Source organism: Streptomyces sp. NPDC048331 (genome assembly GCF_043201215.1).
Classification (GTDB): domain Bacteria; phylum Actinomycetota; class Actinomycetes; order Streptomycetales; family Streptomycetaceae; genus Streptomyces.
In genome coordinates, this window is sequence record NZ_JBICYT010000019.1 from 1 (window position 1) to 104,960 (window position 104,960).

141 protein-coding genes, 1 tRNA gene and 1 pseudogene (1 of these 143 running past the window's edge) are annotated in these 104,960 nt (G+C 71.5%); 106 read left to right on the forward strand and 37 right to left on the reverse strand.

Annotated features, from left to right (window positions below; translation table 11 throughout):
• The first annotated feature begins 138 nt into the window (after positions 1–138).
• The 24 genes from ACGFYY_RS25105 to ACGFYY_RS25220 all read left to right on the forward strand — a co-directional run bounded on the left by ACGFYY_RS25105 (position 139) and on the right by ACGFYY_RS25220 (position 11,591).
• Positions 139–849: a phosphoadenosine phosphosulfate reductase gene (locus ACGFYY_RS25105; protein WP_393712866.1), complete on the forward strand. Its 711-nt coding sequence runs from the start codon at positions 139–141 to the stop codon at positions 847–849.
• On the forward strand, positions 846–1,436 hold the full coding sequence (locus tag ACGFYY_RS25110) for a hypothetical protein (protein WP_393712567.1): 591 nt from the start codon (positions 846–848) through the stop codon (positions 1,434–1,436). The genes ACGFYY_RS25105 and ACGFYY_RS25110 overlap by 4 nt, the downstream gene beginning before the upstream one ends.
• A gap of 20 nt (positions 1,437–1,456) precedes the next feature.
• Positions 1,457–1,669, forward strand: a complete 213-nt coding sequence (locus ACGFYY_RS25115) for a WhiB family transcriptional regulator (RefSeq protein ID WP_393712869.1) — start codon at positions 1,457–1,459, stop codon at positions 1,667–1,669.
• Positions 1,669–2,358, forward strand: coding sequence for a WhiB family transcriptional regulator (locus ACGFYY_RS25120; RefSeq protein ID WP_393712569.1), 690 nt, complete (start codon positions 1,669–1,671; stop codon positions 2,356–2,358). The genes ACGFYY_RS25115 and ACGFYY_RS25120 overlap by 1 nt, the downstream gene beginning before the upstream one ends.
• A complete protein-coding gene (locus ACGFYY_RS25125; protein ID WP_393712571.1) occupies positions 2,355–2,579 on the forward strand; it encodes a hypothetical protein in 225 nt (74 codons plus the stop codon). The genes ACGFYY_RS25120 and ACGFYY_RS25125 overlap by 4 nt, the downstream gene beginning before the upstream one ends.
• Entirely contained in the window at positions 2,576–2,893 is a 318-nt protein-coding gene (locus ACGFYY_RS25130) for a hypothetical protein (protein WP_393712573.1), read from the forward strand. The genes ACGFYY_RS25125 and ACGFYY_RS25130 overlap by 4 nt, the downstream gene beginning before the upstream one ends.
• A complete protein-coding gene (locus ACGFYY_RS25135) occupies positions 2,893–3,186 on the forward strand; it encodes a hypothetical protein (RefSeq protein ID WP_393712575.1) in 294 nt (97 codons plus the stop codon). Before ACGFYY_RS25130 ends, ACGFYY_RS25135 begins: the two co-directional genes overlap by 1 nt.
• An 11-nt stretch (positions 3,187–3,197) precedes the next feature.
• Entirely contained in the window at positions 3,198–5,069 is a 1,872-nt protein-coding gene (locus ACGFYY_RS25140) for an AAA family ATPase (RefSeq protein ID WP_393712577.1), read from the forward strand.
• 10 nt (positions 5,070–5,079) lie between these two features.
• Positions 5,080–6,156 carry a DNA methyltransferase gene (locus tag ACGFYY_RS25145; RefSeq protein ID WP_393712579.1) on the forward strand — a complete coding sequence of 359 codons (1,077 nt, stop codon included), beginning with the start codon at positions 5,080–5,082 and terminating at the stop codon, positions 6,154–6,156.
• 5 nt (positions 6,157–6,161) lie between these two features.
• On the forward strand, positions 6,162–6,356 hold the full coding sequence (locus ACGFYY_RS25150; protein ID WP_393712581.1) for a DNA methyltransferase: 195 nt from the start codon (positions 6,162–6,164) through the stop codon (positions 6,354–6,356).
• Between the two features lie 46 nt (positions 6,357–6,402).
• Complete coding sequence (locus tag ACGFYY_RS25155; RefSeq protein ID WP_393712583.1) at positions 6,403–7,368, forward strand: DNA cytosine methyltransferase; 966 nt, start codon at positions 6,403–6,405, stop codon at positions 7,366–7,368.
• Positions 7,365–7,544: a hypothetical protein gene (locus ACGFYY_RS25160; RefSeq protein WP_393712585.1), complete on the forward strand. Its 180-nt coding sequence runs from the start codon at positions 7,365–7,367 to the stop codon at positions 7,542–7,544. Before ACGFYY_RS25155 ends, ACGFYY_RS25160 begins: the two co-directional genes overlap by 4 nt.
• 75 nt (positions 7,545–7,619) lie before the next feature.
• Entirely contained in the window at positions 7,620–7,952 is a 333-nt protein-coding gene (locus ACGFYY_RS25165) for a hypothetical protein (protein WP_393712587.1), read from the forward strand.
• Between the two features lie 60 nt (positions 7,953–8,012).
• Positions 8,013–8,255 (forward strand): hypothetical protein, encoded by a 243-nt coding sequence (locus ACGFYY_RS25170; RefSeq protein ID WP_393712589.1) that lies wholly within the window; start codon positions 8,013–8,015, stop codon positions 8,253–8,255.
• Positions 8,252–8,410 (forward strand): hypothetical protein, encoded by a 159-nt coding sequence (locus ACGFYY_RS25175; RefSeq protein ID WP_393712591.1) that lies wholly within the window; start codon positions 8,252–8,254, stop codon positions 8,408–8,410. The genes ACGFYY_RS25170 and ACGFYY_RS25175 overlap by 4 nt, the downstream gene beginning before the upstream one ends.
• On the forward strand, positions 8,404–8,703 hold the full coding sequence (locus ACGFYY_RS25180) for a hypothetical protein (RefSeq protein ID WP_393712593.1): 300 nt from the start codon (positions 8,404–8,406) through the stop codon (positions 8,701–8,703). Before ACGFYY_RS25175 ends, ACGFYY_RS25180 begins: the two co-directional genes overlap by 7 nt.
• Before the next feature lie 187 nt (positions 8,704–8,890).
• Positions 8,891–9,085 carry a hypothetical protein gene (locus ACGFYY_RS25185; protein WP_393712595.1) on the forward strand — a complete coding sequence of 65 codons (195 nt, stop codon included), beginning with the start codon at positions 8,891–8,893 and terminating at the stop codon, positions 9,083–9,085.
• Complete coding sequence (locus tag ACGFYY_RS25190) at positions 9,082–9,315, forward strand: hypothetical protein (RefSeq protein WP_393712597.1); 234 nt, start codon at positions 9,082–9,084, stop codon at positions 9,313–9,315. The genes ACGFYY_RS25185 and ACGFYY_RS25190 overlap by 4 nt, the downstream gene beginning before the upstream one ends.
• Positions 9,312–9,668, forward strand: a complete 357-nt coding sequence (locus ACGFYY_RS25195; protein ID WP_393712599.1) for an HIT family protein — start codon at positions 9,312–9,314, stop codon at positions 9,666–9,668. The genes ACGFYY_RS25190 and ACGFYY_RS25195 overlap by 4 nt, the downstream gene beginning before the upstream one ends.
• Positions 9,665–9,829 carry a hypothetical protein gene (locus ACGFYY_RS25200; RefSeq protein ID WP_393712601.1) on the forward strand — a complete coding sequence of 55 codons (165 nt, stop codon included), beginning with the start codon at positions 9,665–9,667 and terminating at the stop codon, positions 9,827–9,829. Before ACGFYY_RS25195 ends, ACGFYY_RS25200 begins: the two co-directional genes overlap by 4 nt.
• Positions 9,826–10,236: a hypothetical protein gene (locus ACGFYY_RS25205; RefSeq protein WP_393712603.1), complete on the forward strand. Its 411-nt coding sequence runs from the start codon at positions 9,826–9,828 to the stop codon at positions 10,234–10,236. Before ACGFYY_RS25200 ends, ACGFYY_RS25205 begins: the two co-directional genes overlap by 4 nt.
• Positions 10,237–10,327: 91 nt before the next feature.
• On the forward strand, positions 10,328–10,546 hold the full coding sequence (locus tag ACGFYY_RS25210) for a hypothetical protein (protein ID WP_393712605.1): 219 nt from the start codon (positions 10,328–10,330) through the stop codon (positions 10,544–10,546).
• Positions 10,547–10,548: 2 nt separating this feature from the next.
• A complete protein-coding gene (locus ACGFYY_RS25215) occupies positions 10,549–10,797 on the forward strand; it encodes a hypothetical protein (RefSeq protein ID WP_393712607.1) in 249 nt (82 codons plus the stop codon).
• Positions 10,798–10,889: 92 nt separating this feature from the next.
• The gene (locus ACGFYY_RS25220; protein WP_393712609.1) at positions 10,890–11,591 is read left to right on the forward strand and encodes a hypothetical protein; all 702 of its coding nucleotides are present in this window, start codon (positions 10,890–10,892) and stop codon (positions 11,589–11,591) included.
• A 54-nt stretch (positions 11,592–11,645) separates the two neighbouring features.
• Here ACGFYY_RS25220 and ACGFYY_RS25225 read toward each other — a convergent pair whose 3' ends face one another.
• The 3 genes from ACGFYY_RS25225 to ACGFYY_RS25235 all read right to left on the reverse strand — a co-directional run bounded on the left by ACGFYY_RS25225 (position 11,646) and on the right by ACGFYY_RS25235 (position 12,637).
• Entirely contained in the window at positions 11,646–11,882 is a 237-nt protein-coding gene (locus tag ACGFYY_RS25225; protein ID WP_393712611.1) for a hypothetical protein, read from the reverse strand.
• 176 nt (positions 11,883–12,058) lie between these two features.
• Positions 12,059–12,286 (reverse strand): hypothetical protein, encoded by a 228-nt coding sequence (locus ACGFYY_RS25230; protein WP_393712613.1) that lies wholly within the window; start codon positions 12,284–12,286, stop codon positions 12,059–12,061.
• A 96-nt stretch (positions 12,287–12,382) separates the two neighbouring features.
• Positions 12,383–12,637 carry a hypothetical protein gene (locus ACGFYY_RS25235; RefSeq protein WP_393712615.1) on the reverse strand — a complete coding sequence of 85 codons (255 nt, stop codon included), beginning with the start codon at positions 12,635–12,637 and terminating at the stop codon, positions 12,383–12,385.
• Between the two features lie 135 nt (positions 12,638–12,772).
• On the opposite strand from ACGFYY_RS25235, the gene ACGFYY_RS25240 reads away from it, so the two are divergent.
• The 42 genes from ACGFYY_RS25240 to ACGFYY_RS25445 all read left to right on the forward strand — a co-directional run bounded on the left by ACGFYY_RS25240 (position 12,773) and on the right by ACGFYY_RS25445 (position 41,831).
• On the forward strand, positions 12,773–13,156 hold the full coding sequence (locus ACGFYY_RS25240; RefSeq protein ID WP_393712617.1) for a hypothetical protein: 384 nt from the start codon (positions 12,773–12,775) through the stop codon (positions 13,154–13,156).
• On the forward strand, positions 13,153–13,476 hold the full coding sequence (locus ACGFYY_RS25245; protein WP_393712619.1) for a hypothetical protein: 324 nt from the start codon (positions 13,153–13,155) through the stop codon (positions 13,474–13,476). The genes ACGFYY_RS25240 and ACGFYY_RS25245 overlap by 4 nt, the downstream gene beginning before the upstream one ends.
• The gene (locus tag ACGFYY_RS25250; RefSeq protein WP_393712621.1) at positions 13,473–13,625 is read left to right on the forward strand and encodes a hypothetical protein; all 153 of its coding nucleotides are present in this window, start codon (positions 13,473–13,475) and stop codon (positions 13,623–13,625) included. The genes ACGFYY_RS25245 and ACGFYY_RS25250 overlap by 4 nt, the downstream gene beginning before the upstream one ends.
• A gap of 18 nt (positions 13,626–13,643) precedes the next feature.
• Complete coding sequence (locus ACGFYY_RS25255; RefSeq protein ID WP_393712623.1) at positions 13,644–13,865, forward strand: hypothetical protein; 222 nt, start codon at positions 13,644–13,646, stop codon at positions 13,863–13,865.
• Between the two features lie 62 nt (positions 13,866–13,927).
• A complete protein-coding gene (locus ACGFYY_RS25260) occupies positions 13,928–14,965 on the forward strand; it encodes a hypothetical protein (protein ID WP_393712625.1) in 1,038 nt (345 codons plus the stop codon).
• Positions 14,965–15,138 (forward strand): hypothetical protein, encoded by a 174-nt coding sequence (locus tag ACGFYY_RS25265; protein ID WP_393712627.1) that lies wholly within the window; start codon positions 14,965–14,967, stop codon positions 15,136–15,138. The genes ACGFYY_RS25260 and ACGFYY_RS25265 overlap by 1 nt, the downstream gene beginning before the upstream one ends.
• Positions 15,135–15,638 carry a hypothetical protein gene (locus ACGFYY_RS25270; RefSeq protein ID WP_393712629.1) on the forward strand — a complete coding sequence of 168 codons (504 nt, stop codon included), beginning with the start codon at positions 15,135–15,137 and terminating at the stop codon, positions 15,636–15,638. Before ACGFYY_RS25265 ends, ACGFYY_RS25270 begins: the two co-directional genes overlap by 4 nt.
• Positions 15,635–16,222 carry a hypothetical protein gene (locus ACGFYY_RS25275; protein WP_393712631.1) on the forward strand — a complete coding sequence of 196 codons (588 nt, stop codon included), beginning with the start codon at positions 15,635–15,637 and terminating at the stop codon, positions 16,220–16,222. The genes ACGFYY_RS25270 and ACGFYY_RS25275 overlap by 4 nt, the downstream gene beginning before the upstream one ends.
• Before the next feature lie 29 nt (positions 16,223–16,251).
• On the forward strand, positions 16,252–16,425 hold the full coding sequence (locus ACGFYY_RS25280; RefSeq protein WP_393712633.1) for a hypothetical protein: 174 nt from the start codon (positions 16,252–16,254) through the stop codon (positions 16,423–16,425).
• A 77-nt stretch (positions 16,426–16,502) separates the two neighbouring features.
• The gene (locus tag ACGFYY_RS25285; protein WP_393712635.1) at positions 16,503–16,640 is read left to right on the forward strand and encodes a hypothetical protein; all 138 of its coding nucleotides are present in this window, start codon (positions 16,503–16,505) and stop codon (positions 16,638–16,640) included.
• 8 nt (positions 16,641–16,648) lie between these two features.
• Positions 16,649–16,894: a hypothetical protein gene (locus ACGFYY_RS25290; protein ID WP_393712637.1), complete on the forward strand. Its 246-nt coding sequence runs from the start codon at positions 16,649–16,651 to the stop codon at positions 16,892–16,894.
• Positions 16,894–17,172 carry a DUF6221 family protein gene (locus tag ACGFYY_RS25295; protein WP_393712639.1) on the forward strand — a complete coding sequence of 93 codons (279 nt, stop codon included), beginning with the start codon at positions 16,894–16,896 and terminating at the stop codon, positions 17,170–17,172. The genes ACGFYY_RS25290 and ACGFYY_RS25295 overlap by 1 nt, the downstream gene beginning before the upstream one ends.
• A gap of 196 nt (positions 17,173–17,368) precedes the next feature.
• The gene (locus tag ACGFYY_RS25300) at positions 17,369–17,821 is read left to right on the forward strand and encodes a hypothetical protein (protein WP_393712641.1); all 453 of its coding nucleotides are present in this window, start codon (positions 17,369–17,371) and stop codon (positions 17,819–17,821) included.
• Between the two features lie 200 nt (positions 17,822–18,021).
• Complete coding sequence (locus tag ACGFYY_RS25305; RefSeq protein ID WP_393712643.1) at positions 18,022–18,525, forward strand: helix-turn-helix domain-containing protein; 504 nt, start codon at positions 18,022–18,024, stop codon at positions 18,523–18,525.
• Between the two features lie 22 nt (positions 18,526–18,547).
• Positions 18,548–19,840, forward strand: coding sequence for a PBSX family phage terminase large subunit (locus ACGFYY_RS25310; protein ID WP_393712645.1), 1,293 nt, complete (start codon positions 18,548–18,550; stop codon positions 19,838–19,840).
• Positions 19,840–20,052: a hypothetical protein gene (locus ACGFYY_RS25315; protein WP_393712647.1), complete on the forward strand. Its 213-nt coding sequence runs from the start codon at positions 19,840–19,842 to the stop codon at positions 20,050–20,052. The genes ACGFYY_RS25310 and ACGFYY_RS25315 overlap by 1 nt, the downstream gene beginning before the upstream one ends.
• Positions 20,049–20,210: a hypothetical protein gene (locus ACGFYY_RS25320; protein WP_393712649.1), complete on the forward strand. Its 162-nt coding sequence runs from the start codon at positions 20,049–20,051 to the stop codon at positions 20,208–20,210. Before ACGFYY_RS25315 ends, ACGFYY_RS25320 begins: the two co-directional genes overlap by 4 nt.
• Positions 20,210–20,413, forward strand: a complete 204-nt coding sequence (locus ACGFYY_RS25325) for a hypothetical protein (RefSeq protein WP_393712651.1) — start codon at positions 20,210–20,212, stop codon at positions 20,411–20,413. Before ACGFYY_RS25320 ends, ACGFYY_RS25325 begins: the two co-directional genes overlap by 1 nt.
• Positions 20,397–21,935, forward strand: a complete 1,539-nt coding sequence (locus tag ACGFYY_RS25330) for a capsid protein (RefSeq protein WP_393712653.1) — start codon at positions 20,397–20,399, stop codon at positions 21,933–21,935. Before ACGFYY_RS25325 ends, ACGFYY_RS25330 begins: the two co-directional genes overlap by 17 nt.
• Positions 21,916–23,016, forward strand: a complete 1,101-nt coding sequence (locus tag ACGFYY_RS25335) for a phage minor capsid protein (protein WP_393712655.1) — start codon at positions 21,916–21,918, stop codon at positions 23,014–23,016. The genes ACGFYY_RS25330 and ACGFYY_RS25335 overlap by 20 nt, the downstream gene beginning before the upstream one ends.
• 55 nt (positions 23,017–23,071) lie before the next feature.
• Positions 23,072–23,803 (forward strand): hypothetical protein, encoded by a 732-nt coding sequence (locus ACGFYY_RS25340; RefSeq protein ID WP_393712657.1) that lies wholly within the window; start codon positions 23,072–23,074, stop codon positions 23,801–23,803.
• 17 nt (positions 23,804–23,820) lie between these two features.
• The gene (locus ACGFYY_RS25345; protein ID WP_393712659.1) at positions 23,821–24,885 is read left to right on the forward strand and encodes a major capsid protein; all 1,065 of its coding nucleotides are present in this window, start codon (positions 23,821–23,823) and stop codon (positions 24,883–24,885) included.
• Between the two features lie 3 nt (positions 24,886–24,888).
• Positions 24,889–25,230 (forward strand): hypothetical protein, encoded by a 342-nt coding sequence (locus tag ACGFYY_RS25350; protein ID WP_393712661.1) that lies wholly within the window; start codon positions 24,889–24,891, stop codon positions 25,228–25,230.
• The gene (locus tag ACGFYY_RS25355; protein WP_393712663.1) at positions 25,227–25,814 is read left to right on the forward strand and encodes a hypothetical protein; all 588 of its coding nucleotides are present in this window, start codon (positions 25,227–25,229) and stop codon (positions 25,812–25,814) included. Before ACGFYY_RS25350 ends, ACGFYY_RS25355 begins: the two co-directional genes overlap by 4 nt.
• Before the next feature lie 10 nt (positions 25,815–25,824).
• A complete protein-coding gene (locus ACGFYY_RS25360; RefSeq protein ID WP_393712665.1) occupies positions 25,825–26,142 on the forward strand; it encodes a hypothetical protein in 318 nt (105 codons plus the stop codon).
• Positions 26,142–26,651 (forward strand): hypothetical protein, encoded by a 510-nt coding sequence (locus ACGFYY_RS25365; RefSeq protein ID WP_393712667.1) that lies wholly within the window; start codon positions 26,142–26,144, stop codon positions 26,649–26,651. Before ACGFYY_RS25360 ends, ACGFYY_RS25365 begins: the two co-directional genes overlap by 1 nt.
• A gap of 10 nt (positions 26,652–26,661) precedes the next feature.
• Positions 26,662–27,081, forward strand: a complete 420-nt coding sequence (locus ACGFYY_RS25370; protein ID WP_393712669.1) for a hypothetical protein — start codon at positions 26,662–26,664, stop codon at positions 27,079–27,081.
• Complete coding sequence (locus ACGFYY_RS25375) at positions 27,075–27,383, forward strand: hypothetical protein (protein WP_393712671.1); 309 nt, start codon at positions 27,075–27,077, stop codon at positions 27,381–27,383. Before ACGFYY_RS25370 ends, ACGFYY_RS25375 begins: the two co-directional genes overlap by 7 nt.
• A gap of 14 nt (positions 27,384–27,397) precedes the next feature.
• On the forward strand, positions 27,398–27,733 hold the full coding sequence (locus ACGFYY_RS25380) for a hypothetical protein (protein ID WP_393712673.1): 336 nt from the start codon (positions 27,398–27,400) through the stop codon (positions 27,731–27,733).
• Positions 27,723–28,139 carry a minor capsid protein gene (locus ACGFYY_RS25385; protein WP_393712675.1) on the forward strand — a complete coding sequence of 139 codons (417 nt, stop codon included), beginning with the start codon at positions 27,723–27,725 and terminating at the stop codon, positions 28,137–28,139. Before ACGFYY_RS25380 ends, ACGFYY_RS25385 begins: the two co-directional genes overlap by 11 nt.
• A 75-nt stretch (positions 28,140–28,214) precedes the next feature.
• Positions 28,215–28,691, forward strand: coding sequence for a phage tail tube protein (locus tag ACGFYY_RS25390; protein WP_393712677.1), 477 nt, complete (start codon positions 28,215–28,217; stop codon positions 28,689–28,691).
• Positions 28,688–29,155 (forward strand): hypothetical protein, encoded by a 468-nt coding sequence (locus tag ACGFYY_RS25395; RefSeq protein ID WP_393712679.1) that lies wholly within the window; start codon positions 28,688–28,690, stop codon positions 29,153–29,155. The genes ACGFYY_RS25390 and ACGFYY_RS25395 overlap by 4 nt, the downstream gene beginning before the upstream one ends.
• Positions 29,152–29,292 (forward strand): hypothetical protein, encoded by a 141-nt coding sequence (locus tag ACGFYY_RS25400; RefSeq protein ID WP_393712681.1) that lies wholly within the window; start codon positions 29,152–29,154, stop codon positions 29,290–29,292. Before ACGFYY_RS25395 ends, ACGFYY_RS25400 begins: the two co-directional genes overlap by 4 nt.
• Positions 29,293–29,308: 16 nt before the next feature.
• A complete protein-coding gene (locus ACGFYY_RS25405) occupies positions 29,309–32,356 on the forward strand; it encodes a hypothetical protein (protein ID WP_393712684.1) in 3,048 nt (1,015 codons plus the stop codon).
• A gap of 18 nt (positions 32,357–32,374) precedes the next feature.
• Positions 32,375–35,680 carry a hypothetical protein gene (locus ACGFYY_RS25410; RefSeq protein ID WP_393712686.1) on the forward strand — a complete coding sequence of 1,102 codons (3,306 nt, stop codon included), beginning with the start codon at positions 32,375–32,377 and terminating at the stop codon, positions 35,678–35,680.
• An 8-nt stretch (positions 35,681–35,688) separates the two neighbouring features.
• Complete coding sequence (locus ACGFYY_RS25415) at positions 35,689–36,210, forward strand: hypothetical protein (protein ID WP_393712688.1); 522 nt, start codon at positions 35,689–35,691, stop codon at positions 36,208–36,210.
• Between the two features lie 63 nt (positions 36,211–36,273).
• Positions 36,274–37,086, forward strand: coding sequence for an N-acetylmuramoyl-L-alanine amidase (locus ACGFYY_RS25420; protein WP_393712690.1), 813 nt, complete (start codon positions 36,274–36,276; stop codon positions 37,084–37,086).
• A gap of 11 nt (positions 37,087–37,097) precedes the next feature.
• Positions 37,098–37,361 carry a hypothetical protein gene (locus ACGFYY_RS25425; RefSeq protein ID WP_393712693.1) on the forward strand — a complete coding sequence of 88 codons (264 nt, stop codon included), beginning with the start codon at positions 37,098–37,100 and terminating at the stop codon, positions 37,359–37,361.
• The gene (locus tag ACGFYY_RS25430; protein ID WP_393712695.1) at positions 37,361–37,792 is read left to right on the forward strand and encodes a hypothetical protein; all 432 of its coding nucleotides are present in this window, start codon (positions 37,361–37,363) and stop codon (positions 37,790–37,792) included. The genes ACGFYY_RS25425 and ACGFYY_RS25430 overlap by 1 nt, the downstream gene beginning before the upstream one ends.
• Positions 37,782–38,159, forward strand: a complete 378-nt coding sequence (locus ACGFYY_RS25435) for a hypothetical protein (RefSeq protein ID WP_393712697.1) — start codon at positions 37,782–37,784, stop codon at positions 38,157–38,159. The genes ACGFYY_RS25430 and ACGFYY_RS25435 overlap by 11 nt, the downstream gene beginning before the upstream one ends.
• A gap of 10 nt (positions 38,160–38,169) precedes the next feature.
• Positions 38,170–41,541, forward strand: a complete 3,372-nt coding sequence (locus tag ACGFYY_RS25440; protein ID WP_393712699.1) for a hypothetical protein — start codon at positions 38,170–38,172, stop codon at positions 41,539–41,541.
• A 98-nt stretch (positions 41,542–41,639) separates the two neighbouring features.
• Positions 41,640–41,831, forward strand: coding sequence for a hypothetical protein (locus tag ACGFYY_RS25445; RefSeq protein WP_393712701.1), 192 nt, complete (start codon positions 41,640–41,642; stop codon positions 41,829–41,831).
• Here the strand turns inward: ACGFYY_RS25445 and ACGFYY_RS25450 are convergent.
• Positions 41,828–42,865 (reverse strand): helix-turn-helix domain-containing protein, encoded by a 1,038-nt coding sequence (locus ACGFYY_RS25450; protein ID WP_393712703.1) that lies wholly within the window; start codon positions 42,863–42,865, stop codon positions 41,828–41,830. The two genes, ACGFYY_RS25445 and ACGFYY_RS25450, sit on opposite strands and share 4 nt — an antisense overlap.
• 102 nt (positions 42,866–42,967) lie before the next feature.
• Here ACGFYY_RS25450 and ACGFYY_RS25455 point away from each other — a divergent pair, with 102 nt between their 5' ends.
• The 3 genes from ACGFYY_RS25455 (at position 42,968) to ACGFYY_RS25465 (ending at position 44,148) form a co-directional block, all read left to right on the forward strand.
• Positions 42,968–43,183, forward strand: coding sequence for a hypothetical protein (locus ACGFYY_RS25455; protein ID WP_393712705.1), 216 nt, complete (start codon positions 42,968–42,970; stop codon positions 43,181–43,183).
• Positions 43,184–43,462: 279 nt separating this feature from the next.
• Positions 43,463–43,840, forward strand: coding sequence for a hypothetical protein (locus tag ACGFYY_RS25460; RefSeq protein ID WP_393712707.1), 378 nt, complete (start codon positions 43,463–43,465; stop codon positions 43,838–43,840).
• Positions 43,834–44,148, forward strand: coding sequence for a hypothetical protein (locus ACGFYY_RS25465; protein ID WP_393712709.1), 315 nt, complete (start codon positions 43,834–43,836; stop codon positions 44,146–44,148). Before ACGFYY_RS25460 ends, ACGFYY_RS25465 begins: the two co-directional genes overlap by 7 nt.
• Before the next feature lie 49 nt (positions 44,149–44,197).
• Here the strand turns inward: ACGFYY_RS25465 and ACGFYY_RS25470 are convergent, their stop codons facing one another.
• Positions 44,198–44,434, reverse strand: a complete 237-nt coding sequence (locus ACGFYY_RS25470) for a helix-turn-helix transcriptional regulator (protein WP_393712711.1) — start codon at positions 44,432–44,434, stop codon at positions 44,198–44,200.
• A gap of 165 nt (positions 44,435–44,599) precedes the next feature.
• Here ACGFYY_RS25470 and ACGFYY_RS25475 point away from each other — a divergent pair, with 165 nt between their 5' ends.
• The 4 genes and pseudogenes from ACGFYY_RS25475 (at position 44,600) to ACGFYY_RS25490 (ending at position 46,968) form a co-directional block, all read left to right on the forward strand.
• On the forward strand, positions 44,600–44,806 hold the full coding sequence (locus ACGFYY_RS25475; protein WP_393712713.1) for a hypothetical protein: 207 nt from the start codon (positions 44,600–44,602) through the stop codon (positions 44,804–44,806).
• A 10-nt stretch (positions 44,807–44,816) separates the two neighbouring features.
• Positions 44,817–45,191, forward strand: a pseudogene (locus ACGFYY_RS25480) (alkaline phosphatase family protein); the annotation flags it as partial.
• Positions 45,192–45,589: 398 nt separating this feature from the next.
• Positions 45,590–46,222: a DedA family protein gene (locus ACGFYY_RS25485; protein ID WP_393712715.1), complete on the forward strand. Its 633-nt coding sequence runs from the start codon at positions 45,590–45,592 to the stop codon at positions 46,220–46,222.
• Positions 46,223–46,410: 188 nt separating this feature from the next.
• Positions 46,411–46,968, forward strand: coding sequence for a hypothetical protein (locus ACGFYY_RS25490; RefSeq protein ID WP_393712717.1), 558 nt, complete (start codon positions 46,411–46,413; stop codon positions 46,966–46,968).
• 96 nt (positions 46,969–47,064) lie between these two features.
• Here ACGFYY_RS25490 and ACGFYY_RS25495 read toward each other — a convergent pair whose 3' ends face one another.
• Together ACGFYY_RS25495 and ACGFYY_RS25500 are read right to left on the reverse strand one after the other, a co-directional pair.
• Positions 47,065–47,289 (reverse strand): DUF2277 domain-containing protein, encoded by a 225-nt coding sequence (locus ACGFYY_RS25495; RefSeq protein ID WP_030389450.1) that lies wholly within the window; start codon positions 47,287–47,289, stop codon positions 47,065–47,067.
• A 15-nt stretch (positions 47,290–47,304) separates the two neighbouring features.
• Entirely contained in the window at positions 47,305–47,943 is a 639-nt protein-coding gene (locus tag ACGFYY_RS25500) for a hypothetical protein (RefSeq protein ID WP_393712719.1), read from the reverse strand.
• Between the two features lie 126 nt (positions 47,944–48,069).
• Between ACGFYY_RS25500 and ACGFYY_RS25505 the strand changes: the two genes are divergently transcribed.
• Positions 48,070–48,144, forward strand: coding sequence for a 50S ribosomal protein bL37 (locus ACGFYY_RS25505; RefSeq protein WP_100661309.1), 75 nt, complete (start codon positions 48,070–48,072; stop codon positions 48,142–48,144).
• Between the two features lie 63 nt (positions 48,145–48,207).
• Here the strand turns inward: ACGFYY_RS25505 and ACGFYY_RS25510 are convergent, their stop codons facing one another.
• The 4 genes from ACGFYY_RS25510 to ACGFYY_RS25525 form a co-directional block, all read right to left on the reverse strand.
• Positions 48,208–48,825 carry a DUF4352 domain-containing protein gene (locus ACGFYY_RS25510; RefSeq protein WP_393712721.1) on the reverse strand — a complete coding sequence of 206 codons (618 nt, stop codon included), beginning with the start codon at positions 48,823–48,825 and terminating at the stop codon, positions 48,208–48,210.
• Positions 48,826–49,069: 244 nt separating this feature from the next.
• Entirely contained in the window at positions 49,070–49,378 is a 309-nt protein-coding gene (locus tag ACGFYY_RS25515) for a hypothetical protein (RefSeq protein WP_393712723.1), read from the reverse strand.
• Positions 49,379–49,622: 244 nt separating this feature from the next.
• Positions 49,623–50,102 (reverse strand): diadenosine tetraphosphate hydrolase, encoded by a 480-nt coding sequence (locus tag ACGFYY_RS25520; protein WP_393712725.1) that lies wholly within the window; start codon positions 50,100–50,102, stop codon positions 49,623–49,625.
• 199 nt (positions 50,103–50,301) lie between these two features.
• A tRNA-Val gene (locus ACGFYY_RS25525) sits at positions 50,302–50,376 on the reverse strand.
• A gap of 105 nt (positions 50,377–50,481) precedes the next feature.
• Here ACGFYY_RS25525 and ACGFYY_RS25530 point away from each other — a divergent pair.
• The 3 genes from ACGFYY_RS25530 to ACGFYY_RS25540 all read left to right on the forward strand — a co-directional run bounded on the left by ACGFYY_RS25530 (position 50,482) and on the right by ACGFYY_RS25540 (position 52,972).
• Positions 50,482–51,726, forward strand: a complete 1,245-nt coding sequence (locus ACGFYY_RS25530; protein WP_365269966.1) for a hypothetical protein — start codon at positions 50,482–50,484, stop codon at positions 51,724–51,726.
• A 247-nt stretch (positions 51,727–51,973) separates the two neighbouring features.
• The gene (locus ACGFYY_RS25535; protein WP_393712727.1) at positions 51,974–52,696 is read left to right on the forward strand and encodes a DUF4383 domain-containing protein; all 723 of its coding nucleotides are present in this window, start codon (positions 51,974–51,976) and stop codon (positions 52,694–52,696) included.
• 51 nt (positions 52,697–52,747) lie between these two features.
• A complete protein-coding gene (locus ACGFYY_RS25540; RefSeq protein ID WP_393712729.1) occupies positions 52,748–52,972 on the forward strand; it encodes a zinc ribbon domain-containing protein in 225 nt (74 codons plus the stop codon).
• Between the two features lie 93 nt (positions 52,973–53,065).
• Here ACGFYY_RS25540 and ACGFYY_RS25545 read toward each other — a convergent pair whose 3' ends face one another.
• From ACGFYY_RS25545 to ACGFYY_RS25560, 4 genes are all read right to left on the reverse strand, one after another.
• Positions 53,066–53,725: an O-methyltransferase gene (locus ACGFYY_RS25545; RefSeq protein ID WP_365269962.1), complete on the reverse strand. Its 660-nt coding sequence runs from the start codon at positions 53,723–53,725 to the stop codon at positions 53,066–53,068.
• Positions 53,722–54,552 carry an HAD family hydrolase gene (locus tag ACGFYY_RS25550; RefSeq protein ID WP_393712731.1) on the reverse strand — a complete coding sequence of 277 codons (831 nt, stop codon included), beginning with the start codon at positions 54,550–54,552 and terminating at the stop codon, positions 53,722–53,724. The genes ACGFYY_RS25545 and ACGFYY_RS25550 overlap by 4 nt, the downstream gene beginning before the upstream one ends.
• Positions 54,549–57,080 (reverse strand): phosphoribosyltransferase, encoded by a 2,532-nt coding sequence (locus ACGFYY_RS25555; RefSeq protein ID WP_393712733.1) that lies wholly within the window; start codon positions 57,078–57,080, stop codon positions 54,549–54,551. The genes ACGFYY_RS25550 and ACGFYY_RS25555 overlap by 4 nt, the downstream gene beginning before the upstream one ends.
• A gap of 101 nt (positions 57,081–57,181) precedes the next feature.
• Positions 57,182–58,348 (reverse strand): HpcH/HpaI aldolase/citrate lyase family protein, encoded by a 1,167-nt coding sequence (locus ACGFYY_RS25560; protein WP_393712735.1) that lies wholly within the window; start codon positions 58,346–58,348, stop codon positions 57,182–57,184.
• A gap of 194 nt (positions 58,349–58,542) precedes the next feature.
• On the opposite strand from ACGFYY_RS25560, the gene ACGFYY_RS25565 reads away from it, so the two are divergent.
• Positions 58,543–59,331, forward strand: coding sequence for a TerD family protein (locus tag ACGFYY_RS25565; protein ID WP_393712737.1), 789 nt, complete (start codon positions 58,543–58,545; stop codon positions 59,329–59,331).
• A 135-nt stretch (positions 59,332–59,466) separates the two neighbouring features.
• Here the strand turns inward: ACGFYY_RS25565 and ACGFYY_RS25570 are convergent, their stop codons facing one another.
• The 6 genes from ACGFYY_RS25570 to ACGFYY_RS25595 form a co-directional block, all read right to left on the reverse strand.
• Positions 59,467–60,207, reverse strand: a complete 741-nt coding sequence (locus ACGFYY_RS25570; protein ID WP_365269947.1) for a Tellurium resistance — start codon at positions 60,205–60,207, stop codon at positions 59,467–59,469.
• A gap of 123 nt (positions 60,208–60,330) precedes the next feature.
• Positions 60,331–61,446, reverse strand: coding sequence for a DUF475 domain-containing protein (locus tag ACGFYY_RS25575; RefSeq protein ID WP_365269944.1), 1,116 nt, complete (start codon positions 61,444–61,446; stop codon positions 60,331–60,333).
• Positions 61,447–61,471: 25 nt separating this feature from the next.
• Positions 61,472–62,047 (reverse strand): TerD family protein, encoded by a 576-nt coding sequence (locus ACGFYY_RS25580; RefSeq protein WP_365269941.1) that lies wholly within the window; start codon positions 62,045–62,047, stop codon positions 61,472–61,474.
• Positions 62,048–62,280: 233 nt separating this feature from the next.
• Positions 62,281–62,856 (reverse strand): TerD family protein, encoded by a 576-nt coding sequence (locus ACGFYY_RS25585; RefSeq protein WP_030715382.1) that lies wholly within the window; start codon positions 62,854–62,856, stop codon positions 62,281–62,283.
• Between the two features lie 166 nt (positions 62,857–63,022).
• Positions 63,023–63,481, reverse strand: coding sequence for a peroxiredoxin (locus tag ACGFYY_RS25590; protein ID WP_365269938.1), 459 nt, complete (start codon positions 63,479–63,481; stop codon positions 63,023–63,025).
• 152 nt (positions 63,482–63,633) lie between these two features.
• Entirely contained in the window at positions 63,634–64,059 is a 426-nt protein-coding gene (locus tag ACGFYY_RS25595) for a DUF3052 domain-containing protein (protein WP_030715388.1), read from the reverse strand.
• Between the two features lie 465 nt (positions 64,060–64,524).
• On the opposite strand from ACGFYY_RS25595, the gene aceE reads away from it, so the two are divergent.
• A complete protein-coding gene (gene aceE / locus ACGFYY_RS25600; protein WP_393712742.1) occupies positions 64,525–67,257 on the forward strand; it encodes a pyruvate dehydrogenase (acetyl-transferring), homodimeric type in 2,733 nt (910 codons plus the stop codon).
• An 80-nt stretch (positions 67,258–67,337) separates the two neighbouring features.
• The gene (locus ACGFYY_RS25605; RefSeq protein ID WP_365278936.1) at positions 67,338–68,132 is read left to right on the forward strand and encodes a potassium channel family protein; all 795 of its coding nucleotides are present in this window, start codon (positions 67,338–67,340) and stop codon (positions 68,130–68,132) included.
• On the opposite strand, the gene ACGFYY_RS25610 is transcribed toward ACGFYY_RS25605, so the two are convergent.
• Positions 68,113–68,514, reverse strand: coding sequence for a peptidase inhibitor family I36 protein (locus ACGFYY_RS25610; protein ID WP_393712744.1), 402 nt, complete (start codon positions 68,512–68,514; stop codon positions 68,113–68,115). The genes ACGFYY_RS25605 and ACGFYY_RS25610 overlap by 20 nt on opposite strands.
• A 386-nt stretch (positions 68,515–68,900) precedes the next feature.
• Between ACGFYY_RS25610 and ACGFYY_RS25615 the strand changes: the two genes are divergently transcribed.
• The 3 genes from ACGFYY_RS25615 (at position 68,901) to ACGFYY_RS25625 (ending at position 71,862) form a co-directional block, all read left to right on the forward strand.
• On the forward strand, positions 68,901–69,563 hold the full coding sequence (locus ACGFYY_RS25615) for a TetR/AcrR family transcriptional regulator (RefSeq protein WP_393712872.1): 663 nt from the start codon (positions 68,901–68,903) through the stop codon (positions 69,561–69,563).
• A gap of 220 nt (positions 69,564–69,783) precedes the next feature.
• Entirely contained in the window at positions 69,784–70,935 is a 1,152-nt protein-coding gene (locus ACGFYY_RS25620) for an alpha/beta hydrolase (RefSeq protein ID WP_393712874.1), read from the forward strand.
• 66 nt (positions 70,936–71,001) lie between these two features.
• Complete coding sequence (locus ACGFYY_RS25625) at positions 71,002–71,862, forward strand: DUF4429 domain-containing protein (RefSeq protein ID WP_393712746.1); 861 nt, start codon at positions 71,002–71,004, stop codon at positions 71,860–71,862.
• Between the two features lie 15 nt (positions 71,863–71,877).
• Here the strand turns inward: ACGFYY_RS25625 and ACGFYY_RS25630 are convergent, their stop codons facing one another.
• Entirely contained in the window at positions 71,878–72,900 is a 1,023-nt protein-coding gene (locus ACGFYY_RS25630) for an aldo/keto reductase (RefSeq protein ID WP_365278926.1), read from the reverse strand.
• A complete protein-coding gene (locus ACGFYY_RS25635; protein ID WP_365278923.1) occupies positions 72,897–73,295 on the reverse strand; it encodes a MerR family transcriptional regulator in 399 nt (132 codons plus the stop codon). The genes ACGFYY_RS25630 and ACGFYY_RS25635 overlap by 4 nt, the downstream gene beginning before the upstream one ends.
• 78 nt (positions 73,296–73,373) lie before the next feature.
• Between ACGFYY_RS25635 and ACGFYY_RS25640 the strand changes: the two genes are divergently transcribed.
• A complete protein-coding gene (locus tag ACGFYY_RS25640; protein ID WP_393712876.1) occupies positions 73,374–74,195 on the forward strand; it encodes a serine hydrolase domain-containing protein in 822 nt (273 codons plus the stop codon).
• A 4-nt stretch (positions 74,196–74,199) separates the two neighbouring features.
• On the opposite strand, the gene ACGFYY_RS25645 is transcribed toward ACGFYY_RS25640, so the two are convergent.
• Positions 74,200–74,877, reverse strand: coding sequence for a pirin family protein (locus ACGFYY_RS25645; protein WP_393712749.1), 678 nt, complete (start codon positions 74,875–74,877; stop codon positions 74,200–74,202).
• 92 nt (positions 74,878–74,969) lie between these two features.
• On the opposite strand from ACGFYY_RS25645, the gene ACGFYY_RS25650 reads away from it, so the two are divergent.
• The 5 genes from ACGFYY_RS25650 (at position 74,970) to ACGFYY_RS25670 (ending at position 79,881) form a co-directional block, all read left to right on the forward strand.
• Positions 74,970–76,187 (forward strand): helix-turn-helix domain-containing protein, encoded by a 1,218-nt coding sequence (locus tag ACGFYY_RS25650; RefSeq protein ID WP_365278917.1) that lies wholly within the window; start codon positions 74,970–74,972, stop codon positions 76,185–76,187.
• An 89-nt stretch (positions 76,188–76,276) separates the two neighbouring features.
• A complete protein-coding gene (locus ACGFYY_RS25655; protein WP_393712752.1) occupies positions 76,277–77,194 on the forward strand; it encodes an ACP S-malonyltransferase in 918 nt (305 codons plus the stop codon).
• Positions 77,195–77,213: 19 nt separating this feature from the next.
• Complete coding sequence (locus ACGFYY_RS25660) at positions 77,214–78,218, forward strand: ketoacyl-ACP synthase III (RefSeq protein ID WP_365278911.1); 1,005 nt, start codon at positions 77,214–77,216, stop codon at positions 78,216–78,218.
• Positions 78,219–78,275: 57 nt separating this feature from the next.
• On the forward strand, positions 78,276–78,524 hold the full coding sequence (locus ACGFYY_RS25665) for an acyl carrier protein (RefSeq protein WP_030009997.1): 249 nt from the start codon (positions 78,276–78,278) through the stop codon (positions 78,522–78,524).
• A gap of 79 nt (positions 78,525–78,603) precedes the next feature.
• Complete coding sequence (locus ACGFYY_RS25670; protein WP_393712754.1) at positions 78,604–79,881, forward strand: beta-ketoacyl-[acyl-carrier-protein] synthase family protein; 1,278 nt, start codon at positions 78,604–78,606, stop codon at positions 79,879–79,881.
• Between the two features lie 61 nt (positions 79,882–79,942).
• Here the strand turns inward: ACGFYY_RS25670 and ACGFYY_RS25675 are convergent, their stop codons facing one another.
• On the reverse strand, positions 79,943–80,437 hold the full coding sequence (locus tag ACGFYY_RS25675; protein WP_365278905.1) for a DUF3145 domain-containing protein: 495 nt from the start codon (positions 80,435–80,437) through the stop codon (positions 79,943–79,945).
• 249 nt (positions 80,438–80,686) lie between these two features.
• On the opposite strand from ACGFYY_RS25675, the gene ACGFYY_RS25680 reads away from it, so the two are divergent.
• Positions 80,687–81,586, forward strand: a complete 900-nt coding sequence (locus ACGFYY_RS25680) for an SGNH/GDSL hydrolase family protein (protein WP_393712756.1) — start codon at positions 80,687–80,689, stop codon at positions 81,584–81,586.
• Positions 81,587–81,673: 87 nt separating this feature from the next.
• On the opposite strand, the gene ACGFYY_RS25685 is transcribed toward ACGFYY_RS25680, so the two are convergent.
• Positions 81,674–84,136 carry a beta-glucosidase gene (locus ACGFYY_RS25685; protein ID WP_393712758.1) on the reverse strand — a complete coding sequence of 821 codons (2,463 nt, stop codon included), beginning with the start codon at positions 84,134–84,136 and terminating at the stop codon, positions 81,674–81,676.
• Positions 84,137–84,292: 156 nt separating this feature from the next.
• Here ACGFYY_RS25685 and ACGFYY_RS25690 point away from each other — a divergent pair, with 156 nt between their 5' ends.
• Positions 84,293–84,871, forward strand: a complete 579-nt coding sequence (locus tag ACGFYY_RS25690) for a TetR/AcrR family transcriptional regulator (protein ID WP_365266490.1) — start codon at positions 84,293–84,295, stop codon at positions 84,869–84,871.
• 115 nt (positions 84,872–84,986) lie between these two features.
• Here the strand turns inward: ACGFYY_RS25690 and ACGFYY_RS25695 are convergent, their stop codons facing one another.
• Positions 84,987–85,310 (reverse strand): putative quinol monooxygenase, encoded by a 324-nt coding sequence (locus ACGFYY_RS25695; RefSeq protein WP_365266492.1) that lies wholly within the window; start codon positions 85,308–85,310, stop codon positions 84,987–84,989.
• Between the two features lie 106 nt (positions 85,311–85,416).
• On the opposite strand from ACGFYY_RS25695, the gene ACGFYY_RS25700 reads away from it, so the two are divergent.
• Together ACGFYY_RS25700 and ACGFYY_RS25705 are read left to right on the forward strand one after the other, a co-directional pair.
• Positions 85,417–86,136, forward strand: coding sequence for a carbon-nitrogen hydrolase family protein (locus ACGFYY_RS25700; protein WP_365266495.1), 720 nt, complete (start codon positions 85,417–85,419; stop codon positions 86,134–86,136).
• A 13-nt stretch (positions 86,137–86,149) separates the two neighbouring features.
• Complete coding sequence (locus tag ACGFYY_RS25705) at positions 86,150–86,872, forward strand: hypothetical protein (RefSeq protein WP_393712762.1); 723 nt, start codon at positions 86,150–86,152, stop codon at positions 86,870–86,872.
• Positions 86,873–86,875: 3 nt separating this feature from the next.
• Here the strand turns inward: ACGFYY_RS25705 and ACGFYY_RS25710 are convergent, their stop codons facing one another.
• On the reverse strand, positions 86,876–87,211 hold the full coding sequence (locus ACGFYY_RS25710; protein ID WP_393712764.1) for a winged helix-turn-helix transcriptional regulator: 336 nt from the start codon (positions 87,209–87,211) through the stop codon (positions 86,876–86,878).
• A 96-nt stretch (positions 87,212–87,307) separates the two neighbouring features.
• Here ACGFYY_RS25710 and ACGFYY_RS25715 point away from each other — a divergent pair, with 96 nt between their 5' ends.
• Entirely contained in the window at positions 87,308–88,195 is an 888-nt protein-coding gene (locus ACGFYY_RS25715; RefSeq protein ID WP_365266502.1) for an NAD(P)-binding domain-containing protein, read from the forward strand.
• 16 nt (positions 88,196–88,211) lie between these two features.
• Here ACGFYY_RS25715 and ACGFYY_RS25720 read toward each other — a convergent pair whose 3' ends face one another.
• From ACGFYY_RS25720 to ACGFYY_RS25730, 3 genes are all read right to left on the reverse strand, one after another.
• The gene (locus ACGFYY_RS25720) at positions 88,212–89,012 is read right to left on the reverse strand and encodes an EI24 domain-containing protein (protein ID WP_393712767.1); all 801 of its coding nucleotides are present in this window, start codon (positions 89,010–89,012) and stop codon (positions 88,212–88,214) included.
• A 65-nt stretch (positions 89,013–89,077) separates the two neighbouring features.
• Positions 89,078–89,500 (reverse strand): organic hydroperoxide resistance protein, encoded by a 423-nt coding sequence (locus ACGFYY_RS25725; RefSeq protein WP_030757623.1) that lies wholly within the window; start codon positions 89,498–89,500, stop codon positions 89,078–89,080.
• Positions 89,501–89,564: 64 nt separating this feature from the next.
• Positions 89,565–90,587: an NADP-dependent oxidoreductase gene (locus ACGFYY_RS25730; RefSeq protein ID WP_365266508.1), complete on the reverse strand. Its 1,023-nt coding sequence runs from the start codon at positions 90,585–90,587 to the stop codon at positions 89,565–89,567.
• A gap of 95 nt (positions 90,588–90,682) precedes the next feature.
• Here ACGFYY_RS25730 and ACGFYY_RS25735 point away from each other — a divergent pair, with 95 nt between their 5' ends.
• On the forward strand, positions 90,683–91,105 hold the full coding sequence (locus ACGFYY_RS25735) for a MarR family transcriptional regulator (protein ID WP_365266511.1): 423 nt from the start codon (positions 90,683–90,685) through the stop codon (positions 91,103–91,105).
• 139 nt (positions 91,106–91,244) lie between these two features.
• Entirely contained in the window at positions 91,245–92,039 is a 795-nt protein-coding gene (locus ACGFYY_RS25740) for a DUF4328 domain-containing protein (RefSeq protein ID WP_393712770.1), read from the forward strand.
• Positions 92,040–92,066: 27 nt separating this feature from the next.
• On the opposite strand, the gene ACGFYY_RS25745 is transcribed toward ACGFYY_RS25740, so the two are convergent.
• Complete coding sequence (locus ACGFYY_RS25745; protein WP_393712772.1) at positions 92,067–92,789, reverse strand: hypothetical protein; 723 nt, start codon at positions 92,787–92,789, stop codon at positions 92,067–92,069.
• A gap of 78 nt (positions 92,790–92,867) precedes the next feature.
• Here ACGFYY_RS25745 and ACGFYY_RS25750 point away from each other — a divergent pair, with 78 nt between their 5' ends.
• Positions 92,868–93,431 (forward strand): hypothetical protein, encoded by a 564-nt coding sequence (locus tag ACGFYY_RS25750; RefSeq protein ID WP_365266519.1) that lies wholly within the window; start codon positions 92,868–92,870, stop codon positions 93,429–93,431.
• A gap of 22 nt (positions 93,432–93,453) precedes the next feature.
• Here the strand turns inward: ACGFYY_RS25750 and ACGFYY_RS25755 are convergent, their stop codons facing one another.
• The gene (locus ACGFYY_RS25755; RefSeq protein WP_393712775.1) at positions 93,454–94,203 is read right to left on the reverse strand and encodes an esterase/lipase family protein; all 750 of its coding nucleotides are present in this window, start codon (positions 94,201–94,203) and stop codon (positions 93,454–93,456) included.
• 212 nt (positions 94,204–94,415) lie between these two features.
• Here ACGFYY_RS25755 and ACGFYY_RS25760 point away from each other — a divergent pair, with 212 nt between their 5' ends.
• The 3 genes from ACGFYY_RS25760 to ACGFYY_RS25770 all read left to right on the forward strand — a co-directional run bounded on the left by ACGFYY_RS25760 (position 94,416) and on the right by ACGFYY_RS25770 (position 97,716).
• Complete coding sequence (locus ACGFYY_RS25760) at positions 94,416–95,453, forward strand: rod shape-determining protein (protein ID WP_030757608.1); 1,038 nt, start codon at positions 94,416–94,418, stop codon at positions 95,451–95,453.
• Entirely contained in the window at positions 95,450–97,102 is a 1,653-nt protein-coding gene (locus ACGFYY_RS25765; protein WP_393712778.1) for a GAF domain-containing protein, read from the forward strand. The genes ACGFYY_RS25760 and ACGFYY_RS25765 overlap by 4 nt, the downstream gene beginning before the upstream one ends.
• A 68-nt stretch (positions 97,103–97,170) precedes the next feature.
• Positions 97,171–97,716 carry a GNAT family N-acetyltransferase gene (locus tag ACGFYY_RS25770; RefSeq protein WP_393712780.1) on the forward strand — a complete coding sequence of 182 codons (546 nt, stop codon included), beginning with the start codon at positions 97,171–97,173 and terminating at the stop codon, positions 97,714–97,716.
• A 36-nt stretch (positions 97,717–97,752) separates the two neighbouring features.
• Here ACGFYY_RS25770 and ACGFYY_RS25775 read toward each other — a convergent pair whose 3' ends face one another.
• A complete protein-coding gene (locus ACGFYY_RS25775; protein WP_365266531.1) occupies positions 97,753–98,193 on the reverse strand; it encodes an Lrp/AsnC family transcriptional regulator in 441 nt (146 codons plus the stop codon).
• Between the two features lie 69 nt (positions 98,194–98,262).
• Between ACGFYY_RS25775 and ACGFYY_RS25780 the strand changes: the two genes are divergently transcribed.
• From ACGFYY_RS25780 to ACGFYY_RS25795, 4 genes are all read left to right on the forward strand, one after another.
• A complete protein-coding gene (locus ACGFYY_RS25780; protein ID WP_393712783.1) occupies positions 98,263–98,991 on the forward strand; it encodes a LysE family transporter in 729 nt (242 codons plus the stop codon).
• A gap of 75 nt (positions 98,992–99,066) precedes the next feature.
• Complete coding sequence (locus tag ACGFYY_RS25785) at positions 99,067–99,579, forward strand: hypothetical protein (protein WP_393712878.1); 513 nt, start codon at positions 99,067–99,069, stop codon at positions 99,577–99,579.
• A gap of 200 nt (positions 99,580–99,779) precedes the next feature.
• Complete coding sequence (locus tag ACGFYY_RS25790) at positions 99,780–101,120, forward strand: carboxyl transferase domain-containing protein (protein ID WP_393712786.1); 1,341 nt, start codon at positions 99,780–99,782, stop codon at positions 101,118–101,120.
• Between the two features lie 165 nt (positions 101,121–101,285).
• Entirely contained in the window at positions 101,286–101,585 is a 300-nt protein-coding gene (locus ACGFYY_RS25795) for a DUF6506 family protein (protein WP_393712788.1), read from the forward strand.
• Between the two features lie 139 nt (positions 101,586–101,724).
• On the opposite strand, the gene ACGFYY_RS25800 is transcribed toward ACGFYY_RS25795, so the two are convergent.
• Positions 101,725–102,594, reverse strand: coding sequence for an AraC family transcriptional regulator (locus ACGFYY_RS25800; RefSeq protein WP_393712790.1), 870 nt, complete (start codon positions 102,592–102,594; stop codon positions 101,725–101,727).
• Between the two features lie 48 nt (positions 102,595–102,642).
• On the opposite strand from ACGFYY_RS25800, the gene ACGFYY_RS25805 reads away from it, so the two are divergent.
• Entirely contained in the window at positions 102,643–103,008 is a 366-nt protein-coding gene (locus ACGFYY_RS25805; protein WP_393712792.1) for a cupin domain-containing protein, read from the forward strand.
• 17 nt (positions 103,009–103,025) lie between these two features.
• Here ACGFYY_RS25805 and ACGFYY_RS25810 read toward each other — a convergent pair whose 3' ends face one another.
• Positions 103,026–104,288, reverse strand: a complete 1,263-nt coding sequence (locus tag ACGFYY_RS25810; RefSeq protein WP_393712795.1) for an MFS transporter — start codon at positions 104,286–104,288, stop codon at positions 103,026–103,028.
• Between the two features lie 214 nt (positions 104,289–104,502).
• On the opposite strand from ACGFYY_RS25810, the gene ACGFYY_RS25815 reads away from it, so the two are divergent.
• Positions 104,503–104,960, forward strand: partial view of a glutamate--cysteine ligase gene (locus ACGFYY_RS25815; protein ID WP_365266549.1) — the 5' portion only. It continues 700 nt past the right edge of the window; the window shows 458 of its 1,158 coding nt (coding positions 1–458); it begins with the start codon at positions 104,503–104,505; its stop codon lies beyond the right edge, outside the window.

Genomic DNA, 104,960 nt, shown 5'->3' on the forward strand with positions numbered 1-104,960 from the left:
AAAGGGGTGACGTCAGGGCAAACCAGCAGGTCGCAGGTCACAGCACAGTCGCCGGGAGCTCTCGCGCGGCAGGCAACCCGCAGGGAAAGGTGTCTCGTCCTGGCCGCGACCAGCCGGATCGACTTCCGCACGTTCCTCATGGCGAACGTGGGCGACGACTCCGAGAACCCGGCGACCATGCGCTACCTCGACGAGCACGACAAGCCGTATGCCGAGCGCCACGGAATCGAGCTGGTCGTCCTGGACCGCGTGAAGCGGGACGGCACCATCGAGACGCTGCACAAGCGCCTCACCCGCGAGGGATCCAGGTCCCTCCCGATCCCGGTGCGCATGTCCAACGGCGCCCCTGGCACCCGATCCTGCACCGCCGACTTCAAGATCAAAGTGATCGCCAAGGAGTTGAAGCGGCGCGGGGCCACGAAGGGCCAGCCGGCCACGATCGGCATCGGGATCAGCGTCGACGAAATCCATCGGGCGAACAACCGGCGCACCGAGCCGCACGAGGAGATCGTCTACCCGCTGCTCGACCTCGGGCTGAGGCGTACCGACTGCGTTCGGATCATCCGCGAAGCCGGTCTCCCCGTACCCCCCAAGAGCAGCTGCTACTTCTGTCCGTTCCACCGGCCGGAGACCTGGCACGACCAGCGCCGCGACGAGCCGGACCTGTTCGAGAAGTCCTGCCAGCTGGAAGAGCTGCTGAACGCGCGGCGGGACGAACTCGGCAAGGACCACGTCTACCTGACGCGCTTCGGGCGTCCCCTGCGCGAGGCCATCCCCGACGGCGTGGATCTCCTCCCCATCTTCGACGAGGCCGACGGCCTCTGTGACTCCGGATGGTGCATGACATGACCGCCACCGTGACCCCCGCGACCGGGATGCCGCTCACCCTCCCGGTCGCGGGCACCAATCCCCGTCAGCTCGTCGTCGGGCTCGACCTCAGCCTGACCTCCACCGGCATCGCCGGCGACGGCTGGACCGCCAACATCCGCACCAAGACCCGCGGCGACGCTCGGCTCCGCATCCTCCAGACCGCCATCGCCGACTACATCAAGCTCGCCGACCTCGTCGTCATGGAGGGCCCCTCCTACGGCCACGCCCACCTCGCCGGCCACGAGGACCTGGCCGGCCTGCGGGTCATCGTCCGCCTCTACTGCTACCGGCACCACATCCCCTACGCCGTGATGCCGCCCAGCTCCCTGAAGGTGTACGCCACCGGCAACGGCCGCGCGTCCAAAGGCGAGATCCGGTCCGCGATCGCCGACCGGTACGGGCACCTGACCGAGGGCACGGCCCGCTACGACGAGGCCGACGCCTACGCAGCGATGGCGGCCGGGCACGACTGGCTCGGCCACCCCCTGAAGTCGGTGCCCACCTCCCACCGGCGGGCGCTGGCTGGCTGCACGTGGCCCGAGCTGCTGTCCGGGGGTGCCCTGTGATCACCCCGCTGCCCGACTGGATGACCGACGGGCTGTGCGCCCAAACCGACCCCGAAGAGTTCTACCCGGAGAAGGGCGGATCGACCGTCGCCGCCAAGGCCACCTGCCTCGCCTGCGAAGTCCGCCCCGACTGCCTCGACTTCGCCCTCACCAACCGCGAGCAGTACGGCATCTGGGGCGGCACCTCAGAACGCGAACGCCGTCGGCTTCGATCCCGGAAGGAGGCAGCCTGATGAGCTACCACCTCGCCTACAACCCGCCCCGGTCTGAGACCTGGCGCGAGCAGGCCGCCTGCGCGGGCCGCTACGACGTCTTCTTTCCCAAGGACGAGACTGGCGACGAGTGCGACGAGGCCGCCAAGCGGATCTGCCGCACCTGCCCCGTCCACAACCCCTGTCTGGTCGGAGCGCTCGCCGACGAGGGAAAAGCGCCCGTATACGCCCGCGTTGGCGTCCGGGGCGGCCTCACCGCCCTGGAACGGGGCCGGGCCGCCGGAGTCGTGGCGGAGGCCGAGAATCCCGACTTCTACCCGGAACTGGATCGGGTGCTCCGGCTAGCAACGATGCGCGACGTCGAAATCGCCCAGTCCCTGGGGTTGTCCATCACCACCGTTCACCGGCGCCGGCACTTCCTCGGCCTGCCTACGGTCCGGCTGCGGGGCATCACTCCGCAGGAGGTGTACGCGTCCGGCGCCCGGCCGACCGAGGGCGGGCACGTCGAGTGGCAGTCCAACGCCGTGAACCCTGCCGTCAGCATCAACGGGCGGACCAAGCTGGTGGCCCGGTTCGCGTTCGAACTCGGTCATGGTCGCGAGCCGGTGGGCCCGGTCACGAGGGCCTGCGGCTACGACCGGTGCATCGCCTGGCAGCACCTCACCGACCGGGTGGTCCGCGAAGCGCGGGTCACCGCAGATGCCGCGTGACCACCCTCCGCATCACCGGCGGCCTGTTCATCGACATGGGCCAGCAGCTGAAATCCGGCCGCTGGGCCCACCCTCCCCGCGCTCGCTACGAGTGCATTCCCTGCCAGTACGTCTCCCCCGAAGTCACCGGCGCTGAAGCCGTCATCCGGTTCGTCGCCACCATCCGAGCCGACCACTACGCCAGCTCTCACACCGTCACCGAAGGAGCACAAGCCGCATGAGCACCCCCATCCGGATCGACGCCGACGTCAAGCTCGACTCGAAGATCCTCACCGACGTCGCCGAAGCCCTCGAACCCCACGCCGACCAGATGTTCAAGCAGCGCAAGGGCCGCTGGATCGCCGTCGTCGAGCTCGCCCACGTCGAGCGGACCGAGCCGGGCCCCGACGAGGAAAAGAACCCGACGGTGAAGCTGCGGGTCACCGACCTGGAGATCGCGGCGGGCGCCGTCTACGAGGACGAAGTCCGCAGGCTGATGCGGGAGCTGTACCAGCGGCGCACCGCCGACGGCACCCTTGACGAGCACGCGGCCTGATGACCGGGCCCGGCAGCGCGAGCAGCACCCGCTGTGTCCGCTGTCGGGCCCCCGTCCACCGCGAATGGGTCGGCCGGATCGCCGCCCTCCACGTGATCGCCGACCTCACGCCACTCACCCCGGCCGAGCAGACCGCGGTACGGGAACCGAACCGGCTGATCTGGTGCCTGCGCCAGGCCAGCCCGTACACCCCGGCCCACCTCGCCTGGACCGGCCGCGACCACCCCGCCGGTTGCCCGTTCGACCACGTCACTGAGCACCGCTGCACCGCCGAGCCGACCACCCTGTTCTGAGGAGACCCCGAGTGGAGAACGTCCGCCCCTTCCCGCACCAGCAGGCGGACGAGCGTGTGCCCCAGCAGAGCGACGCCGAGCTGTACGTCCTCGGCGACTGCATCCATGACGCGCGCTGGATCAAGAAGCTGCGCGAGATCATCAACCGCTCCGACTTCGTCCACCCCTCCCACGAGGTGGTCTGGGACGCGCTCGGCCGCCTCTACGACGCAGGCAACCCCACCACTCCCGCCGCGCTCCGCATCGAGTTGGACCGCTGCAAGGAACTCCAGCGCGCCGGTGGCCTCCCCTTCATCATCCAGCTCGCCGACTACGTCTCGGGAGACCCGACCTACTACGCCGAGAAGGTTCGCGCCGCTGCCGAGCTGCGCGCCGAGGCCGACCTCGGCCGGCGCATCGTCCAGCGCGCCACCGCCCCGGACGCCGAGCCCGGCGGCACCACCACCTTCATCGACGACTACCTCAAACGCCAGCAGGAACGCCAGGCCGGCCGCTCCGGCGATCCCGTCGATGCGCTCCTCGCCGAGCTCCTCGACACGAACGCCCTCGACCACATGCCCGCCCTGGAACCCCTCCTCGGCGACCTCCTGTTCCTCGACTCCCTCGCCCGGATCATCGGCCCGTCCGGGCACATGAAGTCGTTCGTCGTCATCGACATCGCCGGACACATCGCCACCGGCAAGAACTGGCACGGCCACTACGTCCGCCAGGGCACTGTCGTCTACCTCGTCGCCGAAGGCGCGGCAGGCATCCGGCAGCGCGTCCGGGCCTGGGAGAAGCACCACGGAATGAAGATGGACAACGTCCTCTTCCTGCCGCGCCCGATCCAGACCCGTGGCCCGGAGTGGGACGTGTGGATCGAGGCCATGCGCCGCCTGGCCCCCTCCCTGATCATCATCGACACCCAGGCCCGTGTGTCCGTCGGCGTCGAGGAGAACTCGAACACCGAGCTCGGGATCGTCGTGGAACGCCTGGACGACCTCCGCCGGGCCACCGGCGCCTGCGTCCTGCCGATCCACCACACCGGGCACATCGGCGAGCACGGCCGCGGCGCCTCCGCCGCCAAGGGCGCCCTGCAGTCCGAGATGCACGTCTCGAAGAAGGGCGACAGCGCCAAGAACATCATCGTGACGATGAAGGTCGGCAAGCAGAAGGACTCCGAGGAGGGCGCTGACCTCCAGTTCGCGTTGAAGGTGATCACCCTCGACGGCGAGAGGAAGCCCGACGGCCGGCCGGTCACCTCCGTCGTGCTGGAGTCCCTCGACGAGCGGCCCCGGCCGCTGGAGCCGGGCACGACGGAGTGGCTCGTGACGGTGCTCGACAAGGCGGACGTTCCACTGACGTGGGGCAGCCCGCGGGTCCACAAGTGGTGCACCGAGGCCGGGATCCAGATCCGCAAGGGGACGATCGAGGATGCCGTCCGTTTCCGGAAGCGCCGGAACAGCTTTGACGAGGTGCAGACCGGGACGGGGGATGTCATTTCGGGCGCCCATGTTGGGGCGTACGACGCAGAACCGGACACACCGGAACAGTTCCTGTCCGATTGTTCCCGGAATGCCCTCCCCCCGGACCTCCCCCGCGATCTTGAAAGCCCAACTCCCCCCGAAACCGGGGGGACCCCGGGGGAGTTCGACCAAAACCGCAGGTCAGACATCCCCCCAAACACGGGGGGAGGTCCGGGGGATGCCCCATCAAAACCTCCCTCCCCCCGCTCCCCCTCTAGGGAGGGGGGAGGTGTGGGGGAGGACGAGAAAAACGACACCCCCTCCACCCCCCACTGCACCATCTGCGGCCACCAACTCCACGGCTACCGACTCGACCGCGGATACGACACCTGCCTCAGCTGCGACCCCACCACCGGAAGCCACCCCGACGCCGCCTGAAAGGCACCCCATGACCGAGCCGCCGTACTACGACGACGGCGCCGCCCAACTCCTCCTCGGCGACGCCCACACCCAGCTGCGCACCCTGCCCAACAACAGCATCGACGCCGTCATCACCGACCCGCCCTACGAAATCGGCATCGCCGGCCAGACCTGGGACTCAACCGGCATCGCCTACTCCGCACCCATGTGGGCCGAGTGCCTCCGCGTCCTCAAGCCCGGCGGCCACCTGATCTCGTTCGGGGCGCCGCGGACCTACCACCGCATGGCCGTCGCCGTCGAAGACGGCGGGTTCCGGATCATCGACCAACTCGACTGGATCTACACCCACGGCAAGCCGAAAGGCGCCGACCTCGCCCGGGCCATCGACCGGCACCGCGACGACCGCGAGCAAGTACTCAAAGTCACCACCTGGTTCAAGGAAGCCCGTGACCAAGCAGGCTGGACGACCGCCCGCCTGAACGCCCTCTTCGGCTTCCACCGGGCAGGACAGGCCCACCACTGGACCACGCAGGGCGTCTCGGCGGCCATTCCCACCCCAGAGCAGTGGGCGCGCCTACAGGACGCCCTCGCCTTCGACGACTCCGACATCCGCCCCATCCTTACCGAGCTGTGGACCCGCAAGGGCACCGTCGGGGAGGCTTTCACCCAGCGCGAGATCATCAGCGAGCGGCAGGAACCCGCCCGCGCCGGCGGCTTGTACAAGGGCTACTCAGGACACCGAGTCAAATCCCGAGCAGCCTCCGAGGAAGCCCGCGGCTGGGAAGGCTGGAACACCGCCCTCCGGCCGGCACACGACCCGATCGTCCTCGCCCGCAAGTCCACCGGCTACGACTCCCTCGTCGGCGGACTCCTCCGGCACAGTGTCGGCGGCCTTAACACCGCAGCCTGCCCGGCATCCGGCGGCGGCTGGCCCACGAACATACTCCTCGGCCACGACTGCGACGGCCCCTGCGCTCCCAGCTGCCCGGTCCGAGAGGTCAACGCCGCACGGTCGACGTTTCCGATATTCCGACTGGGAAGCAAAACCCCAGCCACCGAGCGCATCGAAGTCGACGGCGTCAGCCACTCCACCCCCAAACGCTGACGCTGATGCGGTGGCTGGTCCGCCTCATCACCCCACCCCGCGGCCTCGTTCTCGATCCGTTCGCTGGCTCCGGCACCACCCTCCTCGCCGCCCTCGACGAAGGGATGCGCGCGATCGGCATCGAACAGCACGAGCCCTACGCCCGCATCACCACAGCCCGACTCTCAGGCCGGCAACCCAGCCTCTTCGACACCGCCTGACCGGCCACCCGGTTCCGGAGCGACCTCGCGCCCAGGAAGGACCCTCGTGCACTACTTGTTCACCGACCTGTTCGCCGGCCCCGGCGGCCTCGACCACGGCATCCACGCCGCCGGCCACCCGTCCGTCGGCATCGAGTGGGACACCAACGCCGTCGCCACCCGGCACGCCGCGGGCCTGGCCACCGTCCACGGCGACGTCCGCCAGTACGGCCCGGCCGACTTCCCCGACGCCAACGCGCTCGCCGGGGGCCCGCCGTGTCAGACGTTCTCCGGCGCCGGTCCCGGCAGCGGGCGCGCGCAGCTGAACCGGATCGTCGCCGCGGTCAAGCAGGCCGGTGTCGACGGGCAGGTACTGCCGCCGGCCGGGCTGGACAAGCGCACCAGCCTCGTGCTGGAGCCGCTGCGCTGGCTCCTGGAGGCAGAGCGACTCGGCCGCCGGTACGAGGCCGTCGTGCTGGAGCAGGTACCCGCGGTGGCCCCGGTCTGGGAGGCCTACGCCGAGGTGTTGGCCGGGCGCGGCTACTCCGTTGCCACCGGCGTGCTGCGCACCGAGCAGTACGGGCTGCCGCAGACCCGCCGCCGAGCCGTCCTGCTGGCCCGCTACGGGACTCCCGTCGCCCTGCCCGCCCCGACGCACCGTCCGTACCGTCGCGGCGTCCCACGCGCCGACGGAGACCCCGCGCTGCTGCCGTGGGTGTCGATGGCCGATGTCCTGCCCGACCGCGGCCCGTTCACCGTGATCTCCAACTACGGCACAGGCGGCGACCCCAAGGCGCGCGGCCGCCGGGACTGCGACGAGCCGGCGTTCACCGTCACCGGGAAGATCTCCCGGCTGCGGCTCGTCGACCCCGACGGGCGCGAACTCCCCCGGCTCACTGCGGCCGAGGCCTGTGTTCTCCAAGGCTTCCCCGCCGACTGGCCATGGTCCGGAGCCGATATCTCCCAGCAGATCGGCAACGCCTGCCCGCCCACCCTGGCCCGCGCGCTCGTCGAAGCGGTGGCCGCCGAATGAGCGCCGATAACTTCCCGGCCGTCAACTGCGACGGCCCCGACTGTACGAACGCCACGCACTCCCCGGCCGCCCGAACTGTCACCGACGTGCGCCGGATCCGGCGGCCCGACGGCTGGCACCAGCGCCCCGGCGGACGGGACCTGTGCCCCGACTGCTGGACGGCCGGCCATCGCTGACCCGCAACAGCACGGCCGCCCCGCGGGCAATGCGGGGCGGCCACCCACCAGCATCCACGACACCAGGAGCAGACCATGACCTACCCGCCGCCGGATGACCGCCTCCGCCACCTGCTCGCCCAGGAGATCAACCTCTCCGTCGACACCTGGAAGCTCGCCTTCTGGATCGCCGACGGCATCGTCAAGAACCCCGAAATCCGTGCCGAGCTGGACCGCCAGACCGAAGCCCATCACGGCGGGAAGCCCTGCGGCGACCGGCACTGCGCCCGCTGCTTCGAGACCGCGTTCTCTACCGGAGAGGCCCTGGCTGCCGCTGCCCGCTGCGTCCAGTACGTCGGCGAACACATCCGCTGCGACCGCTGCGCCAGGCCGCTGGAGGAGCACACTCCCGCCGCGCCGCCCGCCTGACCCCGCCCGCTGGACGGCCGGCCCCCACCCCGCACCCACCACCCCGAAAGGACCCGCGCCGTGACCAACACCCGCACCTGGACCCTCACCCCCCAGAACCTCCCCGAGATCGACGACGCCATCGACCGCGACGGCATCTACGCCAAGGGCTACTTCGAACTCGTCGGCCAGAAGACCACCTGCGTCGGCCTCCGCATCGGCTCCGGGCCCACCCGGCAGGTCGCCCGCTACGGCGACACCATCACCCGCCGCGCCGACCGCACGTGGACCGTCACGCCGGCCGCTGAGGGGGCCGGAGCATGAGCCAGCAGCCCGCACCCTCCGTAGCCGTCTACCTGGCCACGCCCTGCGACGCCTGCGACCACACCCTCAACTGGCACGACAACAAGACCGGGTGCACCGTCCCCCGCTGCGTCTGCGGCCGCTTCCAGATGCCCACCGAGGAGCAGTCGTGCTGACCCCGCTCCTCCTCGCCGTGGCGGCCGCCGCTGGCTACCTCGTCGGCCGCACCCGACCCGCGCGACGCCTCTCCGACTGGGCTGACCGCTTCCCCTGGCGCCGGCCTGGCTTCTCCCGCCGCGAGTGGCGGTGGTGGATGGCGCAGCCCGTGTACGCCTGCCAGATCGCCGTACTCCTCACCACCCGGCCTCGACAGACCGTCGAGGCGTGGCGGGAGTGGAGGACGCGCCATGACCCGCGCCCGCCCGTTCCCGTCCCCAAGCTGCGCGTCACCCCGTTGGACGAGCCGTGACCGTGTTCCTCCTCGCCTGCACCGGATGGGCGCTCACCGCAACAGCCGTGTGCGCCCTCCTCGCGGCCGGACGACGCCGCCGCGACCGCCAAGACGACGACGCCGCCCGCGCACTGCGAGCACGCCGTACAGCCCGCCCCGCGACCTCATGGGGCACAGATACCAACCGACGAAGGAAACACCGACGATGACCACCCTGCCCTGGACCCTCCGAACCCCCGGCCTCGTATACGCCGCCAGCGACGGAGACACCTTCACCGCCATCGACGTCATGGCCGTCACCGACCCCCGCGAGCGCGTCATCTGCCGCGCCCTCCTCCAGCACACCCTCGCCCTCCTCGACGCCGCCGAACCGTGCACCACGACCGGGAGCAGCCGATGACCCCCGCCGAGACCCTGATGGCCGCCGCCACCCTGCTGCGCAGAGCCATCACCCCCGACGGCGTAGGCGCCCCGCTCGCCACCCTCCTGGAACACAAGGCCCTCCAGGCCAACGAGATTGAGCAGCACCTCGGCGACCAGTTCCAGGACGGCGCCCTCGACCAGGACACCCACGACGCCCTTGCCGTGGCCCGGGAGATCCTCGGCCAGCCCGACAGGAACCAGACATGACCGACTGCCCGTTCTGCGAGATCATCGCCGGCCGTGCGCCCGCCACGATCGTCCGCGACTGGCCCGACGCGATCGCCATCGTTCCCCTCAACCCCGTGGTCGACGGCCACCTGCTGGTCATCCCCAAGGCTCACGTCGTCGACTTCACCGAGGAGGCCTACGTCTCCGCCGTGACCATGCTCTGCGCTGCCGAACTCGCCGAGGACAGCGGCCCCATGAACCTGATCACCAGCAAGGGCCGGGCCGCCACCCAGTCCGTGTTTCACCTCCACCTGCACCTCGTCCCCCGCGTCGAGAACGACGGGCTCGCACTGCCCTGGTACAGCGGGCGCACCCGCCGGGCCACGTCGTGACCGGCCACCTTCCGCCCTGCGCCTACCAGCCGGCCGCCTGCGGCTGGGACGACGAACCCGGCACCTGCCCCTGCTACGACGACACCGGCACGCCCACCGAATGGTGGGACGAACCCGCACCCCGACCCATCGACGACGTCCCCACCGGGAGCTACCTGTGACCGAACAACCCGCCCGGCACACTGTCGACACGATCACCAGCGACGCCCTCGATGCCCTGTACGAGATGCTCGACGCCGCGCAACAGACCGAGCTGGCCCGGCAGCTCGCCACTGCCGAAAGGGCGTTCTGCGCGGCCCACCTCCGCGCCACACGCCTCGGGAGCACCGTCTCCCGAATGCAGCGCGCCCAAGCCTCGACGATCCTCCAGGCCCGCCGCTGGGCCGCCCGCGCTCGCACTGCCGAAGCCGCACTCGGCCAGGTTCGAAACCTGCATAGCCCATCGTCATTTCCCAACCCCGATGCCCCCGGCGACATCACGTACTGCGTGGGCTGCGAGTACGCGACAGGCGCGCACCCCTGCAACACCCTCGCCGCCCTCGACGACCCGAAGGAGCCCACCCTGTGAGCCAGACCAGCGTCATCGTCATCTGCGTGACCGCCGTCCTGATCGCCCTGATCTGGGCCTCCACCAAGCAGCAGCCGAAGGGGAAGTAGCCATGGGCTGGGGATCCGCCTACCGCGTCTTCAACAACGTCGCCGACGGGTTCATCGAAGCCGGGGCCAGCGACGAGGTGAAGGAGAAGACCCTCACCAAGCTCATCGCCGACCTCCAGGCCGAGGACTGGGACACCGAACTCGACAGCCTCCAGGACTACCGCGACGACCCTGCGATCGTCCGCGCCTTCGCCGCCAACGACATCCACTGGGAGGACTGACCATGGCCCGCTCGATCGGCATGGCCGCCGACGCCACCGTGTTCCGCGCCGTCATCACCATCACCAACCGCGACGGCACCCAGACCACCAAACACGAAGGCCCCTACGGCTCCATCGGCGCCGCTCGCGCCCGCGTCAGCTTCTGGACCAACTATCTCGCCGAGCACGACGAGGAGACGTTCGAACCTACCGGCAAGAGCCGCGCCCACGGCTACGTCGAAGAGGGCTCCGTCACCTGGACGCCCGCCTGAGCATGCGCGAGGGGCGCGCCCACCGTCCGCCAAGACCGGGCACGCCCCCAGGTGCTGATCAAGATACCGGCCGACCAGCACCCGGAGCCACGATGAACACCAACACCACCCTCCGCACCCTCATCACCCTCTGGCCCGACCTCCACACCGCCCTCGGCGACCGCCCCATCCACGGCGCCTACGGCCTCGGCCTCCGCGCCTACCTCGCCGCCATCGACCACCACGACCCGGCCGAAGCCGCAGCACTCCGCGCCGAAGAACGCGACCCGTCACAGCTCGGCAACCGGCCCGTCCCCCTCAACCTCGCCATCTACGACACCATGCGCGCCATCGAAGCCGCCCTCGCCCACTGCGCTGAAGTCACCGCCGCCGCCGTACAGATCGAACCCGTGCCGCTCCCCGGCCCGGACTGGCCGGCCGCCGACCAGGCCCGCCGCACCGCGGTCTCCCGCGCCGACCTGGCCGACCGGCGGCGCTGGAGGTTCGGGCGGAGCACCCCGCCGGCGACGTTTACCGCGCTGTGGCTCCTCGCCCGCGTCGAGCGCCGGCCGGGCCCGTTCCGGGTTCTCACCGACGTCCAGGCCCGGTACGTTCGGGCGGTCGCCACCGAAGCCCTGGCCCGGGCGCAGGCCGCCCTCGACACCGACAGCAACCGCATGACCGAGTTGGGCGAGCAGCACCCGTGCGCCTGCGGTGGCCGGATCGAGGTGTACGGCGGGGCCGGGGCGACACCGTGCGCGCGCTGCACCGGCTGCGGGGCGTTGTGGACCGAGGCCGGGGTGATTGCGGCCTGAACCCGGCTGCGCCCCGCCCTCCGGCCGCTCCCCGGAAGGCGGGGCGTGGGCGGGTCAGCCCTCGTCCGGCTCGGCGTACACGTGCGGCCGTCCGCCCTGCCAGGCGATCACCTCCGAGTCACCCAGCACCAGCTCGTCGGGGTCGGGCAAGTCGATGCGCCGCAGGAACTCGATCAGGTCCCGGTCGCTGTAGGCGACGCCGAGGACGGTGTCGACCCCGCGAACCCGGATCACGACCCGCCGGCCGCCCGACGGGCTGATGCGGTGCACGAGGATCGGCGCATGGTCCATCCCACCAGCCTGCGGGCGGTCGGGCGAGGCGGCATCCCGAGCGGGTCCCCGGTTGCCGGTGGCCGCCGCTAGCCTGTTCGTATCCCATTCACGGGTTGAGGCGGGCTGCCTCGCACCTCGTTCCCGCCCTACCGGACCCCGGCCCCGGGGACAGCGACCGGTGGGGCGGCGGCGCGTCAGGCCTCGGCCGGCTCGCGGGCCGCGTTCTTGACGGCCACCTCGACCTTGTACCGGTCCTCCCCGGCCGCCTTCGCGTGCTCGGTCACCGCGGCCTGCACGGCTTCGGCCGCCTCCAGCCACGGCCGCCACGCCTCACGGCTGTACGGGCCGGCCAGCGACTGGACGCGGGCCGCGTTCGCGGCGCGCTGGAGGTCGATCAATTCGGGAGAGGGTTCGATAGCCACCGGCGGATCCTACGCGGCCGGACCCGGCTCGGCGCGCACCGCCACCGAGGACAGCACGGAGCCCCCGACCCGCGAAGGGCCGGGGGCTCAGGCGTGTCACTGGCCTGGTTGCTCCAGGTCGGTACGGCGCCCCTGCCTGATCGTGGCCTGCCGCTCGGCCCAGTAGCTGTCGAACCACGCCACCGGGTACTGCGGCCGGGACGATCCCGGCCGGAACTCGGGCGCGGGCCACCCCTCGGCCGGATCGGTGGCCAGCCGATGGATGAGCGTCCGGCTCCTCCCCACCCGCGCGGCCAGTTTCGGGATCGTCATCGTCTCCGGCTCCTCCCTCTCCTCCGGGGTTTCGGGCATGGGCCATCCTCTCAACGAGGTGTGGACATTGTCCACACTTCTCGCTACGGTCGAACCAGCAACACAGAACGGCCCCGGTCGGTGTGTGAGAGCCCGGCCGGGGCCAGCCGCCACCTGCCTGAACAGGGGACAGCTATGCCCAACCGTATCCGCCCGCTCCAGTGCCGCGACAGTGCCCGCACCCTCCTCGGCCAGCGCGCCCGCCGCGCCCTCGGCCTCACCTGGTCCAGGATCGACACCCACCTCGGCGAGACCGCCCTCCACATCAACGTCTGGTCCCCCCACGAACTCCAGGCCGTCTACGACCACCGCGGCGGCACCATCACCAGCCGCACCGTCCTGGAGCCCCGCTTCGACGGCACCGTCACCGAGATCACCCGGATCACCCTCACCGTCCGCGTCCCCAGCCTCGGTACCGTTACCGCCGCCTGCGACTGGGACCACAACGACCCCGACGAGGACGACGTGCGTCAGGTCCCGATCATCTGCGGTCTCCTCGACTCAGCCGGCACCCGGTGAGCGCCCAGCAGCAGGCCGAGGAAGGCCTCCGCCGGGCCGACGCCCACCCGGCCACCCTGCACACCCTCATGCATCGCATCGCCCAGTCGATCCGCACAACGACGCCCGAGGCCGTCTGCACCCTCGACGACCTCGACGACATCACCAGCTCCACGGCCTGGGCCCACCTCAAGCACACGAGCAGCACCGGACGCGTCAACCGGGCCCGACACAGCGCCCTCCACGCCGCGCTCGTCACCGCAATGCCCACCCCCCGCCACGGCGAGACCCGCGGCGAATACGTACTCCGCCTGGCCGCCGTTGCCGGGAGCCTGACGTGATCGACAAGCCCACCGTGCCCGCCGCGCCCGAACCGGACCGGACCCCGCGCGAGAACAGCATCCTCGCCGAGCCCGCCACCGTCGCCGCCTGCGCCCGCGACTACGCCGACGCCGCCGACATCCGCGCCTTACTCGCCAAACAGCACTGACCGCCAAGGAGCGCAGCCATGCCCCAACCCGGCACCCCCACCCACTTCGTTCTCGTCACCGCGCAGGCCACCATCCGCCAGGGGCTGAAGACCCAGACCTGGACCGCCACTCTGACCCCGCCCGCCGCGTGGACCCGCATGGACGCCTTCGACTGGGCCATGACCGAGTTCGTCCGCAGCAACCCGGACATGACAGACCACGCCGTCCTGTACTTCGCGTTCGAACGCAACGAGATCTGACCCCGCCCCGACCGGCCGGGCCCGCCTCGCGCGAGCCCGGCCCCGTCCGCCCCGGAGCACCCGTGAACAGCGACCGCCTGACCCGCGGCCAACAGTGGATCCTCGCCGCCACCGCCCTCCCCATGATCGGAGCAGGCATCGCCGGCGGCCTCGGCACCTACACCAACATCCGCGCCGAACTCGGCCGCTCCGAAACCGCCCTCGGCGTCGTCGCCGCCGGCGAAGGCGTCGCCCTGATCCTCGCGCTCCTCGTCGTCGGCCTCACCATGCTCGGCCAGGCCGTCCCCGCCGTCGTCCGCATCGGACTGTGGGCCGCCCCGGTCGCCGCATCCGCCACCGGGATCAGCGCCGCCGACAACCTCACCGAAGCCTCCGTGTACGCCGTCACCCCCATGGCCATGAGCGTCGCCGCCGAAGGGCTCGGGCTCCTGGCCCGCCGGATCGTCATCCACCGGACCGGAGTCGACGCCGAGGCGCTGCGCCGCAACGCCGACACCGTGCAGCGTCTCGCAACCCTGCGCGCGGTGGCCGCCAACCACCCCAGCGCGACGGTGCGGTGGATGGCCGAGCGTCGGGCCTGGCGCCTCATCCGCCGGGCCGGGGTGGGGGATGCGCAGCTTGGTACGCAGCTCGTCGGGGTGCAGCGCGACCGGTTGCAGTCGGGTGCGGATGCGGCCCTCGCCGTCATGCTCGGCGGCCCGGCTGCACTCGCACTCCCGCCGGTGCAGCCGCAGCCCGAGACTGCATTCGAGGCCGCAGCCGACGAGGCGGTCGCGGTCGCCACGCCACCCCGACTCGACCCTCCGCCCGTACAACCGCAGCCGCCCGCCACAGCCGCCCCACAGCCGAATGCAGCCGCATCCACCACAGGTCACACCCCGAATGCAGCCGGCTGCGCAGCCGTCTCGGATGCGCAGCCGGTCACCGCCATCCCCGACCCGGATGCGGATGCGCAGCTCCTCGTAGCCGCACTCGCAGTCAACGCAGCCGCACTCGCGGCCACCGGCCGGCCCGCATCCCTGCGCACACTCCAAACCGAGCTGCGCATCGGCCAGCGCCGCGCGCAACGCATCCAGCCGCAGCTTCCCCGGAGTGCCTGATGCAGCTCCTTGCCATCCTCCTGCTGCCGCTCGTCACCATCGCGGCCGCCCTCGTCCTCACCGCACTCGCGCCCCCGGCTGCACGCCACGCCTACACCGCGCCCGCCGTCGGGACCGTCGCCGGCGTCACCCTCGCCACCATCCTCGTCGCCGCCCTCTGGAGCCACCGATGATCACGCCCACGCTCGGCGCCGTCCTCTTCGGCCTGATCTTCCTCATCTGGGAGATCGCCGTCTGGTACCCCGGCGTCAAGACCCTCCAGTCGCGGCCGCTCCCTCAGCTCGGCGAGCTCCTCCCGTTCCTCATCTGCTGGTCCATCGGCGCCCTCACCGTCATGGTCGTCGGCGGCATCGTCGGCTGGGCCGGAGACACCGCCCTCTGGGGCCTCAACACCTTCGGCGACGGCCTGCTCATCTACGGCGTTGGCGCCCAGACCGGCACCGCACCCGGCTCGGCCGCAGCACCTCTCACCCAGGGCGGCCTATTCATGACCGCCCTCGTCCTCGCCGCGTTCATCGCCCGCCGCCGACGCGGAGCCACCGGTTCGAAGTGGCGTGGCTGGCTGTCCGGGATCGGCCTCGGTCTGACCAGCAGCATCGCCCGGTACGCGGCCGTCCCGCTCGCCTCCGGTGCGAACCTGGCCGGGGCCTGGCTCACCGGGATGATCTCGTGACCGCCGACGGGCAGCCCCCGACCGAGGCGCAGGGCGACGGCCGGGTCGCGGGCGGCTGCGTCCTCGCCGTCGCCCTCGCCGCAGGCGGCACGATCGCCTACGCCGTACCGGAGTCCGCCTACTTCGTGGCCGGCCTGCTGGCCACCCGCGCGGTCCACAAGGCCAAGGAGCTCGCGGCCCGGTTCCGCCGCCCTGATGGCGAGCCCGAGTCGGTGGAGGTGGACATCGTCGCCGCCCTCCAGGGCCTTGCCGCTGGCGGCGAGCACGTCCGCCTCACCCAGCTTCAGGAGGCCGCCGGGCTCCCGGACACCAAGGCCGTCCGTGCGCTCCTTGACGAGGCCGGCATCCCGGTCCGTACCGGGGTCCGCGCGGGCGGCAAGAACGGGCCCGGCGTCCATCACGACGATGTACCGCCCCTCTCGGCTTCCATCGTCGGTGCCCCTTCTGGGGGTTGTTTGTGCAGCTCAGCGGCCAACACCAACACCAACAACACGGCGCCCCCCGCCCCCCGAGAGGGGCTACGCGTAGAGCCCATCGGTCAGAGCGGCAGCGTCATCCGGGTCGCGGGCGAGCGTCGCGCGTAGACCGTCTGATCCACCACCAGGAGGAGCACATGGACCAGCAGCAGGCCATCGAAGAAGTCGCCCGCGCCCTTATCGAGCACGGCGGCCCGGACTGCCTCACCGACCCGCACATCGCCGTAGCCGCGATGGGCCGCGCGATCAGCCTCGGCGCCACGCACTCGGACATCGCGGCCGAGATGAAGCGCCAGCGCGCCGGCCGTTGAATCCGGGGCGGCCGCCATCCGCCAAGACACGGCCGCCCCGGACACCCCGTCACCTCACGAGAGACAGGACCGCCATCATGGCACTCCGCAAGACCATGCCCATGAAGCCCGAGACCCGACCCGACACCCGGCACGAAACGACCTACTCGGCGTCCCGCGGCGGGCACTACCCGACCCCGCCGAAGCCCACCCCGGGCGCCCGCAAGGAGGGATGATGGACGGCATGAGCATCTGGTCCAGCGTTCCCGGCCCCGACATCTACGCACTCGACGCCAGTAGCGAGGCCGCCAACTACCGCGCCGAGGGCGAGCCGATGACCGTGGTCGACGTCGCGACCACCACGTTCCACGACCGCATCCGGCTGGCGCTCTGGGACGGGCCCAATGCGGATGTGCTCCTCACCCGCGAGACAGCGCGAGCCCTACGCGACCGTCTCGATGTTGCGCTCGCCGAGCCGGAGGTGCGGTAGTGGACGACCTCGTGCAGTTCCTCCGCGCCCGCCTCGACGAGGGCAGGGCCAACGTGCAGTCGGCCATCGACACCTCGGAGCCGAACGTCGGCGACTGGGAACTGGCGGACCTCGACTCCAAACGCCAGATTGTCGACTACGTGGCGCGCGAGCTGGAGGACCACGGCGCGGACAACCCGTGGTGGTACGACGACAAGCTCCTCCCGATCCTCCGCCTGCTGGCCCTGCCGTACGCCGACCACCCCGGCTACCGCCCCGAGTGGCGGCCGACCGACTGAATCAAGCCAGCGCGAGGGGTGCCGTACCGGCCGCGCTAGGCGCAGCGGAGCGCAGTACCGCGAGGGGGCGCCCTAGAAGAGCCCCGCCGTCACGTCCCCCGTGCGGCGGGGCTCTTCCATGTCCACGGCCCGCCCCGGACGTCACAGGTCCGTCACAGCCACCCCGCTACAACCCCAACCCCGCCACCATGGCGCGATGCACCGACACCACACCACCGCCGCCCTCGCCACGGCCGCCGCGCTCCTCGCCCTCACCGCCTGCACCAATGCCAACAGCGACCCCAAGCCCGCTGAACCGGCCGCCAGCAGCAGCCCGACCGCGGCCGCCCCGAAGGCTGACCCGGCCCGCGCCGACCTGGAGAAGGCCGTACGCGCCTACTCCGCCGCCTACTTCAAGCCCGACGGCGCCGCCGCTTACACCGCCCTTTCCAAGCGCTGCGCCGCGAAGGCCGGGGACGCGGACATCTTCGCCGGAATCGTCGACACCGCAGCGAAGGCGTACGGCAAGCAAGAGATCCAGACGCTGGCTGTCGACCAGTTGGCCGGCGACATGGCCCGGGTGACCTACACCTACTCGGTGCCCAAGCTGAATCAGACCGGGCAGCCGTGGGCGCGGGAGGGCGGCGTCTGGAAGTATGACGGCTGCTGATTCTGCACCTAGTTGCAAAACCGGTCGTCGTCGGCGATCCTAGGGCCAGTCCCGGCGTGCCCGGACACAGAAACCCCCGCCAGCCCCGCCACCGCGCGGGGCTGACGCATTCCCAGACCCCCGCCGCCCGGCAGGCTTCCGCGCCCGAGGGCGCGCGGTCGAGCCACCGGGCGGCGGGCCCCACCCTCGGAGGTGACCTCATGGCCAAGGGAATCGACGGCAACGACATCCCGGTCACCGACGCCGAACGCGACCAGATCCGAGCCCTTCACGCCGACGGTGTAGGCCGCAACGAGATCGCCCGCCGGCTCGGCCGTGGCACCCGCACCATCAGCGTGCAGTGCGCCCGCATGAACCTTGTGTTCGACAACACCGCCACCGAGGCCGCCACCGCCGCCCGGAACGCACAGCTCGCCGAGAAGCGCAGCATCCTCGCCGACGCCCTCGTCGATGACGCCCTCCGCCTCACCGAGCAACTGTGGCAGCCCGCCAAGGTCTTTAACATCGGCGGCAAGGACAACACCTACACCGAGAAGGAAGTCCCCGAGCCGCCGGCCGCCGACAAGCGGGCGCTGATGACCGCCGCCACCGCGGCCGCCGCGCAGTCGCTGCGCCTCGTTCCGTCGGAGACCGAGACCGAGGGCATGGCCGCCGTCGACCAGTGGCTGAGGGGGATGATGGGCGGCACCCCGGCGCCGGAGTAGCCGACCGGGAAGGGGGCCCGCCGTGTACAAGGCCCTCGCCGGGAAGCAGCTCCGGAGTACACAACTCGCGACCGCGCGCGGGAACCTGTGGGAGGGCGCGGTCCGCTCCTCCAAGACGATCAGCTCGATCATGGTGTGGCTGCGATACGTCCGCACCGGCCCCGCCGGCCCGCTCCTCATGGTCGGGAAGACCGAGCGCACCCTGAAGCGCAACATCATCGACCCGATGATCGAGATGCTCGGCCCGAAACGCTGCATCTACAAGGCCGGCGCAGGCGAGCTGCTCCTCCTCGGGCGGACGATCTACACCGCGGGCGCCAACGACGAGAGATCCGCCGAGAAGATCAAGGGTTTGACCCTTGCCGGCGCATACCTCGACGAGGTCACGACGTTCCCGGAAACGTTCTTCTCGATGCTCGGCACCCGCCTGTCCATCGAGGGCGCGCAGTGGTTCGGCACCACCAACCCGGAGGGCCCGAACCACTGGCTGAAGAAGAAGTTCCTGGACCGGGCCCGCTTCCACCTCCGGCGCGACGGCTCGATCGCCGAATCGCGGGCCGACGACGCAATCGACCTGCACCGGTTCTCGTTCAGCCTCGACGACAACCCCTTCCTGCCCGCCAAGTACGTCACCGACCTCAAGATCGAGTACCAGGGGCTGTTCTACAAGCGGTACGTCCTCGGCGAGTGGTGCCTGGCCGAGGGCGTCGTCTACGACATGTGGGACGAGGCCCGCCATGTCGTCGACATCATCCCGGCCATCGACCGGTGGATGTGCGTCGGCATCGACTACGGCACGACCAACCCCCTCTCCGCGCTCCTCGTCGGCGTCGGCACCGACCGGCGCATGTACGTGGCCTCGGAGTACCGACACGACTCCCGCACCGCACGCCGGCAACTCACCGACGCCGAGTACAGCGAGGCGTTCCGGGACTGGCTTGGTACGTACGAGCACGGCGGCGGCCGTGGGGTGACCCCGCAGTGGGTGTTCGTCGACCCGTCCGCCGCGTCGTTCATGACGCAGCTGTGGGCCGACGGCGTGCCCGGGGTGGCGAAGGCTCAGAACGACGTGAAGGACGGCATTCGCTCCGTCGGGGTGGCGCTCGGCTCCAACGCACTGTCCGTGCACCGCTCATGCAAGGGCCTGCTGTCGGAGATCGGCTCGTACGCGTGGGACCCGAAGGCCGCTGAGAAGGGCGAGGACAAGCCGCTGAAGGTCAACGACCACTCGGTCGACGCCCTTCGGTACGCCCTGCACTCCACCGCGCACGAATGGCGGGGCCTGCTCCGCCCGAACCTGGAGGTGGCTGCCTGATGGCATTCGAGACCACCTACGAGGCGTTCCTCGCCCGGGCCACCGCACAGCGCGGCGCCGAGGAAGCGCAGGCGATATGCCTGCCGTACGCGCGCACCTTCGCGCGGAACGCAAGGGAGATGGCGGCCTCGGCCGCCCCAGACGACGCCGCGCAGTTGCTGCGCCTGGCTGCCCAGATGGACCCGGATTTGCGGCAGGAGGGAATCTCATGAGCCGACCGACCGCCGCGCAGGCCCTCGACAACGCCGCCCGCCTCCTCGAAGCGGCCGAGCTGGAGATGACGAACCTGCCGCTCATGGAGCGGTACGACGAACTCGCCATGTCCTGGCTGCACTATGCCGGCCTCGTCGTCGAGGTGGACCGGACCTGATGGCACTCATCGCGCGCTTCCCCGTCTTCCTCCGCATCGGCGACACCCCCGAGGCCTGGATCGGCGCCCTCGACTTCCCCCTGAGCAGCACCGGACGGGTCGCCGTCGACCGGAGCACCATCGCGGACATGCTCCGCGCGGCCGCCGACGCCATGGAACACCCTGCCCTGGCCGAGGAGGTCCCCGATGCCGCTCCCCGATAAGGGCACCCCGTGGCCGCCGATCGACCCGGCGGTGCGCTCCGACATGGAGGACTGGTCCGCCTGGTACTCCGCCAACCCCGACCGGCTGGCCTACCGCTACCTCAACCGGCATCGCGACGGCGGCCGCTTCGGCCAGCCGCAGAACAGGCCCTCCCAGTACCGCGGCGGCCTCGTCGGCGCAGTCTCCCGCATGTTCTGGGGCGAGCCGACCCCGCTCGGCGAGCCGCGTCGCAAGCTCCACATGCCCCTCGCACGCGACCTCGCCCGCACCTCAAGTGACCTCCTGTTCTCCGAACCTCCCAAGCTGATCGTCGAGCAGACGGCGGCCAGGGATCGGCTCGAAGATCTCATGGAGTCCGGCTTCCGCCGCACCCTCATTGCCCAGGGCGAGACCACCGCTGCACTCGGCGGCGCCTACTTGCGGGCCGTCTGGGACCGCGAGATCAGCGATCGCCCCTGGAGCAGCCTGGTGCGCGCCGACGGTGCCGCCCCGACCTTCGTCCACGGCCGGCTGCGGGCCGTCACCTTCTGGACCGTCCTCGACATCGACGGGCAGCGCGTCATCCGCCACCTGGAGCGGCACGAGCCCGGCAGGATTCTCCACGGCGTGTACGAAGGCACCGAGGACAACCTCGGTAAGCCGGTCGACCTGGGCGCGTTCGAGGAGACCCGGCGGCTGCTGCCCGTGCAGGAGCTGCCCATCGGGAACCGGCTGGCCACCTCGTACATCCCCAACACGATGACGGCCCCCGACTGGCACGACATCCCCAGCGCCGCAGGCCTCGGCACCAGCGACTTCCAGGGGTCGGAGACGATGCTCTCCGCGATCGACGAGACGTACACCAGCTGGATGCGCGATGTCCGTCTCGCCCGCTCCCGCATCCTGGTCCCGAATGGCTACCTCCAGTCGATGGGCCCGGGTCGGGGTGTGGCCTGGGAGGACCGCGAGGTCTTCGCCGAGATGAACATCCCGCCCACCTCGGACCATCAAATCACCCTGAACCAGTTCGAGATCCGGCACCTGTCCCACCGCGAGACGATCGCCGACCTGTTCGCCCGGGTGATCCACACCGCCGGGTACAGCAGCGGCACCATGGGCGAGGACGGCGGCGGCCCGGCCGTCACCGCGACAGAGATCAAGGCCCGCAACGCCCGCTCGATGTCCACGCGCGCCCGCAAAGCCGAACTTGAGGCCGTCGGGATCGCCGACCAGGCCGAGGTCATCCTCCTGCTGGAGGCCTCCGAGCTGTTCCCCGACCTGAACGGCATCCCGGTCGAGCGGCCACAGGTGCTGTTCGCCGACTCCGTCCAGGACGACATCAAGGTCCTGGCCGAGTCCGCCGAGCTGTTCCGTCGCGCGGAGGCCGCATCAACCGAGACGCTCGTCGCGCTCGTCAACCCGGACCGGGATGCCGACTGGCAGAAGGCAGAGGTGCGTCGGATCCTCGCCGAGTCCGGGCGCGCCGTGAACAACCCCGACGGCCTGCCCCCTGGAGGCGACGATGGCGGTCTCCCCGGGTGATGCCGAGCACCTCGCCGAACCCGTAGCCGCCGAGTTCGTCGCCGCGGAACAGACCGTCATCGAACAGCTGCGTGACCTCCTCACCCCCGGCCTCACCCGGCCGGGGTGGGCGCGGGCCCGCACCGGCGCCTCCGGGCTGCTCCGCCGCGCCCTGGAGCGGATCCTGCCCGGCCTCCGGGTCCGGACCGGGCAGGCGGCCGTCTCCGCGGTGCAGCGCGCCGCACTGCTCGGCGATCGGGCCGCCCGTAGCGAGCTCGCTCAGCACGAGCTGCCGCCCGGCCCGAACGACCTCGACAGCACGCCCACCCAGCGCCTGACCCGCGCCCTCACCGACGATTTCGAGCCCGTCTACGCCCGGATCCTGCGCCAGCCGCAGGACGTGTACCGGGACGTCATCGCCCGCGCGTCCGCCGGTGTCCTTGACGGGCAGATCACCCGCATCCGGGCCGCGCAACAGGCCCTCGACGCGTTCGCCGATCGCGGTATCACCGGTTTCGTGGACTCCCGCGGCCGGTCCTGGGAGCTCGCCGCCTACGTGTCGATGGCCGTACGCACCACCTGCGGGCGCGCTGCCGTGCAGGCCCACGTCGACCGCCTAGCGGCCGCCGGCCAGCAGTTCGTCTACGTGTCGGCGCCCGGCGGGTCCTGCCCACTGTGCGAGCCGTGGGAGGGGAAGATCCTCGCCATCTCCGGGCCGCCCGGCCGCCGGGACGTCGAGGTACCACACACCACCGGCCGCGGCGCCGTCACCGTGCACGTCGCCGGGTCCCTTATGGAGGCCAGGCAGGCCGGTTTCCAGCACGCCAACTGCCGCCACTCCGTGTCCCTCTACCTGCCCGGCGTGACGACCCCGCCCACCGCACCGGCCGACGCTCCTTCGTACAAGAGCAGCCAGGAGCAGCGACGCCTGGAACGGCAGATCCGCCGGTGGAAACGCCGCGAGGCTGCCGCGCTCGACGACGAGGCCCGCGCAACGGCACGCAGCCGGATCCGCGGCTATCAGGCGGCCCTACGCGACCTGACCCGCGAGACCGGGCTGCCGCGGAAACGCGCGCGCGAGCAAATCGACTACGCCCACTGACTTCCCGGCACCCGCCGCACGGCACCGCCGGATGATCCCGAAACGGGAGTCCACCATGCACACCCCTTTCCGACACCCCCTCGCCTCGCACTCCGCCGGCGCGATCCTCGGCCACCGCACGGACGGCCGACCGATCTACGTCATCGCGGGTGGCAGCAACGAGGGCGCCGCCGACGCCGGTGGCACCCCGCCCGCTGGTGACCCCGCAGCCCCCGCTCTTCCGGCCCCGCCTGCTCCTCCGGCCGCCCCCGCATCAAGTGGTGACGGAACGGACTGGAAGGCCGAGGCACGCAAGTGGGAGCAGCGCGCCAAGGAGAACAAGACGGCGGCCGAGCAGGGCAAAACCGCGGCCGAGGAGCTCGCCAAGCTGCGCGAGCAGTCCATGACCGACCAGGAGAAGGCGGTCGCCGCCGCGGAGAAGAAGGGCCGCGAAGCCGCCACGGCCGAACAGGTGCGAGCACTCGCCGAGCGCGACGCTCAGATCCGCAAGTTCACGATCAGGGACGCGATCCGCGAGCGGGCCGACAAGGCCGGCGCCAAGCCGGGCGCGCTCATCGACTCCGTCAGCTTCAACGAGACCATCGCCAGCCTCGACCCCGCCGACAAGGGGTTCAGGACCGCCCTCGACGACGCCATCAAGGCGGCCGTGAAGGACAACCCGGCGCTCGCCGGCACCCCCGTCGCCCCGGCCTCCGGAGGCGACCTGTCCGGCGGGACGCGCGAGGGCAACGCAAAGCCCCGCTCGGGGTCCCTGGCCGGCGCGATCCGCTCCCACTACCAGACCTGACACCCCAGGAGTAACCCATGCCCGTGACGCTCGCCCAGGCGCAGCTCAACACGCAGACCGACGTCGACTTTTCCGTCATCGACAACCTCCGCCGCAACAGCTGGCTGCTCGACAACATGGTGTGGGACGACACCGTGACCCCCGGTACCGGCGGCGGCTCGCTGACGTACGGCTACCGGCGGCTCCTGGCCGCGTCCGGCGCCGACTTCCGCCAGTACAACGACGAGTACGTGTCCTCGGAGGCGACCCGCGAGGAGAAGTCGGTCACGCTGAAGCCGCTCGGCGGCGCGTTCACGGTCGACCGCACCCTCGCCCGTCTCGGCCCGGCCGCGACCAACGAGATCATGTTCCAGATGTCGCAGAAGCTGACATCGGTGCGGACCCGCTTCAACCAGGAGATCGTCCAAGGTGACGTCGCGGTCGACGCGAAGGGCTTCGACGGCCTGAACAAGTCCCTGACCGGCCAGGCCACCGAGTACCTGCCCGTCAACGAGGGCGTGTCCGCCGGCTACATCAACTGGTCGACGTCGGCGATCACCACCGAGGACCTCGCCATGTCGGCGTTCGACGCCCTCGACGACTTCCTCGCCCGGATCGTCCCGTCCCAGACAGGGTCCGGCGACAGCGGCGCCACTGGCGCTCTGCCGCCCGGTGTAAAGGCGATCCTCGGCAACACCAAGTCCATCAGCCGCATCAAGTCCCTGGCCCGCCGCGCCGCCCAGTTCACCTCGGTGCGCGACGACCTCGGCCGGACCATCGACATGTACGGCCCGTGGGTCCTCGTCGACCTCGGTGACCGGGTCGACGGCTCCGCGCCGATCATCCCGATCGAGACCCGCGACGCCGACGGTGCGGGCGGCGGCGGCAACATCACCGGCCTCACCGACCTGTACGCGGTGTCGTTCGGGCTGGATGCCTTCCACGGCGCGTCCGCCGCGAACTCCCCGCTCGTCACGACCTACCTGCCGGACTTCAACCAGTCGGGCGCCGTCAAGTCCGGCGAGGTCGAGATGGGTCCGATCGCTGCCGTGCTCCGCAACACCAAGTCGTGTGGCGTCCTGCGGAACATCAAGGTGGTGTGAGCCATGCGCTACGAGATCACCGCCCCGGTCTCCGGGTTCACCGGCGACTCCGCCGGGGCCTCCTTCGAACAGGGCACCGCGCACGTCGGCGATGACACGCCCGCCGGCCGGGCGCGGCTCGCCTACTTCCGTTCCAGCGGCTACGGCGTCCGCGCCCTCGACGTTCCGGCGACGGACGAGCCCGACGAGGGCGACGTCCCGTTCGACCCCGCACAGCACAACGTGGACGAGGTCGTCGAGTACCTCGACTCCGTGGTCGACGACGAGGAGGAGACCATGCGGGTCCTCCTCTCCGAGGCCGAAGGCAAGAACCGCAAGACCATCACCGAGAGGAGCGCGTCATGACGCAGCTCGGCGGCTACACCCGCAACGTGCGCGACGCACTCGCGCACCTCAACCTGTCCGACCCGGCCAGCCCGGACACCTTCTTCCGCCGGAACCTTCCGCGGACCGGCCTGTACGACTCCGCCAGTGACACCGGGCAGGCGGCGCTGACCACTCAGGTCATGACGTCCGTGCCGATCCACCTGCGCGCCGGCGACGTCGTCACGAACATCAGCTTCCGGTCCGGTGCGACCGCGGCGGACACCCCCACCAACTGGTGGTTCGCCCTGTACTCCGACGCCGCCACCCCGGCGCTGCTCGCGCAGACCGCCGACCAGACATCCACCGCCTGGGCGGCGAACACCACCATGACGAAGGCCCTCTCGGCGGCGTACACGGTGCCGAAGACCGGCATCTACTACGTCGGGATCATGGTCAAGGCGACCGCTGTCCCGACGCTGCTCGGGACGATCGCAGCTCCGGTCATCGCGACCGGTGAGCGGGCCCTGTCGCAGTCGTCCGGGTCGTCCCTGACCACGACGGCCCCGGCCACGATCGCGTCGCCCACGGCCAAGCAGTTCGTGCCGTACGTCGAAATCACGTGAGGCCGCCGCCATGAGCGCCGAAGAGCAGACCGCCCCGCCCCCGGCGCCCCCGGTCCGGTACGCGATCACCGCGCCCGGACCGGTGTCCGGCGGCGTCCACGGCGTCGGCTTCGCCAACGGGCACGCGGTCATCACCGACGCCGGCGCGCACGCGCGGGCGCTGGACTGGTTCCGGTCCGCGCCGGGCTACACCGTCGAGGAGATCGACCCGCCCCAGGCCGAGGAGCCGCCGCCCGCGGCCCTCGAACCGGCCCCGGAGCCGGACCCCGCACCCACCGAGCCGGAGCCCGACGAGGCGCCGGCCGTACGTAGGAAGGGCCGCAGCTGATGCCCCTCATCACCGACGTGGGGATCACCGTCTCCGCGACCAACACGAAGTCGAACGACTTCACGACCAGTTCCGATCCGCTGGTCCGCCGGTATGCCGCGCACCTCGAATCGGGGGCCGGTGCTGGTAAGGCGGATCGGATCTTCGCCGATCAGCGGACCCTCGCGGCTTCAGCGACCGAGACGCTCGACCTCGCCGGGGCGCTCACGGACAACCTGGGCACGGCCACGGTGTTCGCCCGAGTGAAGTTCATCCTGGTGGCGGCCATCTCCACCAACGTCAACAACGTGGTCGTCGGCGCGAACGGCTCGAACGATTTCGTCGGGCTGCTCAACGCGGCGGGCACGATCACGCTCCGGCCCGGGGCTTGGTTCGCCTCGGCGTCCGGCTCTGCGGATGCGACCGGCATGGCCGTGACCGCAGCGACCGGGGACCTTCTGAAGATCGCCAACTCGTCGTCCGGCAGCTCGGTCGTCTACGACATCATCGTCATCGGCAACAGCACCTGAGGGGGCCACCATGCTCCCCCGGGTGTACGCCACCGCCGAGCAGTACGAGACCCACACCGGAGCCGCGGCCCCCGCAGACATCGATACCCGTCTCGTCCGTGCCAGCACGTTCCTTGACGCGCAGGTCCTGCGCGGCTGCTGGTACGCGGTCGACAGCAACGGATACCCCACCGACGTCGTAGTCGCTGCCGCGCTCGCCTCGGCTACGTGCGCGCAGGCAGAGTGGGGATTCGAGGTCGGCGACACGACCGGCGCGTTCATGGCCGGGCTCGGCAACGCCTCGATCGGCTCTGTAAGCCTGGGTCGGTCGGTCACAGCCGTCTCAGGCGCCGATGCCCCCGGCCGGCAGGTAGCGCCCGCCGTCTGGGACGCCCTCGGCAGCCCGGACCTCACACCGGACCGGTTCCAGAGGGGGGTGGTGACGTGGTGATCCCGGGCTGGATGCTGCCGCACACGGTCAGCATTGAGGCGTACCTCGGCGACGGCCCCTACGGCCCGCACTACGCTGCGCCCGTCTCCGCGCGGGCCTACGTCGAGGACACCGTGGAGACCGTCCGCGACGAGCGGGGCGAGGAGGTCGTCTCCAGTACCCGGGTGTGGCTGCACCCCTCGCAGGAGTGCGCGCCGGAGTCCCGGATGATCACCCCGTCCGGGAGGGTCCAGTCCGTCGTCACCAGTAGCCTCCTGGTCTTTCCCGGGACGCCGTCGCATCGGGAGGTGAGACTCCGGTGAGGCAGCGCACCAGCATGTCTTGGGAGGGCCGCCGGCTGTGGGGCCAGCGCGGCCAGCGTCTCGCGGAGGACGGCCTGCAGCGGGCGCTGGAGCATCTGCTGGCCGAGTCACGGAAGATCGTGCCGCTCGACGAGGGAACCCTGGAGCGCTCATCCCGGGTCATCCGTAACGGACTAGAGGGGGCGGTCGTCTACGACACGGTGTATGCCAAGCGTCAGCACGAGGAGCTGACGTGGAAGCACCTGCCGGGCCGGAAGGCGAAGTACTTGGAGGGCCCGCTCAACAGCGAACGCGCGGTAATGCTGGAGCTGATGGCCGTCCCGCTGAGGATGTGGCTGCGTGGACGATGAGTCCGACCTCCTGACCGGCTTGTCCCTGTACCTGCACGGCCTGGGCCTGGTCGACTACCGGGCCGGCGGCACGGGCGGCGACTGCTTCCAGGAGGCCATGCCCTCCACCCCGGACGTCTGCGTCGTCCTGACCGGCTACGGCGGCCCCGAGGCCGACTCCCGGCTCCCGTACGCCGAGCCGAGCGTACAGATCCGCGTCCGCGGCACGACCGACCCGCGAGTCTCCCGCCGGCGGGCCCACGCCATCCGCACCGCGCTGCACGGTCTGGGCCCGATCGTGCTGCCGGACGGCACCAACATGATCTCCTGCATCGCCATCCAGGCGGCGCCCGAGTCCCTCGGCGTGGACGGCAACCGCCGTCACGAGCACGTCTGCAATTTCCGCACCGAGATCCGCACCGTGTAGCGGCTCACCAATCCCTGTTCTTCCAGCCCGTACGGCTCCCGCCGGCGGGCTCTTCGCCATGCATGGAGGTGCGCCATGACGGCGCAGAAATTCAACGCGCGCGACGTGGAATTCCAGATCGAGGATTTCCTCAACCCCGGCACCTGGGTATCGATCGCCCCTGGGTCGGGCGGGACCGAGGGCGGCGTGAACACGTTCTCCCGGTCGCGCGAGTACGAGACCACCGACACGACCACGTTCGGATCCGACGGCCAGGCCGAGAGCCAGATCATGCAGCTCGGCAAGGTCATGAAGCTCGAAGGGTTCCTCCTGAAGGACCCCGCGACCGGCGCCCTGGACTCCGGGCAGGCCCTGATCGAGGCGCAGACCGAACGCCTCGGCACCGACAGCCTGTGCGGGTTCCGGTTCTGGATGCCCGGAGACGCCAACTGGGAAGTCTGGCCGAAGGCGCACTTCCAAGTCGGCGACACCGGCGGCGGCAACAACGACAAGGTCGGCTGGTCCGTCACCGTCACCCGGTCCGGCGCGTCGACCACGGCGGCCAAGGTATGACCGCCCGCAAGGCGGCCTCGGAGGACGAGAGCTTCGACGCGTTCTGGGCGTCGGTGGCCCGCCCGACGACCACGATCATTCGTGGCGTCACGGTCGCCGTCCCCCGAGACATGCCGATGCTCGTAGAGCAACGTGTGGAGGAACTCCAGGACTCCAGCAGCATCGAGGACATCGCCGAGCTGGTCGGCATGATCTTCGGCGAGAACTGCCTGGAGAAGTGGCGCGATGCGGGAATGGGCCTGCTCGAATTCCAGGTGATCCTCGCCTGGGGGATGGCTAATGCGCGCGGCCGGAAGACCTCCTTCCAGGAGGCTCACGAGATGGTTCTTGAGCAGGCTGCGGAGGGAAAAGCGCCCGCTCCGAACCGAGCCGAACGGCGGTCGCGATCCGCCGCTACTGGTGGGCCCTCGAAGCGGACTTCCAGCGGGAGTACGGGCTCGGTCCGCAAAACATCGCGCAGATGACCCGTCGCCGTTTCTACGTCCTCGTCTCCGGCCTGTCTGCGGAGTCGATGTGGCGGCGCATGGCCGGTGACGAGATCGCCGTCGAGGACGACCCCGAGAAGATCCGCCTCGCCCTCCACGGGGGCCTTCCGACTTGACCCCTGGAGGTGACCCGTGGCGATCACCGTGGGGGAGCTCGTCGCCCGGATCGACGGCGACGACACCGGCATCCGGCGGACCCTGACCGCGTCCGAGGCCCGCATGCGCGGGTTCCAGCAGGACACGGAAGGTCGCCTGCGAACGCTCGACGGGCGGTTCGCGTCCGTCGGTCGCGTCAACGGCCTGGTGCGCGCCTTCGAGGAAGCGCAGACAGTCACGGCCCGGTACACCACGGACGCCAACGGCCGGCTGCGGGACCTCGACGGCCGGTTCGTGTCGGCCGGGGCCCAGGCTGCGGCCGGTTTCGGCCGTGCGGACCGGAGCGGGCAGCGTTTCGCCGGAGTCCTCGGCCGGATCGGGTCGGCGGCCGGGGCCCTGGGTCCGATCGCTGCGCGGATCGGGACGATCGGGGCCGGTCTCGGCGCTGCGGCGCCGATGGCGGCCGGGCTGGTCGCGACGCTCCAGAACATCGCACCGGCGGCCGGGCTGGCGGCGACCGCGGTGTTCATGCTGGGGCAGGCCGTCGCGGTCGTGAAGTTGGGTACGAGCGGGATCGGTGACGCTCTCACCGCGTCCACGAAGTCGGCGGCGGCGGCCGCGGCGGGCGCGAAAGCCCAGGCCAGCGCCCAGCAGTCCTTGCGGGATGCGGTGCAGTCCGCGGCTCGCGCGAACGAGCAGGCCGTGCGCCGGGTGCAGGACGCCGAGCGGGGCCTGACGGACGCGCAGCGCGAGGCGCGGGCCGCGCAGCTCGCCCTCAACGATGCCCGGCTTGAGGGCGCCCGGGATCTCGAAGACCTCAACGACCGGTTGGCCAGTGCTGAGCTGGACCAGCGGGACGCGGTCATGCAGGTTGCTGACGCCCAGGCCGAACTCACCAAGGCCCGCGCGGAGGGCGGCTTCCAGGACATCGAGCGGGCTCAACTGGCTTACGACCGCGCGGTGCAGCGGCTGAAGGAGCAGCGCACCGAGACGTCGCGGCTCCGCGAGGAGACCGCGAAGGCCAACGCCGCCGGGGTCGAGGGAACGGATGCGGTCCGGCAGGCGCACGAGCGGATCGCGGACACGCAGCGGACCCTCGCCGACCGCGAGCGGGACGTCGCCGACGCCCGCCAGGAGGCCGCCCGTACGGCGGCGGACGGCATCGAGCAGGTGCGCCGCGCCCAGCAGGCCCTCACCGAGGCCGGATCGAGCGGCGGCGCCGACCCGTTCGCGGAGGCCATGGGCAAGCTCGCGCCGGCCGCGCGCGCGTTCGTGCAGGCCCTACTCGCACTGAAGCCAGCGTGGACCGCGCTGCGGCTGGACGTGCAGCAGACCCTCATGCGAGGCCTGGCCGGTGAGCTGACCCGCACCGCAGGATCGGTGCTGCCGGTACTGCGGGCCGGGCTGGTCGACTCCGCCGGGGCGATGAACCTGATGGGTCGCGGGGTGCTGGCGGCCGCGCGGGATCTGGCGCAGTCCGGGACGCTCGGGCAGGCGATGGCGTCGGCGTCACAGGGCCTGCGCAATCTGTCCCGGGCGCCGGGGCAGGTCGTGACGGGGCTGGGGCAGGTTGCTGCGGCGGCTGGCCCGGCTTTCGAGCGGCTGACGGCGGCTGCGGGCAAGGGCCTTGACGGGCTGGCCGCGAAGATGGCCGCCGCGTTCGAGTCCGGCCGCATGCAGACTGCGATCGATCAGGCCATCGGCCTGGTCGGCCAACTGTTCGACGTCTTCGCGAACGTCGGGGAGATCTTCGCGAACATCCTCGGCCCGATGGAGAGCAGCGGCGGCGGCTTCATCGGGGTCCTCCAGGACATCACGCAGGCCATGGCGGACGCCTTCGGCTCGCCCGAGGTGCAGGCGGGCCTGAAGTCGATCTACGAGGTGATGTCGGCGGTCGGCAAGACGGCCGCTCCGATCCTCGTCGACGCGCTGAAGATCATTGCAAGCGTGTTCGCCGAACTCGGCGAACCCGTCAAGGTGCTGGTGGCCGCACTGGGTGCCGCGCTCCGCCCTGTTATCCAGGCCTTGGGCCCGGTGCTGGTGGCCGCGGCCACCGCGGTCGGCCAGCTCGTGATCGCCCTGTCCCCGCTGCTGCCGGTGATCGGGGCCCTGATCGCACAGCTTCTGCCCGTCCTCACCCCGCTCCTGACCGCGCTCGGCCAGTGCTTCCAGGACCTGGCGCCGCTAGTGATGCAGGTCGCCGCCATCCTGATGGCGGTCCTGACTCCGGTCCTGGCCAAGCTGCCCGGCCTGGTCTCTCTGATCGCGGAGGGCCTCGCCAAGCAGTTCGCGGTGGCGGTGCAGCTGGCCGGCGAGCTGCTGACGGAGCTGGCCCCGAGCCTGGCCGACATCGGCATGATCTGCGGCGAGCTGCTCGTCGCGCTGGCCCCGCTGATCTCGGTCCTGGCGCAGCTCGCGTCGCAACTCCTGGTCGGGCTGATGCCGGTGATCCGGCCGCTGATCGGCATCGTCGGTCAGCTCGCGGCGATCTTCGCCGACAGGCTGGCCACGACCATCCGCACCGTCGTCATCCCCGTCATCCAGTTCCTCGTCGCCCTACTGCGGGGCGACCTGACCTCCGCCGGAAATGCCGCCAGGCAGTTCCTGAGCGGCCTGGGCCAGATGGTGATCGGCTCGATCGGCGACCTCGGCAACGTGCTGTGGTATGCCGGACGGCAGATCCTCGGCGGCCTGATCAACGGCCTGCGGTCCATGGTCCCCAGCCTGCGGGAGCACCTGGGGTGGATCACCTCGATGCTGCCGGACTGGAAGGGCCCGGCCGAGACCGACGCCAGGATCCTCACGCCCGCCGGCCGCAGCCTGATCGACGGTTTCCGGCGTGGCATCAGCGCCGCGACGCCGGGGCTGCGCGACCAACTCGGCGGACTCACGGGCGATCTGCCCGGCATGGTCCTGCCCGTCACCCCCGCCCTCGGCGGAGCGGCAGGCGGCGGCCCGGGCGCCGGGCAGCCGGTGCAGGTCGTCGTCACGTTCCAGGGCGGTATCGCCCCGATGCTCAACACCCTCCAGAGGGAGATCAAAGCCTTGGGCGGCAACGTCCAGGCCGTACTCGGCAGCAACTAGCGGAAGGAGGGCAGGCGTATGCCGGTCCCCGGGGCTCAGGTCGACCTCCAGATCGCCGGAACGTGGGTCACCCAGACCGACGCGGTCCGTGTGCCGGACGCCATCCGGCACACGCGCGGGCGCCGCTCGGAGGGCGCCCGCGTCGACCCGTCCACCATCGACCTCACCCTGGAGGACCCGACCGGCGCCCTCAACAACCGCAACCCCCGCTCCCCGTACTACGGGCAGTTGGGCCGCAACACCCCGATCCGGTACTCGGTGGACGGCGCGAACGTCGGCCTGGTCCTGCCCTCGGCGGTCTTCGCCCGAGCCCAGACCTCCGACGCCCCCGTCCTGGACTTCACCGGCGACATCGACATCCGCGCCGACGTCACCCCCGCCTACTGGCAGGGCCAGCGTGGCGAGGGCGGCTGGGATCTCGTCGGGAAGTGGGGTACGAGCCCGTCCAACTCGTGGAGCCTGATCGTCACCGAGGCGGGCTGCCTGTCCCTGGTCTGGACGGAGGATGGTTTCACCGAGCTGACGGCCACCTCGCTCCCGCTCGGGTTCGAACCGTGGCAGCGTGCCGCCGTCCGGGTCACCCTGGACGTCAACAACGGCGCGAGCGGCCGCACGATCGTCTTCTACACCTCCGACACCATCACCGGCACCTGGACGCAGCTGGGCGACCCGGTCGTCCAGGCAGGCGCGACCTCGATCAACTCGGGCATCGCACCGCTGCGCGTCGGGGATTTCATCTACGGCTCCACCAGGGGAAACGCGCGGATCATCAACGCGATCGAGGTCCGGTCCGGGATCGGCGGGACCGTCGTCGCCAACCCGGTTTTCTCCAGCCGGCCCTCCGGGTCGGGCCTGTTCACCGACGGTGCCGGACGCACCTGGGATCTTTACGGCGACGCCACCATCACCTCCCGCCGACAGCGCGCGATCGGTGAGATCGCCGAATGGGCGCCGCGCTGGCACCGCTCCGGGCGCGACGTCACCGCCCCGGTCACTGCGGCCGGGCTTATGCGCCGACTCAGCCAGGGCCGCCGCCCCCTCCGGTCGACCCTGACCCGGGGCATCCCCGTGGACGCCACCAATCTGGTCGCCTACTGGCCGCTGGAGGACGGCCAGAACTCCACGCAGGCCTACAGCCCCATCCTGGGCGTGCAGCCGCTGACCGTGTCCGGGCTGCGCATGGCCGCCGACAGCAGCATGCCCGCCGCGGACGCCCTGCCCACCATCGCGGCCGGCGCCACCCTCTACGGGGCCGTGCCCACATACGCCTCCAGCAGCATCTGGGAGATCGACTTCTACTACCAGGTGCCGTCCGCGCCGAGCGGAGGCGGCGTCATCCTGCAATGGACGACGAACGGTTCCCCTTGGACGATCTGGACACTCCGGTTCACGGCTAGCGGCTACGAGTTGACGACCGAGACCGGCGACGGCGCACTCACCCTCGTTACGGCGGTCAACCTGTCCGCGAACTGGGGCAAGGGCTGGTTCCGGTTCTCCGTGGTCGCGATCCAAAGCGGCGCCGACATCTACGTCCTGACGTCGGGCGGTAGCGCCATCCTGTCCAACGCCACCATCGGGCGGGTCACCGGCTTCGCCACCGCGTTCGGGTCCAGTCTGGCCGGGGTCGGCATCGGCCACCTCGCCCTCTACCGCGGTCTCTCCCCCGACTACACCGGGTTCAGCACCGCCTGGACCGGAGAGACGGCCGGGGCCCGGGCGCTGCGCCTCGGCGCCGAGGAGGCCATCCCGGTCACCGTGATCGGGGATCCGGCCCAGCAGCAGGCGATGGGATATCAGCGCCCGGACCAGTTCCTGGCGCTCCTCGCCGAGTGCGAAGCGTCGGACGGCGGCGTGCTGATGGAAGACCGCGACCGGCTCGGCCTCACCTACCAGGGCCGCAGCTCCCTCTACACCCGCACCCCCACCCTCACCGTCCCCTACACCGATCTGACGGAGCTGGGCCCGCCCCGCGACGACGACAGCCGCATCCGCAACGACCGCACCGTCAACCGGACCTCCGGGAGCTTCGGCCGGTGGTCGCTGGACTCGGGCCCGATGTCCACGCAGGACGCCCCGAACGGCGTCGGCCTGTACGAGGACGAGGTGACGCTCAGCCTGGCCGCCGACGCCCAGTGCGAGCCGATCGCACAGTGGCTCGTGCACCTGGGCACGGTGGACGCGGCCCGCTACCCGCAGGTCACCCTCCTGCTCCACAACACGCCGCAGCACATCGACGCGGTCACCCGCCTCGATGTCGGGTCGGTCATCCGGGTCACGAACCTGCCAGCGCATCTGCCGCCCGGGCCACTGGATCTCCTCGTCGAGGGCTACACGGAGACCCTCGGGCCGCGAACCTGGAGCATCACGTTCACGTGCTCGCCGGCGGATCCGTGGCAGGTGGGCATCCTCGACGACGCCACCTATGGCAGGGCCGACACGAGCGGCTCGGTACTCGGCGTCGCAGCGTCCGGCTCGGGCACCACCTTGGTCGTGCACACCGTGCACGACGACGGGGACCCGCGGCCGCTGTGGACACAGGACCCGGCCCAGCATCCGTACGACCTGCGCCTGGGCGGGGAGGTCGTCACCGCGACCGCTGCCGCCCCACTGATGGCCGATGATTTCGGGCGGACCGTCGGGGCGGGCGGCTGGGGCACGGCGTCCGACGGGCACACCTACACCCTGACGGGCGGCGTGAGCTCGTCCGAACGGTCTGTGGCCTCCGGCCGGGGCGTGGTCACAGTCTCCGCGTCGCAGACCCTGCACCGGCAGCAGACGGTCGCCGAGACCTGCATAGACGCCGACATCCGGGTCCAGATGGCCGTCTCGGCGACAGCGACGGGCGGCAGCCTGGCGTCGTGCGTGCTGCTGCGCTGGTCCTCCAGCACAGACCACTACCGGGCCAGGCTGGAATGGACTACGGGCGGAAGTGTCTTCGTATCGGTGACCTCCGGCGCCACGATCATCGGGACGAACGCGGCTACGGGCCTCTCGTACACCCCCGGCGCCACGTTCGAGGTCCGCGTCAGGATCATTGGGTTCCGGATCCTGATGCGGGTGTGGGCGACCGGCTCGGCCGAGCCTGTCGGCGTCTGGCACATCGACCGCACCGATGTTTCCGCCAGCTTCGCTTCGGGGGCGGTCGGCATGAGCGCCCACGGCGGCTCCGGCAACTCGAACGTGGGCGTCGAGTACCGGTTCGACAACTTCACCGTCGAGACCCCGCAGCGCATCACCGTCACCCGCGCCGTCAACGGGATCGTGAAAGCCCAGCCCGCGGGCACCGATGTCCGGCTCGCCACTCCCATGACCACCGCTCTGTAGGAGGCCTCGTGCAGTACCCGACGTGGTCGGCAGGGCAGCGCGTGACTGCGGCTGGCCTGGCCTCGATGACTCCGCCCGTCGCCTACAAATCGGCCGATCAGACGATCGCGTCGAGCACCACAAACGTCGCCGACAACCATCTGTTCCAGAGCTGCGCCGCGAACGCGATCTTCGTGGTCACCGGGTTCCTGCTGTACTCCGCGCACCAGGACGCGGACATTAAGTGCGGCTGGACCGGCCCGAGCGGCGCGACGTTCTCCTGGATCGCGCACGCCTCGACGCAGAGCCAGACCGGCGGCATCGCCTCGTCGGGCGTCGTCGTTGACCGGCAGAGCCTCGGCGCCACCTCGTTCCCGCTGGGCGGCTACGGGGCGGAGAACACCACCTACATGACGGCCACGCTGATGGGCACGCTCGTCACCTCCTCGACCGCGGGGACGCTGCAACTGAACTGGGCGCAGCGGGTCTCCAACGCGACGGGTTCGATCATGCGGACCGGGTCGTGGCTTCGTCTGGAACGCATCAGCTGACCCCCTTCTACCACCGCCCCGCGCCGTGCCGGCCGGAGCTTTCCTCATGCCTTGGAGGCCATCGTGGACCTTGTCCGCAGATCGCAGTACGGCCTGCCCGCCACCTCGGCGGCCGCCGCCATCGCCCGCACCGAGGGTGTGAAGGTGCACTACCTCGGCTCGGAGTACAGCTCCCGCCGACATGACCTGTGCGACGACTACGTCCGTGCCATCCGAGCCAGCCACCTCGCCAACACGGCCGAGGGCTATGCCGACATCGCGTACAACGCGGTCGTCTGCGAGCACGGCACGGTGTTCGAGGGCCGCGGCCCGAACCGGCGCTCCGGCGCCAACGGCACGGCCGCCCTGAACACCGCAACGTACTCGGTGTGCGCGCTCGTCGCGAAGGAGGGCGGCGGCCTGGACCACCCGACCGACGCCCAGCTGCACGGGCTCCGCGACGCGATCGAGTGGCTGCGCGCAGAGGGTGAGGCCGGGGACTACATCGGCGGGCACCGTGACGGCTACGCCACCACATGCCCCGGCGGCCCGCTTTACGACTGGGTGCAGCGCGGCGCACCCCGCCCGGGCGTAGTGCCGTCGCCGGTGAACCCCATCGTCGACCTGTCCCGTCTCATTTCTGCCGCGTCCATCGACCCGCCGAAGAGCGGAACCCCAGTCAGCTACGCCGGGGTTCGCACCGTGGAGGCCGCGCTCCTGGCCGAAGGCCTGCTCGCCGCGAATCTCGTCGACGGGCACTTCGGCACGTCCACGATCCAGGCCTATGCGGCCTGGCAGCGCCGCCTGAAGTACTCCGGTGCGGACGCGGACGGCATCCCCGGCCGCAGGTCCCTCGTCGCCCTGGGCGCCGCCCACGGCTTTACCGTCATCGACTGAAGGAGTCACCCATGACCAGCCCGTTCCCGCCCGCCAACATCATTGTCAAGACCGGCAAGACCTACGCCAAGGACGTCGCGGAGCGCACGCTTTGGACGTTCGCTGCGGCCACCGGCGGCCTGCTCGTCGCCTCCGGCCCCGCCGACATGCTGCACGGCTCATTCTGGCAGTCCGTCGGCACCGCAGGCCTTATCGCAGCGGGCACCTTCCTCAAGGGCCTCGCCGCCCGCGTCGTGGGTGACCCGAACTCGGCGTCCACCGCCCGGGGAGTCTGATGCGGGCCGCCCTGTGGCGGCACCTCCAGTGGCGCGGCCTCGCCCTGGCCGGGGTCGGCGCCTGCTGGATCACCTACGGCATCGGCCTCCTCATCACCGACCGGCCCGGACTTCTCCTCGCCACCGCCCCGCTGCTGCGGGTCATGTGCCTGGAGGCGTGGGCCGGCGTGTGGATCGCCTGCGGGACGGCCGGAGTCGTCACGGCCGCGCTCCGGCCGGGCCGGGACCTCCTCGGGTTCGCCGGCGCGGCCGGGCCGCCATTGTGCTGGGGCCTGGCCTACGTGGCCGCGGCCGCAACCGGCGCCTACGAGGTGGCGTGGGCGTCGGTGCCGCTCTTCGTGGCAATCCTGCTGCTGGTGGTGATCGTCGCAGTACTGACTGGGGGGCGGACGCGCGGGTGCGCATGCGAGGGGGTGAGCCGTGGGCACTGAAGGAACCGTCCTCGGTGTGGTGATCGCAGTTGTCGGTGTGATCGGCTCGGTGCTGGTAGCGCGGGTGTCCGCTCCCCGCCCGGCCCCGGCCGGGCCACCGGTAGACCTGGACGACGACCGTGGGACACCGGCCCTTGAGGTGTCGCCGGAGATCTGGACGCACTTCTCCGGCCGGATCCGCGGCCTGGAGGACAAGGTCGACCACCTCACCGAGCTCGTCGAAGCCCAGACCATCCGCGTGACCGCCCTGGAGAAGTTGCTCCGCCAGGCGATGCGGCTCCTGCGCCGCGCGCACCAGCAGCTCCGCGTCAAGGGCCACGAACCGGACCCGGTCCCGCCCGAGCTCATCCCGTACAGCATCGACTGAGGAGGCCACCGTGGCCCGTCGTACCGTCACCGGCCGCGTAGACGACCTGTTCACCGACGCCGCGGCCGCGGCCGTCACCGTGACACTGTCGGCGATGCCCCGCCGCTGGACCGACGAGGCCGGCGACCGGGTCCTGGCCGCCCCGGATCATCCGGTGACGGTGACGGGCGGGGTGTGGTCGGCGGATCTGCTGCCGACGGACGAGCCGGGGATCGAGCCTGCGACGGGCCGCTACTACCGGCTCGTCGAGACGGTGGGCGGGATCCCGGTCCGGCGGCGGGTGTTCGAGGTCCCGGCTGGGGTCGGCTCTCTGGTCATCGAGGACCTCGTCGTCGCCGATCCGGGCCTCCCCGGCTACGTGCGCGGCGCGACAGGCGCAGCCGGCCCTGCTGGAGCGCCGGGCCCGCCCGGGGCCGACGGCTCGAACGCGGACGCCGAGGCGTACACCGACGCCGCCATCGCCGACGAGGTGACGCGAGCGAACGCTGTCTACGAGACCCCTGCTGGGGCGACCTCGAAGGTCACTGCGCACTCCGGGGCGGCGGACCCGCACGGCGACCGCGCCGACGCGGCTGCCAAGTACCTGGCGAAGGCGCAGAACCTGGCCGACCTGCCCTCGGCCGCGGCCGCGCGGACCGCGCTCGGCCTCGGTACGGCGGCGACAGGGGACCGGCCGCCCTGGGTGTTCGACGTCACCGAGTACGGGGCTCTCGGCAACGGAATGACCGTCGCTGATGCTGCGATGACGTCCGGGGCGGCCGTTCTGACCTGCGCCACGAGCGTCCCGTTCACGGCTGGGGACGTCGGCAAAAGGGTCCTCGTGCTGGGCGCCGGGGCGACCGGTGAGACCCTCGCTGCGACGATCTCCGTGTTCACCGACAGTGGGCACGTCACCCTCAACACCACAGCAGGGACAACCGTATCGTCGGCGTGCGCCATGTGGTCCTCCGACGACACCACAGCCATCCAGGCCGCAATCGACGCCGCCGGGGCCTATGCGGCCGCGCACTCCGGGTCGGCGACCGTGCTGATCCCGCCCGCGCCGGGCCGGTTCTACGGGGTCGCGGGCGCGCTGCGGACGGGCGGGGCGACGCTCGGGAACGCGCAGTTGACGCTGCCTGTGTATCCAGCGACGGGCCGGAAGATCACCCTAACGATCCAGGGGACGTCGTCCGGGGCTGGGGTGCAGCACTGGCAGCAGACCCTGCCCAACACGACCGGCTCGACCCTGCTGTCGTACGGGCTGTTCGCGTCGGCGCCCGCGCAGACCGCCAGCATCAACGCGGCGGGCAACCCGTGCGTGCTCGGCGGCCCGAGCCAGCCCGGCGGCTACGGGGTGGCCCCGGGCAACTTCTCGAACCTCTATGTCGACATCGACAGCGTGTCGATCCTCACCGCCCACAGCAAATTCGGGCTCACCTACTCGGCAATCGACCTGTCCGGGGTGGCGAACGCCCGCCTGAAGGACGTGCAGTACAGCACCTCTGGCACCGTCCCGGGCGGCTCGTACGTCTCGCCCGGGGTGTTCGCGACGGGCCTGTCGATCGGCTGCCTCCTGCCGGCCAACGGCAACAACGACCTCACGATGGTCGAGAACGTGACGTGTGGCGGCGGCTACACCTACGCCATGCTTGTCCCGGAGCACACCGACATTTACGGTCTGCGGCTGCTGTACTGCTGGGCGGCCCTGTGCCCGGTCGGCTCCTACTACAGCAGCGTCGGCGCCGCGCACTCGATCCGGGCCAGCCTCATCAGCATCGAGCAGTGCACGTTCCTCGTGTACATCTTCGGCCCGGGCACCGGCGGCCTCGGCCCGACGATGGACCTCCGCATCGACACGGAGACGTCCACGCCCCGGTTCGGGTGCCGTACCTCCGGGACCGGCCTGGCCGCCGCGCGTGGCCGGGTCGTCATCGCCGGTCTGTTCACCGCGTCCGGGCTCACCCTCGACTACCCGACCGGCCTGCACATCGAGAACGCCCAGCTCACCTACCCGATCTCCTCGAAGACCAGCAATTACACGGCGGGCAGTTTCGACGAGGTTGTCACGGTGGACGCCACCTCGGCCCCGGTCACGATCACCCTGCCGACCGCTGTGGGCCGGACCCGGCCGGTCACCGTGAAGAAGGTCGACAGCTCCGGGAACGCGGTCACGATCGACGGCGCCGGGTCGGAGACGATCGACGGGCAGCTGACCCGGATACTGGCCGCGCAGTGGCGCTCCGCGACCCTGGTCCCGTCCGGCTCCGGGTGGGTCACCCAGTCCGTTATCGGCGTCGACCCGGACGCGGCGGCAGCGTCTGCGGTGGCTGCTCTGTCGGCGCTGACGCAGACCGCCGTCAAGAGCGTCGACGAGACCCGCACGTCGGTGACGAGCGTCTCCGACGACGGGCACCTGTTCGCGACCCTCGATGCGAACAGCGTCTACCGGTTCGACGCAACACTCCTGTTCGACGGGCCGGAGGCCGCCGACGCGAGCATCACGTTCACGGTCCCCTCCGGCGCGACCGGGGGTTGGTCCCCGGTCGCGGGCACCCTGGGCACGACGGTCCCGGACGGCAGCGCACAGATCAAGGTCGCGGCCCGCCAGTTCGGCTCGAACTCGGACATCGGCGTCATGGCCTCCTCCGCCACCCTGGCCGGCATCATCGCCATGCCGCACGGCATCATCACCACCGGGGCCACGCCGGGCCTGCTGAGACTGCGGTGGGCGCAGCAGACCACGAACGCCAGCCCGGTGGCCCTGAAGGCCGGCTCGACCCTGGAGGTCGTAAAGGTGTCGGGGACGGGCCCGGCCGCATCGGGGATCAACCTCGACAATCCGGCCCGCCTCCCGTCCGATCAGGGGCTCCTGGCCTGGACCGGGGACCCGAACGACGCCGGGCACGTGACTGCCCAGTCGAATGCGGGCGTCGCGGGCCGGATCACGCTGGTGCAGATGCTCCTGCGGAAGCAGATCAGTTGGTCGAAGATCTGGTTCGGGCTAGCCGGGGTGGACGGCTCGGCGTCGCTGTCGAACTGCTACCTCGGGGTGTACGACAGCACCGGGACGCTGCGGGGCGTCACGGCGGACATCTCGTCGGCGCTGCTGACCAACCCGGTGGGCAAGTCGGTGGATCTGGTGACGCCGTTCACGGCGGGCCCGGGCGAGTGGTACATCGCGATGCTGCTCGGCAACGGCTCGACGTGGGCCACGAACAGCCTGACGTTCAAGTCGACGGGCGCGGGAATCACGGTGAACTGCGGGCTGTCGGCGCCGCGGTTGCGGTACTCGAACATGCTGACCGGGCAGACGAGCCTGCCGGGCACGCTCGACCTGACCCAGCAGTCCACGAGCATCATCAATACCGGCTGGGCCTCCCAGTGGTACGGCGTCTCCTGAACAGCACAACGCCCCCTCTCGCCTTCGGGCGGGAGGGGGCGCTTTCGTGCGTCCGGCTACTCTGAGCCAGAGTCGTACCACCGGAGCAGAGGAACCCCATGGAACGCTGGAGACTGACCTACGCCAACCGGTCCGCGATGCTCGGCGAGGTGCCCGCCACCTACAAGACCCACGAGGCGGACGTCGACACCGCAGGCCTGGAGGAGCAGGAGATCCTCGACCGACTCCACCACGTGATCGAGGAACTCACCAGCGGCGCGGGCGTACTCACCGACGCGGAGAAGATCTAGACCCGCTGCTGCGCGTAATCCAGCCGCTGTCGGTAGTGCGCCGCGTCCCGCGGGTAGCCCGCCAGTGCGGGCAGCGCCTCACGGAACCCTGCCGCGGCGTCCGCCCAGTCGTGGCGGGCGCACGCCGCGTCAGCCGCTTGCAGCCGCGCGCGGACCGGGTCCAGCCAGTACAGCCAGCCCGGCCGGTCCGCCTCGTCCGGCACCACGGCGGCAAGGCGCACCGCCTCATCGGACAGGCGCCGGGCCCGGTCTCGGTCCCCGAGCGCGGCCGCGGCCATGGACTCCTGGTGCGCGGTGGCGGAGGCGGCCGCCGGCGAGGGGCTGCCCGCGCGGCCGGCCTGCGCTGTGCGTTCGGCCCGCCGCGGGTCTCCGTGCTGCAGCGCGTAGTAGGACCGCACCCGGTGGACCCATGCCGTCATGTCCTGGTGGCCGCCGTCCATGGCCCACCCGAGGGCCACGTCGAGCCACGCCAGAGCCGGGCCGGTGCGGCCTTCTGTGTGGGCTACCCAGGACAGCCAGTGGGCGTGCTCGGCGGCCAGGAGCATGAGCCGGTCGGCCGCCTCACCAGTGGTTCCCGGGATCAGGCGGGTGACGGAGTCGAGTTGGGCGCGGACCACCGGCCACAGGGTCCGGCCACCCACCTCGTCCTCGGCGCGCCGGTGCTGGGCGAGGACCTGGCCGATCCAGTCGGCGGTTCGCAGGTCGGTGCGGCCGGTGGCGTGCCCGTGCGCGATGCGTTCCCTCAGCTCGGGGGGCGGCGCCCAGTCATCCGGGCCGGGGGCGGGGGGCAGGCCGAGCAGTTCGGGCGGCACGTCGAGTCCTTCGGTTAAGCGGGCGATGAGGTTGGCGGAGGTGACGCGCCGCCGCCCGGATTCGATTGCGCAGATGTGAGGTTGGGGCAGTCCTATGACGCGCTCCAGGCCGCGCTGCGAGAGACCGGCGGCTGCCCGGTATTCGCGGAGGATGCCCGCCCAGTCCTGTCGTGCCCACGCCGCGCGGAGGCGTGGCTGTGCCCAGAGTTCCTGACCGCTCATGGCCGCACGATACTGCCGCCGATACAGCCTGTGTATCGGTCTGGCCTGGCTGCTCCTGGATGGTTGCCCTACCACCCGCTGACGACGGTAGGGAGCCCCCGCATGGATGCCCCGCACGACGCGAACCAGCACGTTCCTCACGCCCTGCTCCACCAGCCGGTGCGCGACATCGCGTCGGGTACCGAGGGCATCCTCATGGCGGTCGTACACGAGAACGTAGGCACCCTCGGGGACCACTGGATGGAGATCGCCTACATCCGGCCTGCCGCTGGCGGCGTCGAGCTGTCCACGGCCGTCGCGAACATCGAGGCGACGTGACGACCGACGACGTCACCTGGCAGCGGGCGGCCAAGCCGCCACCGAAGCCGTGCTCGTGTGGCGCCCGGCCTCTGCCGATCGGAGGCCCCGAAGGCGGCGCCGTGGTCCACGTGGCGCGTTGCCCTCGCGGCGGCCGCTACGGCATCACCTGACCCACTGCCGTCAGCACCTGTCGAGCCCTGCACTCCCTCACCGAAGGAGACACCCATGGCCACTCCACCCCCGCCCCCGTGCAGCGCCGGAAAGGGCGATCAGCCGCCGCCCTCGTACGGCTCGACCATGACGATCAGCGTTGAGGACGCCCGCTCGTTACTGGCTGCGGACGACTTCACGATCGTCACGGCCACGCTCGCGGCCGCCCACCCCGAGCTGGGCTGGGTGGCCGCGGAGCAGCGGGTCGTCGAAGCCCTGAAGTTCGCAGCCGCGGTGGCGTGGGGCCAGGCCGACGACCTCGTCCCGTCCGGCCCCGTCGATGCCGGTCTGCACGCCTTGGTGCTGAACACCGAGATCCACGCCAAGCTCGGCGTGACGCTCGGCAAGTTCGTCCATCACTACCCGCTCGTGACCGGCGCGGAGGCCCCCGCTCCTGGCTGGCAGACCCGCGCGGTGTCCGCCATCGAAGCCGTCGGCTTCACGGCCGTCCCGGACCTGTGGTGATCACCACCGAGTTCAGGACCTCCCCGACCGACGTCGTCGTCTGCGAGGCCTGCTGGACGAATCTGGTGGAAGTGGCCCGCTCCACCCCGCACAGCCACGACAGAGACCTGCTGTGCATCCCCTGCGCCGAGGACGGATACCAGCCCCGGGTCACCTTGTTCCCCCCGCTCGGTATCTACAAGCTCAACGAAAGGACCCTGAAGATGGGTAAGCACGGATCGCCCGGAGGCCCGCAGCTCCCGCCCGACCCGGGCCCGCCGCTGCCGTCGCCCGCGCCCACCCCGACCCCCGGCCGGCCGCCGGTGTAACCGTCGGGTCTGATACCGCCCCGGCCGGCAAACCCCCCGTCGGCCGGGGCTACTCGCGTACCAGCTCGGCGAGAGGAACGCCGACGGCGCGGGCAAGACGTAACCAGACCGTCAGCCGGGCGTCCGAGTAGCCACCCTCCAGACGTACGACCGTCTTCCGGTCGATGCCGGCCAGCTCGGCCAGTCGCTCTTGGGAGAGTTCCGCCCTGGTGCGGGCATCGCGGAGACGTGCACCGATGGCCCGACGGCGGAGGGAAACCCAGTCGGGCGGCTGGTCTGTCTGCACCCGCCCACGTTGTAGTGATCATGGGGGGTTTGTCTGTACCTGGTCGGGTACACCATCACGATCCGATGTACCGACCAATCGCTTGACCGAAAGCCATTGCGCCAGTGGCTTGAACCCGTGAAGGTACTGGCAGAGCCACCGATCGACAACCCAGGGTGATGCGCAGTGCATGAAGTGCCGGACTCCCCCACCTGCCGCGCGCGCCTGTCGGCGCCTCAGCGGGGCCGGGTCGAGCGGGTCAGACGGTCACTCGCGGCAGCGCGGGTCACCGACCTGGCTGCGCTGGGGGCGGCTGATCTGATCGCACTGGTGGAGCGCCTGCGGGCCCGCCTGGACGACGCAGTGCTGATCATCGACGAGACCACCGAGTGACCTCGGACTTACGTGTTGCCGAATGTTGTCCGGGGACGTGCATCACGCGTATGTGGCCGAGCCTCGAATACCGAGCACGGCGAGGGTGTTCCAGCTGACGTGCTCGCCGGTTCACAATTCCATCCATACCGCGGTGAAGTGGGGTTTCCGGCTGGGCTGGTCCCGTACGGGGCGGTGGCTGGGGCGCGGCTTCTCCCTGCACGGGCGTACGGGGCGGCCGCCGCTGAACTGGCGGCGTACGGGTGGGCCCTGGTTCGGGAACCAGCTGATGACGCTGGCCCTGGCGGGACGGACGGCTCGGCTGCGGCTGGACCAGGCGCGCAAGAAGCGGGAGGGGGCCGTGCTGGTGACGGTGCTGGACCGGGAGCTCACGGCGACGGAATAGGGGACGCGGCAGGCACCGGCGAGGCGGGAGTCGCGCAGTGGGGGCGCGAGATGACGCCACGCGGTGGCTCCGCGAGAAGACTCCCGCCCATGACGAGCACCCCCGGCGGGCGTCGCAGGCGCCGCAGGCGCACGCAAGGGTCGGGCGCACCAGGCGCACGCGACGGTTGGACACACCGAACGCACGCAGCAGGCGGGCGCCCCGGCCGCACCGGACGCACGCAACCGTCGGGCGCCCCGCGCATCCGGGATGTGAACACCGGGCGTACGCTGTCTGGCTGTCAAGCCGCTCCTGCCGCTCCCCGCGACGTCGCGGCGCTTCGTGTCGCTTCATGTCACCTCATGGCGCTTCACGTCGTTTCGTGTCGCAGCACGTCAACCGGACTGGGGAGTCCCGCCTTGCTTGAGACGCTGGGATCGCTGACCGCGAGCCCATGGATCTACGCCCTCGTGGCGCTGTCCATCGTGCTCGACGTCTTCCTCCCGGTGCTCCCGAGCGGGGTCCTCGTGATCACCGCGGCGGCGGCCGCAGCGGCCGCCGGGGCGGCGGGTCCGGTACCGGTGCCGGTACCCGAACAGGTGCCGGACATCCTGCTGCTGCTCGTGATCGCGACGACCGCGTCGGTACTGGGAGACATGGCGGCGTTCCGGCTGGGCCGGCGCGGCGGAGCCCGGCTGGACCGGGCCATCGCCCGCTCCCGCCGACTGACCCGGGCCCACGAGCGCCTCGGCACGGCTCTGGCCCGCGGTGGCGGCGCCTTGGTCGTCATCGCCCGCTTCGCCCCGGCGGGACGCTCGGTGGTGTCCCTGGGCGCGGGCAAGACCCAGCGCAAGGTGGCGGAGTTCCTGCCCTGGTCGGTCCTGGCGGGTATGGCCTGGGCCGGTTACAGCGTGGCCCTCGGCTACTTCGGTACGCAGTGGCTGGGCACCCAGTGGCTCGGCACCGCCCTCTCGGTGGTCGCCCTCTTCGCCGCGGGCGCCCTGGCGGCGTTCCTCGTCCGCCGCCCGCCGCCCGCCACGACGGCGGCGTAGGCCGGCTCCACCCTCCGGCCCCCACCCTCCGGCCCCTCCCCCGGGCGGAGCAGTGGCTCACCCGTTCACCCGGCCCCGATCGCCATGCCAGGGCTGGGCTCCTAGCGTCCACAGCACGGTGCGCAACCGCATGCGCGTCACATCCGTGGCCCGGCCGCGCCGTTTCGACGAGCCGAGGAGTCCTCTCCATGCCCGCCACACCGCCCGCCGCACGGCACGCCAAACCGTTCACCTCCCCGCCCGCCGCACGGCACGCCGCAAGGCCCACCGCAGCCCGCCGCCTGGTGACCGTCGCGGCCGCGACCCTCATCGCCGCTGCGGCCGCTCCCGCCACACTCGCGTACGCCATCCCCTCCGCCACCGTCTCTCCCACCGCCGTCGCCCCGGGCGGCCGGGTCGCGCTCAGTGTCGCGGGATGCGGCACGCAGGTCGCCCGCGTCACCTCGACCGCCTTCGGCGAGGCCCGGCTGACCCCGGGCAATCAGACGGCCGCCAGCCTCATCGGCAGCGCCACCGTCTTCAACAACGCCGCCTCGGGCTCACACCGCGTCGTCTTCGAGTGCGGCGGCCCCGGCGGCGAGCGCGTCACCCTGTCGCTGCAGGTCTCCACGGGTGCGGCGCGTGGTGGGACGGGCGGCAGCATCGGTTCGATGAGCCCCGGGCAGATCGCTCTCGGCGGCGCCCTCACCGCGGGCGCGCTGGGGGCCGGAGTGTGGGTGATCCGCCGCCGCGCCACGGCTTCCTAGGCCCGGCCGCCCTGCCACGCAGTCACCCGACCACCCGGTTGCCCGGCCACCCAGTCGCCCGGCTCGCCCAGCTCACCCAGCTCGTCCGGGGCATGGTCACGCCGGGGCGGCCTGCCCCCGTACGTGCACCCCGTCGAGCAGCGCCGCGGTGGCTTCGGCGACGGCGTCCACCGCCGCCTCGAACACCTCGCGGTTGTGCGCGGCGGGCGCCCGGAAGCCGGACACCTTCCGTACGTACTGCAGGGCGGCGGCGCGGATCTCTTCCTCGGTCGCCTTCTCGGGGATGGCGGGCGGGCGCAGGGTCTTAATGGAACGGCACATACCCCTACTATCCCGCTACCGGGGCAGCTCGGCCCCGGAAAGTTTCATGATCAAACCGGCTTGGAGGCGGGCCCTGAGCCCCAGGTCCTCGACCGTGTCCAGCAGCTCGATGGCCTGCTGGGTCGTCTCGGCGGCCCGCCGGTCGTCGCGCAGCGAGGCGGTCTGGTCGGCCATGTGCTTGAGCGCGATGTCGGCCCGCCGGTGGAAGAGCTGCCCGATCAGGGCGGTGACCAGCCCCGCCGAGCTCGTGACGATCCCCAGGTACAGTTCCCCGCCGCCCTCGGCCTTCCACACCGCGAGCCCGATCCCGAAGAGCAGGATCGCCGCTCCGACCCCGGCGAACCGCTGGCTGGTCGCGAAGCTGCTGCGCGCCTGGGTCAGTCCGTAGGCGTAGTACTCCACGAGGAGCGGCGTGAAGTCGTCCCGCCGCTCACCGGCCTGTACGGCCGAGTGCCCCACCCCGCCGACGTCCTGGAACTTGCCCCCGCCGGGCAGGGCCGCGGGCCGCTCCTCCGGCTCGGCGAGAGTCGCCAGCAGCCGGGCCCGCTCCTCGTCCCGCTTCCGCTCGAACCCCACCCCCCGGGACCGCTCCAGCAGCGCCAGCGCCACGGCGACCACGGCCACGACCAACCCACCCCACGCGAGCTCGCCCATCCCCCGACGATCCCACGCCGGGAACCGCCGGCCAAGAGAGCGTCCTTCTCCCCAAATGCGGATGAATCACACCAAACCTAGACTGACCCAGGCATGCACCTGTCGCCGACGAGGGAGATCACGACCATGGCCAAGCGAGGCAACAAGCGTCGGGCCCGCAAGAAGAAGAAGGCGAACCACGGCAAGCGCCCCAACGCCTGAACCGAAAGACCCCCGGCCTCGATCGGCCGGGGGTCTTCGCAGTGCGCGTGCGCACAGCGGGCGTCAACCCCGACCGGTCAGATCGACGGTGGTGCCGCCGCTGAACATCGAGTCGTGCAACTCGATGCGCGTGGGATCCGCGCTCTTCGGAATGTCGAAGACGACGATCGCGTCGACGACGTTGCCGGGGTTGATCTGTTCGAGGAACGACTCGCTGCCGTCGAGATGGATCGCGGCGGCGGTGTCCGCGCTGTACTTGCTGCCGTTGCGGTCGATGAGCCTCTGGTCGGAGCCGTCGAAGGTCTGGGCCTTGTCCCCGATGTTCTTCACGGTCATGTGGACGAGGAAGAACTGCCCTTGGGCGTCCTGACCGTACGCGCCGCCGATGTTCTGTACGCCGGGCTGGAGTCCGGTGACGGTGAACTCGAACTTCCCGTCCCGCACCGGCTCTCCCACCCGGGGCAGGCGCTCGGAATCGGTGACGGCCCGGGCTTCGGTCGGAGCGGGCGGCGGCGGTGCGGCCGACTCCTTGCCCGCGAACGATCCGGCGATCCCGAGGACCACAAGGCCGGCGGTGATGGCCATCAGCACGGTCAGCAGCCGATGCCGGGCGAACCACCCGCGCCGATCCGGCGGACGCTCAGGGGCAGGCCCCCACTGCGGCGGCGTCTGAGGGCTCATGGCGGCCTCCGGGCTCAACCTTGCGGCGGATCCCGATTGTCCCGCCGCTGAGCCCTCCCGGCATTCCGAGCCGAATCCACGCAGACCGTCGCCCACGTCCGGTGCCGTGCGTCTCCCCCAGCTACCGCTGGGAGGCCCCCGGGCGGAGGGGCTCCCTTGTACCGGACGTACCGGGGTGCTCCGACAACGCCGCGAGGTGCGGTGCCGGGCGGCGCGGGCCCCGACAAGATCCCGAAGAGACGGCCTAGGGACCGGTCGCCGCGAGGGCGGCACGGTCGGCCGCGACCCGGGCCGCCAAGTCGTCGAGTGAGCACTGGATATGGGCGCCGGGGATGGGGTCGAAGTCCTGCACCCGGGCTGCTGCGGCAAGGTGGTCGGAGGGGGTGATGCGCCACCCCTCGATCAGGCTCCAGCCGGCCTGGACCTCTGCGGCCTGCCCGTCTTCCGACGAGACCCGCAGCCATCCCGTGCACTGGTCGGAGAAGTCGAACGGCAGGTAGGCGGTACCGCCGGCCTCCCCGAGTCCCGCGATCCGAGCACTCCACTGATCCATGGCCGGGCGAGCCGGGCCCCGAGTCCGCCCGGCGCCGTGGGCGCGTCGTCCAGGGCGAAGTAGTAGGAATCGCACTTCTGCCGGTAGGACCCGATGCGCAGCCGGAGGTCGTCGTGGGACCCCTTGGTGGAGACACGATCAAAATGCAGAGCGATTCCTGCGGGCATGACGGGGCTTCCTCCCCTACCAAACGTCGCGGCTACGGATGCGCCGCTCGCCGCATCCGATACCACTGGCCTCCTCGTCACGCGCTCGCGCGCAGCAGGTCGAGCTCGCTTCCGATCGCCTCGCGCAGCCGGTCGTGTTGCGGGCCGAGTGCGTACTGCTGGTCGCTCCAACTGGCGCGCGGGTAGAGCCACACGGGCATGCGCACCAGGTCCGCCGGCTCCCATTCGAAGCGTGGCCATACATGGGCGTGCAGGAAGCCGTCGGTGTTGCCGAGGATCTCGAGGTTCACGCGACGGAAGGCCCCGTCCAGCCGGCGGCAGGCCCGTTCGACCGCCTCTCCCAGTCGGTCCATGTCGGACAGGAACGCCATCCGCTTGCCCCGGGGCAGGTCCGACAGCCTCTCCACCGCCGGGTCGTCCGCCAGGAGCACCGAGTAACCCGGCAGGAACTGCACATCGCCGATCGCCGCGAACCCGGCGTCCAAGCGTCTGAGCACCGTGGGGTTTTGCCCCCGCAGCGCGGTTCCGATCCGGTCCTTCCGCCAATCCTCATCCATGGCCAGAACCTACCCGCCCGTGATCGCCGAGCCCTCCCCAACACACCGACCCCGCACACCCCGCCCAGGCCATGCCCCTGTCGCGGTCCCGCCCCACGCTGACCGTTGTGTCTTCCTCGCTGTCGCCCTCGCCGTCGCCGTTGATGTCAGATGCAGACGCAAAAGGCCCCCCGCCATGATCGGCGGGGGGCCTTCGTGCTGGTGGGCGCGGACGGTTTCGAACCGCCGACATCTGCTTTGTAAGAGCAGCGCTCTACCCCTGAGCTACGCACCCGTGGATGAGTGGACAGCCTACATGGCGGGCGCACCCCCCACGCAAACCCGTTCGCGTGGGAGAGAATGGACCGGGGCATGGCGGACGCGGTACGGGAGAGGGATTGTGACGACGGCATCCCGGCGGTGGTTCGGTGGGCGGGACGAGAGTCGGCGGGCGGACGCGCAGGCGGCGAAGGATGCCGCCGCGGCGGCGTTCTACGAGCTGGACACGGCGCAGCGGGATCTGCGGATCTCCATCGAGACGATCGCCGCGGCGGACGGGTCGCCCGCCGCGCGGCAGGCGACCGAGGGGTTCGCCGCGCTGGGGCGGCGGATCGACGAGGTCAGTCACGTCTACATCGAGGCGGTCGACGCGCACGACCTGGACCGGGCGGAGTTGGAGGCCTCGGTCGCCACGCGCGCGCGGGAGCAGCTGACCCGGGCCCGGGAGGAGCTGGTGCGGGTCCAAGGGGAGCTGGAGCGGTTCGCGCAGGGGCTGCAACCGCTGTTGGACAAGGCCGAGACGCAGCTCGCGCGGGTGGCGCCGGCCCGGGAGCGGGCCAGGGCCGCGCTGCTCGGGGCGAGCGACGCGCTGGACGCCGTACGGGCCAAGGGGATACGGGCCGATGACCTGGCGGCGCGGTTGGCGGCGCTCGGTCCGGAGCTGACCAAGCTGAACCAGGGCGCGGCCCAGCACGGCGTGCAGGAGACGGTGCAGCGCGCCGACCGGATCCTGCGGGACGCGGAGGCCGTACGGGCCGAGGCGGCGCGGCTGCCCGAGCGGGCGGCGGAGATCGACCGGCGGCTGGTGAGTCTGCGGACGCGGGCGCAGGCGTTGCGCAACCGGGCGGACCGGGTGGATCCGGTGCTCAGTGAGTTGCGGCGGCGGTTCAGCGCGGCCTGTTGGCAGGATCTGCAGCACGTGCCGGACGAGGCGGTACGGGACGTGGCGCGGGCCGAGGAGCAGTTGCGGGAGGCGGGGCAGGCCCGGGACGAGCAGCGCTGGGCCGACGTCGGGGCGCTGATCGAGGCGGTCCGGGGCTCGCTGGACGCGACGGACGAGGCGGTGTCGGCGGCTCAGGACCGGCTGACGCGGCTGGAGGCGGTGGCGCGGGATCCGCAGGCGGAGGTGGACCGGACCCGTTTCGCGATCCGGGATGCGCAGCGGCTGGCGATGGCAGGGCGCAGTGTGCCGGATCCGCAGCACGCGCGGCCGTTGGACGATGCGGTGGCGCGGGTCGCCCGGGCGCTCTCGGCGCTGGAGGCGCGGCATCCGGACTACTGGGCGTTCCTGCTCGAGATGGCGGACGTACGGGCTTCCGTGAACCGGGTGGTGACCGGGATCCGGGCCGAGCGCGGGCACAGCTGATCCCATCCGTCCGATCCGATCCGGTCCGGTCCGGTCCGGTCCGGTCCAGCCTTGTTCGGTCCCGGTCCGGTCTGATCCGGCCCTGTCCGATCCCGGCCCTGTCCGATCCCGGCCCTGTCCGGTCCGGTCTGGTCCGGTCTCCTCCCGGCCGCCGCGTTCCGACGCGGGCCCGGCGGGCATCCGGTTGTTTCCGGGCGGCCGGCGGCGGATGCTGGGAGGTGCCGGGAACGGAGCAGAGGAGGGCACCATGGCTGCCCACACCTATAAGAAGCCTCCTGAGACCCATGAGCCCTATGTGGCTCATGCGGCGTACGGGTGCACGGAACCGCACGAGCACTACGCGCCCTACATCGCCCACGAGCCCGATCCCGACGCGCCCGCACCACCCCGCCTGGCGGACACCGTCTCCCGGCGCATGGAACGGGTCCTGCATCCCGTCAACGCGCAGCTCGACGATCATCTGCCCACCGACCACAAGCTCGGCAAGGTGTACCGGGTCGGGGCGGGGCTGACGGGCCTGCTCCTGGTCGTGTTCGGGATCCTGGGGCTGGTCAACCGGATCGGATTCTTCGACACCGGCGGGGACACGGTGCTGGCCCTGAACACCAACGGGGCGCTGAGCGTCCTGTCGATCTGCATCGGCGCGCTGCTGATCTGCGGGATGGTGGTGGGCGGGACCTTCGCCTCGACCCTGAACATCGTGCTGGGCGTGCTCTTCATCGCGAGCGGGTTCGTGAACCTCGCGCTGCTGGACACGGAGCTGAACTTCCTGGCCTTCAAGATCCAGAACGTGCTGTTCAGCTTTGTCGTCGGCGTGATGCTGATGTGGTTCGGGATGTACGGGCGGGTGGGCAGCGCCCTGCCGCACGACAATCCGTACTGGCGGGCCCGCCACCCCGAGCAGGCGGCCCGGGAGGACCGGGCACGCCGGGCCGGGATGGCCGGGTCGGGACGGACGAGAGTCGCTTAGCGCGCGGCGGTTGCGTAGCGCCCTGCGCCCGGGCGCCCTTAGCCTGTGCGCATGCCTCGATACGATTACCGCTGCCGGACCTGCGACGACACCTTTGAGGTCAGCCGGCCCATGGCCGAGTCCTCCGCGCCCGCCGACTGCCCGGCGGGGCACTCCGACACCGTGAAGCTGCTGTCCGCCGTCGCCGTCGGCGGGACGAGCAGTGCCCCCGCGCCCGCGATGGGCGGCGGGGGCGGCGGGGGCGGCGGCTGCTGCGGGGGCGGCGGCTGCGGCTGATCCCGGGGCCACCGGACACCCGCCGGGCCGCCCCGGCCGCCCGGCGGACCAGGCAGCCCCGGCGGGCCAGGCAGCCCCGGCCCGCCGGTCCGGTCAGCGCTTGCGCGACAGGGTCAGGCCGTCCGAGATGGCGAGCAGGACGGATTCCATGCGCGGGTCCGCCGACACGTGGTCGTTGAAGGCGCGGACGCCTGCCGCCGCGCCGGTGGCCGACTCGTCGAGGACCGTGCCGTGGTACAGCGTGTTGTCGGTGACGATCAGGCCGCCCGGACGCAGCCGCGGCACGAGCTCCTCCCAGTAGGAGATCTGGCTCTGCTTGTCCGCGTCCACGTAGGCCATGTCGATGTGCGGCTCGGTCGGCATGGCGCGGAGGGTCTCCAGCGCCGGTGCGATGCGCAGCTCGATGCGGTCCGCGACGCCCGCCTCCTCCCAGGCCTGCCGGCCGTACCGGGTCCACTCCTCGGAGACGTCGCAGGCGATGAGGCGGCCGTCGGCGGGCAGTGCCTGGGCCATCGACAGGGCCGAGAAGCCGGTGAAGGTGCCGACCTCCACGATGTGGCGGGCGCCGGTCAGCCGCACCAGGAACGCCAGCAGCGGCCCCTGCTCCTCCGCCGACTGCATTCCGGCCACGTCCGGGAACTTCGTGTACGTCGTCGCCACCAGCCCCCGCTGGACCTGGTCCAGCGGGGGGTTGTGGTCGAGCATGTACCGGTAGAGCTCGTCTGTGATCTTGGTGCTGTTGCCCTTGGTCATGCGTCCAGTCTGCCCAGTCGGGCCGCCTCCTGGATGAATGCGCGCACGATTTCCTCGCCCGCCAGGACGCCTGCCGTGGCCAGCGCGGTCACCGACGGCGCCGTCCAGGCCGCGTCGGCCAGTTCGCCGTGCCCCGGGCGCCAGCCGGCGTCCGCCGCCAGCAGGAGGTCCGCGTCCAGCAGCGAGTCGCCGGCCGCGAGGGTGGTGGTGGCTCCGGTACGGCGGGCGACCTCACGCATCGCCGCGCTCTTGGTCAGCGGGCGCGGGACCGCGTAGATCTTGCGGCCCTGGAGGGAGACCGTCCAGCCGCGGGCCTCGGCCCACGCCGTCAGGGACTTGAGCCATTCGTCGGGGACCAGGTCGCGCTCCACGACCAGGTAGGCGAAGAGGTCCTCCGCGAGGCGCGCCTTGCGCAGCCACGCCGGGTCGGCCACGGCCAGCAGGTGCTGGTGCACCTCCTCCAGGGGGGCGCACTCCTCCGCCAGGCGCGCCGCGACCTGCCGCCGCCAGTCCCGGTCCGGTACGCCGTCGACGAGCAGCTGACCGCCGTTGGCGCAGATGGCGTACGGGGCCGGGCGGCCGGGGAAGCGGATGCGCTGGTACTGCTTGCGGGTCCGGGTGGTGGTGGGGACGAAGACCACCGAAGGATCGGCCGTCAGCTCCGCCAGCAGTCCCGCCGCCGTCTCCGTCATGTAGGACAGCGGCTTGCTCTCGTGGACCTCGACGCACAGCAGCCGGGGGGCCACCGGGTCGGGCATGGTCAGGCCGAGGGCGGCCGCCGAGTAGATGAGCGTACGGTCGAGATCACTGGCTACGAGGACAGTCACTTCGAGGCCACAGCCTTTCCGTCGGCGCCGGTGGCGCCGCGCGTGTATCGGGGGTGGATGAGTCCTACGCACGTGTAGGGCAGCCCGTCGACCTCTTCCACCGGGACGCCGCGCTGCTCGGCGAGCAGGCGTACGTGGTCCAGGTCGGCCCCGGCGCCGCGCTGCGCCAGGATCTTCCACGGGACCCGGCGCAGCAGGACCCGGGTGGTCTCGCCGACGCCGGGCTTGACGAGGTTCACGTCGTGGATGCCGTACTCCTCGCTGATCCGCTCGACGGCCGCCCAGCCCTCCCAGGTGGGGGTGCGGTCGGCCGCGAGGAGCTCCTTGACCTCCTCGTCGACGGCGTCGGCCACCTCGTCGAAGTGGGCGGCGACCGTGTCGACGAAGGCGACGGAGACGTCGGCTCCGGCGAGCTCGCGGTAGAACTTCGCGCCGTGGAAGTCGTCGGGACCGACCAGGTCGGACCTCAGAACCGTACGCGAGATGAGACCGGAGACGGTGGAATTGAGACAGGCGGACGGGATCAGGAAGTCCTCGCGGGTGCCGTAGGTGGGCACGCAGGAGCCGGGGTCGGCGAGGACGACGATCTCCGGGTCGAAGCCCTCGAACTCGGCGAGGGCTTCGCGCAGCTCACGGGTGATGGCGCCCTTGCCCGTCCAGCCGTCGACGAAGACGACGTCGGCCGGGTCGTGGTGGGCGGCCAGCCAGCGCAGGGCGTTGGCGTCGATGCCGCGGCCGCGCACGATGGAGACGGCGTAGTGCGGCAGGTCCAGGCCGTGGCGGGCGCGGGCCCAGCGGCGCATCAGGACGCCCACCGGGGTGCCGGCGCGGGCCAGGGAGACCAGGACCGGGGACGGGGAGCGTTCGGCCAGGACCGTCTCGGTGACCGTGCCGACGGCCCGGGCGACGCGGACGGCGGAGGCGGCCAGCGCGCTGCCGTACAGCTCCTGGTACCGGGGGGAGGGCTGGTACTCGACGGGCAGGGACTCGGCGTAATGCGCCCCGCCCGCCTGTATCGCCTCCTCGCGCTCCTCCGTCGGCGCCTCCAGCTCGACGTCGGAGAAGTCCTGGAGCAGCCAGCCGACGTCCTCGGGGGCGTACGAGGAGAAGGCGGGGCCGCGCAGGGGCTCGCGCAGGGTCGACTCGGTCAGCAGGGTCGGCTCGGTCGGCTCGGTCATGATCGGCTTCGGCTCCCGCCGGTCGGGTGTGTAGGACGGGACGACGGCCAGGACGACGTGGCCGGTGTGCGGGGCGAGGGCCGCCAGCAGTCCGGAGTGCAGCTCGGGGGTGTCCCCCACCGAGTCCACGACGGCGACCACGGCGTCGAAACCGGCGCCGTCCGTCGCGCGGACGTTGTAGGCGTAGCGGTCGCCGGGACCGTCGGCCGGGGCGTCGTGGGCCGGGAAGACCAGCCGGGTGCGGATGGCGTAGCCGGGGTCGTCGACGGCGAGGACGGGCGAGCGGGTGGTGGTGGAGAAGCGGACCTCGCGGGCCGCCCCCGCCTCCTCCAGGGCCTTCGCGAGGCGCAGCGGCGCGTACATCAGCTCCTCGTTGCCGAGTACGAGGACCCGTCCGGGTGCGGTGCCGAGCGCGGCGGCGAGTTGGCCGGCCAGCGCGGGGAGAGCGGCCTCCAGCGCCGTGCGGTGGGCGGGGGTGAAGCCGTGGCGGCCGCCGTCGGGGACCTCCGAGGGCCAGTTCAGGTCGACGCGCGTGATCGGCCGCGGGGTGTCCGCCGGGTCGGCTCCGGCCGGGACCCCGCTCCCCGAACTCCGGAGGGGCTGATCCTGGCCGGCCTTCTCGTACTCCTCGACCAGCGCCTGCCCCTTGGCCAGGACGCCGTCCGGGAGGGAGACGGTGCCCGAGGCGAGGGCGATCAGGTCCACGCGCGCGCCCAGCTCGGCGGCGAACGCGGTGAGCCGATCGCGGTCGGCGGCCGAGCGCATGTCGACGAGGGCGACGACGACGTAGTGCGAGCGCGGGTGCCGGGCGTGCAAGTCGCGGATGGTGTTCAGGACCGTGTTGCCGGTGGAGAACTCGTCGTCGACGAGGACCAGGGGTCCGTCGCCGGCGAGCAGCCGTGGGTCCTCGGGCAGCAGCAGGTGCGAGGTGGCGTGCGAGTGCGCCTCCTCGAAGCCACCGGCCTGCTCCACGCCGGCCACGGGGCGGCGGGTGGAGTGCAGGTAGGGGGCCGGCCCGAGGCCGTCGGCGACGCAGTGACCGAGGCCGGTGGCGGTCTCGGCGTAGCCGAGGACCACGGCAGCGGCGGCGCCGTCCTCCCCGAGCAGCGCCCGGACGCGTTCGCCGAGCCCGAAGCCCGCCCCGTACACGACCTCCGGGGACTGCGGGACGTGCTTGCCGAGGACCTGCGAGACCAACAGGTGGGCGCGCTTGGGATTGCGCCGCAGGGCCAGTCCGAGCAGCTCCGTCAGCCGCGGACCGTCACCGGAGCCGTCCAGGCGTACGCCCAGCCGGTCCGCGACCCAGGTACCCGACCACACCGCTTCGATCGTCTTGCCTTTCCTCGTCATCGTCATTGTCCGTGCCGGTGCCCGCGTCCGCGCGGGCGTATCGGCGGGCGTACCCGTGGGCACGCCGGAGGGCGTGCGGGCGGGCGTGCGGGCGGGCGTGCTCACACCTGGAGCCCGGCCGTGAGGAGGTCGACGAAGCCGACCTCCTCCTTCGCCACACCGAAGACCTCGGCGCGCAGCATGGTGCGCTCCGCCCAGGCCCGGTGGGGCTTCACCTCGTTCATCTTGTTCGTGTAGGCGCTGCGCATCACTCCGCCGCCGCCGCGCTCGGGTCGCAGGATGTCCTGCGCGTCGCAGAACTCCTCGTGCGAGACCACCGACAGCGCGTGCACGGGCGTGACGTGCGCGGGGTGGATGCAGGTCTTGCCGAGCAGCCCGTTGGCGCGGTCCAGCTCGATCTCGCGGAGCAGTCCGTCCAGGTCGTGCTCGATCAGGGCGGTACGCAGTTCCTCCACGCCCTCCTCCAGGAAGGGGCTGCGGCGCAGCTGGGGCTTGAAGAGGCGCTGCTGGCTGCGGAAGTACTCCCAGACGGGCCCGGTCACCGTGAAGCCGGTGCCGTCGGCGCGGCTGAGGACGTTGACGACGTCCGCGATGACGCCCGCCACGATCTGGACGTCGTAGGCGGTCATGTCGGGGGTGCGCCGCAGGCCGTAGGCCGAGCAGAAGTCGGTCACGCCGAGCCGCAGCGCCAGAACGCGCTCCCGGTGGCTGTTGACCGTGCGGGAGATGCCGGCCAGGGCCTCGACGCGGGTTTCGAGGTGGAGGAGGTCCGGGGTCTCCAGGACGGGCATGGCATACAGACGGGGCAGTCCGCAGGCCGCCTCCGCCGCGGCGACGGCTTCGAGGAAGGCGATCCCGCGGTTCTCGTCGAACTTGGGGAGTACGAATCCGGCCAGCAGCCGTACCGCGCCGCCGAGCCGGCGCACCAGGTCGGGTATCTGCTCGGGCGTGCGGACGCGGATGAAGAGCAGCGGCAGCTCCGCTTCGTCGGCGTCGAGCTCGGAGAAGTGCCGGACGAGGTTCTCCTCGGCTCCGGCGACATCGCCGTCGCTGATGGAATCCTCCAGGCAGAGGACCATCGAGACGACCCCGCGGCCGGCCTGCTTACGAATGTCGGCCGCGAGCGTGGGCCGGGTGGCCGGGCTGTAGAGCGTGGCTCCCAGCGCCGCCGCGAGAACGCGGGAAGGCGAGGCTCCGGTGAATTCCGCCGGTTCCTGGTGGAAGAGGTCCTTACGGACGGTGGGCGTTATGTGCCCAAAGTGACGCATGTGCTTCCCCCGTACTGCCTCGGCGGCCCAACTGGCATGGCCGGTAATAGTACGTACGAACGTGAGTCAAGAGTTCCTCAAGCACATGAAGTTCAGGTAACCCTCTTGCACCATGCCCAGGTCTCGCGTTCGAGACAAGGCCCTACGGGGGGCCGCATTGTCCCTGTCCACCCCGGGAGGGCAGGATGACGTGCATGACGCACGCGATGCAGAAGGGCTCGAACATCCCGGTGGCCGCCGTGGCGGTCCGGGCGGTGCTGCGCTGGACCGGCGGCCCCGAGGTACCGGACGTGGACGCCTCGGCGCTGCTCGTCGGCCCGGACGGCCGGGTGCGTTCGGACGAGGACTTCGTCTTCTACAACCAGCCCCGGCATCCTTCCGGGGCCGTCTGGCGACTCGGCAAGAAGCAGATCGGTGACGCGATCACCGACGCCGTCCAGGCGGATCTGCGCACGGTGACGCCGACGGTGGACCGGATCCTGGTGGTCGCCTCCGCCGAGGACGTCCCGTTCCGCCGGGTCGGCGACCTGCGGATCCTCCTCTACGACGCCACCCCGACCGGCGGCTCGGAGCCGCTGGCCTACTTCGACGTACGGCCCGAGACCGGCGCCGAGACGGCGCTGATCTGCGGGGAGCTGTACCGGCGGGGCGAGGGGTGGAAGTTCCGGGCGCTCGGCGAGGGCTACTCCGACGGACTGGTGGGACTGGCGACCGACCACGGGATCTCGGTCGACGAGAACGCCGTCGAGCCGGACGCGAGCCCCGCAGGCGGCGTCGGCGCGGGCTCCGGCGACGGCTCCGGCGCAGGTGCCGGGCCCGCCTCCGAGCAGACGGCGATGATGGCCCCGCCCACGCAGGCCCCGCCGCCCGTCCAGCCCGCCTACGGGTACCCGCAGCCGGTGTCCCCGGCCCCGGTGCCGGGTCCGGGCGGCGATCCGTCCTTCCGGCTGCCGGTGCAGGGCCCTCAGTTCATCCGCCGCTGAGGTCGCCGAGGTCGCTGTGGCCTCCGAGGCCGCCGAGGCCGCCGAGCCCTTCGAGGCCGCCGAGGCCGCCGAGCCCTTCGAGGCCGCTCACGCCGCCGAAGGCCCCGCGGGCGCTCCCGCGTCCCGGGGCCCCGGTCAGCTCTTGGCGCTCTTGTAGCCCCGCCCCCACTGGAGCCCCCAGCCGTACAGCCGGTCCAGCTCGGCCTGGAACCCGTACACGAACTTCACCTCGCGCCGCACCACGAGCTCGCCCTTGACCTTCTCCATGGAGACGACCGCGCAGGACCGGGCCTGCGGGTGCCGCTCGTCCAGCGGGATCTCGATCCGCGGCCCCGTGACGGGGTAGAGGGTCACCATCGCGTGCGTCCGGTCGAAGGCCGGGGTCTGGTCGTAGATGTAGACGAAGACCAGCAGCCGCTTGATCTCGTCGGCGTGGTCGAGGTTGACGTAGAGGGTCTCCCCCGACGCCGAGCCGAACCGGTCGTCCCCGCTGAGCTTCACGTACGGCGGGTCGTTGAGGTCGCCCAGCAGGTTCCCCAGCGGCTGCACGGCGCCGCGGGTGCCGTCCGTCAGCTCGTACAAGCAGCCCATGTCGAGGTCGACGTTGACCATGCCCTGGGTGTGCGCCTGCACCATGTCCGGCTTGAACAGCTTGAACGGGTGCCGGAAGAGCTGGCCGCTCTGCCCGGAGCGGCCGCCGATGTCCGAGGTGCGCATGCGCCACGACAGGTTGACGCGCAGATTGCCGTGGACGGCTCCCTGTTTGGTGAGCGACACGGTCGACTGTCGCTTGGTCAGCTCGATCGCGTTCGACGAGGCACTGCCCGACTGGAACTGCACGGCCCGGCTGCCCATGATGCCGTCGAAGAATCCCATCCCCTACCCCCTGGTCCCCTGATCCCCTGAAACGCCCTGAGCCTACGGAAGCGGGGCGGCCCGCCGGGTCCGTGGACCCGGTGGACCGCCCCGCAGATGGAGCGTTCCGCATTACCGCCGCGGTCATGCCTCGGCGGTGGAACCCTCCAGTTCCAGGCGCTTGTTGCGGCGCACGGAGGACCAGAAGGACCATCCGATGAGCAACACGCCGACGAGACCGGTGATGATCTCGTTGATCTCGTACTGGATGGTGACGAGCAGGATGACGGCGAGCGCGCCGATGGCGTAGTGCGCGCCGTGCTCCAGGTACACGTAGTCGTCGAGGGTGCCCTGGCGGACCAGGTAGACCGTCAGCGAACGGACGTACATGGCACCGATGCCGAGGCCGAGGGCCATGAGCACGATGTCGTTGGTGATGGCGAAGGCGCCGATGACTCCGTCGAAGGAGAAGGAGGCGTCGAGGACCTCGAGGTAGAGGAACATGAAGAAGGCGGCCTTGCCGGCCATGGCGACGGCCGTGACGGGCTTGCCGGTCTTCTTGGCCTCTTCCTCGGCCTCGTGCTCGGCCTCCTCCTCTTCCTCCAGCTTGTTCTCGAAGTAGCCGGAGAGCCCGCCGACGATCATGTAGGTGATCAGGCCGAGGACACCGGAGATCAGGACGGTCTGCGCCTTGTCCACGTGGACGCCACCGTGCTGGTGGGCGTTGGCCCCGACGGTCATCGAGGCGATGACCAGGACGATCAGCGCGATGCAGGCGGACAGCATGTCGACCTTGCCGAGCTTGGCGAGCGGGCGCTCCAGCCAGGCGAGCCACTTGATGTCACGGTCCTCGAAGATGAAGTCGAGGAAGATCATCAAGAGGAACATGCCACCGAAGGCGGCGATGGACGGGTGGGCGTCCGTCACCAGCTGCTCGTACATCTCCTTGTCGGAGAGGGCGAGGTCCACGGCCTCGATGGGCCCGATCTTGGCGCTGATCGCGACGATCACAACGGGGAAGACCAGTCGCATACCGAAGACCGCGATGAGTACGCCGATGGTGAGGAAGATCTTCTGCCAGAAGGCATTCATCTTCTTCAGGATCCCGGCGTTGACCACCGCGTTGTCGAAAGACAGCGAGATCTCGAGGACCGACAGGATCGCCACGATTCCGAAGGCCTGCCACCCCCCGTAGAACACCGCTGCGACCAGACCGAGCGCAGTGATTGCGAACGACCAGCCGAAGGTTTTGAGAACCACTGGCACCCCATCGTCTTGTACGGCTTTACGAAACGTTGACCCCGAAGTCTAGAGCGATGCCTCGGAGCCCCGACGCGTACCCCTGCCCCACCGCACGGAACTTCCACTCACCCCCGTACCGGTAGACCTCACCGAAGATCATCGCGGTTTCGCTGGACGCGTCCTCGGACAGGTCGTAGCGGGCCAGTTCCTGACCGTCGGCCTGGTTCACCACGCGGATGAAGGCGTTGCTGACCTGGCCAAAGCTCTGCCGCCGAGTGTCCGCGTCGTGGATCGAGACCGGAAAGACGATCTTGTCCACGGCCGCCGGGACCTTGGTGAGGTCGATGATGATCGACTCGTCGTCGCCTTCACCCTCGCCGGTGAGGTTGTCCCCTGTGTGTTCGACGGAGCCGTCGGGGCTCTTCAGGTTGTTGTAGAAGACGAAGTACTCGTCCCCCAGCACTCGGCCGCTGTTGCACAGCAGCGCGCTGGCGTCGAGGTCGAAGTCGGCTCCCGTGGTCGAGCGCGCGTCCCATCCGAGACCGATCAGAACCCTGGTGAGGTTCGGTGCGGCCTTGGAGAGGGAGACATTGCCCCCCTTGGCGAGTGTGACGCCCATGATGTGGTCCTCCCCGGACGACGGTGTGGCGGTCTGGCGATGTGCCGGTGTGGCGGGTCCTGCTGGTGGTGCGGTGCTGCGGGTGCGGTCCTGCTGGTGGTGCCGTGTGGCGGGTGCGGTCCTGCCGCGTGGCGGTGGTGCGGTGTCGCGCCCCGCGGTGGTGTTCGCGGGTAAAGCCGGTCCGGCGCCGTACACACAGTGCACGGCGCCGGACGGACGGACTGCTCTCGGACTCAGACGTTGACGCCGAAGTCCTGCGCGATGCCGCGCAGGCCCGATGCGTAACCCTGACCGATGGCGCGGAACTTCCACTCCGCACCGTTGCGGTACAGCTCGCCGAAGACCATGGCGGTCTCGGTCGAGGCGTCCTCGGAGAGGTCGTAGCGGGCGAGCTCGCTGTTGTCGGCCTGGTTCACCACGCGGATGTACGCGTTACGGACCTGGCCGAAGCTCTGCTGGCGGCTCTCGGCCTCGTAGATCGAGACCGGGAAGACGATCTTGGCGACGTCGGCGGGGACGCCGGCCAGGTTGACCTTGATCGCCTCGTCGTCGCCCTCGCCCTCACCGGTGGTGTTGTCACCGGTGTGCTCGACCGAGCCGTCGGGGCTCTTCAGGTTGTTGAAGAAGACGAAGTTCGCGTCGCTGGTGACCTTGCCCTGGTCGCTGGTCAGGATCGCGCTGGCGTCGAGGTCGAAGTCGACACCGGTGGTGGTGCGAGCGTCCCAGCCCAGACCGACGATGACCGCCGTCAGGTTAGGCGCGGCCTTGGTCAGCGAGACGTTGCCGCCCTTGCTGAGGCTGACTCCCACGGGTCCTCCATTGGGTTCTGTGTGTGGGGCGGTGCCCCGTCGTGCAGGGGGCCCTCCCGGTCGTGACCGGGGGAGCTACCGGATCAACGTTTCGATCCTAGTGACGGGTTCCCGCCTGTAAGCGGTTTTCGCAGGGAAAATGCGTGTAAGGCCCACGCCGGCGCGCTCAGAGGCTGTCGAGTGCCTTGATGTACTCGTTCAGGTCACGCGCGTCGGGCAGTCCGTTGACGACAGTCCAGCGCACGATGCCGTCCTTGTCGATGATGAAGGTGCCGCGGACCGCACATCCCTTGTCCTCGTCGAAGACGCCGTAAGCGCGCGAGGTCTCCCCGTGGGGCCAGAAATCGGACAGCAGCGGGTACTCCAGACCCTCCTGCTCCCCGAAGACCCGCAGGGTGGGGACGGAGTCGTTGGAGACGGCGAGGAGCTGCACGTCCTCGTTCTGGAAGCGCGGGAGCCGGTCGCGCAGCTCGCACAGCTCGCCGGTGCAGACGCCGGTGAAGGCGAACGGGTAGAAGAGCAGCACCACTGCCTTCTCGCCCCGGAAGTCGGAGAGCCGCACGGTCCGGCCGTGGTTGTCCTTGAGCTCGAAGTCCGGGGCCTTGTCGCCGACCTCGATCGCCATCTCTCGCATCCCTTCGTTCCCGCATCCCCGCGTTGGGCTGTTCGGGTGGTCCCACCTTATGGGTCCGGCTCCGGGCCGGGAACGCACACGCCCCGCCGACCGGGATGACCCGGTGCGGCGGGGCGTGTGTCCGCATCGCTGCGGGGCTCGGCTCAGCGCTTGGCCTTGGCCGCCTTGGGCGTCACCAGCTTGGTGGAGGTCCACTCCTTGCCGACGGGCAGGCCCTTGGCGAGGGAGAGGCCGGCCGTCTCGGCGGCCTCGCTGATGTCGCTGGCCTCGACGTAGCCGTCACGGCCCGTCTTCGGGGTCAGCAGCAGGATCAGTGCGCCGTCCTCGACCAGCTCGGTCGCGTCGACCAGGGCGTCCGTCAGATCGCCGTCCTCGTCGCGGAACCACAACAGCACCGCGTCGGCGACGTCGTCGTAGTCCTCGTCGGCGAGCTCGCTGACGACCTTCTCGACGCTGTCACGGAATTCCTGATCGACGTCGTCGTCGTAGCCGATCTCCTGGACCACCTGTTCGGACTGGAAACCCAGCCGGGCGGCCAGGCTCTCCGCGTGGTCCGCGGTCGCGCTCACGGGGTGCCTCCTGCTCATGTTCGGTGAATGTCTTCGGCGGCGCGCGTACGCGCAGCATTGGGCGTAGTCCACACGGGCGCGGCGGATCGCGCAAGTACCCGGCCGTCGAGACCGTCGAAACGGTGACGATTACGGCCGTCTCGCCGCAACTTTCAGCCTTCCCGTGTGCACCTCTCGTGATTCATCCCACACCATTCCAGCTCATTCGGCATCATCGTCGACGCTTGGGTCTTTCCTACCTGTTTGAGGGACGAACACCCTTGCGAAGTCGGTGCCCGTATTGAGCGTAAGGTGCGGTTCGGCCGGACTCGCGACGGATCCCCGCCGATCCCACTCTCCGGGTTCCCTGCGGTTTCCAGGGATTACCCGGGGGTAAAGATGAAGATTTCGGCCCAGCGTAAGAGCATGGGAGGCGGCGCCCCAGGCATGCCTCCCGTACGACTCACCCGACAGCGAAGGAACAGCGTGGCTTCCGCATCCGATCGCAATCCGATCATCATTGGTGGCCTGCCGAGTCAGGTCCCGGACTTCGATCCGGAGGAGACGCAGGAGTGGCTCGACTCCCTCGACGCCGCAGTCGACGAGCGGGGCCGTGAACGCGCCCGCTACCTGATGCTGCGGTTGATCGAGCGGGCCCGCGAGAAGCGCGTGGCCGTGCCGGAGATGCGCAGCACGGACTACGTCAACACGATCGCCACCCGGGACGAGCCGTTCTTCCCCGGCAACGAGGAGATCGAGCGCAAGGTCCTCAACGCCACCCGTTGGAACGCGGCCGTCATGGTGTCGCGCGCCCAGCGTCCCGGGATCGGCGTCGGTGGCCACATCGCCACGTTCGCCTCCTCCGCCTCCCTCTACGACGTGGGCTTCAACCACTTCTTCCGGGGCAAGGACGAGGGCGACGGCGGCGACCAGATCTTCTTCCAGGGGCACGCGTCCCCCGGTATCTACGCCCGCGCGTACCTGCTGGACCGGCTCACCGAGCAGCAGCTCGACTCCTTCCGGCAGGAGAAGTCGAAGGCCCCGTACGGCCTCTCCAGCTACCCGCACCCGCGGCTGATGCCGGACTTCTGGGAGTTCCCGACCGTCTCGATGGGCCTCGGTCCGCTGGGTGCGATCTACCAGGCGCGGATGAACCGGTACATGGAGGCGCGCGGTATCGCGGACACCTCCAAGTCCCACGTTTGGGCGTATCTCGGCGACGGCGAGATGGACGAGCCGGAGTCGCTGGGCCAGCTGTCGATCGCCGCCCGTGAGGGTCTGGACAACCTGACCTTCGTGGTCAACTGCAACCTGCAGCGCCTGGACGGCCCGGTACGCGGCAACGGCAAGATCATCCAGGAGCTGGAGTCGATCTTCCGCGGTGCCGGCTGGAACGTCATCAAGCTGATCTGGGACCGTTCCTGGGACCCGCTGCTGGCGCAGGACCGCGACGGCATCCTCGTCAACAAGATGAACTCCACGCCCGACGGGCAGTTCCAGACGTACGCCACCGAGTCGGGCGGCTACATCCGTGAGCACTTCTTCGGCGGCGACCAGCGGCTGCGGGCGATGGTCGAGAACATGTCCGACCAGCAGATCCAGCACCTGGGCCGCGGCGGTCACGACCACAAGAAGGTCTACGCGGCCTACGCGGCGGCCAAGGCCCACAAGGGCCAGCCGACGGTGATCCTGGCCCAGACGGTGAAGGGCTGGACGCTCGGCCCGAACTTCGAGGGCCGCAACGCGACGCACCAGATGAAGAAGCTGACGGTCGACGACCTCAAGCGCTTCCGCGACCGCCTGCACATCCCGATCACGGACGCGCAGCTGGAGGGCGGGGCCCCGCCGTACTACCACCCGGGCCCGAGCTCCCCCGAGATCCAGTACATGCACGACCAGCGCAGCGCGCTGGGCGGGTACGTGCCGACCCGCGTGGTGCGCGCGAAGCCGCTGCAGCTGCCGGACGACAAGACGTACGCGGCCGCCAGGAAGGGCTCCGGGCAGCAGTCGATCGCCACGACCATGGCCTTCGTCCGCATCCTGAAGGACCTGATGCGGGACAAGGAGATCGGCAAGCGCTTCGTGCTGATCGCGCCCGACGAGTACCGCACCTTCGGTATGGACGCCTTCTTCCCGAGCGCCAAGATCTACAACCCGCTGGGCCAGCAGTACGAGGCGGTCGACCGCGACCTGCTGCTCGCGTACAAGGAGTCCCCGACGGGCCAGATGCTGCACGACGGCATCTCGGAGGCGGGCTGCACGGCCTCGCTGATCGCCGCGGGTTCGGCGTACGCGACGCACGGCGAGCCGCTGATCCCGGTCTACGTCTTCTACTCGATGTTCGGTTTCCAGCGCACGGGTGACCAGTTCTGGCAGATGGCCGACCAGCTCGCGCGCGGTTTCGTGCTCGGCGCGACCGCCGGGCGGACCACCCTCACGGGTGAGGGCCTCCAGCACGCCGACGGTCACTCCCAGCTGCTGGCCTCGACGAACCCGGGGTGCGTGGCGTACGACCCGGCCTACGGCTACGAGATCGCGCACATCGTCAAGGACGGTCTGCGGCGGATGTACGGCCCGGAGGCGGAGGACGTCTTCTACTACCTGACCGTCTACAACGAGCCGATCCAGCACCCGGCCGAGCCGGCGGACGTCGACGTGGACGGCATCCTGCACGGCATCCACCGGGTGTCGCAGGGCACCGAGGGCACCATCGGGGCGCAGCTGATGGCCTCGGGCGTGGCGGTGCCGTGGGCGCTGGAGGCGCAGCGGATCCTGGCGGCCGACTGGGGCGTCCGGGCGGACGTCTGGTCGGCGACCTCCTGGAACGAGCTGCGCCGCGAGGCGGTGGAGGTCGAGGAGCACAACCTGCTCCACCCGGAGGAGGAGCAGCGCGTCCCGTACGTGACGCGGAAGCTGTCGGGTGCGGAGGGGCCGTTCGTGGCGGTCTCGGACTGGATGCGGGCGGTTCCGGACCAGATCTCCCGGTGGGTGCCGGGCGCGTACACCTCGCTGGGCGCGGACGGCTTCGGTTTCGCGGACACGCGGGGCGCCGCGCGGCGCTTCTTCCACATCGACGCCCAGTCGGTGGTCCTGGCGACGCTCACCGAGCTGGCCCGGGCGGGGAAGGTGGACCGCTCGGTGCTGAAGCAGGCGGTCGACCGGTACCAGCTGCTGGACGTGGCGGCGGCGGATCCGGGCGCGGCGGGCGGCGACGCGTAGGGCCTACGGCGGGTTCGGTGAGCGGGTCCCGGCTTCGGCCGGGGCCCGCTCCCCTTTACGGGTTCCTTACGATGCTGGGCATGAAGGAACCCTCCCGCCAGCTGCTGTGGGAGCGGCGGAGCCAGACCCCGCTGCTCCTGCTCGCCGTGGCGTTCGCCGTGGCGTACGCCGTGCCCATCGTCGCCCCCGACGCGCGTGCGGAGGTGCACCGGGCGTGCACCTACGTCGAATGGGTGGTGTGGGGGGCCTTCGCGGTCGACTACCTGGTCCGGCTGGTCCTGGCGGCGGACCGTCGGCACTTCGTCCGGACCCACTGGCTGGACCTGGCGGCGGTGGTGCTGCCGCTCGTACAGCCGCTGCGCCTGCTGCGGCTGGTCGCCACCCTGATGCTGGTGGGCCGGCGGGCCCGGATGGCTCCGCAGATCCAGCTGACGACGTACGTGGCCGGGGCCGTGGTGGGGCTGCTGATGTTCGGCTCGCTGGCGGTGCTCAGCGTGGAGCGGGACGCCCCCGACGGGAACATCAAGAACCTGGGCGACGCCGTGTGGTGGTCCTTCACCACGATGACGACGGTCGGGTACGGGGACCACTCGCCCACCACGGGCCTCGGCCGGGTCCTGGCCGTGGGTCTGATGCTGTCCGGGATCGCCCTGCTCGGTGTGGTGACGGCCAACATCGCCGCGTGGTTCATCTCCCGCTTCGAGCGCGACGACCGGGCGGACATGCTCCAGCTGGCGGCCATCCGGGAACTGCGGGACGAGGTACGGGCGCTGCGCGGCGAGGTCGCCCGGCTGGGCGGCACGACGGCCGAGGTGGCCGTGGCCGACCCGCCGAACGCCCCGGCTCAGCGGGAGGTCACCTCTCCCACACCTTGAACGCCCGCACCTGGTAGGGCGACTGGGGCAGCCAGACCCCGTCGCCCGGGTAGGTCTGGAACTCGCCGGTCTCCGCGCATTCGGCCGACTGGTAGGTGGTCACCGGGCGCCCGGTGCGGTTGGTGAGGGATTGGGCGCTGGTCCCGGCGGGCAGCGCGGTGCAGCTGTTGATGTCCAGGTTGCTGAGCTCGTGCGTCTGCCGTGCCCCCTTGAACTCCGGTTTCGCCCACAGGCACAGCTGCCCGGTCGCGCAGGCCCCGAGCGTCGGCGGGCCCGCGGCGTGCGCCGTGCCGGCCGTGCTCGGGATGAGGGCGGTGAGGGCCAGGACGGTCGCGGCGAGGGTGGTCGTGGTGGTGGTGCGGGTGCTTCGACACGTACGCATGACGGGTCAACTCCTTGTGGACGGCGGGCGCCCGGACCGTTTCCGGAGCTCCGCCGAGACCACGCTGACCTGCGTGGACAGGCGGGCGGAAGGGGACCGGGTCGGGTCCACCCGGATAGGCGACAGCCCGGGCGGAACCTTCCGACAAGGCCTTCGTGGGTACGGAGTTGACTCGTCCGGAAGGCGTCTTCGTCGGGTTCGCGGCCGTACCGGCCGGGGGCGGTCCGGCCGGACGGGACCCGAACGTGTCATGCGCGAGCGTTCCGGCGGGCACCCCGAGGGCCCTCGAAGAAGGGCCTCGCAAACGGCTCAACGTGACGGTCGCCACCCCGCCGGTCACCGGTACGCTGACCGCCCACTCGGCGTCAGAAGGGAGCCCCGCGGTGATGATCGACGAGCGGTCGGTGACGACCGCGCCGGTGACCGGACTACGTGAACGCAAAAAACGGCGTACCCGGAACGCTCTGCTGCGTGCCGCCCTCCTGCTGTTCCTCGCCCAGGGGTACGAGCGCACCACCGTGGACGAGATCACCGACGCCGTGCACGTGTCCCAGCGCACCTTCTTCCGGTACTTCGCCAACAAGGAGGAGGTCGTCTTCGCCCTCCAGGAGCTGGTCGAGTCCCGGTTCGTCGCCGAACTGCGCGCCCGGCCGGCCGCCGAGGGCCCCTTCGAGGCCCTACGGGGTGCGGCGCTGGCGGCCTGGGACACCGTCGAGGTGGCCCTGTCCGAGGTGGTCCCGGTCGATCTCTACATGCGCAGTTACCGGCTGATCGAGTCCACCCCGGCGCTGCTCGCCGTGCACCTGCGGCGCTCCACGGAACTGGAGGAACGGGTCTCCCGGCTGATCGGCGTCCGGGAGGGCCTGGACGTGGACGTCGATCCGAGGCCTCGGGTGGCCGTGGCCGCGTTCTGTGGCGTGATGCGTGTCACAGGGCGGCTCTGGGGGCGGGGCGAGGACACCAGTGTGGAGTCGATCCGACGGCTGACGGAGACGTACCTCGACCGGATCGGCCCGGCGTTGAACTCCAGTTGGCGGGGTTCCGCGTAGCCCGACGCGTCCGCTCCGTCCTCGCCGTCGGCGCGTCGGCGGGTCGCCCGCTCGGGCCTCACGGGGTCCCACGGTCGGCCGTGAGTCCGGTCACCCGGCACGTCCGGGGCGTAAGACGTCTCATAGGCTGGTCACAGTGAACGTGCCCGGCCTTGCCCACCCCACCGCCCTCGGCGCCGACCCGCGCCCTGCCGCCTTGCGTGCCCTGCTCGCGCTGGCGGTGGTCTTCATCATGCTGGCGACCACCGGCTGGACGGCCGTTCACCGGCCGGAGGAGGGCACCCCGATGCGGGTCGCCGCCCTCGGCGCCTGGGCCAAGGCCCGGGTCGACGGCCGTCCGGTGCCGCCCGCCGACGCGCCCGCCCGGACGGTGGCCCGCTTCTTCGCCGGCCTCGACGGTGTCGAGCGCGCCCGGCTCGCCGACGGTTACCCGCTCGTCGTGGGCAACCTCGACGGGGCCCCCGCGGCGGTCCGCTACCGGGCCAACCTGGAGGGCCTGGAGCAGGCGCGCCGGGTCGAGGAGGCCCGTAGCCAGGACGTCTCGTTGACGCCGGCCGACCGGTCGACGGCCACCCGGCGTTCCCACCGCTTCGCCTCGCTGGCCGAGCCCGGCCGGCAGATCCTCGCCTTCGACCCGACGGGCGACGGCCGTGTGGCCGAGGTCTTCGGTGACCTCTCCGGCGCCGAGCGGGTCTCGGTGATCGTCCCGGGTGTCGACACCGACGTCCTCACCTTCGAGCGCACCCAGCGCCGTCTGACCTCCCCGGTCGGCATGGCCGAGTCGCTGTACGAGGCCCAGCGCGCGGCCGAGCCGGACCGTCGGACGGCGGTCATCGCCTGGGCCGGTTACACCGCGCCCACCGGGGTCGGGGTCGACGCCGCCACGGGCCGGATGGCCGTCGACGGCGCCGTCCTGCTGAAGGCCCTGACCGCGGCCCTGCCCGGGAACGCGAGCGTGGCGCTGTTCTGCCACAGCTACGGATCGGTGGTCTGCGGGGTCGCGGCGCACGAACTGCCGCGCCGGGTGACCGACGTGGTGGTGGCGGGCAGCCCCGGGATGCGCGCGGAGAACGTCGCCGGGCTGCACACCTCGGCGCGGGTCTGGGCGACGCGCGACGAGGGCGACTGGATCGCGGACGTTCCGCACCTGGAGGTCGGCGGGCTCGGTCACGGCGCCGATCCGGTGTCCCCGGCGTTCGGCGCGCGGCTGCTGTCCTCGGCCCGGGCCAAGAGCCACACCGGTTATTTCGCGCCAGGTACGGACTCGATGGACAACTTCGCCAAGATCGGAACCGGCGCGTTCGGTTCCGTTGTCTGTGCGACCGGGAACGATGCGTGCCGACGCGGGATTTCCGGGACAGAGCAGGACTGACGCGCGTAGAGGCGTGGAAATCGGCTCCCGCAACCGGGGGGACGCGCGGGGGCGCCGCCGTTTACGATGTGCCGCATGGGTGACGTACTGGCCGGAAATCATGCCGTCTGGGAGTTCGAATCGGACTCGGTGCTCATCCGCTTCGCACGGGGGATCAGAACGCCGAGGCTGCCAAGACTCTGGCATGCGCTGGGCTCTCGCCGGATCCCCCTCGAAGCGGTGTCCGCCGTGGAGATGACCGTGACCGGCGGCAAGCGGGACACGGTGGTCCTGCATGCCCTGCCGCGGCCGGGCGCGGACCCGCTGATGGAGGCCGCCGCCGGGCAGCTCAAGGAGGCCTGCGACCCGTACCGGCTGGTGCTGCCCGCCGACAAGGCGCCGGCCGCCGCCGCGTTCGCCGACGCGCTGCGGTCCCGGCTCGGGCCGGATGCCGCCGAGCCGTCCGAACGCTTCCTCGTCGACGTACCGCAGCCGCCGCTGCGCCTGAAGGCGTACGACGCCCGGGTGGGCTTCGACGGCTCGGCGATCACCTTCAACTGGTCCCGTACGGGTGCCTCCAGCGCCAAGTGGAAGGCGGGCGACCAGCAATTCCCGCTGGCCGCCCTCACCGGCGTCGAATGGTCCTCCCCGGAGGGCCCCGGCGGGCACCTTCGGCTGCTGCTGCGGGACACCACCGGTGACCCCCGCCCGGACCACGACCTGGCGGCGGCCGTCTTCGGCACGGGCTACGGGGCGGTGCACGAGTCGCTGCCGTTCGCCGCGGCCGTGCTCGCCGCCCTGCGCGCCCGTACCCCGGTGGCCGCCGTGCCGCGGGCCCGCTCCGGCGACGACCGGCTGCGGCACCTGAGCGAGCTGCACACGGCGGGGCTGCTCACGGACGCGGAGTACGCGGCGCTGCGGGACCGGTTCGCCGCCGAGTCGCTCTGAGCGGGGCCCGGCGGCTCAGGCCTCCCGGGCCACCGAGGTGAAGCTCATGTCCGGGTAGCGGTCCCCGGCCACCTGCGCGGCGATCGGCTCCAGCCGATCCAGCTCGGCCTGCGTGAGGGTGATCCGGGTCGCCCCGGTGTTCTCGCGCAGCCGTCCGGGCTTGCGGGTGCCGGGGATCGGGACCACGGTCAGCCCGTGCACCTTCGCCCGCTGCTGCACCCAGGCCAGGGCGATCTGCGCCGGGGTCGCGTCGTGCTGCCGGGCGATCTCCCGGACCGGGACCAGCAGCTCCGCGTTGACCTTCGCGTTGTCGCCGTTGAACCGCGGCTGGTGGCGCCGGAAGTCGTCCTGCGACAGCTCCGCGGACGCGTCGGCGAAGGAGCCGGTCAAGAAGCCCCGGCCGAGCGGGGAGTACGCCGCGACGGCCACGCCCAGCTCCGCCGCCGCGCCCACCGCGCTGCGCTCCACGTCCCGGCTGAACAGCGACCACTCCGACTGGAGCGCCGCGATCGGGTGCACGGCGTGCGCCTCGCGCAGCTCCGCTCCGGTGACCTCGCTGAGGCCGAGGTGGCGCACCTTGCCCTCGTCGACCAGCTCCGCCATGGCACCGACCGACTCGGCGAAGGGCACGGCCGGGTCGCGCCGGTGCATGTAGTACAGGTCGATGACGTCCACGCCGAGCCGGCGCAGGCTGGCCTCCACGGCCGCGCGGATGTAGGCGCGGTCGTTGCGGATGCCCCGGTACCGCGGGTCGTCGGAGCGCTCTATCGCGAACTTCGTCGCCAGTGTGATCTCGTCGCGGTGGGCGGCCACGAAGGGCGCCAGGAACTCCTCGTTGCGCCCCCGCCCGTAGATGTCGGCGGTGTCGAAGAGGGTGACCCCGGCGGCCAGTGCCGCCTCCAGGGTCTCCCGGGCCGCCGCCTCGTCGGTGTCGCCGTAGAACTCGCTCATGCCCATGCAGCCGAGGCCCTGGACGCCTACCAGCGGGCCGCCCTTGCCGAGCTCGACCTGTTCGAGGGTGGTGCCGTGCTCCGTCATTGCTGTGCCTTCCCCGATACCGTTTTCATGGCGTACATATCGATCTTGTAATCCAGTACGGCGAGCGCGTCCGTGAGCTCCGTGATGCGCGAGCGCACCTCGCGGCGCGTGCGTTCCAGCAGCTCCCGGCGTTCGTCCGTGGTGTGCTCGCCCTCGCGGACCAGTTCGGCGTACCGCACCATGTCCGCCACCGACATCCCCGTGGCCCGCAGCTTGCCCACGAAGCCGAGCCAGTCGAGGTCCTTGTCGGTGAAGCGCCGCTGCCCCGAGTGCGAGCGGTCCACGTGCGGCATCAGGCCGATCCGCTCGTACCAGCGCAGGGTGTGCTGGGTCAGACCGGTCCGGGCCTCGACCTCGCTGATCGTGTACCGCGTCTGCGTCAGGCTCTGGCTCATGACTCCACGCTAAATCCCTTGAGTGCACTCCAAGCAAGTAGGCTCGGCGCCATGGACAGCGTGGAGGCCGAGAACGGCATGGAAAGCCTGCGGATCATCGAGACCTGGCCGGTACCGACCGCCGCGGCGGCCGTCGTACGGGCCGACGGGAGCCTGGCGGGCTCCCACGGGCCCGTCGACCACCGGTTCGCCCTGGCGTCGGTCACCAAGCCGCTCGCCGCGTACGCCGCCCTCGTCGCGTACGAGGAGGGGGCGATCGAGCTGGACGAGCCGGCCGGGCCCGAGGGGTCGACGGTCCGTCATCTGCTCGCGCACACCAGCGGCCTGGCCTTCGACGAGCACCGGGTGGCGGCCCCGGCCGGGCAGCGCCGGCTGTACTCGAACGCCGGTTTCGAGGAGCTCGGCGACCATATCGCCAAGGCCACCGGCATCCCCTTCGCGGAGTACCTGCACCAGGCGGTCTTCGAGCCGCTGGGCATGACGCGGACCACCCTGGAGGGCTCGCCCGCCAAGGACGGCGTCTCCACCGTCACCGACCTGCTGCGGTTCGCCGCCGAGCTGCAGGCGCCGCGACTGCTGGACGTCCGTACGGTCGCCGAGGCCACCTCGGTCGTCCACCCCGGACTCAAGGGCGTCCTCCCCGGCTACGGACACCAGTCCCCCAACGACTGGGGCCTCGGCCTGGAGATCCGCGACCACAAGTCCCCGCACTGGACGGGCGTTTCCTCCTCGCCGCGCACCTTCGGCCACTTCGGCCAGGCCGGCACCTTCCTGTGGGTGGACCCGGACGCGCGCGCCGCGTGCGTGGCACTGACCGACCGCCCCTTCGGCCCGTGGGCGGCCGAGGCATGGACCCCGTTCACCGACGCGGTGCTGGCCGAGCTGCGCACCCACGGGTAGGTCGTCAGGAGGCCGCCGGTGCCGGCGGGTCGGGGAACTCCCAGATCAGCAGCTCCCCCGGGGACCCGGCGACGACCTCCAGGTCCCGCTCGCCGGTGATGCGCACCGAATCCCCGGGGCCCAGCTCGGCCCCGTCCAGGCGCAGGTCCCCGCGCACCACGTGCAGGTACACCCGGTCCGCCGCGGGTACGGCGACCCGCTCGCCCGCGCCGGGCCGCCGGACGTGCAGGACGGCGCCGGCCGCGGGGACCTCGTAGGGCGCGGCGTCGGCGATCTCCCGGACGACCCCGTACGCGGGCTCGCCGCCCGCCGTGAGGGGCGCGAGCCACATCTGCACGAAGCGCAGCCGCCCGGTGCCGTCGTTGCGTTCCACGTGCCGGGCCCCGGATCCGGCGCTCAGCCGCTGCACGTCCCCGGGCCGCACCACGCTCTTCTCGCCGGTGCTGTCCTGGTGGGTGAGTTCGCCCTCGATCACCCAGGTCACGATCTCGGTGTGGCTGTGCGGGTGCTCGTCGAAGCCGGCGCCGGGCGCGAGGGTCTCCTCGTTGCAGGCGAGCACCGGACCGAAGCGCAGGTTGTCCGGGTCGTAGAAGGAGCCGAAGGAGAAGGCGTGCCGGGTGGCGATCCCGGAGGCCGGGTCCCCACCCTCGTAGCGGTCGGCGCCGGGGCGAACATCAATCATGGACGCCACGGTAGACCCCGTCGGGGGCCGGGGCGCGGGCCACGGGCGGGACCGGACTCCGCGTACCCGTCCCGATAAGGCAGTCTTGTCACGTGTCCCAACCCGAACGTGAGCATTCGCCCGCCACACATGCCGCGCATCCCGTACCCGCCCATCCGCACACCGCGACGCTCCGCCGACTGGAGAAGTCCGCGGGCCGGCTGGCCGCCAACGCGATCGCGCGCATGGACGAGACCCTGCCGTGGTACCGGGCGATGCCGCCCGAGAACCGGTCGTGGATCGGCCTGGTCGCCCAGGCCGGTATCGCCGCGTTCACGGAATGGTTCAGGCACCCGGAGACCCCGCAGGCCATCTCCACCGATGTCTTCGGAACGGCTCCGCGCGAGCTGACCCGCGCGATCACGCTGCGGCAGACCGTGGAGATGGTCCGCACCACGATCGAGGTCATGGAGGCCGCGATCGAGGAGGTGGCGGCCCCGGGCGACGAGTCGATCCTGCGCGAGGCGCTGCTGGTGTACGCCCGGGAGATCGCGTTCGCGACCGCCCAGGTGTACGCGCAGGCCGCGGAGGCGCGCGGGGCGTGGGACGCCCGGCTGGAGTCCCTGGTCGTCAACGCGGTGCTGTCCGGCGAGGCGGACGAGGGCGCGCTGTCGCGGGCGGCGGCGCTGGGTTGGAACTCCCCCGAGCACGTGTGCGTGGTGCTCGGCACCGCGCCGGAGGGCGACAGCGAGCTGACGGTCGAGGCGATCCGGCGCGCGGCCCGTCACCACAAGCTCCAGGTCCTCACGGGTGTGCTCGGGGACCGGCTGGTGGTCATCGCGGGTGGCAGCGACAACCCGATCCAGGTGGCGAAGTCGCTGATCGGACCGTTCGCGGCGGGTCCGGTGGTGGCCGGGCCGGTGGTGGCCGACCTGTTGAACGCGACGAAGTCGGCGCAGGCCGCGGCGGCGGGACTGAAGGCCTGTACGGCGTGGCAGGACGCGCCGCGGCCGGTCCTGGCGGATGATCTCCTGCCGGAACGCGCGATCGCTTCCGATCCGGCTGCCAGGGAACAGCTGGTGGAGGAGATCTACAGACCGCTTGAGGAGGCGGGCTCGGCGCTGCTGGAGACCTTGAGCGTCTACCTGGAACAGGCGAGCAGCCTGGAAGGGGCGGCGCGCATGCTGTTCGTGCACCCCAATACGGTGCGCTACCGGCTGCGACGTGTGACCGACGTCACCGGATGGTCGCCGTCCGATGTCCGATCGGCGTTCACCTTGCGGATCGCCCTGATTCTGGGGCGTCTGGCCGACGGTGACCCCCAGTCCTAGACTTTTGTCGGACATCAACAATTACCCCGACGGTTCTTGGTCCCTGTCCCCACGGGCGGCAGGGACCATCCACAAGAGAGAGTGTGAGGGTGCTCGTACTCGTCGCTCCCGGCCAAGGCGCTCAGACGCCCGGCTTCTTGACCCCCTGGCTCGAACTTCCCGGTGCCGCAGACCGCGTCGCCGCGTGGTCGGACGCCATCGGGCTGGACCTTGCCCACTACGGCACGACCGCCGACGCCGACGCGATCCGCGACACGGCGGTGGCCCAGCCCCTGCTGGTGGCCGCGGGCCTGCTGTCCGCGTCCGCGCTCGGTTCCCCGGCCGCCTTCGGCGCCGTCGCGGGCCACAGCGTCGGTGAGATCACCGCCGCCGCCTACGCCGGCGTGCTGTCCGAGGCCGACGCGCTGTCGTTCGTGCGGACCCGCGGTCTGGGCATGGCCGAGGCCGCCGCCGTCACCGAGACCGGCATGGCCGCGGTCCTCGGCGGTGACCGTGACGTGGTCGTCGCACACCTGGAGAAGCTGGGTCTGACGCCCGCCAACATCAACGGCGCGGGTCAGATCGTGGCCGCCGGCACGATGGAGCAGATCGCCGCTCTGGGGGCCGACAAGCCCGAAGGCTCCACCAAGGTCGTCGCCCTCAAGGTCGCGGGCGCCTTCCACACGCACCACATGGCCCCCGCGGTCGCCACGCTGGAGAAGGCCGCCGAGGCCCTCACTCCGGCGGACCCGGCGCTGAAGTACGTCTCCAACAGGGACGGCCTCGTCGTCACCACGGGCGCCGACGTCGTCGCCCGCCTGGTCGGTCAGGTCGCCAACCCGGTCCGCTGGGACCTGTGCATGGAGACGTTCGCCGAGCTGGGCGTGACGGGAATCATCGAGCTCTGCCCCGGTGGCACCCTGACGGGCCTGGCCAAGCGCGCGCTGAAGGGCGTACCGAGCGTGGGTCTGAAGACCCCGGACGATCTCGACAAGGCCGCGGCGCTCATCGCCGATCTGACGGTCTGAGAGAAGGAGCCCACACAGCATGTCCAAGATCAAGCCGGCCAAGGGCTCCCCTTACGCCCGCATCCTCGGTGTCGGCGGCTACCGCCCGACCCGTGTGGTGCCCAACGAGGTCATCCTCGAGACCATCGACTCGTCCGACGAGTGGATCCGTTCCCGCTCCGGCATCGCGACCCGGCACTGGGCCTCCCCGCAGGAGACCGTCGCCGCGATGTCGGTGGAGGCGTCGGGGAAGGCGCTGGCCGACGCCGGTGTCGCCCCGGAGCAGATCGGTGCCGTGATCGTCTCGACGGTCTCGCACTTCAAGCAGACCCCGGCCGTCGCGACCGAGATCGCGCACCGGATCGGCGCGGGCAAGCCCGCGGCCTTCGACATCTCCGCCGGCTGTGCCGGTTTCGGCTACGGCCTGACCCTGGCCAAGGGCATGGTGGTGGAAGGCTCCGCCGAGTACGTCCTCGTCATCGGCGTGGAACGGCTCTCGGACCTGACCGACCTGGAGGACCGCGCGACGGCCTTCCTGTTCGGTGACGGCGCCGGCGCCGTGATCGTCGGCCCCTCGGACGAGCCGGCCATCGGCCCCACGGTGTGGGGTTCCGAGGGCGACAAGTCCGAGACGATCAAGCAGACCGTGCCGTGGGACGAGTACCTCGGCAAGGACGGCGGCGAGAAGTTTCCGGCCATCACCCAGGAGGGTCAGGCGGTCTTCCGCTGGGCCGTCTTCGAGATGGCCAAGGTGGCCCAGCAGGCGCTCGACGCCGCCGGGATCACCGCGGACGACCTGGACGTCTTCATCCCGCACCAGGCGAACATGCGGATCATCGACTCGATGGTGAAGACTCTGAAGCTGCCGGAGCACGTCACGGTCGCCCGTGACGTGGAGACCACCGGCAACACCTCGGCCGCCTCGATCCCGCTCGCTATGGAGCGGCTCCTGGCGACCGGAGCGGCGAAGAGCGGCGACACCGCGCTCGTCATCGGCTTCGGGGCGGGACTCGTCTACGCCGCGACGGTCGTTACCCTCCCCTAGGGCCGGGATCCACATCCCACCCTGTTCCACATCAGTCAGCTAGAGAAGGAGCGCCACATGGCCGCCACGCAGGAAGAGATCGTCGAGGGTCTCGCGGAGATCGTCAACGAGATCGCCGGTATCCCCACCGAGGACGTCGCGATCGAGAAGTCCTTCACCGACGACCTGGACGTCGACTCGCTCTCCATGGTCGAGGTCGTCGTCGCCGCCGAAGAGCGCTTCGACGTCAAGATCCCGGACGAGGACGTCAAGAACCTCAAGACGGTCGGCGATGCCGCTGACTACATCCTGAAGCACCAGGCCTGAGCCTGACGAGCGTTTGTCGCCACCTGGCGGTGGCGCCGTGACAATTCAGCACCCCCTGAGACGTGGAGAAAGAATTCCTGTGAGCCCGACCAATCGCACCGTGGTCGTCACCGGTATCGGCGCAACCACTCCGCTGGGTGGCGACAGCGCTTCGACCTGGGAAGGTCTGCTTGCCGGCCGCTCCGGCGTGAAGCCCCTGGAGGGCGAGCGCTTCGCCGAACTCCCGGTACGCATCGCCGCTCGGGCCGCCGTCGACCCGAACGACGTCCTGCCCCGGCCGCTGGCCCGCAAGCTGGACCGCTCGGCGCAGTTCGCCATCATCGCGGCCCGCGAGGCCTGGGCCGACGCGGGTTACACCACCCCGGCCGGCGAAGAGACGGAAGAGGGCGCCTTCATCGCGCCCGAGCGTCTGGGCACCGTGATCGCCTCCGGTATCGGCGGTGTCACCACCCTGCTCGACCAGTACGACGTCCTGAAGGACAAGGGTGTGCGTCGGGTCTCCCCGCACACCGTCCCCATGCTCATGCCGAACGGCCCGTCGGCCAACGTCGGCCTGGAGGTCAACGCCCAGGCGGGCGTGCACACTCCGGTCAGCGCCTGCGCGTCCGGCGCCGAGGCCATCGGCTACGCCGTCGAGATGATCCGGTCCGGCCGCGCCGACGTGGTCGTCGCCGGCGGCACCGAGGCGGCGATCCACCCGCTGCCGATCGCCGCGTTCGCCAACATGATGGCGATGTCCAAGAACAACGAGAACCCCGAGCAGGCCTCGCGTCCGTACGACAAGGCCCGTGACGGCTTCGTACTGGGCGAGGGCGCGGGCGTCGTCGTCCTGGAGTCCGCCGAGCACGCCGCCGCGCGCGGCGCCCGGGTCTACTGCGAGGTGCTGGGCCAGGGCCTGTCCGCGGACAGCCACCACATCGCGCAGCCGGAGCCGACCGGCCGCGGTGTCGCGGCCGCGGTGCAGAACCTGCTCGACAACACGGGTCTCGACCCGGCCGAGCTGGTCCACCTGAACGCGCACGCCACCTCGACCCCGCAGGGTGACACGGCCGAGCTGAAGGCCCTGCGCAAGGTGCTGGGCGACGACCTCGACCACATCGCGATCTCCGCGACCAAGTCGATGACGGGTCACCTGCTGGGTGGCGCGGGCGGTATCGAGACCGTCGCGACCGTGCTGGCGCTGTACAACCGGCTGGCCCCGCCGACGATCAACGTCGACGAGCTCGACGAGGACATCGACGCGGACATCGTCGTCGGCGAGCCCCGCAAGCTGCCGGCCGACGGCCCGATCTCCGCGATCAACAACTCCTTCGGCTTCGGCGGCCACAACGTGACCCTGGCGTTCCGCACGGTCTAGTACGTCCGAGCTACGCGAAAGGCCCACCCAGGATCCTGGGTGGGCTTTTCGCGTGGTCGGGCTAAACCACCTGGTGGAGCCAGCGGACGGGGGCGCCCTCGCCCGCGTAGCGGAAGGGCTCCAGTTCGTCGTCCCAGGGCTTGCCGAGCAGCTTGGCGATCTCCGCCTCCAGGTCGGTCTCGCCGTGCGCGGACCGGGCGAGGGCGGCGCGCAGCCGGTCCTCCGGGATCAGGATGTCGCCGTGCATGCCGGTGACGGCGTGGAAGATGCCGAGCTCCGGGGTGGAGCTGTAGCGCTCGCCCTCGGCGGTCGGGCAGGGTTCCGCGGTCACCTCGAAGCGCAGCAGGTGCCAGCCGCGCAGCGCGGACGCGAGCTTCGAGGCGGTGCCCACTTCGGCCTGCCAGGAGAACTCGGCTCTCCAGGTGCCGGGGGAGGCGGGCTGTCTGATCCAGTCGAGGTTCACCCGCACCCCGAGCACGCCCGCAACAGCCCATTCCACGTGCGGGCAGAGCGCGCGCGGTGCGGAATGCACGTACAGAACTCCACGTGTCGTCACCGGGACCTCCAGTGTGGGACGAGGTCGGGAATAAACTCCAGAAAACGGACAGTATGTGACGTGATGTAATGTAACGGAAATTATTTGACATTGCGCTACGGGACCTGCGGCCGAAACGCCACGGGAAAAAGCTACCGTGCGCCAGGGGTCATGGTGTGACGTACGGTCGCTACCAGACCCGTAAACACAGAGCTTTCACTCAGCAGGACCCCCCGAACGATGAGGGGACGACAAAGAGGGGCCCTTCCCATGCGCACCACCGCTCCGCGCCGCCGCGCGCGCCGGACGCTCGCGGGCGTGGGCGCCGCGGTCGTCCTGCTGGCCGGGACGGCCACCGGGTGCAGCTCGGGCGGGTCGGGCGAACAGGGTGGCGAACGCGGGGCGCAGAGCGCGCCGCGCTGGAACACCAAGCCCACCTCGATCGCCGCGGTCGGTGACTCCATCACGCGGGGGTTCGATGCCTGTTCGGTGCTGGCCGACTGCCCGGAGGCCTCCTGGGCCACCGGGAACGATCCGGCGGTCCGCTCGCTGGCGGCCCGTCTGCTCGGGGACGCCGAGGTGCCCGCCCGGAGCTGGAACTACGCGGTGACCGGTTCGCGCATGGCGGACCTGCCGGCACAGTTGGCCGGGGCCGCCGCGCACAAGCCCGACCTGGTCACGGTCATGGTGGGCTCGAACGACGCCTGCCGGCCCACGGCTTCGTCGATGACCCCGGTGGCGGAGTTCCGGGCCGGATTCGAGAAGGCGATCGCGGACCTGCGGGCCGCCTCGCCCGCCTCCCAGGTGTACGTCTCCAGCGTGCCGGACCTGCAGCGACTGTGGGAGCAGGGCAAGGACCTGCCGATGGTGCGGCAGATCTGGAAGCTGGGCATCTGTCAGTCCATGCTCGCCGACCCGCTGTCGGCGGCCACGGGGGCGACGGCTCGGCGCGAGCAGGTGCGGGCGCGGGTGGTGGAGTACAACGAGGTGCTGCGCGAGGTCTGCGGAAAGGATCCTCTGTGCCGCTACGACGGCGGCGCGGTGTTCCAGTACCCGTTCGCGGCGGATCAGTTGAGCCGCTGGGACTGGTTCCACCCGGGCAAGGACGGGCAGGCGCGGCTCGCGGAACTGGCGCACCGCCAGGTGACGGCGGCCGAACCGCCGCGTTGACGCCCCGGCGCGCGGAGGACCCGGGGGCGGGGGTCAGGACCCGCCCCCGGACCGATTCTCAGGGGTGATTTCCGGCCATACGGCGTGTCATGCGAGGTCGAGCGTCGCGGTCAGCCGGGTGTCGGCGTGCGAGTGGCTCGCTCGGACCTCGTAGGTGCCGCCGATCCGGCGCCAGCCGCGGGCCTCCTCGTCCCAGATCTCGAAGGCCCGGGCGGGCAGCGGGATCTCGGTCTCGACGCTCTCGCCGGGGCCCGCCTCCACACTCGCGAAGGCGGCCAGCCAGCTCGCCGGACGCTCCACGCCGTCCCGCTCGGGCGCCAGGTAGACCTGGACGACCTCGCGGCCGGGGCGGGCGCCGGTGTTGGTGAGGCGGACCCGGACCGTATCGGCGGTGACCTCCAGGGAGTCGTACGTCCAATCGGTGTAGCCGAGGCCGTGCCCGAAGGGGTAGCCGGGGGTCACGCCGTGCTTCTCGTACGCCCGGTAGCCGATGAAGAGCCCCTCGCCGTACTCCAGTCGCCCGTCGGTGGGGACGACCTCGGTGACGGGCGCGTCCGCGAACCGGGCGGGCCAGGTGGTGGGCAGCCGCCCGCCCGGCTCCGCGTGGCCGAAAAGTACGTCGGCCAGCGCGGCCCCGCCCTCCTGTCCGGGGAACCAGCTCAGCAGGACGGCGGCGACCTCGCCCCGCCAAGGCAGTTCCACCGGGGAGCCCGCGTTGACGACGACCACGGTGTTGGGGTTGACGGCGGCGACGGCGCGCACGAGGTCGTCCTGGCGGCCCGGGAGGGCGAGGTCCTGGCGGTCGAAGCCCTCGGACTCCACGCGCTCGGTGGTGGCGACGACCACGACGGCGGTGTCGGCCTCGCGCGCGGCGGCCACGGCCTCGGCGATCAGCTCGTCGGCGTCGCGCCGCGGGCCGAGGTGGAGCAGCGAGAACATGATCGCCCTGAGCGGCAGCGCGGACATGTCGGGAACCTGGAAGGTCAGGGACACCTCGACGGGCTCGCCCTCGACGAGGGTGAGCCGGGCCCGCTCGCTGGGGGCGCCGAAGAAGGCCTCGAAGGGGTCGGCCTCGTTGCCCATCTCCTGGATGCCCCTCCACAGGGTCTCACCGCCGACGCGGAGGGTGAAGGCGCCGAGTCCTCTGGTGCCGAAGGCGTGCTCGCCGCTCTCGCGCGGCACGAACGTTCCGCGCACCTCGATGCTCGCCATGGTCTCGTACGTGACCCCCGCGGGCAGGTCGTCGCCGATCCACTGGACCTGGCCGGAGGGCAGGCCGCCCTCGCCGAGGACGGTCCCGGCGGCGTCGCGGCAGACGGCGTGGAGCTCGAAGCCCTGGCCGGCGGCGGTGAGCTCGTCGGAGGGGTCGGCGCCGACGCTGTAGGTGAGGGCGCCCTCGGGGAGGGCGGCGGTGAGTCCCTCGAGAGGGGCGATCAGCCGTTCGGGGAAGACGGTGGCGCTACCGCCGCCGAGGATGCGGGCGGCGCGGGCGGCCGCGCCCGAGAGGGCGACCGTGCCGCCGGCGGCCGCGTCGAGCGGCAGCGCCCCCTCGTTGCGGACCAGGACGAAGCCGCGGACGGCGAGCTCGCGGGCCAGCGCCTGGCCGTCGATCGGGTCCGGGGCGTCCACCACGACGGCGGGGGCGCCCTCCAGGATCCCGACGCGGGCGGCGAGGCGCAGGACGTTGCGCACGGCGTCGTCGACGGCGGACTCGGGGACCTCGCCGGCGCGGACGGCCTCGGCGAGGGCGGGGCCGTAGACGGTGGTGGGGCCGGGCATGGCCACGTCCATGCCGCCCAGGATGTCGCCGGTGGTGGAGCGGGCGGCCATCCAGTCGGAGACGTTGCAGCCGTCGAAGCCCCATTCGGCGCGCAGCACCTCGTTCACGAGGTACTGGTGCTCGGTCATGGTCGTGCCGTTGACCTGGTTGTAGGCGGTCATGATGCCCCACGGGTGGGCGTTGGCGACGATGGCCTCGAACGGCGCCAGGTACAGCTCGCGCAGCGGGCGCGGGGCGATGACGCTGTCGACGGTGAACCGGTCGGTCTCCGCGTCGTTGCCGACGAAGTGCTTGACGGTGGTGCCGACCCCGCCGTCCTGGACGCCGTTCACATAGCCCGCGCCGACGGCGCCGGTGAGGTACGGGTCCTCGGAGTAGCACTCGAAGTGTCGGCCGCCGAGCGGGGAGCGGTGCAGGTTGACGGTGGGCGCGAGGAGCACGTGCACGCCCTTGCGGCGGGCCTCCTGGGCGAGGAGCCGGCCGGCGCGGCGGGCGAGTTCCGGGTCCCAGGCGGCGGCGAGCGCGGTCGGGGACGGCAGGGCGACGGACGGGTCGTCGGCGGTCCAGCGAACGCCGCGGACCCCGATGGGCCCGTCGGAGAAGACCAAGGACTCCAGCCCGATCGCCGGGACGGCGGGCAGGGCCCACATGTCCTGGCCGGCCAGGAGCCGGGCCTTGGTGTCGAGGTCCAGTTTGCCCAGTGCCGCCTCGACGGCGTCGTTGCGGCTCTGTTCGCGGCTCTGTTCGCGGACCTGATCGGCATCGGTCACGGCCGTGCCTCCTCGTTGAGTGCGGTGCGGTGCGGTGCCCCCATCGTGGACCTGTTACCTGTTGAACGGTAGGGTTCGTCATCTGTTCGTGATATTTGGATGCCGTACGGTCCTGTGGGCAGGCGCAACACGTGAACGGGAAGGGGTGCCGGGCAGATGGTCAGGGCGAGGAGCGAGGAGCGCCGCGGGGAGATCGTCCACGCGGCCGTCGAGGTCATCGCCGAGCGCGGCTATCGGGGTGCGTCCCTGGCGGCCGTCGCCGAACGCGTGGGCCTGACCCAGCAGGGCCTGCTGCACTACTTCCCGACCAAGGAGGCGCTGCTGGTCGCGGTGCTGGAGGAACGCGACCGCTGGGACACGGGCGGCGGCTCGCGGGCCGCGGCCGACAGCTGGCGCCTGGACCTGCTGGACTCGCTGGTCGAGTACAACGCCATGCGCCCGGGCATCGTGCAGACCTTCTCGGCGCTGCTGGGCGAGAGCGTCACCGACGGGCACCCGGCCCGGGAGTTCTTCACCGAGCGCTACGCCCAGGTCCGCGCGGAGATGGCGGCGGTGCTGCGCGCCGAGTTCGGCGACCGGCTGCCCTCCGGCCTCACCCCCGAGCAGGTGGCCCCGCTGCTGACGGCGGTCATGGACGGCCTCCAGTACCAGTGGCTGCTGGCGCCCGAGTCGGTGGACATGCCCGCCGCCTTCCGGTCCTTCCTCACGCTGCTGCGGGGACCGGAAAAGGCATAGGGGTGCCTCGCGGGCCGGGCCGGCCGTCGCGAGCCGCCCGATCCGCGGGGCACCCCCGGGCGTGTCCGGTGCTGTGGCCGGGAAGGTTCACCGGGTCACGCCGCCGGGCACTGCACTAGTCGATCCGGAGCTCGCCCATCCGGCTCCAGCCGGTCGCACCCTCGATGGTGGTGCTGACGATCTCGGGCGTACGGGTCACCAGCGGCCGCATGGTCTCCAGCGCGGCGCCGAAGTGCTCGGAGGTGACGTGTGCTTCGGCGGCGCCGTCCTGGAACGCCTCCACCAGCACGTAGGTGTTCGGCTCCTCCAGGCTGCGCGACCACTCGAACCACAGGTTCCCGGGTTCGGCGCGGGTGGCGCGGGTGAACGGCGCGACCTTGTCGGGCCACGCGTCGACGTATTCGGGCTTGACGGGGAATTTCACCACAATGAAGATCACACCGGCATTTTATGCAGGTTGATCCGCACCGCGGGCGAGCCTCCCCCCACCCTCGCCTTCCTGGCCGTGCTCGTGGAGGTCGCCGCCGGGCCGGCATCCTGACCTGGTGAAGATCGCCGCAGCCCAGCTGACCTGTACCCCCGCCGATGTCCGGGCCAATGTCGCGCAGGCCGCGGACCTCGCCGCCCAGGCCCGCGAACAGGGCGCCGACCTGGTGGTGTTCCCCGAGCTCGCGCTCACCGGCTACGAGCTCGACGCGCTGGCCGCGGACCCCCGCCTGTGGACGGCCGCCGACGACCCCCGCCTGGATCCGCTGCGCTCCGCCGGGATCGCCACCGCGGTGAACGTCGCCCTGCCCACCGGCGGCCCGCGCCCGGCCATCGCGACGCTGGTCCACGACGCGGACGGCGCGCACGTGACGACGTACGCGAAGCAGCACCTGTACCGGCACGAGCGGGAGGTCTTCGAGCGCGGCGAGGGCGACGGGCGCTTCGAACTCGGCGGGATCCGCTTCTGCCTGGGCGTCTGCTTCGACAACCACTTCCCCGAACTGCCCGGCCGGGGCGCGGCCGACGGCTGCCGGGTGCACCTGGCGAGCTCCCTCTACGGCACGGGCGACGGGGTCCACGAGCGCGCCACCGTGCACCCGGGGATCGCCCGCGAGCACGGCCTGTACGTGGTCCTCGCCAACCACGTCGGCCCGGCCGGCCCGTGGACCGGCTGCGGCCGGTCGGCCGTGTGGGCCCCCGGCGGCGCCCTGCTGGCCGAGGCGGACGACCGTACCCCCTCGGTGGTGACGGCCTCGGTCGCGACGGCCGCGGTGTGATGAGGTGGGCGCCATGAGCGACTTCGAGACGATCACGGTTCCGGAACGCCTCCACGGATATCCGGGGGTGGCCTTCGGCGGCTACGTGGCGGGCGTACTGGCCGCCCGCGCCTCCGCGAAGGACGTACGGGTGGACTTCCGGCGGCCCGTGCCGACCGGGTCACCGGTACGGCTCGCCGTGACCGCCGACGGCGGCTGCGAGCTGACGGACGGTGAGCTGATGCTGGCCGTGGCCACCCCGGCCGAGGCGCCCGCCGCGCAGGGCCCCGAAGCCCCCTCCTGGGACCGGGCGGTGGCGGCGGCCGAGGCCTTCCGGGCGGACCCGCCGGACGGTCAGGCCGACTGCTTCGGCTGCGGCCTGGAGCGGACGCCCGCCACCGGGCTGCGCCTGCACTGCGGTACGGTGCCGGGCCGCGAGCTGGTCGCCGCCGCGTGGACGCCCGCGCCCGGACTCGGCGGCCCCGACGGGCTGCTGCCGCCCGAGCTGGTGTGGGGCGCGCTGGACTGCCCCGGCAACGCGGCCGGGCGGCTGTTGGACGGCCGCCGGGCCGGGGCGGTCACCGCCGCGCTCGGTGCGCGGCTGCTGCGGCCGGTGCCGGTGGGCGAGGGGCTCGTCTCGTACGCCTGGATGCTGTCGTCCTCCGGCCGCAAGTACACCGTGGGCACGGCCCTGGCCACGGCCGACGGCGAACTGTGCGCCGTCGCCGAGGCGCTGTGGGTGGAGCCGCGCGCGTAACGCTCACGCGGTGTCGGGCAGCAGGTGCTTGCTGCCCCACGCCCCGAGGGGGCCCAGGGCCGCGTTCAGGTCCTGGCCCAGCGGGGTCAGGGAGTACTCGACGCGCGGCGGGACCTCGTCGTACACCTCGCGGTGCACGATCCCGTCGGCCTCCAGCTCGCGCAGCTGGGCGGCGAGCACCTTCTCGGAGACGCCGGGGACGAGCCTGCGCAGTTCACCGAAACGGTGAGGTCGCTGGTCCAGCACCCACAGGAGCGACACCTTCCACTTGCCGTCGATCACGGACATCGCCGCGGCGATCCCGCATTCGCCGGCGCCCGGCCTTCGTGCCACACCCATCGCACACCCTCCCCACCTGCTCGCTCACCTCGGGGTAACCACCCACTCCGAAGTGCGTACTTGAGCACTCCACCGCCTGCCAACAGGCTAAGCGTCATGACCGACACCACAGCGCACCAGTCCCTCACCCTCCTCGGCCTCGGTGACATGGGCACCGCCCTCGCCCGCACCTGGCTCGCCGCCGGGCACTCCCTGACCGTCTGGAACCGCACCCCCGCGAAGGCCGCGGCGGCCGCCGCCGAAGGGGCCTCCGTCGCCGCGACCGCGGCCGAAGCGGTCGCCGCGAGCGCGTTGGTCGTGGTCTGTCTGCTCGACGACGCGAGCGTCGGCTCCGCCCTGGACGGCGTCGACCTGACCGGCAAGGACCTCGTCAACCTCACCACCGGCACCCCGGCCGAGGCGCGCGCCCGCGCCGCCTGGGCGAAGGAGCGCGGCGCCCGGTACCTGGACGGCGGAATCATGGCCACGCCGACGATGATCGGCGTCCCCGAGGCCGGCGGGTACGTCTTCTACAGCGGCTCGCGCGCGCTCTTCGAGACCCGCCGGGCGGTCCTGGAGGTGCCGGCCGGCTCCCGCTTCGTCGGCGAGGACCCCGGGCACGCCGCCCTGCACGACGTGGCGCTGCTCAGTGCGATGTGGGGGATGTTCGCCGGCATCTCGCATGCCTACGCGCTGATCGAGGGCGAGGACATCGCCCCGAAGGACCTGGCCCCGCTGCTGTCCGAGTGGCTCGGCGCGATGGGCTTCTTCGTCGGCAACGCCGCCGAGCGGCTGACCTCGCGGGACTTCACCTCGGGGGTGGTGTCCAACCTGGCCATGCAGGTCACGGGCACCGGCACCATGCTGCGCACCACCGAGGAGCAGGGGGTCAGCGCCGAGCTGATCACCCCGTACGTGGACCTGCTGCGCCGCCGGCTCGCCGCGGACCCGGCCGCGCACGGCGGGGAGGACACGACGGGGGCCGTCCTGCTGCTGAAGCGGTAGGGGTACGGGCCTGCGGCTACGAGTACGCGGGCGGCGGCGGTCCGAAGCCCGCGGGGGTGGTTTCGGCGGCCGGAGCCTCGTCGGTCCGCATGAGGTCCCGGGCCATCAGCGTGGCCCCGGCCACCGCGCCCGGCATCAGGAACACCGCGACCAGCGGCACCAGGAACGCCAGCACCAGCGGCACCCCGAAGCCCAGCACGAGCAGCCGCCGCGACCGCATCAGCTCCAGCCGGTCGGGCAGCTCCACCTTGCGCCGCTGCAGGGCGACGGCGGTGAGCTCCTGGGTCAGGAAGTAGCCGGAGACGCAGAAGCCGAGCACCGGGATCACCGTCTGGCCGATCACCGGGACGAACCCGAGGGCGAAGAGCAGGATCCCGTACAGCAGCACCCGCAGGAGCACCTTCACGCTGTCCCGGGCCGAGATCCACAGCTCCAGCCAGAGCGGGAGCCCCGACCGCGGCACCTCGCCGCCCTCGCTGCGGTCGACCTGCTCCGAGAGGGACTCGTAGAAGGGCTGGCCGATCAGCAGGGTCACGGCGGTGAAGGTGATCACCGCGAGGAAGAGCCCGAGTCCGAAGAGCAGGGCGGTCAGGAAGCCCCGGAAGAACGAGAGCCAGGGCGAGGACCAGTCGTCGGCGAAGGGGGTGGCCCAGGCCGTCAGGTCGTCGGCTCCGTAGCCGAGCCCGATCAGGGCGCCGACGTAGAGGACGAACGCCACGAGCCCGGGCAGCAGCCCGAAGCCCAGCCAGCGGCCGTGGCCGAACACCCATCGCTGTCCGGCCAGCAGATACCGGAAGCCCCCCGCAAGATCACGCATGGGGCCAGTTTACGGCGAAGGCCGCACCCCGGTCGGGGTGCGGCCTTCGCGCTGCGAGCGCCGGATCAGACGGCGAGCTCGACGGTGATGTTGCCGCGGGTGGCCTTCGAGTACGGGCAGACCTGGTGGGCCTTCTCGATGAGGTCCTTGGCGGTGGCGGCGTCCACGTTCGGGATCACGGCGGAGATCTTGACGATCAGACCGAAGCCCTCGTCGTTCTTGCCGATGCCGACCTCGGCGGTGACCGTGGAGCCGGAGATGTCGGCGTTCACGTTCTTCGCGACGACGCCCAGGGCGCCCTGGAAGCAGGCGCTGTAGCCGGCGGCGAACAGCTGCTCCGGGTTGGTGCCGGCGCCGCTGCCACCGAGCTCCTTCGGCGGGTTCACGACGACGTCGAGCTGACCGTCGTTGGTGGCGACGCGACCGTCACGGCCGTTCTCGGCGGTGGCGACAGCGGTGTAGGCGACGTCGGACTGCTGGATGGACATAAAGGAAAATCCTCCTGGTAATCGCCGTGAGTCGCGCCCACGATCACGACGGTGTGCAGTGAGCCTAACCGGTGAAAGAAACGATCATCTTTCCGGTGTTCTCACCGCGCAGCATGCCGAGGAAGGCGGAGGTGGCGTTCTCGACGCCCTCGACGACCGTCTCGTCGTAGCGCAGCTCGCCGGAACGCAGCCAGCCGGCGACGTCCTGGACGAACTGCTGCTGCAGGTGGTTGTGGTCGTTGACGAGGATGCCCTGCAGGCGCAGGCGCTTGCCGATGACCTGCATCAGGTTGCGCGGACCGGGGGCGGCCTCGGTGTCGTTGTAGCCGGCGATCGCACCGCAGAGGGTGGCCCGACCGTTCACCTTCATCGAGGAGATGGCGGCCTCCAGGTGGTCACCGCCGACGTTGTCGAAGTAGACGTCGATGCCCTCGGGGGCGGCGGCCGGCAGCTGCTCGGCGACGGGACCGTTCTTGTAGTTGAAGGCGGCGTCGAAGCCGTACTTCTCCGTGAGGAGCGTCACCTTCTCGTCCGAACCGGCGGAGCCGATCACCCGGGAGGCGCCCTTGATCTTGGCGAACTGGCCGACGAGGCTGCCGACGGCACCGGCGGCGCCGGAGACGAAGACCGAGTCGCCCTCCTTGAAGGAGGCGACCTCGAAGAGTCCGGCGTAGGCGGTCAGGCCCGGCATGCCGAGCACGCCGAGGTAGGCGGAGAGCGGGGCGAGCGAGGCGTCCACCTTGACGGCGTGCGCGGCGTCGAGGTCCGCGTACTCGCGCCAGCCGAAGGGGTGCAGGACGTGCTCGCCGACGGCGAAGCCCTCGGCGGAGGAGGCGACGATCTCGCCGACCGCGCCGCCCTGCATCGGCTCGTCCAGCTGGAAGGGCGGGATGTACGACTTCACGTCGTTCATCCGGCCACGCATGTAGGGGTCCACGGACATGTACAGGTTGCGCACGAGGATCCGGCCGGCGGCGGGCTCGGCGGACACGGGTACCTCGCGCAGGGCGAAGTCCTCGGCGACGGGCCAGCCCTGCGGGCGACGGACGAGGTGCCACTCGCGGCTGACGGCGGGGATCTGAGACATGCTGCGCTCCTGGTCAGAACGAAATTGCTTCACTAGGTGAAACAACCATGCGCCTAGATATTTCATGTTGTCAAGTAAATGGGTACGCTGGTTCCATGCCCAGTCGTCGCGTAGACCCAGTGACCATCGAAGTCGTCGAGCTCATCGGCGACGTCGTGGCCCGGTACCACACGGAGTACGAGCACGCGGCCGCCAGCCACCAGCTCACCGGCGCCCAGGCCAAGGTGCTGAACATGCTCTCCCTGGAGCCGATGCCGATGCGGCGCATCGCGCTGAAGCTGCGGTGCGAGCCCTCCAACGTGACCGGCATCGTCGACCGCCTGGAGACCCGCGGGCTGGTCGAACGCCGCCCGGACCCGGCCGACCGCCGGGTGAAGCTGGCCGCCCCCACGGAGGAGGGCACGCTGACCGCGGAGCGGCTGCGCGAGTCGCTGGACTTCGCCCGCGAACCGCTGGCCGGGCTGTCCGACGAGGAGCGGACGGTCCTGCGGGACCTCCTCCGGCGCATGCTGGCCTGACGAAGGGCCTCCCCCGCGGAAGAAAGCCCTGGACGCGGGTCCGGGGCCGGCATAGGTTCAGCCGCCTGCGCGCCGGGCCCGTCACAGGGCTGACCGGCGGCTTTTTCATGTCACACGTTCCCGTGGGGGGTACACCGTCATGTCCTTCAACGCACCCGGACCACCGCCTCAGGCGCCTCAGCCTCAGCCGCACCGTCGGCCCGGCGACGTCCTCCGATCCCCGCAGGGCCTCGCGACCGCGACCACCGTCCTGCTGGGCGTGACGGGCGGGATCAACCTGCTCTCGGTCGGCGCCAACGCCTTCACCCTGTCGGTGATGAACGATGTGGACGCGGACCCCACGCGGGTCTCCAGCGCCACGACCGACCTGTCGGACATCCTGACCGGCCTCGCGGGACTCCTCCAGCTGCTGGCGTACCTCGCCACCGCCGTCGTCTTCCTCGTGTGGTTCCACCGCGTCCGCGTCAACGGCGAGATCTTCGCGGCCCCCGCCTTCACCCTGGCACGCGGCTGGGCCGTCGGCTGGTGGTTCATCCCCGTCGCCCACCTGTTCATGCCCTTCGTCACCGCACGGCAGATCTGGCGGGCCAGCACCCAGCTGAATCCGGACGGCTCCCCCGTCAGGGTCTCCGCCGCCCCCCTCACGGCCTGGTGGGTGGCCTGGGTCGGCGCGTCGATCGTCGGCCGCTTCAGCAGCCTGCTCTACACGGGCGCCGAGAGCCCCGGCGAGATGGCGGCCGCCGCCGGCGTGGGCATCGGCTCCGACCTGCTCATGGTCGCCGCGGCCGTGCTCGCCGTCCTCTTCGTCCGCAGGCTGACGGCCCTGCAGAACACCATGGCCGCGCAGGGCCCGTACGCCACCGCTCCGCCCGCGTACGCCGGAGCCACGGCGGTACCGGCGGCGCCGACGGCGCCGACGGCGCCGACGGCCTGAACGGCTCGGAACTGGGCTCAGAACGGCCTAGAACCAGCCGCAGAAGATCCAGCAGTCCTTGGTAGGCGAGGGGGTCGGCGTCGGGGACGGCGGGGGCGGCGGCGGGGCCTGCGTGCTCGTGGAAGCGCTGGGCGAGGGCTTCCCGGACGCGGTTCCCCGTACGGTCGACCCCGGGCCGGGAGTGCGGGAGGCCGGGCCCGATGTCTCGGGCGCGGGGGCGGACGAGGTCGGTCCCGGCTGCGTGACGTCCCCGGAAGGCGCCGCGGCCCCAGCCGTCCTCGTAGCCGCGACGGTGGCCTTCGCCGTGACCTTCGAGGGCCCCTTCGGCGCGCCGGCCGTCGGCCCGTCGGGCACCGGGGCGGGCTGCTGCGGACCGTCGTCGGTCAGCACCACGTTCGAGGCCCGGTCGGTGCGTTCCGCGTCGGTGGCCATCCGGGCCACCGCCATCGAGCCCCCGACCGCGATCAGCAGGCCGAGCGAGAGCGACAGCACGGTGCGACGGCGGCGCCGGTGCGTGGCCCGGCGGCGGGCGCCGGGGCGCCGCTCGTTCGGCTCGGACAGCACGACGAGCGAGTCGGCGAAGACCTCGGCCAGTGCCGGCGGAGGTCCGGAGTACGGCGTCTCGGCAACGGGCGCGGCAGGCGGCGCGGCGCCGGACGCGGCGGGTATCAGGTACTCGGCGGGGGTTCCGCATCCGGCGCACGCCAGTGCGCCGTTGAGGTGCCTCCGGCATGCGTGGCAGTAGTTCATGGCGCCCGCAGGCTACGTGGTCTGCGGCAACATCCGGATCCCGAGAACGTAAGGATCCTGTGTGGAATCGTTTCCGGCATGACATCTTTCGGGCCGAGCGGATTCCAGTTGGTGCTGTTGCGGCGGATGGCCGACTTCCAGCCGGACCTCGCCGACGAGGCCCGCCGCAGGCTGGGCGCCTCGCTCGCGGACCAGCGGGAGGCGAACAAACGCTGGCAGGCGATGGTCCGGTCACCCCGCTCCCGCGGGGCCCTGGCCCGCTACCGCTCGGTGCTCGGCCCGCCGGAGTCCGCCGAGCACCGCACGATCGGCGATCTGGAGTGCGAGGCCCTGCTGTGGGCGCTGCCGCTCTGGCCGGACCTGCGCTTCGAGGTGCTGGCCGCGCCGGACGGGGCGGTGTGGAACGAGTGGCTGGTCCGCGCCCCGGGGGCGCGGGGCCCGGTACTGGAGTCGCCGGACGACCTGCGGCCCTGGTCGGCGACGGTGGACGAGGTGGCGCGGGCCTTCGCCCCGGTCCGACCGATGGAGGGCACCGCGCCGACCCGTTGGCGACTGGCCTTCGCCGCGGGCGGGCGGCCCTGCGTGGCGGAGTTCACCTACGGCCTGCTCCAGCGGTTCTCCCTGGAAGGCACCCAGGCTTGAGGGCCTGTCCTCGGATCAGGCCCTAGCTGCCGAGGAAGGCCCGGACTCCGGTCGAGGTGGTGTCGTCGCCGAGCAGGTCGTTGTGTTTCAGGCAGCCGACCGGCGTGTTGGCGGCTCCGGTCAGCGGGACGCTGTCGTCCGGGTTGACGATCTCGTCGCAGTTCGACCAGAAGGTCGCGTACTTCACCGCGCCGGGGGTCTCGTCACCGCTGTTCAGGTTCTTCACCACGTACGACCCGGGGGTCATGTCCCGGCACGCCTGGTCCCACAACGCGCAGGCCCAGGCGGTGGAGGTGCCGCGGTTGGGTCCGGCGAGCGAGACCCAGTGGTCGACGACGTCCGCGCCGCCGCCGAACTTCACGTACCAGCGGCTGACCAGCGAACCGAAGGAGTGCGAGACGAGGTCGACCTCGGCGGCGCCGGTCTCCCGGCGGACCTGGTCGACGTAGGCGGCGAGCCGCCCGGCGAGGACCTCGTTGACCGACCGATGGGTGTCGTACCCGAAGGAGAAGAGCTCCGCGTCGGTGTACCCGGCGGCGCGCAGGTCCGCGCGCAGGGCTCCCCAGACACCCGGATCGGCGTTGTAGCCGTGCACGAGGACCACCGGGTTGCGGGGGGCGACCCCGGCGGAGGGGGCCTGGGCGGTGGCGGCCCGGGCCGGGGAGGCCGCCGGCAGCGCGAGGCACAGCGTCAGGAGCGCCAGGAGCACCGGCAGGGTCAGGAGCGCCGGGACCGGCGGGAGTGCCTGCGATCTCTGTCGGGCCGTCAGCATCGGGTCCCCTTTACCTTGTTACGCGTGAGTAGCGCGTGCGGTGCGGGCATGGTGCTGCCTGTCGGTACAGAAATCCACCCCCATGCAGCCGCGACGCACCCCCCGGCCGGAGCATCTCAACGGGGCACGAGACCGAATTGCCCGCGATGATATGAAAAGTGACCGACATTTCCGTCGGTCCTCTTGCGTCAGCGCTCTCGGGAGGATCTGCCGTGACCGTCAGTCTTGAGCAGTTGCGCCGCTGCCACGTCGCCGTCGACCTGGGGGCGGCAAGGACCCGCGTGTACGTCAAGGGCGCCGGCCTCGTGGTCGACGAACCCAGCGTCGCCGCGGTCAACACGCGCACCGGCGCACTCATCGCCGTCGGCTCCTTCGCCGAACGGATGACCGGCCGCACACCCGACTACATCCGGGTCGTCCGCCCCGTCTCCGGCGGCACCGTCGTCGACATCGAGATGGCCCAGCGGATGCTGCGTCACCTCCTCGGCGAGAAACTGCGGCGCGCCCTGCGGCGCAAGCCGCGACTGCGGGCCGCCGCCTGCACCCCGCACGACGCGGACCCGCTCGCCCAGCGGGCCACCGTGGAGACCCTCGTCGGACTCGGCGCCCGGCGTGTCGAACTGGTCGACACCCTGATCGCGGCGGCCGTCGGCTGCGGACTCCCCGTGGAGCAGCCGACCGCGACGATGATCATGGTGTGCGGGGCCGCGGCCACCCAGGTGGCCGTCCTCTCCCTGGGCTCCATCGTCACCGCCCAGCGGATCCCGGTCGGCGGCGAGGCCATCGACCACGCGGTCGTCCAGCACCTGCGCCACGCGCACGAGCTGATGCTGCCCAGCCAGGCCGTCCGGCCGCTGCAACTTGCCCTCCACGGCAACGGCCTCACCGTCGGCGGCCCCGCCTCCACCCTGATCCACGGCCGCGACGTGGCCACCGGCCTCGCCCGCTCCGTGCAGGTCGACACCGCCGCCGTCCGGGACGCCATCTACACCCCGCTGACCGCCGTTCTCGACGGCATCGGCAAGGTGCTGCGGGACTGCCCGCCGGACCTGGTCGCCGATCTGACGGACCGGGGGATCATGATGGTGGGCGGCAGCGCCCTGCTGCCGGGCCTGGACCAGATGCTGCGGGACGCCACCGGAATGCCCGTCGCCATCGCGGAACGGCCGGACGTGTGCGCCGTGCTCGGTCTCGGCGCGATGCTCGAAGGGAAGATCGCCCCGATGGTCCTCAACCCGCTGGCCGAATGAGGTCCCAGGAACCGAGGGAAGCCGACAGGCCCGACCGGCTGGACCGGTCCCACCGGCCCGACCGGTCCAGCCGGTCCAGCCGGTCCGACAAGGAGAGCGCGGAGCCCGACGAGGAGACGGCGAGCCTTCCGGTGCTGCTGGAAGCCGTCCTCGACGTCGGGTCCGAGCTCGAACTGCACGCCACCCTCCAACACATCGTGGACTCGGCGACCGAGCTGTGCTCGGCCCGGTACGGAGCGCTCGGGGTCGTCGACCCCGAGCGCGTCCTGCTGACCCAGCTGTTCACGGCAGGACTCACCGAGCAGGAGCGCGCCGCGATCCCGCACCTGCCGGACGCGCGCTCCGGCGTCCTCGGAGCCCTCGTCAGCGATCCGCGCCCGCTGCTCCTGGACGACGTCACCCAGGACCCGCGGGCCACCGGCTTCCCGCCGGGCCACCCACCCATGCACGGCCTCCTGGGTGTGCCGATCCGGGTGCACACGGAGGTCTTCGGCAGCCTCTACCTCACCGAGAAGCGGGGCGGCGCCCCCTTCACGGACGAGGACCTCGCCCTGCTCCGCGTGCTGGCCTCGCAGGCGGGCATAGCGATCGGCAACGCCCGGCTCTACGAGACCGCGCGCCGCCGGGAGCGCTGGATCGACGGCGCCGCCGCCGTGACCACGGCCCTGCTCGCCGGACGCCCGGCCGCGGACGCCCTGATGTGCGTGGCCGAACGGGCGCGGCTGCTGGCGGACGCCGCGGCCGGGGTCGTCCTCCAGCCGACCCCCGAGGGCGGCATGGAGATCGTGGCCGCCTCCACGCAGGGCGACCCGGGGGACCTGTTGGGGACGGCGATCGCCCCCGGTTCGCCGGTGCTCGTACAACTCCTGGGCGGCGAGCCCGTCTTCATCGACGACTCGGCGACGGATCCCCGGATGACCACGCACGTACGGGAGCGGTTCGGGCCGTCCATGATGCTCCCGCTGCAGAGCGGCGGCCAGCTGATCGGCACCCTGGCCCTGCCCCGCGAACGGGGCGGCCCCGCGTACGACGCGGTGGACCGGCTGCTCGCCTCGCAGTTCGCCTCCCAGGCCGCGCTGGCCCTCGTACTGGCGGACGCCCAGCACGACCGGGAGCAACTGGCGGTGTACGAGGACCGCGACCGGATCGCGCGGGACCTGCACGACCTCGTGGTCCAGCGGCTCTTCGCCACCGAGATGATGCTGGAGAGCACCCGGCGGCGGGCCGCGAACGCCCCGTCGGGGGACACCGTGGGCGACGAGCTCAGCCGGGCCGTGGACGAGCTGGACTCCACCATCCAGGAGGTCCGGACCGCCATCTTCGCCCTCCAGCAGCCGCCGACCGACGCCCCGACGACCTTCCGGGGTCGGGTGCTACGTGAGACGGGCGGCGCGGCGGTCGTCCTCGGCTTCCAGCCGTCGGTGCACTTCACGGGCGCGGTGGACACCCTGCTGCCTGATCGGGTGGCGGTCGACCTGCTCGGGGCCCTGCGCGGCGCCCTGGCCGCGGCGCACCGGCGCGGCGAGATCACCTTCATCGACGTACAGGTGGACGCGAGCCCGTCCCGGGTCCGCCTGACGGTGGCGGACGACGGCCGTACGGAATCGGGTGCGCGGGGCACGACGATGACGTGGGAGTCGGCACTGTAGTCGCCGCGGCGGCATCGGGATCGCCCGGTCGTGGACCTCCGATCGGCGGGCCGTGTTTCCATGATCGGATGAATCGCGAGAGTGCTCAGGTCCTCGACGGCGACCCGGTCCGGCTCGTCCGGCGCCGGACGGAAGCCGACCTCGCCGCGTGCGTCCGCGTGCTCGCCGAGGTCCACGAGCGGAACGGCTACCCGGTGAACTGGCCGGACCACCCACAAGGCTGGCTGTCCGGGCCGGCGCTGCTCGTGGCCTGGGTGGCGGAGCTGGACGGGCGGATCGTCGGTCACATCGGCCTCTCCCGCGGCGAGGCCGACGATGCCGCGCCCGCGCTGTGGAGCGGCCGCGAGGGCGTGAGCACTGCCGCGGCGGCCGTGGTCGGCCGCCTGTTCGTCGCTCCGGCCGCACGAGGCCAGGGGATCGGCGCACTCCTGATGGACCGGGTGGTACGGGAGGCGCGGGAGCGCGGTCTGCATCCCGTGCTCGACGTCGTGGCCTCGGACGCCTCGGCGGTGGCCCTGTACGAGCGCCTGGGCTGGGAGCGGTTGGCCACGGTCGAGCAGCGGTGGAGCCCGGAGCGGACGGTGACCGTGCACTGCTACGCGGCAGCCGGGTGACTGGACGCCTCCCCCGTCCCCGGCGCCACCTCCTCCTCAGGACCGATCCGGTCGGGTGGCCGCGCGCAACGCGATCCGGGTGTTGGACTGGGCCACCCCCGCCTCCCGTTTCATCCGGCGGAGCAGCCCGTCGAGGGCGGCGGGATCGGCGGCCCGGGCGCGTACGAGGTAGTCGTGCTCGCCCGTCACGTGCACGACCTCGGTGATCCCGGAGAGCTTGGCGACCTGCCGCTCGAACTCCTCGTTGGTGGTGTCCTGGCGCAGGGTGACGTCGATGAAGACGACGAGCCCGCCGGCGGTGTCGGCGGCCGGGTCCACGATCGTGGTGAAGCCGCGGATCACCCCTTCGCGACGCATCCGTCGCACCCGGTCGGCGGTGGCGTTGGCGCTGAGGCCGACGCGGACGCCCAGGTCCCGGTACGAGATCCGCGCATCCTGCTGCAGGATGCCGAGGATTTCCCTGTCGAGGCGGTCCATACCGCGATTCTCGCAGCCGAGCCCGGTATTCGCGCTCATCTCCCGACGGCCCGGCCCGACGCTCGCCCCATGAACGAACTGATGTCTCCGACGCTGGCGGGCGCGGCCGCGGGCCTCGGCGTGGCGATGCCCATGGGGGCGATGAGCGTGCTGCTGCTCCAGGAGGCTATGCGCGACCGCCGCACGGCCGTGGCCGCGGCCGCGGGAATCGCGGCGGTCGACCTCGGCTACGCGGCCCTCGCCACCGCGCTGGGGCCCTGGGTGGCCTCCCACATCTCCCCGGTGGAGGCCTGGGTCCGGCTGGCCTCGGCGGTGATCCTGCTGGTCATCGCGGCGCACGGCCTGGCCGGAGCCCGCCGGCCCGGAGCCGGACCCGACTCCGGCTCCGGCTCCGGCGCGGTCCTGGGCCAGGACACGGTCGCCGCCACCGCGCCCACTGCCGCGCCCGGCGCCCGGGTAGGGGTAGGGGCCGACTCCGGGCAGGCGGGCGTGTTCGTGCGGGCGCGGCCCGGGAAGGCCTTCGCCCGGTACGTCGGCCTGACCGCCCTCAACCCCACCACCGCCCTCTACTTCGCCGCGCTCACCACCGCGCAGGGCGCCGCCCTGGGCGCCGGAACGGCCGGAGCCGCGTTCCTCCTCGGCGTCGGCGCCGCCTCACTCCTCTGGCAGCTGGCCCTCGTGGTACTCGGCTCCCTCGCCGGGACCCGGATCCCGGACCGCGCCCGCGTCTGGACCTTCCGCCTCGGCTACGGCCTGGTCGCCGCGTACGCCGTGAAGATCGCCCTCCCGCTCCCGTGACCGGCCGGCCGGCCGGCCCCCGGCCGAGGGGGTTTGCCCCCTGCTCCCTCGGCGGCGAGACTCGGTCCCGTGGACATGGGGATCTCCGGTTTCGAGCCGTCCTTCCTGGTCGGGATCGAGGCGGTCCGGCAGGCGCACGGCGCCCGGTTGGCCGCGCTCGTCGGCCGACGGCTGACGGGGTTCGCCCTGGTGCGGTTCGCCGAGGACGGTGACTGGTACGCGGACTGCCCGGTGGTGCTCGACTTCGACGGCACCCGGGTCGAGGTCTGCCACACGAAGTTCGACGAACTCTCGATCGGCTGGGGCACCATCGTGACCACGGAGGTGATCACGGGCTGGGACGAGTCCGGGCTGACGCCCGAGTGGTCGCACCGTGACGCGCGCCTCGAACCGTTCGTCGGCCAGCAGCTTCGCGACCTCGCGCTGATCGAGTGGCGGCCGGAGGGCCGTGACCTGGCGGCGGGAACCCTGGCGGTGGAGTTCGTCTTCGACGCCGGCCGCCTGCGCATCGCCAACGCGCTCGACGAGAACGGCATCGAGACGGGCCCGGCCCGACAGGCCCACCTGCGGCACGGCCCCGAACGCTGACCGACGACGTCCGGATCCGGCGCCGGGCCCGCCACGGCACCACCGCGTCCAAGTACTGTCACCTGTACACGACTTCGACGACCGCCGACCGACGACCGACGACCGCCGATCGACGACCGACGACCGCCGATCGACGACCGCCGAGCGACGACCGCCGACCCGCCGACCCGCCGACCCGCCGACCCGACCTGGGGTGCCCCGTGACGACCCGCCTCTCGGCCCGCGAGGCCATCGCCGCCGTGACCGACCCCGACAGCTTCACCGAACTCCCCGCTCCCCTGCGGGTGTCCCCCGCCGACGGCCCCCTGGAGTGGACCGGCTACGACGGTTCCCGGGCCCGCGCCGCCGAGCGCACCGGCGAGCAGGAGTCCGTGGTCACCGGCACCGCCCGGGTGGGTGGGCACGAAGCCACCGTCATCTCCTTCGAGTTCGGCTTCCTGGGCGGCTCGCTGGGGCAGCGCACCGGGGACCGGCTCGAAGCCGCGTACGCCCATGCCCGTCGGCACCGCCTCCCCCTCGTCTCGCTCATCGCCACCGGCGGCTCCCGGATGCAGGAGGGCATGCTCGCGCTCACCCAGCTCCAGCGCGTGGCCCGCCAGTGCGTCCTGACCCGGGCCGCCGGGCTCCCCCAGCTCGCCGTCCTGCGCGATCCGACCACGGGCGGCGGCTGGGCCACCCTCGGGGCCGGGGCCGACGTCGTCCTCGCGCTCCCCGGGGCCCAGGTCGGCTTCGCCGGGTCGCGGGTGCGGCCGCCGGACGCGGACCCCGCGGCCTACAGCGCCGAGGGCCAGTACGCCGCGGGTCACGTGGACGCGGTCGTCCCCGCCGCCCACCTGCCGGGCACCCTCGCGCACTGGCTCCGCGTCCTCGCCGCGCCCCGCTCCGGCGGTCCGGTCGAGCCGCCGGCCGCACTGGCCGACGTAGCGCCACTGCGGACCGGCTGGGACGCCGTCCTGCAGGCCCGGCACCCCGACCGGCCGCACGCCACCGCGTACCTGGACGCGTACTTCGAACTCCGGCTGCACCTCTCCGGGGACCGGGCGGGCGGCACCGACCCCGGCATGCTGTGCGGATTCGGGCTGCGCGAGGGCCGCGCCGTCGCCTACGCCGCCCAGTGCGGCACCGCCACCCGCCCGGCCGGCTACCGTACGGCCGCCCGCGTCATCCGGCTCGCGGACCGGCTCGGCGTCCCGGTGCTCACCCTGGTGGACACCCCGGGCGCGGCCAACGACGCCGCCGCCGAACACGCGGGCGCGGGCGCGGCCATCGCCGACACCTTCGCGGCGCTGGCCGAGGCCACCGTGCCGGTCACCACCCTGCTGATCGGCGAGGGCGGCTCGGGCGGCGCCCTCGCCCTGGCCGCTCCCGGGAACACCTGGGTCACCCCGGACAGCTACTTCTCGGTGATCGCCCCGGAACTGGCGGCGGCCATCCTCAAGCGCCCCCCGGAAGCCGCCCCCGCCACGGCGGACCAACTCCGCATCCGCCCCCAGGACCTGGTCGCCCTGGGCATCGCCCGCGGCATCGTGAGCCCCGAATAGGGCCTGTCTTTCGGATCAGGTGCGGGTGGGCCGTGTCGTGGTGCTCGGACGGTGCGGGCATCCGGAGTGCGGCGCAGATCACTCACGGATCGTCTCCGATCCAGACCGTTCCCGCCCTCACTCTGCTTGGCTGGTGGCTCTGATGATCACAGGAGGTCGAGACGTATGGCGCTCACGCACTGGGGGTTCATCTACACGGCGGACGGCAGCGCGGCCGGTGGCGACGTCACCATCGTGGACACCGGTACGTGCCGCAGTGTGTTCGTCGGGGTGGAGAAGCCCGAGGAGAGCATCGAGGCCGCGCGCCGCCTGGTGGGTGAGGGCGTGCAACTGATCGAACTGTGCGGGGGTTTCGGGCCGGTATGGGCCGGGCGTGTCATCGAGGCGATCGACGGCGCGGTCCCCGTGGGCACGGTGGGCTATGGGCCCGAAGCGGTCGATCAGGTGCACGCGATCTTCTCCTGACGGGTGCCGGCTCCTTCACTCCGCCAGGGACCGGAGCCGGAGCCGGATCGCTGCGCCGTCGCGGCGTCCGCCGACCCGGCCCTCGCGAGAACCGCCGGATCGAAGCCCACGGATCTTCCACCCGGCCGTCATGACGCGGTCAGCCCCGGTGTCGTCCTCCAGCGTCTTCGGTCCACGACCGGCCGGATCGGGCGAATCGCGCCGGGCTGATCCCGACATGCCGCCCGAAGTGCCGTGTCAGGTGCGCCTGGTCGTAGAACCCGGCCGCCACCGCCGCCTCGGCCGGCCGCACCCCCGCGAGCAGCAGCCGCCGGGCGAGGGCCACCCGCCGCGCGGTCAGGTACGCGTGCGGCGGCAGCCCGTACGCCGCCGTGAAGCTCCGGATCAGGTGCGTGGAATGCGGGTACCCGAGCTCGGCCGCGGCCTCCTCCAGGGAGATCCCCTCGGGTACCCGCGCGTCGAGCAGCTCGCGCAGCCGTACGGCGACCCGCGCGCCCGGCGCCGCCACCGGCCCCGAACCCCGCCCCGGCCGCCCGTCTGCCGTACGCCCCGCCAGCCGGTGATGGAGCCGCTCCTGTACGAAGGCCAGGCGCGACTGGGCCTCGAAGGGGTCCCGCTCCGCGAGGGCCAGGTGCAGCCCGTGCACCCGATCGCGGAGCGCGGGGTCGGCGAGCAGCGGGGAGTCGACGGCGGCTCCCGTCAGCCGCTCCGGGAGCACCGAGGTCTCCAGGTACAGCACCCGCTTGCGGAAGCCCGTCTCGGTCACGGTCCGCCCGTCGTGGCTCACCCCGGGCGGCAGCAGGATCACCCGGTCGGACACCCCGACGCCGTGCCGTTCCCCGTCGAGGGCGAAGTCCACCCGCCCGCCGTCGAGGATCATCAGCGCCCAGGTGTCGTGCACATGGGCCGGGTACGCGTGCTCGGTGAAACGGGCGTGGAAGACCTCGGCGATACCGGGCACCGACGGCTGCCAGGCGGAAACGGTGCTGCGCGGACGTATCGCGGCCATGTCAGGAACGTACAAGACCGCCCGCGGGCACGGCGGCAGGCTGTCCGCATGACGACGACACGCAAGATCGACATCGCCGAGAAGCTGGCCGGTTTCTCCGAGCGGTGGGCCCCCCGACGCATCGCCCGCGTCAACGACTACGAGGTCAAGGTCGCCCGACTCCAGGGCGAGTTCATCTGGCACACCCACGAGGACACCGACGAGCTCTTCCTGGTGGTCGGCGGCACGTTGACGATCCACCTGCGCGACGGCGACGTGGTCCTGGGCCCCGGCCAGATGTACGTGGTCCCGCGCGGGGTCGAGCACTGCCCGGCGGCGGCCGAGGAGGCCCAGATCCTGCTCTTCGAGCCGGCCGGCACCACCAACACCGGCTCCGCGGGCGGCGACCGCACCCGGGAGCCCGTGGACGCGTAACCGAGGGACGGGGCGCGTCAGGCCTGCGGGGAGCGGGCGTCGTACCGGGCGAAGTTCCGCCACCGGAGCGCGAGCAGCCCCAGCACCAGTACGCAGGCCAGCCCGCCGCCCGTGACGGCCACACTCGGGGAGATCAGATCGGCGGTGGTCCCGGCGAGGAAGTCGCCGAGCCGGGGCCCGCCCGCGACGACGATGATGAAGACGCCCTGCAAGCGGCCCCGCATGTCGTCGGGGGTGGCGGCCTGGAGCATGGTCGTGCGGAACACCATCGAGGCGGTGTCCGCGTACCCGGCGAGGGCCAGGAAGAACATGCCGAGCCACAGGTTCCGGGTGAGCCCGAACGCCGCGACGGCCAACCCCCACCCGGCGACGGCGAGCAGGATCGCCAGCCCGTGCCGGCGGATGCGGCCCTGCCAGCCGGAGAACAGCCCGCCGAGCAGCGCCCCGGCGGCCATGGCGGCGACCAGCAGGCCGACCGTTCCGGGGCCGCCGCCGTACCAGAGCACGGCGATGGCCGGGAACAGCGCCTTGGGCTGGGCGAGCACCATGGCGGCCAGGTCGGAGAAGAAGGTCATCCGGATGTTCGGCCGGGTCCCGAGGAAGCGCAGTCCGTCGAGGACGGAGGCCCGGCCCCGCGCGCCCTCGGCCCGGTCGGGCTTCATCGGCGGCAGCTTCCACATCGCGTAGAGCGCGGCGCTGAAGGTGACGGCGTCGATCAGGTAGGCCGTCTCGTAGCCCGCGACGGTGACGATGAACCCGCCGAGGGCCGGGCCGACCATCGACCCGAAGGTCATGGTCACGGAGTTCAGGGCATTGGCGGCGGGCAACTGCTCGGCCGGCAGCAGCCTCGGGATCATGGCGGACCGGGCCGGTCCGGTGAGCGCCCCGCAGACCGCCTGGAGTGCGACGACGGCGTACAGGAACCAGACGCGGTGGTAGTCGAGCAGCGCGGCCGCGGCGAGCACGATCGACAGCGCGGCAGCCGCCAGCGAGCTGTAGAGGCCGAGCTTGCGCCGGTCCACGGTGTCGGCGATCGCACCGCCGTAGAGGCCGAAGACGACGAGCGGGACGAGTGAGAAGAGCCCGACGAGGCCGACCGAGAAGCTGGACCGGGTGATGTCGTAGACCTGGAGCGAGATCGCCAGGACGGTCATCGCCTGACCGACCCAGGAGATGGTTCCGCCGAACCACAGCCGCCGGTAGTCGGCGGACACGTTGAGCGGGGTGAGGTCGGCGAATATTCGCTGCCAGAGCTGGGGTGGGGCGGTCGTCCGGGTCACAGCGGATGATAACCACCGCCCGTCCGCCGCCCTCCGGGATTTTCGGCCCCTTCGCACACCGGCAACAGTCGCCACACGCGGCTCCGGCCTCCCGACCTGGGTGGCGTATTGCCGGTAACCCGCCACTATCACCGGACATTTGACCGAATCGGCGTGCGCTCCCCGCCTCGTGTTCGGCTCATGATGAAAAGACTCGTATGTCCAGGGAGGCGTAGTGATCGAACCTGGCAACAGCACCACGAGCACCGGCACGACGCAGAACACGGTGCGCACCACCGTCCCCCTCACCGTCGGTGTCGAGGAGGAGTACCTGCTCGTCGACGCCCACAGCTTCCGGGTGGTCCCCGCCGCCCCGCTGGTCCTGGCGACGGCCGGCGGGCTGCCCGGCGAGCTCCACCCCGAGGGCACCCGCTACCAGGTGGAGATATCCACCCCGATAGCCCACTCGGCGGCCTCGCTGCGCGTCGAGCTCGCCGCCCTGCGGCGCACCGTCGGCCGGGCCGCCCGCGCCCACGGCTGCCGGCTGCTGGCCGCCCCCTCGCCGGTCGTCGCCGTGGAGGGGCCGCTGCATCTGACCGACGACGAGCCGCGCCAGCGCGAGCAGCACCGCCGCTTCGGCGCGCTCACCGACACGTTGGTCAGCTGCGGCCGTCACATCCACATCGGCACGCT

Excerpts from the sequence above, each read along its gene's own strand:
- ACGFYY_RS25300 (WP_393712641.1), top strand. The coding sequence starts at position 17,369 with ATGCACCGACACCACACCACCGCCGCCCTCGCCACGGCCGCCGCGCTC.
- ACGFYY_RS25335 (WP_393712655.1), top strand. The coding sequence starts at position 21,916 with ATGGCGGTCTCCCCGGGTGATGCCGAGCACCTCGCCGAACCCGTAGCC.
- ACGFYY_RS25425 (WP_393712693.1), top strand. The coding sequence starts at position 37,098 with ATGACCAGCCCGTTCCCGCCCGCCAACATCATTGTCAAGACCGGCAAG.
- ACGFYY_RS25195 (WP_393712599.1), top strand. The coding sequence starts at position 9,312 with ATGACCGACTGCCCGTTCTGCGAGATCATCGCCGGCCGTGCGCCCGCC.
- ACGFYY_RS25460 (WP_393712707.1), top strand. The coding sequence starts at position 43,463 with ATGACGATCAGCGTTGAGGACGCCCGCTCGTTACTGGCTGCGGACGAC.
- ACGFYY_RS25325 (WP_393712651.1), top strand. The coding sequence starts at position 20,210 with ATGGCACTCATCGCGCGCTTCCCCGTCTTCCTCCGCATCGGCGACACC.
- ACGFYY_RS25605 (WP_365278936.1), top strand. The coding sequence starts at position 67,338 with ATGAAGGAACCCTCCCGCCAGCTGCTGTGGGAGCGGCGGAGCCAGACC.
- ACGFYY_RS25235 (WP_393712615.1), bottom strand. The coding sequence starts at position 12,637 with ATGCCCGAAACCCCGGAGGAGAGGGAGGAGCCGGAGACGATGACGATC.
- ACGFYY_RS25755 (WP_393712775.1), bottom strand. The coding sequence starts at position 94,203 with ATGCTGACGGCCCGACAGAGATCGCAGGCACTCCCGCCGGTCCCGGCG.
- ACGFYY_RS25135 (WP_393712575.1), top strand. The coding sequence starts at position 2,893 with ATGACCGGGCCCGGCAGCGCGAGCAGCACCCGCTGTGTCCGCTGTCGG.
- ACGFYY_RS25520 (WP_393712725.1), bottom strand. The coding sequence starts at position 50,102 with ATGGATGAGGATTGGCGGAAGGACCGGATCGGAACCGCGCTGCGGGGG.
- ACGFYY_RS25510 (WP_393712721.1), bottom strand. The coding sequence starts at position 48,825 with ATGAGCCCTCAGACGCCGCCGCAGTGGGGGCCTGCCCCTGAGCGTCCG.
- ACGFYY_RS25740 (WP_393712770.1), top strand. The coding sequence starts at position 91,245 with ATGTCCTTCAACGCACCCGGACCACCGCCTCAGGCGCCTCAGCCTCAG.
- ACGFYY_RS25345 (WP_393712659.1), top strand. The coding sequence starts at position 23,821 with ATGCCCGTGACGCTCGCCCAGGCGCAGCTCAACACGCAGACCGACGTC.
- ACGFYY_RS25340 (WP_393712657.1), top strand. The coding sequence starts at position 23,072 with ATGCACACCCCTTTCCGACACCCCCTCGCCTCGCACTCCGCCGGCGCG.
- ACGFYY_RS25630 (WP_365278926.1), bottom strand. The coding sequence starts at position 72,900 with ATGACGGAGCACGGCACCACCCTCGAACAGGTCGAGCTCGGCAAGGGC.
- ACGFYY_RS25210 (WP_393712605.1), top strand. The coding sequence starts at position 10,328 with ATGGGCTGGGGATCCGCCTACCGCGTCTTCAACAACGTCGCCGACGGG.
- ACGFYY_RS25800 (WP_393712790.1), bottom strand. The coding sequence starts at position 102,594 with ATGGCCGCGATACGTCCGCGCAGCACCGTTTCCGCCTGGCAGCCGTCG.
- ACGFYY_RS25665 (WP_030009997.1), top strand. The coding sequence starts at position 78,276 with ATGGCCGCCACGCAGGAAGAGATCGTCGAGGGTCTCGCGGAGATCGTC.
- ACGFYY_RS25780 (WP_393712783.1), top strand. The coding sequence starts at position 98,263 with ATGAACGAACTGATGTCTCCGACGCTGGCGGGCGCGGCCGCGGGCCTC.
- ACGFYY_RS25145 (WP_393712579.1), top strand. The coding sequence starts at position 5,080 with ATGACCGAGCCGCCGTACTACGACGACGGCGCCGCCCAACTCCTCCTC.
- ACGFYY_RS25175 (WP_393712591.1), top strand. The coding sequence starts at position 8,252 with ATGAGCCAGCAGCCCGCACCCTCCGTAGCCGTCTACCTGGCCACGCCC.
- ACGFYY_RS25165 (WP_393712587.1), top strand. The coding sequence starts at position 7,620 with ATGACCTACCCGCCGCCGGATGACCGCCTCCGCCACCTGCTCGCCCAG.
- ACGFYY_RS25240 (WP_393712617.1), top strand. The coding sequence starts at position 12,773 with ATGCCCAACCGTATCCGCCCGCTCCAGTGCCGCGACAGTGCCCGCACC.
- ACGFYY_RS25750 (WP_365266519.1), top strand. The coding sequence starts at position 92,868 with ATGACATCTTTCGGGCCGAGCGGATTCCAGTTGGTGCTGTTGCGGCGG.
- ACGFYY_RS25725 (WP_030757623.1), bottom strand. The coding sequence starts at position 89,500 with ATGTCCATCCAGCAGTCCGACGTCGCCTACACCGCTGTCGCCACCGCC.
- ACGFYY_RS25380 (WP_393712673.1), top strand. The coding sequence starts at position 27,398 with ATGTCTTGGGAGGGCCGCCGGCTGTGGGGCCAGCGCGGCCAGCGTCTC.
- ACGFYY_RS25660 (WP_365278911.1), top strand. The coding sequence starts at position 77,214 with ATGTCCAAGATCAAGCCGGCCAAGGGCTCCCCTTACGCCCGCATCCTC.
- ACGFYY_RS25580 (WP_365269941.1), bottom strand. The coding sequence starts at position 62,047 with ATGGGCGTCACACTCGCCAAGGGGGGCAATGTCTCCCTCTCCAAGGCC.
- ACGFYY_RS25320 (WP_393712649.1), top strand. The coding sequence starts at position 20,049 with ATGAGCCGACCGACCGCCGCGCAGGCCCTCGACAACGCCGCCCGCCTC.
- ACGFYY_RS25410 (WP_393712686.1), top strand. The coding sequence starts at position 32,375 with ATGCCGGTCCCCGGGGCTCAGGTCGACCTCCAGATCGCCGGAACGTGG.
- ACGFYY_RS25680 (WP_393712756.1), top strand. The coding sequence starts at position 80,687 with ATGCGCACCACCGCTCCGCGCCGCCGCGCGCGCCGGACGCTCGCGGGC.
- ACGFYY_RS25745 (WP_393712772.1), bottom strand. The coding sequence starts at position 92,789 with ATGAACTACTGCCACGCATGCCGGAGGCACCTCAACGGCGCACTGGCG.
- ACGFYY_RS25545 (WP_365269962.1), bottom strand. The coding sequence starts at position 53,725 with ATGACCAAGGGCAACAGCACCAAGATCACAGACGAGCTCTACCGGTAC.
- ACGFYY_RS25690 (WP_365266490.1), top strand. The coding sequence starts at position 84,293 with ATGGTCAGGGCGAGGAGCGAGGAGCGCCGCGGGGAGATCGTCCACGCG.
- ACGFYY_RS25225 (WP_393712611.1), bottom strand. The coding sequence starts at position 11,882 with ATGGACCATGCGCCGATCCTCGTGCACCGCATCAGCCCGTCGGGCGGC.
- ACGFYY_RS25370 (WP_393712669.1), top strand. The coding sequence starts at position 26,662 with ATGCTCCCCCGGGTGTACGCCACCGCCGAGCAGTACGAGACCCACACC.
- ACGFYY_RS25635 (WP_365278923.1), bottom strand. The coding sequence starts at position 73,295 with ATGAGCCAGAGCCTGACGCAGACGCGGTACACGATCAGCGAGGTCGAG.
- ACGFYY_RS25255 (WP_393712623.1), top strand. The coding sequence starts at position 13,644 with ATGCCCCAACCCGGCACCCCCACCCACTTCGTTCTCGTCACCGCGCAG.
- ACGFYY_RS25355 (WP_393712663.1), top strand. The coding sequence starts at position 25,227 with ATGACGCAGCTCGGCGGCTACACCCGCAACGTGCGCGACGCACTCGCG.
- ACGFYY_RS25770 (WP_393712780.1), top strand. The coding sequence starts at position 97,171 with ATGAATCGCGAGAGTGCTCAGGTCCTCGACGGCGACCCGGTCCGGCTC.
- ACGFYY_RS25795 (WP_393712788.1), top strand. The coding sequence starts at position 101,286 with ATGGCGCTCACGCACTGGGGGTTCATCTACACGGCGGACGGCAGCGCG.
- ACGFYY_RS25735 (WP_365266511.1), top strand. The coding sequence starts at position 90,683 with ATGCCCAGTCGTCGCGTAGACCCAGTGACCATCGAAGTCGTCGAGCTC.
- ACGFYY_RS25360 (WP_393712665.1), top strand. The coding sequence starts at position 25,825 with ATGAGCGCCGAAGAGCAGACCGCCCCGCCCCCGGCGCCCCCGGTCCGG.
- ACGFYY_RS25560 (WP_393712735.1), bottom strand. The coding sequence starts at position 58,348 with ATGCGTCACTTTGGGCACATAACGCCCACCGTCCGTAAGGACCTCTTC.
- ACGFYY_RS25150 (WP_393712581.1), top strand. The coding sequence starts at position 6,162 with ATGCGGTGGCTGGTCCGCCTCATCACCCCACCCCGCGGCCTCGTTCTC.
- ACGFYY_RS25495 (WP_030389450.1), bottom strand. The coding sequence starts at position 47,289 with ATGTGCCGTTCCATTAAGACCCTGCGCCCGCCCGCCATCCCCGAGAAG.
- ACGFYY_RS25625 (WP_393712746.1), top strand. The coding sequence starts at position 71,002 with ATGTGCCGCATGGGTGACGTACTGGCCGGAAATCATGCCGTCTGGGAG.
- ACGFYY_RS25395 (WP_393712679.1), top strand. The coding sequence starts at position 28,688 with ATGACCGCCCGCAAGGCGGCCTCGGAGGACGAGAGCTTCGACGCGTTC.
- ACGFYY_RS25215 (WP_393712607.1), top strand. The coding sequence starts at position 10,549 with ATGGCCCGCTCGATCGGCATGGCCGCCGACGCCACCGTGTTCCGCGCC.
- ACGFYY_RS25190 (WP_393712597.1), top strand. The coding sequence starts at position 9,082 with ATGACCCCCGCCGAGACCCTGATGGCCGCCGCCACCCTGCTGCGCAGA.
- ACGFYY_RS25350 (WP_393712661.1), top strand. The coding sequence starts at position 24,889 with ATGCGCTACGAGATCACCGCCCCGGTCTCCGGGTTCACCGGCGACTCC.
- ACGFYY_RS25555 (WP_393712733.1), bottom strand. The coding sequence starts at position 57,080 with ATGACGAGGAAAGGCAAGACGATCGAAGCGGTGTGGTCGGGTACCTGG.
- ACGFYY_RS25400 (WP_393712681.1), top strand. The coding sequence starts at position 29,152 with ATGACCCGTCGCCGTTTCTACGTCCTCGTCTCCGGCCTGTCTGCGGAG.
- ACGFYY_RS25220 (WP_393712609.1), top strand. The coding sequence starts at position 10,890 with ATGAACACCAACACCACCCTCCGCACCCTCATCACCCTCTGGCCCGAC.
- ACGFYY_RS25110 (WP_393712567.1), top strand. The coding sequence starts at position 846 with ATGACCGCCACCGTGACCCCCGCGACCGGGATGCCGCTCACCCTCCCG.
- ACGFYY_RS25450 (WP_393712703.1), bottom strand. The coding sequence starts at position 42,865 with ATGAGCGGTCAGGAACTCTGGGCACAGCCACGCCTCCGCGCGGCGTGG.
- ACGFYY_RS25280 (WP_393712633.1), top strand. The coding sequence starts at position 16,252 with ATGGACCAGCAGCAGGCCATCGAAGAAGTCGCCCGCGCCCTTATCGAG.
- ACGFYY_RS25330 (WP_393712653.1), top strand. The coding sequence starts at position 20,397 with ATGCCGCTCCCCGATAAGGGCACCCCGTGGCCGCCGATCGACCCGGCG.
- ACGFYY_RS25590 (WP_365269938.1), bottom strand. The coding sequence starts at position 63,481 with ATGGCGATCGAGGTCGGCGACAAGGCCCCGGACTTCGAGCTCAAGGAC.
- ACGFYY_RS25490 (WP_393712717.1), top strand. The coding sequence starts at position 46,411 with ATGCCCGCCACACCGCCCGCCGCACGGCACGCCAAACCGTTCACCTCC.
- ACGFYY_RS25305 (WP_393712643.1), top strand. The coding sequence starts at position 18,022 with ATGGCCAAGGGAATCGACGGCAACGACATCCCGGTCACCGACGCCGAA.
- ACGFYY_RS25515 (WP_393712723.1), bottom strand. The coding sequence starts at position 49,378 with ATGGATCAGTGGAGTGCTCGGATCGCGGGACTCGGGGAGGCCGGCGGT.
- ACGFYY_RS25455 (WP_393712705.1), top strand. The coding sequence starts at position 42,968 with ATGGATGCCCCGCACGACGCGAACCAGCACGTTCCTCACGCCCTGCTC.
- ACGFYY_RS25120 (WP_393712569.1), top strand. The coding sequence starts at position 1,669 with ATGAGCTACCACCTCGCCTACAACCCGCCCCGGTCTGAGACCTGGCGC.
- ACGFYY_RS25315 (WP_393712647.1), top strand. The coding sequence starts at position 19,840 with ATGGCATTCGAGACCACCTACGAGGCGTTCCTCGCCCGGGCCACCGCA.
- ACGFYY_RS25130 (WP_393712573.1), top strand. The coding sequence starts at position 2,576 with ATGAGCACCCCCATCCGGATCGACGCCGACGTCAAGCTCGACTCGAAG.
- ACGFYY_RS25500 (WP_393712719.1), bottom strand. The coding sequence starts at position 47,943 with ATGGGCGAGCTCGCGTGGGGTGGGTTGGTCGTGGCCGTGGTCGCCGTG.
- ACGFYY_RS25285 (WP_393712635.1), top strand. The coding sequence starts at position 16,503 with ATGGCACTCCGCAAGACCATGCCCATGAAGCCCGAGACCCGACCCGAC.
- ACGFYY_RS25775 (WP_365266531.1), bottom strand. The coding sequence starts at position 98,193 with ATGGACCGCCTCGACAGGGAAATCCTCGGCATCCTGCAGCAGGATGCG.
- ACGFYY_RS25540 (WP_393712729.1), top strand. The coding sequence starts at position 52,748 with ATGCCTCGATACGATTACCGCTGCCGGACCTGCGACGACACCTTTGAG.
- ACGFYY_RS25430 (WP_393712695.1), top strand. The coding sequence starts at position 37,361 with ATGCGGGCCGCCCTGTGGCGGCACCTCCAGTGGCGCGGCCTCGCCCTG.
- ACGFYY_RS25565 (WP_393712737.1), top strand. The coding sequence starts at position 58,543 with ATGACGCACGCGATGCAGAAGGGCTCGAACATCCCGGTGGCCGCCGTG.
- ACGFYY_RS25115 (WP_393712869.1), top strand. The coding sequence starts at position 1,457 with ATGACCGACGGGCTGTGCGCCCAAACCGACCCCGAAGAGTTCTACCCG.
- ACGFYY_RS25290 (WP_393712637.1), top strand. The coding sequence starts at position 16,649 with ATGAGCATCTGGTCCAGCGTTCCCGGCCCCGACATCTACGCACTCGAC.
- ACGFYY_RS25570 (WP_365269947.1), bottom strand. The coding sequence starts at position 60,207 with ATGGGATTCTTCGACGGCATCATGGGCAGCCGGGCCGTGCAGTTCCAG.
- ACGFYY_RS25720 (WP_393712767.1), bottom strand. The coding sequence starts at position 89,012 with ATGCGTGATCTTGCGGGGGGCTTCCGGTATCTGCTGGCCGGACAGCGA.
- ACGFYY_RS25710 (WP_393712764.1), bottom strand. The coding sequence starts at position 87,211 with ATGGGTGTGGCACGAAGGCCGGGCGCCGGCGAATGCGGGATCGCCGCG.
- ACGFYY_RS25705 (WP_393712762.1), top strand. The coding sequence starts at position 86,150 with ATGAGCGACTTCGAGACGATCACGGTTCCGGAACGCCTCCACGGATAT.
- ACGFYY_RS25265 (WP_393712627.1), top strand. The coding sequence starts at position 14,965 with ATGCAGCTCCTTGCCATCCTCCTGCTGCCGCTCGTCACCATCGCGGCC.
- ACGFYY_RS25715 (WP_365266502.1), top strand. The coding sequence starts at position 87,308 with ATGACCGACACCACAGCGCACCAGTCCCTCACCCTCCTCGGCCTCGGT.
- ACGFYY_RS25645 (WP_393712749.1), bottom strand. The coding sequence starts at position 74,877 with ATGATTGATGTTCGCCCCGGCGCCGACCGCTACGAGGGTGGGGACCCG.
- ACGFYY_RS25270 (WP_393712629.1), top strand. The coding sequence starts at position 15,135 with ATGATCACGCCCACGCTCGGCGCCGTCCTCTTCGGCCTGATCTTCCTC.
- ACGFYY_RS25640 (WP_393712876.1), top strand. The coding sequence starts at position 73,374 with ATGGAAAGCCTGCGGATCATCGAGACCTGGCCGGTACCGACCGCCGCG.
- ACGFYY_RS25535 (WP_393712727.1), top strand. The coding sequence starts at position 51,974 with ATGGCTGCCCACACCTATAAGAAGCCTCCTGAGACCCATGAGCCCTAT.
- ACGFYY_RS25730 (WP_365266508.1), bottom strand. The coding sequence starts at position 90,587 with ATGTCTCAGATCCCCGCCGTCAGCCGCGAGTGGCACCTCGTCCGTCGC.
- ACGFYY_RS25765 (WP_393712778.1), top strand. The coding sequence starts at position 95,450 with ATGAGGTCCCAGGAACCGAGGGAAGCCGACAGGCCCGACCGGCTGGAC.
- ACGFYY_RS25390 (WP_393712677.1), top strand. The coding sequence starts at position 28,215 with ATGACGGCGCAGAAATTCAACGCGCGCGACGTGGAATTCCAGATCGAG.
- ACGFYY_RS25160 (WP_393712585.1), top strand. The coding sequence starts at position 7,365 with ATGAGCGCCGATAACTTCCCGGCCGTCAACTGCGACGGCCCCGACTGT.
- ACGFYY_RS25105 (WP_393712866.1), top strand. The coding sequence starts at position 139 with ATGGCGAACGTGGGCGACGACTCCGAGAACCCGGCGACCATGCGCTAC.
- ACGFYY_RS25610 (WP_393712744.1), bottom strand. The coding sequence starts at position 68,514 with ATGCGTACGTGTCGAAGCACCCGCACCACCACCACGACCACCCTCGCC.
- ACGFYY_RS25445 (WP_393712701.1), top strand. The coding sequence starts at position 41,640 with ATGGAACGCTGGAGACTGACCTACGCCAACCGGTCCGCGATGCTCGGC.
- ACGFYY_RS25615 (WP_393712872.1), top strand. The coding sequence starts at position 68,901 with ATGATCGACGAGCGGTCGGTGACGACCGCGCCGGTGACCGGACTACGT.
- ACGFYY_RS25805 (WP_393712792.1), top strand. The coding sequence starts at position 102,643 with ATGACGACGACACGCAAGATCGACATCGCCGAGAAGCTGGCCGGTTTC.
- ACGFYY_RS25785 (WP_393712878.1), top strand. The coding sequence starts at position 99,067 with ATGGGGATCTCCGGTTTCGAGCCGTCCTTCCTGGTCGGGATCGAGGCG.
- ACGFYY_RS25365 (WP_393712667.1), top strand. The coding sequence starts at position 26,142 with ATGCCCCTCATCACCGACGTGGGGATCACCGTCTCCGCGACCAACACG.
- ACGFYY_RS25185 (WP_393712595.1), top strand. The coding sequence starts at position 8,891 with ATGACCACCCTGCCCTGGACCCTCCGAACCCCCGGCCTCGTATACGCC.